We start from the raw sequence: 114,415 nt of genomic DNA, 5'->3' as shown, positions 1-114,415 counted from the left end.
GCATCACGGTCGAGGGCTGACCCCCAACCTTCCCAGCAGAAGTGAGTGGCAGGGCCTGCTCGGCCCGGACCACAACTCCTAAGAAACCCAGGAGCAGTAGTGAGCAAGCGCAGCAAGACTCTCCGCGCTGCGGACGCCAAGATCGACCGGGACAAGCTCTACGCCCCGCTCGAGGCCGTCCGTCTCGCCAAGGAGACGTCCGCGACCAAGTTCGACGGCACCGTCGAGGTCGCCTTCCGTCTGGGTGTCGACCCGCGCAAGGCCGACCAGATGGTCCGTGGCACCGTGAACCTTCCGCACGGCACCGGTAAGACCGCCCGGGTCCTGGTCTTCGCGACCGGTGACCGTGCCGAGGCCGCGCGTGCCGCGGGCGCCGACATCGTCGGCTCCGACGAGCTGATCGACGAGGTCTCGAAGGGCCGCCTGGACTTCGACGCCGTCGTCGCCACCCCGGACCTCATGGGCAAGGTCGGCCGCCTCGGTCGTGTCCTCGGCCCGCGTGGTCTGATGCCGAACCCGAAGACCGGCACCGTGACCCCGGACGTGGCCAAGGCCGTGACCGAGATCAAGGGCGGCAAGATCGAGTTCCGCGTCGACAAGCACTCGAACCTGCACTTCATCATCGGCAAGGCGTCGTTCGACGACACCAAGCTGGTGGAGAACTACGGCGCCGCGCTGGACGAGATCCTTCGTCTGAAGCCGTCCGCCGCCAAGGGTCGCTACATCAAGAAGGCCGCCATCACCACCACGATGGGCCCCGGCGTTCCGGTCGACCCGAACCGCACCCGCAACCTCCTCGTCGAGGAGGACCCGGCCGCGGTCTGAGCCAACGGCTCACCAGGCTCGAAACGGGCCCCGCACCCTTCCCGGGTGCGGGGCCCGTCCCTGTCTTCCCGTTTGTCTCCCCTGTTTGTCAGTGCCCTGGGTTAACGTGCATTCACGGGATTCGCACATGGGGGACGAATGACGAGCACGAGGGCGCGCCGGTCGGCGTTGTGGGTCGCGCTGCTGACCACGCTGACGGCCCTGGCCGCCTGTACGTCCTCCGACGACCGCGGCGAGGCGGATCCCACCGCGCCCGCCCGCGCCGTGACGGCAGCGCTGCGCACCGTCGAGCGGTCCACCGGCCAGGCCGAGTCCGCCCGCGTCAGGTCCGCGACCACCATGGGCTCGACGTTGTCGATGAAGGCCGACGGCACCCTCGCCTGGAGCGACGGCCTCACCGGCACCCTGACGATCACCTACACCGGCGGCACGACGGCCGAGACGATGCGCCGCCTCGGCACCACGTCGATGGAGGCCCGCTACCTCCCCGACGCCTACTACGCGCGCATGGGCGACACGTTCGCCGAGAAGACCGACGGCAAGCACTGGATCAAGTACCCCTACGACGACCTGGACGACCTCGCCGGCACCTCCGGAGCCGCTCTCGCGGACCAGATGCGGGGGACCGCGCCGCATACGTCGGTGAAGCTGCTGCTGTCCTCCACTGACGCACGCAAGGTCGGCGAGGAGACGGTGAGGGGCGAGCGCACCAGGCACTACTCCGGCACGGTGCAGGGGGAAGGTGCCGCCCAGCAGACCGTCGACATATGGGTCGACGACCGGGACCTGCTGGTCAAGAAGGTCGAGAAGGGCCGGACGGCCACGGGAGCGCTGACCCAGACCGCGTACTACAGCGACTACGGGGTGAAGACCAAGGTCGAGAGACCTGCGGCGGGGGACACAGCGGACCTCAAGGAGCTGCTCAAGGGCTCCGAGCGCCGCTGACTGCTGACTCGTGCGCCCTGACTCATGAGTTCTGAATTCTGAATGACCGTTCCTGGGGGGAACCAATGCGGGAATCAACGCGGCTTGGCGTGCGCGCCTTCGTGCCGCGACGGGTGGCGGGCATCGGCCTTGCCGCGCTGGTGCTTGCCGGCTGCGGCACAGGAGCCGGCGCGGAGTCGTCCGCGGACGCATCGGCCGGCGACGCCGTCGCGCGGGCCGTGGCGAAGACGGAGGACGTGACGTCCCTCAGCTATCGGGTCACCGGTCGGTTTCCCGAGCGAGGGCGAATAGCGGACGAGGCGACCGTCCGTACGTCGCAGCCGGTGGCGGCGCGGCTCCGGACGGCCAACCTGACGGGCGATCAGCAGGGGGAGTCCGAGCTGAGGTTGGTCGACGGGGTGTTGTACGGCAGCGCGACCGGCGACATGGTCGAGGAGATGGGCGGCCGGCACTGGATCAGCTACGGCCCGAATGCCAAGTTCACCACGCACGGTGGCCTGCGCATGGACGTCGGCGGTCTACGTGACCAGGTCAGCCGCAACCCGGCCCGGGAGGCCGCCTTCCTGGCAGCCGCCGAGGACGTGAAGCGGATCGGCTCCGAGAAGGTCGACGGCGCCGACACCACGCACTACGCGGGGACCGCCACCGTCGACGAACTTCGCGCCTCCCTGGACGAGGTGAAGGACAAGACGGCCCGGGAGGGGCGCCGGAACAGCCTCGACCAGTACGAGAAGTTGGGCGTGGACGAGCTTACCCTGGATGTGTGGGTCGACGGCGACGACCGCATCAAGCGGCTTCGCACACAGGGCTTCGGGCGTCACGGCACGCTCGACCTCACCTTCACCTTCACCTTCCTCGACCACGGCAAGGCGGTGACGGTTCGGGCGCCACGAGCCGACGACACCGCGGACCTGCGCAAGCCCCTGAAGAAGAAGGGGAGCTGAGCACCGTAGGGGCCGATTTGCCTGACGGCGATTCCGTCCCGTACTCTCCTACAGAAGCCAAAGACCGCTGGTCGTTGCCGTGCGCTCGCGAGAGGGTGCGGTGGCCGAAGGATCCGCTGAAAAGTGCGGACGACCCGCGCAGGTGACTGTGGAAGAACTCCCGGAGTGCGTACGTCCACCGTATGTGCCACCGGTCGAGTCCGCCCCGTGCGCCTGCGCCGGGGCGTTTCGTTTTCCCCAGTCCTCCTTCGGGTCCGCGCGGTCCGAATCACCCGGAAGGAGGCCGAGGCTCATGGCGAGGCCAGACAAGGTCGATGCCGTCGAGGAGATGCGGGACAAGTTCCGCAACTCCAACGGCGCCGTCGTTACCGCGTACACCGGTCTCACCGTGGCGCAGCTCCAGCAGCTGCGTCGTTCACTCGGTGAGAACGCTAACTACCGTGTGGCGAAGAACACGCTGACCAAGATTGCGGCCAATGAGGCCGGGATCAACACGATCGACGACCTCTTCACGGGTTCGTCGGCCGTCGCCTTCGTGACCGGTGACCCGGTCGAGGCGGCGAAGGGTCTCCGCGACTTCGCCAAGGACAACCCCAACCTCGTCATCAAGGGCGGTGTCCTTGACGGCAAGGCGCTGTCCGCCGACGACATCAAGAAGCTTGCGGACCTCGAGTCCCGCGAGGTTCTGCTCTCCAAGCTGGCCGGTGCCATGAAGGGCAAGCAGTCCCAGGCTGCCTCCGTCTTCCAGGCGCTGCCGTCGAAGCTCGTCCGCACCGTGGACGCGCTCCGTGCCAAGCAGGACGAGCAGGGCGGTGCCGAGTAACTCGGCTCGCACACTGGCCCCCGCAGCCTGAACGCGGAGGCCACAGCGGGCCGACGTACGCCCGCCACACCCAGTACATCCGGCACCTGCCGATTTAGTGGAAGGACCGCCATCATGGCGAAGCTCAGCCAGGAAGACCTGCTCGCGCAGTTCGAGGGGATGACCCTCATCGAGCTCTCCGAGTTCGTGAAGGCGTTCGAGGAGAAGTTCGACGTCACCGCCGCCGCTGCCGCGCCGGTCGTCGTCGCCGGTGGTGCCGCTGGTGGCGCCGCCGCCGAGGCCGTCGAGGAGAAGGACGAGTTCGACGTCATCCTCACCGGTGCCGGCGACAAGAAGATCCAGGTCATCAAGGTCGTGCGTGAGCTGACCTCCCTGGGCCTCAAGGAGGCCAAGGACCTCGTGGACGGCGCCCCGAAGCCCGTTCTCGAGAAGGTCGCCAAGGACGCCGCCGAGAAGGCCGCCGAGTCCCTCAAGGGCGCCGGCGCCTCCGTCGAGGTCAAGTAAGACCTTCCCGGTCTTGCTGGTCGACCACGACCTTCGCGCTTGCTGAAATACAGCCCTCCGGGGCTGTAACGCAGTCGCACCGAAGAGCGATCATCCATTCGGGTGGTCGCTCTTCGGCGTTCCTGGGGGCGCGGCCACGGTTACCTTGCGCCCGCTACGGCGAGGGGTATGGTGATCTTCGTCGTGTCCCTGGGCGCGCCCGCGTCGGGCATGGGGGCCTTGACGAACCGCACGCAGCGCGCAATTCTCAGGACGCGTCGTCACAAGGATCCGAATCCGAGGCATGGATCGGCGGCGAAGAGGGCAGTATCAACGTGCATTGAGGGCGAGCATGCCGAGGGCGTTGAGAACGAGGGCGTTGAGAACAACGAGGGTCGCGAAAAACCCGCACTGGACATCAGTGTGCCAAGTGGCTACACTGACCCTTTGCGCTGCCTGTTAGCTGTCCCCTGCCCGTCACCAGGGGCATGCCCTCGCTTGAGCACCGATGACCGGACCTCCCTGACCTGGCCATTCTTTGGTCGGAGAAGGAAACCCCTGTCTCTGTGTCCCTGTGAGGGGCCGGTACGCGCGTAGTGAGTCCGAGCCCTCGGAAGGACCCCCTCTTGGCCGCCTCGCGCACTGCCTCGACCGCGAATACGAACAACGCCGCCAGCACCGCCCCGCTGCGCATCTCCTTTGCAAAGATCAAGGAGCCCCTCGAGGTTCCCAACCTGCTCGCGCTGCAGACCGAGAGCTTCGACTGGCTGCTCGGCAACACCGCCTGGCAGAGTCGGGTCGAGGCGGCTCTGGAGTCCGGTCAGGACGTCCCCACCAAGTCCGGTCTGGAGGAGATCTTCGAGGAGATCTCCCCGATCGAGGACTTCTCCGGGTCGATGTCGCTGACGTTCCGCGACCACCGTTTCGAGCCGCCGAAGAACAGCATCGACGAGTGCAAGGAGCGCGACTTCACGTACGCCGCTCCGCTCTTCGTGACGGCTGAGTTCACCAACAACGAGACCGGCGAGATCAAGTCCCAGACGGTCTTCATGGGCGACTTCCCGCTCATGACCCACAAGGGCACCTTCGTCATCAACGGCACCGAGCGTGTCGTGGTGTCCCAGCTGGTCCGCTCGCCCGGCGTCTACTTCGACTCCTCCATCGACAAGACGTCCGACAAGGACATCTTCTCGGCCAAGATCATCCCGTCCCGGGGTGCCTGGCTGGAGATGGAGATCGACAAGCGCGACATGGTCGGTGTCCGCATCGACCGCAAGCGCAAGCAGTCCGTGACCGTTCTGCTCAAGGCTCTCGGTTGGACGACCGAGCAGATCCTCGAGGAGTTCGGCGAGTACGAGTCCATGCGCGCCACCCTGGAGAAGGACCACACCCAGGGCCAGGACGACGCGCTGCTCGACATCTACCGCAAGCTGCGTCCGGGCGAGCCCCCCACGCGTGAGGCCGCGCAGACGCTTCTGGAGAACCTGTACTTCAACCCGAAGCGCTACGACCTCGCCAAGGTCGGCCGCTACAAGGTCAACAAGAAGCTGGGTGCGGAGGCTCCGCTGGACGCGGGCATCCTGACCGTCGAGGACATCATCTCGACGATCAAGTACCTGGTGAAGCTGCACGCCGGCGAGACCGAGACGGCGGCGGACAACGGTCAGACGATCGTTGTCGAGACCGACGACATCGACCACTTCGGCAACCGTCGTCTGCGCAGCGTCGGCGAGCTCATCCAGAACCAGGTCCGCACCGGTCTGGCTCGTATGGAGCGCGTCGTCCGTGAGCGCATGACGACTCAGGACGTCGAGGCGATCACGCCGCAGACCCTGATCAACATCCGGCCGGTCGTCGCCTCCATCAAGGAGTTCTTCGGCACCAGCCAGCTGTCGCAGTTCATGGACCAGAACAACCCGCTGTCGGGTCTCACCCACAAGCGCCGTCTGTCGGCTCTTGGCCCGGGTGGTCTCTCCCGTGAGCGGGCCGGCTTCGAGGTCCGTGACGTGCACCCGTCTCACTACGGCCGTATGTGCCCGATCGAGACTCCCGAAGGCCCGAACATCGGTCTGATCGGTTCGCTCGCCTCGTACGGCCGCGTCAACGCGTTCGGCTTCGTGGAGACGCCCTACCGCCGGGTCACCGACGGTGTCGTCACCGACGAGGTCGACTACCTGACGGCCGACGAAGAGGACCGCTTCGTCATCGCGCAGGCCAACGCCACGCTCAACGACGACATGCGGTTCACCGAGAACCGCGTCCTGGTCCGCCGCCGTGGCGGCGAGGTCGACTACGTCGCCGGTGACGACGTGGACTACATGGACGTCTCGCCGCGCCAGATGGTGTCGGTCGCGACCGCCATGATCCCGTTCCTCGAGCACGACGACGCCAACCGTGCCCTCATGGGCGCGAACATGATGCGTCAGGCCGTCCCGCTCATCAAGAGCGAGTCGCCGCTCGTCGGCACCGGCATGGAGTACCGCTCCGCCGTCGACGCCGGCGACGTGGTCAAGGCAGAGAAGGCGGGTGTGGTCCAGGAGGTCTCCGCGGACTACATCACCACCGCCAACGACGACGGCACGTACATCACGTACCGCCTGGCCAAGTTCGCCCGCTCCAACCAGGGCACCTCGGTCAACCAGAAGGTCATCGTCAACGAGGGCGACCGGATCATCGAGGGCCAGGTCCTGGCCGACGGTCCGGCCACCGAGAACGGCGAGATGGCGCTGGGCAAGAACCTGCTCGTGGCGTTCATGCCGTGGGAGGGTCACAACTACGAGGACGCGATCATCCTGTCGCAGCGCCTCGTGCAGGACGACGTCCTCTCCTCGATCCACATCGAGGAGCACGAGGTCGACGCCCGTGACACCAAGCTCGGCCCCGAGGAGATCACCCGGGACATCCCGAACGTCTCCGAGGAGGTCCTCGCCGACCTCGACGAGCGCGGCATCATCCGTATCGGTGCCGAGGTCGTCGCCGGCGACATCCTCGTCGGCAAGGTCACGCCCAAGGGCGAGACCGAGCTGACCCCGGAGGAGCGCCTGCTGCGCGCGATCTTCGGTGAGAAGGCCCGTGAGGTCCGTGACACCTCGCTGAAGGTGCCGCACGGCGAGATCGGCAAGGTCATCGGCGTCCGCGTCTTCGACCGCGAGGAGGGCGACGAGCTTCCCCCCGGTGTGAACCAGCTTGTGCGCGTGTACGTGGCGCAGAAGCGCAAGATCACCGACGGTGACAAGCTCGCCGGCCGCCACGGCAACAAGGGTGTCATCTCCAAGATCCTGCCCATCGAGGACATGCCGTTCCTCGAGGACGGGACCCCGGTCGACATCATCCTCAACCCGCTCGGTGTGCCGTCCCGAATGAACCCGGGACAGGTCCTGGAGATCCACCTCGGCTGGCTCGCCAGCCGCGGCTGGGACGTCTCCGGCCTCGGCGAGGAGTGGGCGCAGCGCCTCCAGGCGATCGGCGCCGACGCGGTCCAGCCGGGCACGAACGTCGCGACCCCCGTCTTCGACGGTGCGCGCGAGGACGAGCTCGCCGGTCTGCTGGAGCACACGATCCCGAACCGCGACGGCGAGCGCATGGTGCTCCCGACCGGTAAGGCACCGCTGTTCGACGGCCGCTCGGGTGAGCCCTTCCCGGAGCCGATCTCGGTCGGCTACATGTACATCCTGAAGCTGCACCACCTGGTCGACGACAAGCTGCACGCGCGCTCGACCGGCCCGTACAGCATGATCACCCAGCAGCCGCTGGGTGGTAAGGCCCAGTTCGGTGGCCAGCGCTTCGGTGAGATGGAGGTGTGGGCGCTGGAGGCATACGGCGCCGCGTACGCCCTCCAGGAGCTGCTGACCATCAAGTCCGACGACGTCACCGGCCGCGTGAAGGTCTACGAGGCCATCGTCAAGGGCGAGAACATCCCCGAGCCCGGCATCCCCGAGTCCTTCAAGGTGCTCATCAAGGAGATGCAGTCGCTCTGCCTGAACGTGGAGGTGCTGTCCAGCGACGGTATGTCCATCGAGATGCGTGACACCGACGAGGACGTCTTCCGCGCTGCGGAGGAGCTCGGCATCGACCTGTCCCGGCGCGAGCCGAGCAGCGTCGAAGAGGTCTGACGGGAGTCCGGCGGGGCCCTTACCCACAGGGCCCCGCCGACCCCCAGGCCCCCGTTTCAGACCCCAAGACTTACAACCCTGAGAGGGATTGACGCATAGTGCTCGACGTCAACTTCTTCGATGAGCTCCGGATCGGTCTGGCCACCGCTGACGACATCCGTCAGTGGAGCCACGGCGAGGTCAAGAAGCCCGAGACCATCAACTACCGCACCCTCAAGCCCGAAAAGGACGGACTCTTCTGCGAGAAGATCTTCGGTCCGACCCGGGACTGGGAGTGCTACTGCGGCAAGTACAAGCGTGTCCGCTTCAAGGGCATCATCTGTGAGCGCTGCGGCGTCGAGGTCACTCGCGCCAAGGTGCGTCGTGAGCGGATGGGCCACATCGAGCTGGCCGCGCCCGTCACGCACATCTGGTACTTCAAGGGTGTCCCGAGCCGGCTGGGCTACCTGCTCGACCTGGCTCCCAAGGACCTCGAGAAGGTCATCTACTTCGCGGCGTACATGATCACGTACGTCGACGAGGAGCGCCGTACGCGTGACCTGCCCTCCCTGGAGGCGCACGTCTCCGTCGAGCGGCAGCAGGTCGAGAACCGGCGGGACGCCGACCTGGAGGCCCGCGCCAAGAAGCTCGAGACCGACCTGGCCGAGCTCGAGGCCGAGGGTGCCAAGGCCGACGTGCGCCGCAAGGTGCGCGAGGGCGCCGAGCGTGAGATGAAGCAGCTGCGCGACCGTGCGCAGCGCGAGATCGACCGTCTCGACGAGGTGTGGACCCGGTTCAAGAACCTCAAGGTCCAGGACCTCGAGGGCGACGAGCTGCTCTACCGCGAGCTGCGTGACCGCTTCGGCACGTACTTCGACGGCTCGATGGGTGCCGCGGCGCTGCAGAAGCGCCTGGAGTCCTTCGACCTCGACGAGGAAGCCGAGAAGCTCCGCGAGATCATCCGCACCGGCAAGGGCCAGAAGAAGACCCGTGCGCTCAAGCGCCTGAAGGTCGTCTCCGCGTTCCTGCAGACCAGCAACAGCCCCAAGGGCATGGTGCTCGACTGCGTGCCGGTCATCCCGCCGGACCTTCGCCCGATGGTGCAGCTGGACGGTGGCCGCTTCGCGACCTCCGACCTGAACGACCTGTACCGCCGTGTGATCAACCGGAACAACCGACTGAAGCGCCTTCTCGACCTCGGTGCGCCCGAGATCATCGTGAACAACGAGAAGCGCATGCTCCAGGAGGCCGTCGACGCGCTGTTCGACAACGGTCGTCGTGGTCGCCCGGTCACCGGTCCCGGTAACCGTCCGCTGAAGTCCCTCAGCGACATGCTGAAGGGTAAGCAGGGTCGATTCCGTCAGAACCTGCTCGGTAAGCGTGTGGACTACTCCGCGCGTTCCGTGATCGTCGTCGGTCCGCAGCTGAAGCTGCACCAGTGCGGTCTGCCCAAGGCGATGGCGCTGGAGCTCTTCAAGCCGTTCGTGATGAAGCGCCTGGTCGACCTGAACCACGCGCAGAACATCAAGAGCGCCAAGCGCATGGTGGAGCGCGGCCGCACGGTCGTGTACGACGTCCTCGAAGAGGTCATCGCCGAGCACCCGGTTCTGCTGAACCGTGCTCCCACCCTGCACCGCCTCGGCATCCAGGCCTTCGAACCGCAGCTGGTCGAGGGCAAGGCCATCCAGATCCACCCGCTCGTCTGCACCGCGTTCAACGCGGACTTCGACGGTGACCAGATGGCCGTGCACCTGCCGCTGTCCGCGGAGGCGCAGGCCGAGGCCCGCATCCTGATGCTGTCCTCGAACAACATCCTCAAGCCCGCCGACGGCCGTCCGGTGACGATGCCGACCCAGGACATGGTCCTCGGTCTGTTCTTCCTCACCACGGACAGCGAGATGCGGAACGTGAAGGGCGCGGACCGCGGCTTCTCGTCCGTGGCCGAGGCGATCATGGCCTTCGACGCCGGCGAGCTCTCGCTCCAGTCGAAGATCGACATCCGCTTCCCGGTGGGCACCATCCCGCCGCGTGGCTGGATGCCGCCCGCCCAGGAAGAGGGCGAGCCGGAGTGGCAGCAGGGTGACAGCTTCCGTCTGAAGACCACGCTCGGCCGTGCGCTCTTCAACGAACTGCTGCCCGAGGACTACCCGTTCGTCGACTACGAGGTCGGCAAGAAGCAGCTCTCCGAGATCGTCAACGACCTCGCCGAGCGCTACCCGAAGGTCATCGTGGCGGCGACGCTCGACAACCTGAAGGCGTCCGGCTTCTACTGGGCCACCCGTTCCGGCGTCACCGTCGCCATCTCCGACGTCGTCGTTCCCGAGGCGAAGAAGGAGATCGTCAAGGGCTACGAGGCGCAGGACGAGAAGGTCCAGAAGCAGTACGAGCGCGGTCTGATCACCAAGGACGAGCGCACGCAGGAGCTCATCGCGATCTGGACCAAGGCGACCAACGAGGTTGCCGAGGCGATGAACGAGAACTTCCCGAAGACCAACCCGATCTTCATGATGGTGAACTCGGGTGCACGAGGCAACATGATGCAGATGCGTCAGATTGCCGGTATGCGTGGTCTGGTGTCGAACGCGAAGAACGAGACCATCCCGCGTCCGATCAAGGCCTCGTTCCGTGAGGGTCTGTCCGTGCTGGAGTACTTCATCTCCACGCACGGTGCGCGTAAGGGTCTGGCGGACACCGCCCTTCGTACCGCCGACTCGGGTTACCTCACCCGTCGTCTGGTCGACGTCTCCCAGGACGTCATCATCCGCGAGGAGGACTGCGGCACCGAGCGTGGCCTCAAGCTCCACATCGCGGAGCGCGGCGCGGACGGTGTGCTGCGCAAGGCGGACAACGCCGAGACCAGCGTGTACGCGCGCTGCCTCGCCGAGGACATCGTCGTCGACGGCAAGGTGCTCGCCCCGGCGGGCGTCGACCTCGGTGACGTCCTCATCGACCAGCTGGTCAAGGCCGGCATCGAGGAGGTCAAGACCCGCTCGGTCCTGACCTGTGAGTCCGCCGTCGGCACCTGCGCCATGTGCTACGGCCGCTCGCTCGCCACCGGCAAGCTGGTCGACATCGGTGAGGCGGTCGGCATCATCGCCGCCCAGTCCATCGGTGAGCCCGGTACCCAGCTGACGATGCGTACCTTCCACACCGGTGGTGTGGCCGGTGACGACATCACCCAGGGTCTGCCGCGTGTCGTCGAGCTCTTCGAGGCCCGTACCCCGAAGGGTGTCGCCCCGATCTCCGAGGCCACCGGCCGCGTCCGGATCGAGGAGACCGAGAAGACCAAGAAGCTCGTCGTCACCCCGGACGACGGCAGCGACGAGACGGCGTTCCCGATCTCGAAGCGTGCCCGACTCCTGGTCAGCGAGGGCGAGCACGTCGAGGTGGGCCAGAAGCTCACCGTGGGTGCCACCAACCCGCACGACGTGCTGCGCATCCTGGGTCAGCGTGCCGTCCAGGTCCACCTGGTCGGCGAGGTCCAGAAGGTCTACAACTCGCAGGGTGTGTCGATCCACGACAAGCACATCGAGATCATCATCCGGCAGATGCTGCGCCGCGTGACGATCATCGAGTCCGGCGACGCCGAGCTGCTGCCCGGCGAGCTGGTCGAGCGCTCGAAGTTCGAGACCGAGAACCGTCGTGTGGTCCAGGAGGGCGGTCACCCGGCCTCCGGTCGTCCGCAGCTGATGGGTATCACCAAGGCCTCGCTGGCGACGGAATCCTGGCTGTCGGCCGCCTCCTTCCAGGAGACGACCCGAGTCCTGACGGATGCGGCGATCAACGCCAAGTCCGACAGCCTCATCGGCCTCAAGGAGAACGTCATCATCGGTAAGCTCATCCCGGCCGGTACGGGTCTGTCCCGCTACCGCAACATCCGGGTCGAGCCGACCGAGGAGGCCAAGGCCGCGATGTACTCGGCTGTCGGCTACGACGACATCGACTACTCGCCGTTCGGTACCGGCTCCGGCCAGGCCGTTCCGCTGGAGGACTACGACTACGGTCCGTACAACCAGTAAGCGAGCAGCCTGAGTCAGGCACAATCGAGGGCGGTCACCTTCCGGGGTGGCCGCCCTTCGGCGTGTGTGGCCTGTTTCCCGTGCCCCTTTCGGGCCGTCGCGGCCGTCTCCGGGTTTTCTCGGGGGCGACCCCGATGCCCTCGGTGCCGGTTCGGCGCATCATGGAGGGACTCCGACCAGTACGGGGGAGGTGCTCCATGACGCATCCGTCGTGGCAGCCGGGGCAGCCGTGGGAGCCATGGAAGGGCAGCAGCGCGCCGCAGCCGTGGTCCGGCGCCGGCGCGCCGCAGCCGTGGACGGGCCCGAGCGCGCCGTCGATGCTCGCCTCGCACGCCGATCGTGAGCGCGCCGTGGACGTGCTCAGAGCCGGCTACGCCGAGGGGCGGCTGGAGCAGCCCGAGTTCGAGCAGCGGGTCTCACGGGCCTACACGGCTCGTACGGTGGGGGAGCTGGCCCTGCTGGTCGCCGACCTGCCGCAGGGCCCCATGCCGCACCCGGCGCCCGTGACGCCCGTCCCACCGACGTTCCTGGCGACGCACCGGCCGCCGACGAACGGCAAGGCCGTAGGTTCCGCGGTCTGTGGGGTCCTGACCCTCGTGAGCTTCGGGCTGACCGGCATTCCGGCCGTCGTCCTGGGGCACGCGGCTCGCTCCGAGATTCGCCGAACCGGTGAGGGCGGGGACGGCCTCGCCCTCACCGGCCTCGTGCTGGGGTGGCTGTCGACCGCGGCCTGGGCGGCCATGCTGACGCTGATGATCGTCGCTGCCGCCCTGTCGGCATGAGGGCTGTGGGCGGTCGTTCCGTCGATCCTGCGATGTGGCGCTGACATGCCAGGATCGCCGATTCGAAGATCAAACACGGCGCACGGTCTTGACATCGGCCGTATGGCGATGCGGGCGAGGCCCATTTGTTTTGACCGCAGCGAATGAGGTAGGTACGCTCAGACCTTGTGCCTGGGGTGTGCCCTGGCTCTCGTGCGTGCCTTCACCCGCATCGCGAGCTGTGAGCGGCCACCGTAATCTGTGCTGTTTTTTCGCCTTGCGGCGGGAGTCCGCCGGATTCGACACACCCGACCGCGTGGGTCGGCGACGTTCCAGGTTAGCTTCACCATTCGGCACACAGAAACCGGAGAAGTAGTGCCTACGATCCAGCAGCTGGTCCGTAAGGGCCGGCAGGACAAGGTCGAGAAGAACAAGACGCCCGCACTCGAGGGTTCCCCTCAGCGTCGTGGCGTCTGCACGCGTGTGTTCACGACCACCCCGAAGAAGCCGAACTCGGCCCTGCGTAAGGTCGCGCGTGTGCGTCTGACCAGCGGGATCGAGGTCACCGCTTACATTCCGGGTGAGGGACACAACCTGCAGGAGCACTCCATCGTGCTCGTGCGCGGCGGCCGTGTGAAGGACCTGCCGGGTGTTCGCTACAAGATCATCCGTGGCTCCCTCGACACCCAGGGTGTCAAGAACCGCAAGCAGGCCCGTTCCCGCTACGGCGCCAAGAAGGAGAAGTAGAAATGCCTCGTAAGGGCCCCGCCCCGAAGCGCCCGGTCATCATCGACCCGGTCTACGGTTCTCCTCTGGTGACGTCGCTCATCAACAAGGTGCTGCTGAACGGCAAGCGCTCCACCGCCGAGCGCATCGTCTACGGCGCCATGGAAGGTCTGCGTGAGAAGACGGGCAACGACCCGATCATCACGCTGAAGCGCGCGCTGGAGAACATCAAGCCGACCCTCGAGGTCAAGTCCCGCCGTGTCGGTGGTGCGACGTACCAGGTTCCGATCGAGGTCAAGCCCGGTCGTGCCAACACGCTCGCGCTGCGCTGGCTCGTCGGCTACTCCCGCGCCCGTCGCGAGAAGACCATGACCGAGCGTCTGCTCAACGAGCTTCTCGACGCTTCGAACGGCCTCGGTGCGGCCGTCAAGAAGCGCGAGGACACGCACAAGATGGCCGAGTCCAACAAGGCCTTCGCGCACTACCGCTGGTAGTCGCTACCCACATCGAGACCGAGAGAAGACTGAAGCCTTATGGCTACCACTTCACTTGACCTGGCCAAGGTCCGCAACATTGGGATCATGGCCCACATCGACGCGGGCAAGACGACCACCACCGAGCGGATCCTGTTCTACACCGGCGTCAGCTACAAGATCGGTGAGGTCCACGACGGCGCTGCCACTATGGACTGGATGGAGCAGGAGCAGGAGCGTGGCATCACGATCACGTCTGCTGCGACCACCTGTCACTGGCCGCTCGAGGACAACGACTACACCATCAACATCATCGACACCCCGGGGCACGTCGACTTCACCGTTGAGGTGGAGCGCTCCCTGCGTGTGCTCGACGGTGCCGTGACGGTGTTCGACGGTGTCGCCGGTGTCGAGCCGCAGTCCGAGACGGTGTGGCGTCAGGCCGACCGTTACGGCGTGCCGCGTATTTGCTTCGTGAACAAGCTGGACCGTACCGGCGCCGAGTTCCACCGCTGCGTGGACATGATCTCGGACCGCCTGGGCGCCCAGCCGCTCGTCATGCAGCTTCCGATCGGCGCCGAGGCCGACTTCAAGGGCGTTGTGGACCTGGTCCGCATGAAGGCGCTCGTGTGGTCCGCCGAGGCCGCCAAGGGCGAGATGTACGACGTCGTCGACATCCCGGCCACGCACACCGAGGCTGCCGAGGAGTACCGCGGCAAGCTGATCGAGGGCGTCGCCGAGAACGACGAAGAGATCATGGAGCTGTACCTGGAGGGCCAGGAGCCCACCGAGGAGCAGCTGTACGCCGCGATCCGTCGCATCACCATCGCGTCCGGCAAGTCCAGCGACACCACGGTCACCCCGGTGTTCTGTGGCACCGCGTTCAAGAACAAGGGCGTCCAGCCCCTGCTCGACGCGGTCGTGCGCTACCTGCCGACCCCGCTCGACGTCGAGGCCATCGAGGGCCACGACGTGAAGGACCCCGAGCTGGTCGTCAAGCGCAAGCCGTCCGACGACGAGCCGCTGTCCGCGCTGGCGTTCAAGATCATGAGCGACCCGCACCTCGGCAAGCTCACCTTCGTCCGGGTTTACTCGGGCCGCCTGGAGTCCGGCACCGCCGTGCTGAACTCCGTCAAGGGCAAGAAGGAGCGCATCGGCAAGATCTACCGCATGCACGCGAACAAGCGTGAGGAGATCGACTCGGTGGGCGCCGGCGACATCATCGCCGTCATGGGCCTCAAGCAGACCACCACCGGTGAGACGCTGAGCGACGACAAGAACCCGGTCATCCTGGAGTCCATGGACTTCCCGGCGCCGGTCATCCAGGTCGCCATCGAGCCCAAGTCGAAGGGCGACCAGGAGAAGCTGGGCGTCGCGATCCAGCGCCTGGCCGAGGAGGACCCGTCCTTCCAGGTCCACTCGGACGAGGAGACCGGCCAGACCATCATCGGTGGTATGGGCGAGCTGCACCTCGAGGTGCTGGTCGACCGTATGCGCCGTGAGTTCAAGGTCGAGGCCAACGTCGGCAAGCCGCAGGTCGCCTACCGTGAGACGATCCGCAAGGCCGTCGAGCGCGTCGACTACACGCACAAGAAGCAGACTGGTGGTACCGGCCAGTTCGCCAAGGTGCAGATCGCGATCGAGCCGATCGAGGGCGGCGACGCCTCGTACGAGTTCGTGAACAAGGTGACCGGTGGTCGTATCCCGAAGGAGTACATCCCTTCGGTCGACGCCGGTGCGCAGGAGGCCATGCAGTTCGGCATCCTCGCCGGTTACGAGATGACCGGCGTGCGCGTCACCCTCATCGACGGTGGCTACCACGAGGTCGACTCCTCGGAGCTCGCCTTCAAGATCGCCGGTTCGCAGGCCTTCAAGGAGGCCGCGCGCAAGGCCAGCCCTGTGCTCCTTGAGCCGATGATGGCCGTCGAGGTCACCACGCCCGAGGACTACATGGGCGAGGTCATCGGCGACATCAACTCCCGCCGTGGCCAGATCCAGGCCATGGAGGAGCGGGCGGGTGCTCGCGTCGTGAAGGGCCTCGTGCCCCTCTCGGAGATGTTCGGCTACGTCGGCGACCTGCGCAGCAAGACGTCCGGCCGTGCCAGCTACTCCATGCAGTTCGACTCCTACGCCGAGGTTCCGCGGAACGTCGCCGAGGAGATCATCGCGAAGGCCAAGGGCGAGTAACGCACCGCGTTCACACGCTTTAGGCTTGACTCCGGAGCCTTGAGGGGCAAACACCCGCAAACACGGATGTTTGCCCCGAGGCCCGGGCATTCCAGCAAAGATCACCTGGCGCCGATGAAGCAAGGCGTTCAGAACCACTCCACAGGAGGACCCCGTGGCGAAGGCGAAGTTCGAGCGGACTAAGCCCCACGTCAACATCGGCACCATCGGTCACATCGACCACGGTAAGACGACCCTTACGGCCGCCATTACCAAGGTGCTGCACGACGCGTACCCGGACCTGAACGAGGCCTCGGCCTTCGACCAGATCGACAAGGCTCCCGAGGAGCGCCAGCGCGGTATCACCATCTCCATCGCGCACGTCGAGTACCAGACCGAGACGCGTCACTACGCCCACGTCGACTGCCCCGGTCACGCGGACTACATCAAGAACATGATCACCGGTGCTGCCCAGATGGACGGCGCCATCCTCGTGGTCGCCGCCACCGACGGCCCGATGCCGCAGACCAAGGAGCACGTGCTCCTGGCCCGCCAGGTCGGCGTTCCGTACATCGTCGTCGCCCTGAACAAGGCCGACATGGTGGACGACGAGGAGATCCTGGAGCTCGTCGAGCTCGAGGTTCGTGAGCTGCTCTCCGAGTACGAGTTCCCGGGCGACGACCTGCCGGTCGTCAAGGTCTCGGCGCTCAAGGCCCTTGAGGGCGACAAGGAGTGGGGCAACACCGTCCTCGAGCTCATGAAGGCCGTGGACGAGAACATCCCGCAGCCCGAGCGTGACGTCGACAAGCCGTTCCTGATGCCGATCGAGGACGTCTTCACGATCACCGGTCGCGGTACGGTCGTCACCGGCCGTATCGAGCGTGGTGTCCTGAAGGTCAACGAGACCGTTGACATCGTGGGCATCAAGCAGGAGAAGACCACCACCACGGTCACCGGCATCGAGATGTTCCGCAAGCTGCTCGACGAGGGCCAGGCCGGTGAGAACGTCGGTCTGCTGCTCCGCGGCATCAAGCGCGAGGACGTCGAGCGCGGCCAGGTCATCATCAAGCCCGGTTCGGTTACGCCGCACACCGAGTTCGAGGCCCAGGCCTACATCCTGTCCAAGGACGAGGGTGGCCGCCACACGCCGTTCTTCAACAACTACCGTCCGCAGTTCTACTTCCGTACGACGGACGTGACCGGCGTTGTGACCCTCCCCGAGGGCACCGAGATGGTCATGCCGGGTGACAACACCGAGATGAAGGTGGAGCTCATCCAGCCCGTCGCCATGGAAGAGGGCCTGAAGTTCGCCATCCGTGAGGGTGGCCGGACGGTCGGCGCCGGCCAGGTCACCAAGATCAACAAGTAAGCTTGTTGATTTGACCTGGTAGCTCCAGCGCGAGCTCCTGAAGGGGCCCGTACGACTTCTGTCGTACGGGCCCCTTTGCTGTGTGCCTCTAGGGCGTCAGGTGTTGTCGCCGTCCGGGACGATGCAGAAGGCGACGTGGCTCAGGTCCGCGAAGCCACCGCTGGGGTTGATCGGGGCATGGAGCGTCTCGTCGGCCTCGATCTGGCCGGCCATCGTCGGCCGGTAGTCGTAGATGTTCGCGTTGTTGCCGCCCTTGACGATGACCGCACCGGCGGCGAAGAGGCTGTCGACGCCGAAATCGAACGAGAGAAGCTGCCCTTGATCACCCTCCGTGACGCCGAGGGTGATCGTTCCGTCCTGGCCGCCAGAAGAGAAGTTGAGCACCTCCCCGTCTACGGGCGCGTCGTCCGTGTCGACCTCCAGGGTGAACCCGTTGATGTCCACGCAGTCCGGGTTCACCTCAGCCGTGTACTCGACGGGTGCCACCTCGGCCATCAGCTGCGGCCCCGGCTGTGCCGACGCGGGACCGGCTCCGAAGGTGACCGCCAGCGCCGTGGTCAGGCCGAGGCCGACGCAGCGCGCTCCCCATCTCGCTCGCGTCGGCCGTGTGGTCGCTCGACTGGTTACTCGCACGATGAGTGCTCCTTTTGCTCTTGATCTGCCTGATTGCGCCCTTTGTAGGCAGTCTGATTATTTGCACAATCGGACCGGCGGCAGTCCCCGGGGATTCCTTTCCCTGGGCCGTCCGGGTTGCAGGGCACTGGAAAGGGCGAACATCGCTACGGCGGCTGCGCCGGGCAGTCGAGGGCGTCGGCAACACGCCTGTATGTGCTGGTGCTTGCGATGCGGTCATAGTAAATACACGTAAATACAGTTTCGCCGCATTTCGGGAAGGGCGCCGCCATGTCAGAGACCGCTGCGCCGCCTGGTGGGGCCGCCCGCGCGGGCGAGGCCCATCACAGGGCCGTAGTCGAGCGTTCCCTGCGGGGTTTCACAGGGGCGGGCTACGACAAGGGGCGGCCCTGGCTGGTCCAGGCTGCGTGGTTCGCCGTCATGCATCTCGTGTTCCGCAAGTGGTGGTTCCCGGCCCGCTGGCGGCCCGCAGTGCTGCGGGCGTTCGGTGCGCGGGTCGGGCGGCGGGCGCTGATCCGGCACGGTGTCCGGGTGCACTGGCCCTGGCGGCTGTCCGTCGGCGACGACGTCTGGATCGGTGAGGGCGCCTGGTTGCTGAACCTGCAGCCGATCACCATCGGCAGCGACGTATGTGTCTCGCAGGACGCGTTCCTGTGCACCGGAAGTCACCAACACCGCAGTCCCACCATGGAGTTCGACAATGGGCCCATCCGTCTGGAGCCCGGATCGTGGGTCGCGGCCCGGGCCGTCGTACTGCGCGGTGTGACCGTCGGCCGCGGTGCGGTGGTCGGTGCCTCGGCGGTCGCCCACCGTGACGTCGCCCCCGGTGAGGTCATCACCTGTGGGGTCGCGGCATGAGAGTCGTCCACGTGGTGACGCTCGTCAGCGACGACGGAGCGTACGGCGGTCCGACGAGCGTGGCCGCCGGGCACCTGGAGGAGTGCGCCGCCCGCGGACACGAGGTCAAGCTGGTGTCGCTGTGGCGGGGCAGGTCCTCGGCACCGCAACGCCTCGGCTCGGTGCCGCTGCAGACGCGTCCGGCCCGCTCGCTGCTGCCGGGGCGCTTCACCGGGCTGATGCATCCGCTGCTGGTCAGGGACCTGTGGGTGTCGATGGGCAGGGCCGACGTGGTCCATGTGCACGCGGGGCGCGACCTCGTCTCGCTCGCGGCACTCGCCGTCGCCGCGCTGCGCCGCAAGAAGTTCTTCGCGCAGACGCACGGCATGGTCCAGCCCCGGCACGCGGCCGTCGCCAGGCTCTTCGACCGCGTGTACGTGCCGCTGCTGCGTCGGGCGCATGGCTGCCTGGTTCTCACCGAGCACGAGCGCCGGGCCGTGGCCGAGGTCATCGGCGCCGACGGTCCGCCGCTGATGACCCTGCCCAACGGGGTGCGACCCGAGCGCGGGGGAGGGGCGGAGCAGCCGCGGCGCGAGCGGGAGGTGCTCTTCCTCGCCAGACTGCATCCGCGCAAGCGTCCGGAGGCCTTCGTCGAGATGGCCGCTCTGGTGCACCGGCGGATGCCTGACGCCCGGTTCACGATCCACGGGGCGGACGAGGGGATGCTGCCGACGGTGCGCCGGCTGATCGCCGCCCATGGGCTGCAGGGGATCGTCTCCTACGGCGGGGCGCTGCGGCATCCGGAGGCGGTACGGGCGTATGCGAGGGCGGCGGTCTACGTGCTGCCCAGTGTGGACGAGCCGTTCCCGATGACCGTGATGGAGGCTCTCTCGGCCGGCACCCCCGTGGTGTGCACGGACAGCTGCGGCATCGCGGACGAGCTGGCCCACCGGGGGGCGGCGATGGTCACCGACGGCAGTCCCGAAGCGCTGGCCGACGCGGTGTGCGGTGTGCTGGCCGACGACGCCAAGAGGGACGCCCTCGTGGGGGCGGGGCATCGCGCCGTCCGGGAGGCGTTCTCGATCCATGCGGTGACGGATCGGCTGGAGGCGATCTATCGGGGTGCCTGTCACGCCCCCTCTCGGGATTAGCTCGCGCGCGGACGACTCCGGGAATTCGGTACGCGGTTGATCCTCCCGCCCGTTCACGCACGAGGTCGAGGTAATGGAATTCTCCAGCACGCTGCAGCAGCTCTCGAAGGTGCAGAAACCCGCCCAGGGGGTCTCCTTCTACTCCCGGTTCGTCAACCGGCCGGCCGGGAGACTGCTCGCGGCAGCGGCGTACCGCATCGGACTCTCGCCCAACCATGTGACGGCCGTCAGCGCGCTGATCACCTTCGCGGCCGTTTTCACGATTGCTCTCCGCCCACCTTCCTATGTGTTGGGGCAGTGGGTCTCACTCGCTCTGCTTCTCGGGTTCGCGCTCGATTCCGCGGACGGTCAGCTGGCCAGGCTGCACCGGTCGTCCAGCCTTTCCGGGGAGTGGCTGGACCATGTGGTGGACTGCGCGAAAATCCTGGGCATTCACGCGGCGGTGCTGATTTCCTTCTACCGCTTCTTCGATCTGACGCAGCCCGCGCTGCTGCTCCCGGTCATCTTCCAGTTCGCCGCTGTCCTGCTGTTCTTCGGAGGGATTCTCACGGAACAGCTCAGAAGGCGAAGCGTGAAACCGCCCACCGGACCGCCGGCCCCGGCTTCCAGCGTTCGTGGCATGGCCCTCTTGCCTGTGGATTACGGGCTGTTCTGCCTGATTTTCCTGTGCCTGGGGAGCCAGAAGCTGTTCCTCGCGCTGTACGTCGCCCTGCTCGTGGCCCACGTCGTGCTCCTTCCGGCGTTCTTTGCCAAGTGGCTGCGGGAGCTGTCCTGACGCGAACTCGGACGGAGGTATCGGGCACCTTGTGATGCGGAAACGCGCGGCATATCACATGAAAAGGTGTAAACAGTGATTAATCTGCCAGTCGGATTCCGGCTTTCCAGAAGGAGCTGCCATGAGCAAGCAGGTGGATGTCGTTGTCGCGGGTGGCGGGGGATTCATCGGTGGGCATCTCGCGGCCGACCTTTTGTCCCAGGGGCTGACCGTTCGGTGTGTCGACATCAAGCCGCAGCATGAGTGGCAGCAGGTGCACGCCGGCGCCGAGAACGTCGTCGCCGATCTGTCCCTCCTCGAAAGCGCCCGCACAGCCGTCCGGAACGCCCGTCAGGTGTACATGCTGGCCGCCGACATGGGCGGCATGGGATTCATCGAGAACCACAAGGCCGCCTGCATGATGTCGGTGCTGACCAGCACCCACATGCTCAAGGCCGCGCACGAGGCCGGTGTGGAGCGCTATTTCTACTCCTCGTCCGCCTGCGTGTACGCAGCCGGCAAGCAGAGCGACCCGAAAGTCACCGCCCTCAAGGAGGAGGACGCCTACCCGGCGCAGCCCGAGGACGGCTACGGCTGGGAGAAGCTCTTCTCGGAGCGCATGTGCCGCCACTTCGAGGAGGACTACGGGTTCACCTGCCGTGTCGCGCGCTACCACAATGTCTACGGCCCTGCGGGCACCTGGACCGGCGGCCGCGAGAAGGCCCCGGCGGCCGTGTGCCGCAAGATCGCCGAGGCGGTCACCTCCGGTGAGCACCGGATCGACATCTGGGGCGACGGCCGGCAGACCCGTTCCTTCATGTACATCGACGACTGCCTGCACGGCACGCGGATGCTCATGAACGGCGCCGGCAACGTCCCGGTCAACCTCGGCTCCTCCGAGCTGGTCACCATCAACCAACTGGTCGACATCGTCGAGGAGATCGCGGGCATCCGCTGCGAGCGCGCCTACCGGCTGGACGCGCCGCAGGGCGTACGCGGCCGTAACTCCGACAACGGCCTGATCCGCGAACTGTACGGCTGGGAGCCGTCGATCCCGCTGGCCGACGGGCTGGAGAAGACCTACGCCTGGGTCTACGACCAGGTCAAGCGCGCTCGTTCCTGATCCCTCGAACCGGCCGGGAGAGCAGTACATGAGGATCCTCGTCCACGACTACAGCGGGCACCCGTTCCAGGCCCAGCTCAGCCGTGAACTGGCGTACCGCGGTCATGACGTCGTCCACTCGACCTGCTCGGCCTACGTCTCGGGGAAGGGCAACCTCGCCGAGGACGCGGTCGTCGGCCTCCGCTTCGTCACCATCGGCGACCGCGTCGTACTGGACAAGGGTGCCTACGTCCGACGCCTCTTCAAGGAGACGCGGCTGGGGCTGGAGCTGGCACGGCAGGTACGGCGCGAGAAGCCGGACGTGGCGATGCTGGCGAACCTGCCGATCCCGACCCTCGTCGTGGCCGCGTCGGCGCTGAAGGCGCTGCGGATCCCGTGGGTGCTGTGGCACCAGGACATCACCGCGGTCGCCCTGAAGAGCTTCGCCGCCGCCGGGGTGTCGAAGCTGATGGGCGTGGCCGCCCGGGTCTTCGAGCAGGGCGAGAAGTGGTCGGCGCGACGAGCCTCGGCGATCGTCGTGATCGCCGACTCCTTCGTGCGGGTCCACCGGGAGTGGGGCACCGCCGCCAAGGCCACCGTCATTCCCAACTGGGCGCCGCTGGACGAGATCCTCCCCGTGCCCCGCGCCAACGCGTGGTCGCAGGAGCACGGCCTCACCGGCGTCAGGACCGTGCTGTACTCGGGCACGATCGGCCTCAAGCACAACCCCGTCCTGCTGGTGCGGCTGGCAGAGACACTGCGCGAACAGGGCGAACGGGTCCGCCTCGTCGTCGTCAACGACGGACCGGCCGTCCCGGTCATCAAGGAGGCCGCCGACGCCCGCGGTGTCGAGCTGACCCTGTTGCCCTTCCAGCCCTACGAGCGGCTGCCCGAGGTGCTGGGCGCGGGCGATGTGCTGGTCGTGCTGCTGACGGCGGACGCGGGGGAGTTCTCGGTCCCCTCCAAGACGCTGTCCTATCTGTGCGCCGGCCGCCCGGTGCTGGGCCTGATGCCCGCGGACAATCTCGCGGCCAAGCTGCTCCGCCGGGCCGGCTCGCCGGTGTTCGCCCCCGACGAGTCCTCGCTGTCCGACGCGGCCACATGGGTCCGCGAGGTACTGAACGACCCGGCCAGGGCGGAGTCGCTGGGCAAGGAGAGCCGGGCGCTGGCCGAGCGGGAGTTCGCCCTGGAGGGGTGTGCTTCGCGGTTCGAGGAAATTCTGCGGGCGGCAAGTCGCGCCACTCCGTGATTATTGTGGCTTCATAGTAATTCACGTCATGTGAAACGCCCTCTGAAATGCGGCGGATCGACCGGGCCTTTGGGCTATAAATCTACCGGTGTCGACCCATTTCGTTTGCTCGCTCAATCGGGGGTGCAGGTGCGAGGCGGTGAACAGCGTTCCGTGGCAGCAGTGTGCTGCTGGGCCTTCTTTTTCGTCGCCTTCCTGCCCGCGCTGATTCTCCAGGCCATCGACACGCGATTCGGGACGGCACTCGCCGTGCAGTGCGTCGTCGCGGTGCATACCGGAGTGGGGCTGGCCCGGGTGCTCACCGATACGTCGGTGCGCCTGGTCGCGTTCGGATTCTGGCTCTTCTCCTATGTGTGGCTCGGCCTGGCGCCGCTCGCCATGCTCGCCACCGACACCTATCCGCTCGGCTACCGCAGCGGTGAGACGACCGCTTTCGCGGCCGCCCTGCTGACGGAACTCGGACTCCTCGCCTACGGCGCGGGTGCGGCCCTGGCCGCCGGACGCAGGCGTGGCAGGTCGGCCGTACTGGAACCGCTGCTGTCCCGCACGCTCTCGCCGCTGCCCGTGCTCCTCCTGTGCGGCCTGTCGCTGCTGCTCGCGGCCCTGCTGATCCCCGGGCAGGAAGGCGGTCTGCGGGCCTACTTCACCAGCAGACAGGCGCTGTGGCAGTCGGACACCCAGTCGGACACCGCGCACGCGCTGCGCGTCTGGTGCCTCGCCGTCCCGGCCTTCTGGTCCCTGGTGGCCCTGGTCCACCTGCCCCGCCGGGCCGCCGGCGACCGGTTGCTGCGCGCGGTCCGTTGGATGCTGCTCCCGGCCCTGCTCGCGCTCAACGTGATCGTCAACAACCCCATCAGCAGGCCGCGTTTCTGGGCCGGCACCGTCCTTCTGGTGCTGCTTTTCTCATGGCCCCGGTTCAACACCCCGCGGGTCTTTCGCGGCATCGCCGTGGCCATCACGGCCGTGGTGCTGTTCGCTTTCCCGTACAGCGACTACTTCCGGTACGACGAGCGTGAAGCGCTCCAAGTCGTCGGACTCGCGGAGCAGTTCAGCACCACCATGGATTACGACGCATTTCAGCAAATGCAGACCGGCATCGACTATGTGCAGGAGAACGGCTTCTCGCCGTCGGCCCTGCTCGGTGTCGTCCTGGTCGTGATCCCCCGCACGATGTGGCCCGGAAAACCGCAGGCCACCGGTATCGAATTCGCCGAGTACGCGCGCTACGACTTCCACAACCTCTCTGCTCCGCTGTGGATCGAGAGCTACCTGTGGGGCGGTCCGCTGTGTGTCGTCGCGGTCTTCTGCCTGCTGGGCGCGGCCGGACGCCGGGTGGACGACATCCGGGCACGGCTGCAGGGCCGGCGGAGCTCCCTGGCGCTTCTGCTGGTGCCCGCCTTCGCCTTCTACCAGTTGATCTTCCTGCGCGGCAGCCTCATGGCCATCGTCGCGCCCCTCGCACTGCTCCTGATCGTTCCGCTCTTCCTCACCCGCGCCGCCGGGCCGCCCGGGCTCCCGGCCCCGGTGCGGCCACCCGCCACCGCGGGCCACGCACTCATCCCCGGCCACAGGAGGCACCCGTGACCAGCGCCGCCGGTTTCGACGATCGGTACGACGACCCCGACGAGCTGCGCGACCAGGTGCGCCTGCTGCTGAGGTACCGCGCGACCATCGTGCTGGGCGTGGTCCTGGGGCTGCTCGGCGGGCTGCTCCTGGCCCTGCTGAGCTCGGGCAGTTACACCTCCGCCGGCGAAGTGCTCGTGCGCGCCAGGTCCGACCCCTTCAGCACGATCGGGGTGGGCGCCGACAGCCAGGTGAGCATGGGCACGGAGCGGCAGATCGCGCTCAGCGCGAACGTCGCGGCCCGGGCGGCGACGGAACTGCGGTACGAGCCCGGCGCCGACGCGCTGCTGGCGGACCTGCGCGTGACGAACCTCCCGGACACCCAGGTCCTCCGGTTCGAGTACACGGCGGGCACCGCGCAGCGCGCGGCTCGGGTCACCAACGCGTTCGCCCGGGCCTACCTCGCCGATCGCCAGGACCGCTCCGAGGCCATGGCCGCCCGGATGGCCGCCGGACTGGAGCGGCAGATCGCCGAGCTGACCAAGCAGCTCGACACGAAGAAGGGCGCCCCGCCCGTCGCCGGCGCAGCGGGACTGCGGGAGCAGGTCGGCATCCTGCGCAAGAAGGTCTCGGACGTCAGGACCTACGACCCCTTCGCCGGCGACATCGTCCGCAGGGCCGAGCCGGCGGCGCGACCCGCGGGGCCCGCCCCCGGCTGGCTCGTCGGGGCCGGCCTGCTCGGCGGTCTCATCCTGGGTGTCGTGCTCGCCTGGCTGCGATCCGCCCTCGAACCACGGGCGCGCTCGGTCGGCGAGGTCCAGGAGGCACTGCACGCTCCCGTGCTGGGCATCCTCCCGGTCCCCGGCACCGAGGGCGAACTGCTGGAGGTCGGCCGGGCGGACGGCAGCCGCGCGGAGGCGTACCGCGCCCTCGCCCTGCGGCTGCGGGGCAGCGACGGCCGTATGTCCGCGGGCAGGCTCATGATCGTGGCGCCGCGGCAGCAGCGAGGTGCCGAAGCCGTCGCCGTGAATCTCGCCGCCGCCCTCGCCGAGTCCGGTGACGACGTACGACTGGTGGACGCCACCGCGCACACCCCCGCCCTGTGGGCACGACTGCCACTGTCGGCCGGCGCCCCCGAGCCGGACGACGTCCCCGAGGGTGCAGTGGTCGTCGACGCGGGCACCGCCGGGCGCTTCACGCTCTGCCCCCACAGCCGCGGCACCACCGGCGACGACGGGCCGGCGGTCCCGGCGGCACGTGCCGTGCCGGATGCCGACTCCGGCGGGTCGACGCTCTTCCTGAGCCCGCCCCTGCTGGAACACGGCGACGGTCTGGCGCTCGCCCCGTGCGTGGACGGCGTTCTCGTGGTGGGCGCGCTGGACGACATCAGGCGCGACGACCTCAGGCGGGTCCACGAGCTGGTCAGCTGCCTGGGCGGGCACCTCGTGGGCGCGGCCCTCCACGACGGCACCCGACCCGGCTTGCTCCGCCGTGTCAGGGCCAGCGAGCCGGTGCGCCGGCTGCGGGAGCGGAACGCGTCCACGACACCGTCCGCTCCGGCCGACGACGCCGCGGCGAAGCCGACCGCGCCGGTGCGGGACGACACGCTCACCACCTCCCGGTGAGCACCTCCGGTACGACCGTCCCGGCCACCGGCCGGTCGACCGTCCGGTCCGGGGTCGCCGCCACGGCACGCGGCGGTTGGTGGGGCTTCCTGGGCTCGACGGTCAACGCGGTCTTCGGCTACGTCCTGGTCACCCTGGTCACCCGAGGGCTCGGGGCGTACGGGGCCGGAGCTGTGTTCACCGGCGTCGCTGCCTTCACCATCCTGTGCAACACCTGCAAGCTGGGCGCCGACACCGGGCTGGTGCGCTTCCTCCCCGGCGACCTGGCCATCACCGGCGGCCGCAAGGTGGGCGCACTGCTGCGCAGCGCGGTCGTGCCAGGAGCCCTGGCGAGCACCACGGCCGCCGCACTGCTCTTCCTGTCGCCCGGCACGGCCACCGCGCTGCTGCCGAGTCTCGCGCCGGGGGACGCGGTGACCCTGGTCCGGCTGTTCGCCGTGTTCCTCCCCCTGGCCACGGTCACCCTGATCCTGCTGGGCGCCACCCAGGGCCACGGCACCGTGATCCCGTACGTCGGTGTCGAGCAGATCGGGAAGCCGGTACTGCGCGTGCTGATCGCCGTACCGGTCCTGCTGCTCGCCCCGGGTGTGCTGACTCTGGCCGCCGCCTGGCTCGTGCCCTCGCTGGCCGGTTTCCTCTTCGCCTGGCTCGCACTGCGCAGGTGCCGTCGCAGCAGTCCGGGACATGTCTGCGTACCGGAGACCGCCGTGCAGGAGACCGCCACCAGGCGTGGGTTCTGGGCGTTCGCCGCCCCCCGGGCGATCTCGTCCGTCTTCGACATCAGCGCGGTCTGGCTGGGCGTCGTCCTGCTGTCCTCCCTGGCGACGAGCGAAGAGGCCGGTATCTACACCGCGGTCGGACGCGTGGTCATCGCGGCGACACTCCTCCAACTCGCCATCCGGCTGGCCGTGGCTCCGGAGATCAGCCGTCTCCTCGCCCTCGGTGACCTCCCGCAGGCCTCCCATCTGCACCGTGTCTCGACGCGCTGGATCGTGCTGTTCTCCTGGCCGCTGCTCGCCCTGCTCACGAGTTTCCCGGGCACCGTCCTGTCGCTGTTCGGACCGGAGTTCGATCAGGGGGCCGGCGCGCTGGTGCTGCTCTGTATCGCCTCGGCGGTCAACGTCGGGGTGGGAAACGCCCAGACCGTGCTGCTCATGGCGGGCAAGAGCACCTGGCATCTGGCGGTCACCGGGGTCGCGTTCGCGGTGCAGCTGACGGTGGGGTTCCTCGCCATTCCCCGTCTCGGCGTCCTCGGCGCCGCCCTGTCCTGGGGGGCGGCGACCGTCGTGGAGAACGTCGTCGCGGCCGTGTTGGTACGGCGGCACCCCGGCTTCACCTTCATCGACGGCGGATACCTCCTGGCAACTGCCGTCGCCCTGTGCCTCACCGTGCCGCTGGTCGGCACCGTGAGGCTGTTGGCAGGTGACACGACCGTAGGACTTGCCGCCGCAATCACCATGGGATTGTGCGCATTCGGTATAGGTTTGTGGCGATTTCGTACAGCTTTGGGAGTGCACGAACTCGTCGGTGTGCTGCGCGAACGCACCCCATGAGGCCGTCTCGGAACCGGGACCGCCGCTCCATCTCCCCTTCCTCCACCCGTCCTTGCTGCAACCCGGGATGTTCCATGCGCCTGAGAAAAAGCACCAAGCGGGGGGCCACCGCGGCTTCGGTCGCGGCCCTCCTCGCGGCTGCCTCGCTCATCACCGCTTCGGCCTCGGTGGCCGACAGCGACGAAAAGACCCTGACCGCCGACCCCTTGGCGACCTGGCAGACCGACGGCATCGTCTGGTCGATCGAGTACGCACGCGGCGTCGTGTACGTCGGCGGGACCTTCAACAAGGTCCGTCCGCCGGGTGCCAAGCCCGGCCAGAGGGAGGTCGCGCGCAAGAACTTCGCGGCCTTCGACGCCGTCACCGGCAAACTGCTGTCGTGCGCCCACCGCTTCACCGGCGCCGGAAACACCGTACGGGCGCTCAAGGCGACCGCGGACGGCAAGATGCTCTACGTCGGCGGCTCGTTCGCCAACGCGGGCAAGGCCAGGGCGGCCAATGCGGTCGCGCTCAACACGGCAGGCTGCTCGCTGCGCAAGGACTTCCGCCCGAAGATCTCGTCGGCCGTACGGGCCATCGACGTCACGAAGAGCGCGGTCTACCTGGGAGGCGACTTCACGGCCGTCAACGGCCGGGAGAGGGAGCGCATCGCGGCGTTCACCCGCCGGGGTGCGCTGCTGCCGTTCAAGGCGGAGATCGAGGCTCCGGTACGCGCCATCAGCGCCGCGCCCGAGTACGGCAAGATCATCGTCGGCGGTGACTTCCAGCTGGTCAACGAAGACCTGGAGGCCTCGCTGGTCGCCCTGCACCCCCGCACGGGGAAGACGGTGGCCCAGTACACGGACTGGCTGCCGGCCCGGTCGGTCGTGAAGGCGCTGGTCCGCGACAAGACGAAGTTCTATGTGGCGGCCGAGGGCAATGGGACGGGCATCTTCGACGGCCGTATCGCCGCCAGCCTCCGCACCGGCAAGCTGGTGTGGCGTGACACCTGCCTGGGCGCCACCCAGGCGCTCGCCCTGCACAACGGCGTTCTCTACAGCGGATCCCACGCCCACAACTGCAGGGACACGCCGGGCGGTTTCCCCGAGCACCAGAACCGCCAGCACTTCCTGGCCCAGTCGACCCGCAACCGCCACATCCTGCACTGGTTCCCCGACACGAACGAGGGGATCGGCGAGCAGAACGGCCCCCGGGCCATGGCGATGGCCGGCGGCATCCTGTGGGCGGGCGGCGAGTTCACCACCGTCAACAACCGTCCGCAGCAGAGCCTGACGCGCTTCGGGGCCGGCCCCGACCGGGGGACTCCGGAGAACCCGCCCAAGCTCAAGGCCTCGGTCAAGAGCGCCGGTCGGGTGACGCTCACCTGGCGTGCCGCATGGGACCGGGACGACGCGGAGCTGAAGTACCTCGTCTACCGGGACGGCGTGCTCGTGACCACGCGGACGGGCCGGTCCCAGGAGTGGAACCGCCCCACGATGAAGTACACGGACACCGTCACCCCCGGCTCGCGCCATCGCTACACGATCGCCGTCTCCGACGGGCAGAACACCACGCTCAGGTCGCAGGCGCTCACGGTCACCGCGGTCGCCGACAAGGCTTCGAAGAATGCGAAGGCCTCGAAGGCCTCGACGGAAAGGCGTTGATGAGGGAGCGTCTCGGCTACGCGCCAGGGGTCTTCGACCTCTTCCACGTGGGCCATCTCAATGTCCTGCGCCGGGCCCGTGGGCACTGCGACCGGCTCGTCGCCGGCGTGTGCTCGGACGACCTCGTGGTGCGCCTGAAAGGCAGGCCGCCCGTGGTGCCGCTCGCCGAGCGGCTGCAGATCGTCCGCAGTGTCCGCTACGTGGACGAGACCTTCGTCGCGACCGTGGACGACAAGATGGAGATCTGGAAGGAAGTCGGCTTCGACGTCATCTTCAAGGGCGACGACTGGCTCGGCACGGACGTCTGGACGACGCTCGAAACCCAATTCGCGAGAGTGGGGGTGGAGGTCGTCTACTTCCCCTACACCGAGCACACCTCGAGCACGCTGCTCCGGGACGCGCTCCACCTTCTCGCCCCGCAGAAGCCTTCCGAGCCGCTCACGGGTCAGCTTGCGGGACCGCGTCCGGGAGGAGCGGAGAGCTGACGCGGACGCGGGTTGTCCGATGCTGGTGTGACTGACGGGTCCGCTGAGGTTGCGGGCCCGTCAGCTCGTCTGTCCGCCCCAGGAACCAGGGCGCCGTGCACCGAGCCCTTCCCAGGGGCAGGCGGCCCGGGTTTGACCTACGTCACCCTCGGGGTATTCTCTCCGGCTCGATTGGCCAGCCCCCTGCCCCATATGGCAGACTGTCCGAGTTGCTCGGTCGAGTGTTGATGCTGCGCGCCTCCCGCCGGGAGGACCGGAAGCGAGTCCCACAGTACTCGTCGCCCTAACTGCCGTAAGGCAGCGCTGGGGCGGACGTACGGGAATCTTTCGGGAAGTGACAGTGCAACGCCGACCAGGCACCCGGTGGGCCTCCTAGCTCCCGGCTTGCGGTTCCGGAAGGGCCGTGTTCCCACGCAGGGATGTTCGATCAAGGGGCATCTGTGTCAGCGGGAGCGCGACACGCCCGACCGCGTGGGTCGGAGGAGGTCAAGGGAACACCGGGTTCCAGAGCGTAAGAGAGACAGGACTACTGAGTAGCCATGGCGGGACAGAAGATCCGCATCCGGCTCAAGGCCTACGACCACGAGGTCATCGACTCCTCGGCGAAGAAGATCGTCGAGACGGTGACCCGCACTGGTGCGTCGGTCGCGGGCCCGGTGCCGCTGCCCACTGAGAAGAACGTGTACTGCGTCATCAAGTCGCCGCACAAGTACAAGGACTCGCGCGAGCACTTCGAGATGCGCACGCACAAGCGCCTGATCGACATCCTCGACCCGACTCCCAAGACCGTTGACTCTCTGATGCGACTCGACCTCCCGGCCGGTGTCGACATCGAGATCAAGCTCTGAGGGCCGGTGATCTGAGAATGGCTAAGCAGATCAAGGGCATCCTGGGCGAGAAGCTCGGCATGACGCAGGTGTGGGACGCGAACAACCGTGTTGTTCCGGTCACCGTCGTCAAGGCCGGCCCCAACGTCGTCACCCAGGTCCGTACGAACGACGCCGACGGCTACGAGTCGGTCCAGATCGCCTTCGGCGAGATCGACCCGCGCAAGGTGAACAAGCCCCTCAAGGGTCACTTCGCCAAGGCCGATGTCACTCCCCGCCGCCACCTCGTCGAGATCCGCACCGCGGACGCCTCCGAGTACACGCTGGGTCAGGAGATCTCCGCGGAGGTCTTCGAGGCCGGCGTCAAGGTGGACGTGACCGGCAAGAGCAAGGGCAAGGGCTTCGCCGGTGTCATGAAGCGTCACAACTTCAAGGGCCTCGGCGCCGGACACGGCACCCAGCGCAAGCACCGCTCTCCCGGTTCCATCGGTGGCTGCGCCACCCCGGGCCGTGTGTTCAAGGGCCTCCGCATGGCGGGTCGTATGGGCAACGAGCGGGTCACCACCCAGAACCTGACCGTCCACGCCGTTGACGCGGAGAAGGGTCTGCTGCTCATCAAGGGCGCGGTTCCCGGTCCGAACGGCGGCCTCGTCCTGGTCCGCACTGCGGCCAAGGGGGCCTGAGGTAACCGATGAGCACTGTTGACATCCTTTCGCCGGCGGGCGACAAGGCCGGTTCCGTCGAGCTCCCTGCGGAGATCTTCGACGTAGAGAAGATCAGCGTTCCGCTGCTCCACCAGGTCGTCGTCGCGCAGCTGGCCGCTGCCCGCCAGGGCACGCACAAGACCAAGACCCGCGGTGAAGTCCGTGGTGGTGGCAAGAAGCCTTACCGCCAGAAGGGCACCGGTCGCGCCCGTCAGGGTTCGACCCGCGCGCCGCAGTTCGCCGGTGGTGGCGTCGTGCACGGTCCCGTGCCGCGTGACTACTCGCAGCGGACCCCGAAGAAGATGAAGGCCGCGGCCCTGCGCCACGCCCTCACCGACCGGGCCCGCAACAACCGCATCCACGTCGTCTCCGGCGTCATCGAGGGCGAGAACCCGTCCACGAAGGCCGCCAAGTCGCTGTTCGGCAAGATCTCGGAGCGCAAGAACCTGCTCCTGGTCGTCGAGCGCGCCGACGAGGCCGCGTGGCTGTCCGCCCGCAACCTGCCCCAGGTCCACATCCTGGAGCCGGGCCAGCTGAACACGTACGACGTTCTCGTCTCGGACGACGTGGTCTTCACCCACGCCGCCTTCGAGTCCTTCGTGTCCGGCCCGAAGGCCAATGACACCGAAGGGAGCGAGGTCTGATGGCCATCCGTCACCCCGCTATTGCCTCGAAGGCCGCGAAGAAGGCCAAGGAGGCGCGCGTCAAGAAGGCGCGTCGCCACGCCGCCGAGGGCAAGAACACCGTCATCACGCCGGTGAGCAAGGCGTTCACGGACCTCCGTGACATCCTGATCAAGCCGGTCGTGTCCGAGAAGAGCTACGCGCTCCTCGACGAGAACAAGTACACGTTCGTCGTCGCCCCGGGCAGCAACAAGACCCAGATCAAGCAGGCCGTCGAGACGGTCTTCGAGGTCAAGGTCACCGGGGTCAACACGATCAACCGCCAGGGCAAGCGCAAGCGGACCCGCACGGGCTTCGGCCAGCGTGCCGGCACCAAGCGCGCGATCGTGACCCTCGCTGAGGGCGACCGTATCGACATCTTCGGCGGTCCGACCGCCTGAGGGCGGTCCGGATCGTCCGATATCGGACGAGGACTGAGAAATGGGAATCCGCAAGTACAAGCCGACTACGCCGGGCCGTCGTGGCTCCAGCGTCGCCGACTTCGTCGAGGTCACGCGGTCCACGCCGGAGAAGTCGTTGGTCCGCCCCCTGCACAGCAAGGGTGGCCGTAACAACTCCGGTCGTGTGACCGTCCGCCACCAGGGTGGTGGCCATAAGCGCGCCTACCGAGTGATCGACTTCCGTCGTCACGACAAGGACGGCGTGCCGGCGAAGGTCGCGCACATCGAGTACGACCCCAACCGCACCGCGCGCATCGCGCTGCTGCACTACGCCGACGGCGAGAAGCGCTACATCCTCGCCCCGCGCAACCTGCAGCAGGGTGACCGCGTGGAGAACGGTCCCGGGGCCGACATCAAGCCGGGCAACAACCTGGCGCTCCGCAACATCCCGGTCGGTACCACGATCCACGCGATCGAGCTCCGTCCCGGTGGCGGCGCCAAGTTCGCCCGCTCCGCCGGTGCCTCCGTGCAGCTGCTCGCGAAGGAGGGCTCGATGGCCCACCTCCGCATGCCTTCCGGTGAGATCCGCCTGGTCGACGTGCGCTGCCGCGCCACCGTCGGCGAGGTCGGCAACGCCGAGCAGAGCAACATCAACTGGGGTAAGGCCGGCCGTAAGCGCTGGCTGGGCGTTCGCCCGACCGTTCGCGGTGTGGCGATGAACCCGGTTGACCACCCCCACGGTGGTGGTGAGGGCAAGACCTCCGGTGGTCGCCACCCGGTCAGCCCCTGGGGTCAGAAGGAAGGTCGTACTCGTGCTCCCAAGAAGGCGAGCAACAAGTACATCGTCCGCCGCCGCAAGACGAACAAGAAGCGCTAGGAGCGGGTTTAGATGCCGCGCAGTCTCAAGAAGGGGCCCTTCGTCGACGACCACCTGATCAAGAAGGTGGAAACGCAGAACGAAGCAGGCACCAAGAACGTCATCAAGACCTGGTCCCGTCGCTCCATGATCGTGCCGGCCATGCTCGGCCACACGCTCGCGGTGCACAACGGCAAGACCCACATCCCGGTGTTCGTCACCGAGTCGATGGTCGGCCACAAGCTCGGCGAGTTCTCGCCGACGCGCACCTTCCGGGGTCACGTCAAGGACGACCGGAAGTCGAAGCGCCGCTAGTAGCGGATCGCATTCAGACACGTAAGTAACTGAGAGGGACAACCATGGAAGCCAGGGCCCAGGCGCGGTACATCCGCGTTACGCCCATGAAGGCCCGCCGCGTGGTGGACCTTATCCGTGGCATGGACGCCACGGAGGCTCAGGCTGTTCTGCGATTCGCTCCGCAGGCAGCCTCCGTGCCGGTCGGCAAGGTGCTCGACAGCGCCATTGCCAACGCCGCGCACAACTACGACCACCCGGACGCCTCCTCGCTGGTGATCAGCGAGGCGTACGTCGACGAGGGCCCGACCCTGAAGCGGTTCCGGCCGCGCGCCCAGGGCCGTGCCTACCGGATCCGCAAGCGGACCAGCCACATCACCGTGGTCGTCAGCAGCAAGGAAGGAACCCGGTAATGGGCCAGAAGGTTAACCCGCATGGGTTCCGGCTCGGTGTCACCACGGACTTCAAGTCCCGGTGGTACGCCGACAAGCTGTACAAGGACTACGTCAAGGAAGACGTCGCCATCCGTCGGATGATGACGTCCGGCATGGAGCGCGCCGGTATCTCGAAGGTTGAGATCGAGCGCACCCGTGACCGCGTGCGTGTGGACATCCACACCGCTCGTCCGGGCATCGTCATCGGCCGCCGTGGCGCCGAGGCCGACCGCATCCGCGGTGACCTCGAGAAGCTCACGGGCAAGCAGGTCCAGCTGAACATCCTCGAGGTCAAGAGCCCCGAGACCGACGCTCAGCTGGTTGCCCAGGCCGTTGCCGAGCAGCTCTCCTCCCGCGTCTCCTTCCGTCGCGCCATGCGTAAGAGCATGCAGGGCACGATGAAGGCCGGCGCCAAGGGCATCAAGATCCAGTGCGGTGGCCGTCTCGGCGGCGCCGAGATGTCCCGCTCGGAGTTCTACCGCGAGGGCCGTGTGCCCCTGCACACGCTCCGCGCGAACGTGGACTACGGCTTCTTCGAGGCCAAGACGACCTTCGGCCGCATCGGTGTGAAGGTCTGGATCTACAAGGGCGACGTCAAGAACATCGCCGAGGTCCGCGCCGAGAACGCTGCCGCCCGTGCGGGTAACCGCCCGGCCCGCGGTGGCGGCTCCGACCGCCCGGCCCGTGGTGGCCGCGGTGGCGAGCGGCGCGGTCGTAAGCCGCAGCAGGCTGCCGGCGCCGAGGCCCCCAAGGCCGAGGCCCCCGCCGCTCCGGCTGAGAGCACCGGAACGGAGGCCTGACCGACATGCTGATCCCCCGTAGGGTCAAGCACCGCAAGCAGCACCACCCGAAGCGCCGTGGTCAGGCCAAGGGCGGTACGACGGTCGCGTTCGGCGAGTACGGCATTCAGGCCCTCACGCCGGCGTACGTGACCAACCGCCAGATCGAGGCGGCCCGTATCGCCATGACCCGCCACATCAAGCGTGGCGGCAAGGTCTGGATCAACATCTACCCGGACCGCCCGCTCACGAAGAAGCCTGCCGAGACCCGCATGGGTTCCGGTAAGGGTTCGCCGGAGTGGTGGATCGCGAACGTGCACCCGGGTCGGGTCATGTTCGAGCTGTCCTACCCCAACGAGAAGATCGCCCGTGAGGCCCTGACTCGCGCAGCCCACAAGCTGCCGATGAAGTGCCGGATCGTCAAGCGCGAGGCAGGTGAAGCGTGATGTCGGCCGGTACCAAGGCGTCCGAGCTGCGCGAGCTGGGTGACGAGGAGCTTCTGGCGAAGCTTCGCGAAGCCAAGGAAGAGCTGTTCAACCTCCGCTTCCAGGCGGCGACCGGTCAGCTCGAGAACCACGGTCGGCTCAAGGCCGTCCGTAAGGACATCGCGCGGATCTACACCCTGATGCGTGAGCGCGAGCTGGGCATCGAGACGGTGGAGAGCGCCTGATGAGTGAGAGCAACGTGACTGAGCAGACTGCAGAGGCCCGCGGCTTCCGCAAGACCCGTGAGGGTCTCGTCGTCAGCGACAAGATGGACAAGACCGTCGTCGTCGCCGTCGAGGACCGCGTCAAGCACGCGCTGTACGGCAAGGTCATCCGCCGTACGAACAAGCTCAAGGCGCACGACGAGCAGAACGCTGCCGGCGTCGGCGACCGCGTCCTCCTGATGGAGACGCGTCCGCTGTCGGCGACCAAGCGCTGGCGCATCGTCGAGATCCTCGAGAAGGCCAAGTAATTTCCTGCGGGCAAACCCGCAGGTCAGTTCCGCCAGGCTCGGCAGGGGCTCGCCTCTTCTATGAAGCGGCCCCTGCCGGGAACCGGCAGACAAACAGGAGATAGACGTGATCCAGCAGGAGTCGCGACTGCGTGTCGCCGACAACACTGGTGCGAAGGAGATCCTTTGCATCCGTGTGCTCGGTGGCTCCGGTCGCCGCTACGCGGGCATCGGTGACGTCATCGTCGCCACCGTCAAGGACGCGATCCCCGGTGGCAACGTGAAGAAGGGTGACGTCGTCAAGGCGGTCATCGTTCGCACCGTCAAGGAGCGCCGCCGTCCGGACGGCTCGTACATCCGCTTCGACGAGAACGCCGCCGTCATTCTGAAGAACGACGGCGACCCTCGCGGCACCCGTATCTTCGGCCCCGTCGGCCGTGAGCTGCGCGAGAAGAAGTTCATGAAGATCATCTCGCTCGCGCCGGAGGTGCTGTAAGCATGAAGATCAAGAAGGGCGACCTGGTCCAGGTCATCACCGGTAAGGACAAGGGCAAGCAGGGCAAGGTCATTGCCGCTTACCCGCGCGACGAGCGTGTCCTGGTCGAGGGTGTCAACCGGGTCAAGAAGCACACCAAGGCCGGCCCGACCGCCAAGGGTTCGCAGGCCGGCGGCATCGTCACGACCGAGGCGCCGATCCACGTCTCCAACGTCCAGCTGGTCGTTGAGAAGGACGGCAACAAGGTTGTCACGCGTGTCGGTTACCGCTTCGACGACGAAGGCAACAAGATCCGCGTTGCCAAGCGGACGGGTGAGGACATCTGATGGCTACCACCACCACTCCGCGTCTGAAGACGAAGTACCGCGAGGAGATCGCGGGCAAGCTGCGTGACGAGTTCAAGTACGAGAACGTCATGCAGATCCCCGGCCTCGTCAAGATCGTGGTCAACATGGGTGTGGGCGACGCCGCCCGCGACTCCAAGCTGATCGAGGGCGCCATCCGCGACCTCACCACGATCACCGGTCAGAAGCCGGCCGTTACCAAGGCCCGCAAGTCCATCGCGCAGTTCAAGCTGCGTGAGGGCCAGCCGATCGGTGCCCACGTCACGCTCCGTGGCGACCGCATGTGGGAGTTCCTGGACCGCACCCTGTCGCTCGCGCTGCCGCGCATCCGCGACTTCCGTGGTCTGTCCCCCAAGCAGTTCGACGGCCGTGGCAACTACACCTTCGGTCTCACCGAGCAGGTCATGTTCCACGAGATCGACCAGGACAAGATCGACCGCACCCGGGGTATGGACATCACCGTGGTGACCACGGCGACCAACGACGCTGAGGGCCGCGCGCTCCTTCGTCACCTCGGCTTCCCCTTCAAGGAGGCGTGAGCGAGATGGCGAAGAAGGCTCTGATCGCGAAGGCTGCTCGCAAGCCCAAGTTCGGCGTGCGTGGCTACACGCGCTGCCAGCGTTGTGGCCGTCCCCACTCCGTGTACCGCAAGTTCGGCCTGTGCCGCGTGTGCCTTCGTGAGATGGCTCACCGTGGCGAGCTGCCGGGCGTGACCAAGAGCTCCTGGTAATCCCCCATTTAGGGATTCCAAGGGCTCTCGGTAAGCACTGGGCGTGTCAGGCGCCCTCCCTTCCATGGCTTAGGCTTGGAGGGTTGGGCGCCTGACGGTCGCCCGTACGACTTACTACGCCGTAGGTCCACCGCGCCGCACCCGTCCCGTCTCGGATCGGGGAGAGGGATGGCGCACCAGGAAACCCCGGCGAGAGAGGCCGAAGGCCAATTCATGACCATGACTGATCCGATCGCAGACATGCTTACGCGTCTGCGGAACGCGAACTCGGCATACCACGACTCCGTGACGATGCCGGCATCGAAGATCAAGTCGCACATCGCGGAGATCCTCCAGCAGGAGGGCTTCATCACGGGCTGGAAGGTCGAGGACGCCGAGGTCGGCAAGAACCTCGTTCTCGAGCTGAAGTTCGGCCCGAACCGTGAGCGCTCCATTGCGGGCATCAAGCGGATCTCCAAGCCCGGTCTCCGGGTGTACGCGAAGTCCACCAACCTGCCGAAGGTGCTCGGCGGCCTGGGCGTGGCGATCATCTCCACGTCCCACGGGCTCCTCACCGACAAGCAGGCCGGCAAGAAGGGCGTGGGTGGGGAAGTCCTCGCCTACGTCTGGTAGCGGAAGGGAACGGAGGAAACAGCTATGTCGCGTATTGGCAAGCTCCCCATCACGGTTCCCGCCGGCGTGGACGTCACCATCGACGGCCGTACGGTTTCGGTCAAGGGCCCCAAGGGCGAACTGACCCACACCGTTGCCGCGCCGATCGACATCGTCAGGGATGAGGACGGCGTTCTGAACGTCACCCGCCCGAACGACGAGCGTCAGAACAAGGCCCTGCACGGCCTGTCCCGCACGCTGGTGGCGAACATGATCACCGGCGTGACCCAGGGTTACGTGAAGAAGCTCGAGATCAGCGGTGTCGGTTACCGCGTTGCGGCCAAGGGATCGAACCTCGAGTTCGCGCTCGGCTACAGCCACTCGATCACCGTCGAGGCTCCCGAAGGCATCACCTTCAAGGTGGAGAACCCGACCCGGTTCTCGGTCGAGGGCATCGACAAGCAGAAGGTCGGCGAGGTTGCGGCCAACATCCGCAAGCTGCGCAAGCCCGACCCGTACAAGGCCAAGGGCGTCAAGTACGAGGGCGAAGTCATCCGCCGCAAGGTCGGAAAGGCGGGTAAGTAAGCCATGGCATACGGACAGAAGATCCTTAAGGGCGACGCCTACAAGCGCGCCGCGATCAAGCGCCGCCACATCCGGATCCGTAAGCACATCAACGGAACGGCGGAGCGTCCGCGTCTGGTCGTTACCCGCTCGAACCGCCACATCGTGGCCCAGGTGATCGACGACATCAAGGGTCACACCCTGGCGTCGGCGTCCACCCTGGACACCACGATCCGCGGTGCCGAGGGCGACAAGTCCGCGCAGGCCAAGCAGGTCGGCGCCCTGGTCGCCGAGCGCGCCAAGGCCGCCGGCGTCGAGGCTGTCGTATTCGACCGTGGTGGCAACCAGTACGCCGGGCGCATTGCTGCCCTGGCGGACGCCGCCCGCGAAGCCGGGCTCAAGTTCTGAGCCGCTTCCGTAGCTAGCGGAAACAGAGAGAGGTAATTCCAATGGCTGGACCCCAGCGCCGCGGTGGCGGTGCCGGTGGCGGCGAGCGGCGGGACCGGAAGGGCCGTGACGGCGGCGCAGCTGCCGCCGAGAAGACCGCTTACGTTGAGCGCGTAGTCGCGATCAACCGTGTCGCCAAGGTTGTGAAGGGTGGTCGTCGCTTCAGCTTCACCGCGCTGGTCGTGGTGGGCGATGGTGACGGCACCGTCGGTGTCGGTTACGGCAAGGCCAAGGAGGTGCCGGCCGCCATCGCCAAGGGTGTTGAGGAGGCCAAGAAGCACTTCTTCAAGGTCCCCCGTATCCAGGGCACCATCCCGCACCCGATCCAGGGTGAGAAGGCTGCCGGCGTCGTGCTGCTCAAGCCCGCGTCGCCCGGTACCGGTGTTATCGCCGGTGGTCCGGTGCGTGCCGTGCTCGAGTGCGCCGGTATCCACGACATCCTGTCGAAGTCGCTCGGCTCCGACAACGCGATCAACATCGTGCACGCGACCGTGGCGGCCCTGAAGGGCCTGCAGCGTCCCGAGGAGGTCGCGGCCCGCCGTGGTCTGCCGCTCGAGGACGTCGCCCCCGCGGCTCTTCTCCGTGCACGTGCCGGGGCGGGTGCGTAATCATGGCGCAGCTCAAGATTACGCAGGTCAAGTCCTACATCGGCAGCAAGCAGAACCACCGTGACACCCTGCGCTCCCTTGGTCTCAAGGGGATCAACACGCAGGTCGTCAAGGAGGACCGCCCCGAGTTCCGCGGAATGGTGCACACCGTCCGCCACCTCGTGACGGTTGAGGAGGTCTGATCATGGCGGAGAACAACCCGCTGAAGATCCACAACCTCCGTCCCGCCCCCGGCGCCAAGACCGCCAAGACCCGTGTGGGTCGTGGTGAGGCGTCGAAGGGTAAGACGGCCGGTCGTGGTACCAAGGGCACGAAGGCCCGCTACCAGGTTCCGGAGCGCTTCGAGGGTGGGCAGATGCCCCTCCACATGCGTCTTCCGAAGCTGAAGGGCTTCAAGAACCCGTTCAAGACCGAGTTCCAGGTCGTGAACCTCGACAAGCTGGCCGCGCTCTACCCCGAGGGTGGCGAGGTCACGGTCGAGGGCCTGGTGGAGAAGGGTGCTGTTCGCAAGAACAGCCTCGTCAAGGTCCTCGGCCAGGGTGAGATCTCCGTGGCGCTGCAGGTGACGGTTGACGCCGTCTCCGGCTCCGCCAAGGAGAAGATCACCGCCGCCGGCGGCAGCGTCACCGAGCTCGTCTGAATCCATCAGGCGTCTCGATGACTTGAGCGATCCCGACCGGGGATACCCCACAAATGGGGTATCCCCGGTTGGTCGTTCCAAGGGGGGCGGTCCCGCGGGTAAGGTGGCCTGCACTGCCCACTTTTACGGAGTGCTTCTTGTGGGGCACTCTGAGCGGCAGTTGACCGTTAGCTAAGTCGTTCCTATTAGTCGAACCTCAAGACCGTCACCCTTGACGCAGTAGCGCGGGGGTCGCAGGAGGCACCGTGCTCACCGCGTTCGCCCGGGCGTTCAAGACGCCCGACCTGCGCAAGAAGCTGCTCTTCACGCTCGGCATCATCGTGATCTTCCGGGTCGGTACCCATATTCCGATTCCCGGCGTCGATTACCGGGCCGTACAGGTCTGCATCGACCAGGCGGACGCCAACCAGGGCCTTTTCGGTCTGGTCAACATGTTCAGTGGCGGCGCGCTGCTTCAGATCACGATCTTCGCTCTCGGCATCATGCCGTACATCACGGCGAGCATCATCCTGCAGCTGCTGACCGTCGTGATCCCGCGCCTGGAAGCCTTGAAGAAGGAAGGCCAGGCCGGTACGGCGAAGATCACGCAGTACACCCGCTACCTGACGGTGGCGCTCGCCGTACTGCAGGGCACGGGTCTGGTGGCCACCGCGCGCAGCGGTGCGCTCTTCCAGAACTGCCAGGTCGCCAATCAGATCGTGCCGGACCGCTCGATCTTCACCACCGTCGTGATGGTCATCACCATGACCGCCGGTACGGCCATGGTCATGTGGCTCGGTGAGCTGATCACCGACCGCGGCATCGGCAACGGCATGTCGATCCTGATGTTCATCTCGATCGCCGCGACCTTCCCGTCCGCGCTGTGGGCCATCAAGAAGCAGGGCTCCCTGGCCGACGGCTGGATCGAGTTCGGCACCGTGGTCGCGGTCGGTCTCGTCATGATCGGCCTGGTGGTCTTCGTCGAGCAGGCTCAGCGCCGAATCCCCGTCCAGTACGCGAAGCGCATGATCGGCCGCCGTTCCTACGGCGGTACTTCGACGTACATTCCGCTGAAGGTCAACCAGGCGGGCATCATCCCTGTGATCTTTGCCTCGTCGCTGCTCTACATCCCGGCGCTGATCGCCCAGTTCGCCGGCGGAAACGCCGGCTGGAAGACCTGGATCGAGCAGAACCTGGCGCTGACGGACGCTCCGCTGCACATCACGCTGTACTTCTTCCTGATCATTTTCTTCGCGTTCTTCTACGTGGCCATCTCGTTCAACCCCGAGGAAGTCGCGGACAACATGAAGAAGTATGGTGGCTTCATCCCGGGCATCCGGGCTGGCCGACCGACCGCTGAGTACCTTTCGTACGTACTCAACCGGATCACTTGGCCGGGCTCGCTGTACTTGGGCCTGATCGCTCTCGTGCCGACGATGGCGTTGGCTGGTTTCGGGGCAAACCAGAACTTCCCGTTCGGCGGGACCAGCATCCTGATCATCGTGGGTGTCGGTCTCGAAACGGTGAAGCAGATCGAGAGCCAGCTCCAGCAGCGCAATTACGAAGGGTTCCTCCGCTGATGCGTATCGTCCTCGTCGGGCCGCCGGGCGCCGGTAAGGGAACGCAGGCTGCGTTCCTCGCCAAGAACCTGTCGATCCCGCACATCTCCACGGGCGACCTGTTCCGCGCCAACATCAGCCAGCAGACGGAGCTCGGGAAACTCGCGAAGTCCTACATGGACGCGGGCAACCTGGTGCCGGACGAGGTCACCATCGGGATGGCCAAGGACCGCATGGAGAAGCCGGACGCCGAGGGTGGCTTCCTGCTGGACGGCTTCCCGCGCAATGTGTCCCAGGCCGAGGCGCTCGACGAGATGCTCCAGTCCGAGAGCATGAAGCTGGACGCCGTCCTGGACCTCGAAGTCCCCGAGGAAGAGGTCGTCAAGCGGATCGCCGGGCGGCGGATCTGCCGCAAGGACTCCAGCCACGTCTTCCACGTGACGTACAGCCAGCCGAAGAAGGAAGGCGTCTGCGACGTCTGCGGCGGCGAGCTGTACCAGCGGGACGACGACTCGGAGGAGACGGTCCGCAAGCGCCTCGAGGTCTACCACACGCAGACCGAGCCGATCATCGACTACTACAAGACGCAGGGACTGGTGGTCACCATCTCCGCGCTCGGCAAGGTCGAAGAGGTCACGGCGCGCGCCATGGAGGCGCTTCAGCGTGACGGGGACGGCAAGTAGCGTTCTTGGCTCGTACGTAGCTCAGGCCGCGGCTCCCTGTGAGGGGGCCGCGGCTGCTGCGTGGGGTGGGGTGCGCCGCCTCCGCCCTTATGGTTGAAGCAGTCCCCTCTATTCAGTCCAGGAAGGCCCCCGTCCCCATGGTGCAGATCAAGAGCCCCGAGCAGATCGCCAAGATGCGTGAGGCGGGGCTGGTCGTTGCCGCCATTCACGCGGCCACGCGTGAGGCCGCGGTTCCGGGGGCCAGCACCAAGGATCTGGACGAGGTCGCCCGCAAGGTCCTCGCGGAGCACGGCGCCAAGTCGAACTTCCTCGGCTACGGCGGCTTCCCTGCGACCATCTGCACCTCCGTGAACGACGTCGTCGTCCACGGCATCCCGTCCGAGGACGTCGTCCTCAAGGACGGCGACATCATCTCCATCGACTGCGGCGCGATCATCGACGGCTGGCACGGCGACGCCGCATACACCGCTTTCGTGGGATCCGGTCACGCTCCGGAGCTGGTCGAGCTCTCCCGGGTGACCGAGGAGTCGATGTGGGCCGGCATCGCGGCCATGAAGCAGGGCAACCGTCTCGTCGACGTCTCCCGTGCCATCGAGACGTACATCCGCCGGCAGCCCAAGCCGGGCGGCGGGCGCTACGGGATCATCGAGGACTACGGCGGCCACGGCATCGGCACCGAGATGCACATGGACCCGCACCTGCTGAACTACGTCGAGCGGCGGCGGGGGAAGGGGCCGAAGCTGGTCCCGGGCTTCTGCCTCGCGATCGAGCCGATGGTCTCGCTGGGCACCCCGAAGACGGAGGTCCTGTCGGACGACTGGACCGTGATCACCACCGACGGCACCTGGTCGTCGCACTGGGAGCACTCGGTTGCGCTGACCGAGGCGGGGCCGCTGGTGCTCACCTCTCCCGACGGCGGCAAGGCGAAGCTGGCCGAGTACGGGATTGTCACCGCGCCGGATCCGTCGGCCTGAGTCTCGCCGTACCTCCCCGGCGCTTAATGATCTGCCGTCCGGGGCAGACTTCCCCGATTCGTCTTTCCGGGTGGGCTGACGTAGACTGACTCGTCGGCTCTTGTGCACCCGCATGTCTGCATGCGCCCGTAAGGGAAAAGTCCAAGGGTCGATCAAGGTAGTCGATTCCGAAGGGCGAAGCGTGGCCAAGAAGCAAGGTGCCATCGAGATCGAGGGCACTGTCGTCGAGTCTCTGCCGAACGCCATGTTCAAGGTCGAGCTCCAGAACGGCCACCAGGTCCTGGCACACATCAGCGGCAAGATGCGCATGCACTACATCCGCATCCTCCCTGACGACCGGGTCGTGGTGGAGTTGTCTCCGTACGACCTGACGCGTGGCCGGATCGTCTACCGCTACAAGTAGATCTTGCCCGCGCCCCGGGCTTCCCGAGGCGATGGCACTGACCCGGAGAACCTCACCAATGAAGGTCAAGCCGAGCGTCAAGAAGATCTGCGACAAGTGCAGGGTGATCCGCCGTCACGGTCGGGTCATGGTCATCTGCGAGAACCCGCGCCACAAGCAGCGCCAGGGCTGACGCACGATCGTCCACTCCCTCTGCAACGACATCGCAGAGATTCGCGCGACGCGAGCTGAATATGTTCATACGCAGAATCCAGGCGAGCTTTCGCCTGACACCCCCGGTTCGGAGGCCGGGGACCCAGTTCGTACCTGGTACGGCGGCTGGGATTCGGTTCTGCGGAAGACCTCCGAAGATCACCAGGAGCCATTGAATGGCACGCGTTTCCGGTGTTGACATCCCGCGCGAAAAGCGCGTGGAGGTCGCCCTCACCTACGTGTTCGGCATCGGCCGGACCCTTTCGCAGCTGACGCTGGCGGAGACGGGCATCGACCCGAACACCCGTGTTCGTGACCTGAGCGAAGAGCAGCTCGTCGCGATCCGCGAGTACGTCGACAACAACATCAAGACCGAGGGTGACCTCCGTCGCGAGATCCAGGCCGACATCCGCCGCAAGGTCGAGATCGGCTGCTACCAGGGTCTGCGTCACCGCCGTGGCCTGCCGGTCCGCGGTCAGCGCACCAGCACCAACGCCCGCACCCGCAAGGGCCCGCGTCGCGCCATCGCCGGCAAGAAGAAGCCGGGCAAGAAGTAGTCCTCAGCGGACAACGCTTCATCAGCGGTCTTCGCTGTAGGACCGACCACCTCCCCGTAGGAGTTAACAGATGCCCCCCAAGGGACGTCAGGGCGCCGTCAAGAAGGTGCGCCGCAAGGAAAAGAAGAACGTCGCTCACGGCCACGCGCACATCAAGAGCACGTTCAACAACACGATCGTCTCCATCACGGACCCGTCCGGCAACGTGATCTCCTGGGCCTCCGCCGGCCACGTCGGCTTCAAGGGCTCCCGGAAGTCCACGCCGTTCGCCGCGCAGATGGCTGCCGAGTCGGCTGCCCGCCGCGCCCAGGAGCACGGCATGCGCAAGGTCGACGTGTTCGTCAAGGGCCCGGGTTCCGGTCGTGAGACCGCGATCCGCTCCCTGCAGGCCACGGGTCTCGAGGTCGGCTCCATCCAGGACGTCACCCCGACCCCGCACAACGGCTGCCGCCCGCCGAAGCGCCGCCGCGTCTGAGGCACGGTTCGCTTGAGGTTTCGGGCGGTACGACTCCGTAAGGGGTTGTATCGCCCGTACCCTTGTCATACCCGCACTCTTCACGGGTGCGGTTTCCGTCGGACGTCAAATAGCGGTCGTCCACGAAAGAAGGATCTGATCCACACATGCTGATTGCTCAGCGTCCCTCGTTGACCGAAGAGGTCGTTGACGAGTTCCGCTCCCGGTTCGTGATCGAGCCGCTGGAGCCGGGCTTCGGTTACACCCTCGGCAACTCCCTGCGTCGTACGCTCCTGTCCTCGATCCCGGGTGCGGCGGTCACGTCGATCCGTGTCGACGGTGTCCTGCACGAGTTCACCACCGTGCCGGGCGTCAAGGAGGACGTCACCGACCTGATCCTCAACATCAAGCAGCTGGTCGTCTCCTCGGAGCACGACGAGCCTGTCGTGATGTACCTGCGCAAGCAGGGTCCGGGTCTGGTCACCGCCGCCGACATCGCGCCCCCGGCCGGTGTCGAGGTGCACAACCCCGACCTGGTCCTCGCCACGCTCAACGGCAAGGGCAAGCTGGAGATGGAGCTGACCGTCGAGCGCGGTCGCGGCTACGTCTCCGCGGTGCAGAACAAGCAGGTCGGCCAGGAGATCGGCCGTATCCCGGTCGACTCGATCTACTCGCCGGTCCTGAAGGTCACGTACAAGGTCGAGGCGACGCGTGTCGAGCAGCGGACCGACTTCGACAAGCTGATCGTCGATGTCGAGACCAAGCAGGCGATGCGTCCGCGTGACGCCATGGCGTCGGCCGGTAAGACCCTGGTCGAGCTGTTCGGTCTCGCCCGCGAGCTGAACATCGACGCCGAGGGCATCGACATGGGCCCGTCCCCGACGGACGCCGCCCTTGCCGCCGATCTGGCGCTGCCGATCGAGGAGCTCGAGCTCACCGTTCGGTCGTACAACTGCCTCAAGCGTGAGGGCATCCACTCGGTGGGTGAGCTCGTGGCGCGTTCCGAGGCCGACCTCCTGGACATCCGTAACTTCGGTGCGAAGTCCATCGACGAGGTCAAGGCGAAGCTTGCGGGTATGGGCCTTGCGCTCAAGGACTCGCCTCCCGGGTTCGACCCGACCGCCGCCGCGGACGCCTTCGGCGCGGACGACGATTCAGACGCCGGGTTCGTCGAGACCGAGCAGTACTAAGAGCTCGGGACCGACTGCCGGTTCTTGGCTGCGGGATCGTTGTGGCTGATCGCGCAGTTCCCCGCGCCCCTTAGGGGGCGCGGACCTTTCCGGAGTTGAAAAGCTCCGGATCTCCGACAGGCAACCGCCTGCTCGGATACTGACCTCGGTACCTGATACGGCCGGGGCAGAGACACAGGAGATGGAAAATGCCGAAGCCCACCAAGGGTGCCCGTCTGGGCGGCAGTGCCGCGCACGAGAAGCTGCTCCTCGCGAACCTCGCGAAGGCGCTCTTCGAGCACGGCCGTATCACCACCACCGAGGCGAAGGCCCGCCGTCTGCGGCCGTACGCCGAGCGTCTGGTCACCAAGGCGAAGAAGGGCGACCTTCACAACCGCCGTCAGGTGCTGCAGGTCATCACGGACAAGAGCATCGTGCACACGCTCTTCACCGAGATCGGCCCGCGCTACGAGAACCGTCCGGGTGGCTACACCCGTATCACCAAGATCGGTAACCGCCGTGGCGACAACGCGCCCATGGCTGTCATCGAGCTGGTCGAGTCCCTGACGGTTGCTCAGGAGGCCACTGGCGAGGCCGAGGCCGCGACGAAGCGCGCTGCCAAGGACGCCGAGGTCAAGGTCGACACGACCAAGGCCGACGAGGCTGCCGAGGCTCAGGCCGATGAGGCTGCCGAGGAGTCGAAGGACGCGTAAGCGTCTGCCGGGGGCTGTTCGGTTTGCGTCGGCGACGTCGTGGCCGGTCGCGCAGTTCCCCGCGCCCCTTTGGGCGATTGCGGGCCCGTTCCTTTCGAGGGGCGGGCCCGCTTTTGTGTTGCTGAGAGGATCTCCGTGTGAGTGACGAAGTAGAGCCCGGGTATGTGCGTGTGCGCCTCGACCTGTCCTATGACGGGACCGAGTTCTCCGGCTGGGCCAAGCAGGCCGGTGGGCGGCGGACCGTGCAGGGGGAGATCGAGGACGCGCTGCGGACCGTCACGCGGTCGGGCGGGACGACGTACGAGCTGACCGTCGCCGGGCGTACCGACGCCGGCGTGCACGCTCGCGGACAGGTGGCGCATGTCGATCTGCCGGAGGCGGTCTGGCGGGAGCATCACGAGAAGCTGCTCAAGCGGCTTGCCGGGCGGCTGGCCAAGGACGTGCGGGTGTGGGCGCTGCGGGAGGCGCCCAGTGGGTTCAATGCTCGGTTCTCGGCGGTCTGGCGGCGGTACGCCTATCGCGTCACCGACAATCCCGGGGGTGTCGACCCGCTGCTGCGCAGCCACGTCCTCTGGCACGACTGGCCCCTCGACGTCGACGCCATGAACGAGGCCGCCGGGCGGCTCCTCGGGGAGCACGACTTCGCCGCCTACTGCAAGAAGCGGGAGGGGGCGACCACCATTCGTACGCTGCAGGAGCTGAGCCTCGTGCGGGGGGACGACGGGATCGTCACCGCCACCGTTCGTGCCGACGCCTTCTGCCACAACATGGTGCGGTCGCTGATCGGGGCGCTGCTGTTCGTGGGGGACGGGCACCGGCCCGCCGACTGGCCCGGCAAGGTGCTCGCCGCCGGTGTCAGGGACTCCGCCGTGCATGTCGTACGGCCGCACGGGCTGACCCTCGAAGAGGTGGGGTATCCGGCGGACGAGTTGCTCGCGGCGCGGAGCAAGGAGGCGCGGAACAAGCGGTCGTTGCCCGGTCGGGCCGGCTGCTGCTGAGCCTCAGTCGGCCGACCAGGTGCCGAGGAGATCGCGCAGGGCGTCCTCGGTCTCGTCGGCGTCGCGGCCGTCGGAGCGGGCGGCGGGCGCCAGTTCCACGTGCAGGAAGGGGGCGTGGCGGCGTGCGGCCGACCTGCCCTGGACGTTCTCGGTGCCCTCCAGCGGGCAGCGTGCCGACCAGCCGCGGCAGACCCGCAGACCGTCCGACTCCAGACGGTCGGCCAGCGCCGAGGCCTCGCCGGACGCGCTCTGCGCCACGCCGCCGGAGACGATGGCCTCGTAGGGGCGCTCGGACGTCCGGGCGAAGCCGTGCAGTTGGAGGCCGGGCACCCCGCGCTTCTGGAGTTCCACGACGATGGCGTGGAACGCACTGTCCTCGCGGTGGGCCACATCCGCGGCGTCCGTGCGGCCGGCGCGGCGATGGGCGCCGGCCACGACCAGTGCGCCCGAGGGGGTGTTCTCCAGCAGCCGGACGCCGAGTGACTCGGTGTCACGGTCGGACACCGGGTGCGGTACCTGGACGTTCCAGCGCAGGTCGGAGTCGGCGGTCAGGTAGAGGCGGCCCCAGCGCGCGGCCTTGCCGCTCTGCCGGACGGCGGCGATCTCGTCGTAGCGCCGGCCGGAGTCGGTGTCGGTGAGGCGGGTCACGCCGAGGCCGAGGGGTGCGAGCGCACGCTCCGCCTGTGCCGCGTCGCCGTCCAGCAGGCGCCCGACACCGCGCGCCAGTTGGGCGCGTTCGTCGCCGGCGGGCGGGGTGTAGGTGTCGTCGGGTTCGAAGCCGGCCGTGTACGTGAGGATCCGGCTGCGGAGGTCCACGAGCTCCCGGGCCTGCGGAACGGACTGTTCCGTCGCATGGGGTGATGTCGCCTCACAACCGGCCAACGTCAGGATCAAAACCGTTTGGGCAAAAATGCGAGCGAAACGTGACTGTCTTGTGACGGTAGAGACAGGTTGAGTTGTGTGGCGCGTGTGAATATGTCGCGGTGACATTCCGTAAGTCTCTCCGTATAGGTCGCTCGCTGACGGTTCTGGTGGCTTTGGGCGGCCTGATCGCCGCCTGTACCTCAGGGTCCCCCGGGGCGCAGGTGAAGCCGGGCGGACGGTCGTTCACCGTCGCCGCCGCGGGGGATGTGCTCATCCACCCCGAGCTGGTCGAACAGGCTGCCAAGGACGCCGAGAAGACCGGTGAGGGGCAGGCCGGGCTGGACTTCGGACCGCTCATGGCCGGGGTGAAGCCGGTGATCAGCAAGGCCGATCTGGCCATCTGTCACATGGAGACACCGGTCGGGACACCCAAGGGCCCCTTCGAGGGGTACCCGGAGTTCCTGGTTCCACCGCAGATCCTCACAACCCTCAAGGGCGTGGGCTACGACACCTGCTCGACGGCCTCCAACCACACGTACGACCACGGCCTCAAGGCCGTCAAGCGCACCCTGGACGCGATGGACAAGGTGGGTCTCGGGCACACCGGGTCCGCGCGGACGCCGCAGGAAGCAGAGCAGATCAACATCCGGGACGTCAACGGCGTCAAGGTCGCCCATCTCTCCTTCTCCTGGGAGTCCTTTCTCAACCCCACGCCCGAGAAGGAGCGTTGGGCCTTCAACCGGATGAGCACCGAGGAGATCAAGAAGGCCGAGGCCCGGGCCCGCAAGAAGGGTGCCGAGGTGGTGATCCTCTCGGTCCACTGGGGCCTGGAGCACTACAACGAGCCGAGCCTCCCGCAGCTGGAGCTGGCGGAGCGGATCACCAAGGACACCGGGATCGACCTGGTGATCGGTCACCACTCGCACGTGGTGCAGCCCATCCAGAAGCTCAACGGCAAGTGGGTCGCCTACAGCCTCGGCAACCAGGTCGCCCGCCACTCCTCGCCGACCGGTCTCACCGAGGAGGGCGCGATCGGCTGGTTCGAGTTCAGGGAGACGGCCGACGGCTGGGACGTCGACGCCCGCTACCGGACCACGCTGGTCGACATCCCGCCGGAGGTGGAGGCCGGCGACAAGGCGCCCGAGGGCGCGGTCGAGCAACACCGGGTGGTGGACGTGCAGCAGGTGCTCGACAGCCCGGGCGACCTGTCGGACGACCGGCTGGCCCGCTACCGGCTGGCTGCCGACCGTACCCGCGGCTTCCTCCACAACCGTGGCGCCCCGCGCGGCGACGGTCTTGAGCAGCTCTCGCTGGGGACGTGACGAGCGACACGTCGACTGTTGCCTGCCGGAGCCCAACCCCGGCGCGTGTCGACTGTCTTTTAAAGTGACGGCGTCTCATGCCCGCGTCAGCGGTGGCTCCTGCGAGCGCCTGAGTAGTGAAGAGGCGAAGGAAACCACCGGTGACTTCAACCAAGGGTGCGCCCCGTCCCGCACGGGGCGGACGGCGACGCCTGCGCAGACGTGCGGACATGCCGCTCCTGGGCGGCATACGGCCGCCGATCGCGCTGCTGTGCCTGCTGATCCTCGCCCTGGCCGGGCTGACCGCCAAGGTGCTGGGCCCCGCAGGTGAGCCGGCCGTGCCGAAGGCGGTGCTGGGCTCCCAGGAGCACTTCGCGCAGGACGGCGCGATCGCCCTACGCGCGTCGATCGACGAGCGGGTCACCGACCTGAACCGCATGGCGGCCGCGCTGAACGCCGGCAAGCCCGCGGATCCGGAGCGGGTGCTGTCGGATCTGAGCAGGACGTACCAGAAGTGGACCGGCACCACGGTGCTGGATCTGGAGAGCGGGAAGGTGCTCGCGGCTCGGGGTGAAACGATTCCCCTCGCCTGGCTGGACAAGGACGTACTCACCGGCGAACACGCCCTGACGCCCCGCATGGTGCGGCTGAAGACCGGTGACGTACGGCTCATGACCATGGCCCTCCTCGACCGGAAGGACCGTCCGCAGCAGCTGTTGATCGCCTCCAACAGCCTCTCCGTGCCCGCCATCAACCTGGGCCCGTTCCGCTCCATGGCGGTCGTTGCCCGCGGCGGCGAGGTCCTCGCCACGGAGGGCTTCGAGCAGGCCGAGGCGCTCAACTCGGACGCGGAGCGCGACGAGCTGACCTTCCTCCGGAAGCAGATCACGCGGCTGTCGGAGCGGGCGGCGAAGGAGACCGAACAGGACCCAGTCAGCGCCCGGGAGCCCGGCTCCCGCGGCTACCCGGGCGTCAGCGGAACCCTGCTGGGCGACGCCTACAACGGCCGTATCGCCACCGCCGGCTACGCCTCCCTCGCCTCCGCCGACCCGGAGCAGCGCCAGAGCGTGGGCGCCGGTCTCGGGCTGACCGTCGTGGCCATGCTGCCCGTGGTGCAGGAGCAGGCCGTCGGGCAGGAGCGGGAGCTGTACGGGCTGGTGGCGGCCGGAGTCCTGGTGGTGTTCGGGCTGCTGGCGGCGACCGTGCTGTGGATGGCGGTGCAGCGGCCCCTGCTGGGGCTCTTCCTGGAGTCGCGCCGGCTGGCCCGCGGCGACCTGACCCGCCCCGTCGCCGTGCCCCGCTGGGGCGAGACCGCCCGTGTCGGCGCCGCACTGGAGCGGCTGCGCGGGCAGTTGTCGGACGGGGGCGGCGATGCCCCCCAGGGTTCCGGCGCGAGCAAGGGCCGTGGGGGACGGCTCGGTCTGCGGGTGCCGCTGGCGCTGACAGCCGTCCTGCTGTTGCTGTGGTGCGTGCCGGTCGGCCTGCTCCTCAACCGCACGGACGCCTCGGTGAGTGTGCCGAGCACCATGGTCAACGACCAGCGCGACCGCACCGACCTCGTCGCCGACCGGGTACGCCGGGCCCTCAACGAGGCGCAGGCCGACCTCGTCTCCATCTCCCGTCTGATCGACGCGGACGACCCCGACCGCAGCACGGGCGTGCTCGACGACGCCTTGCGCAAGCACACGCGGTACGGCTCCCTGTACGTCGTCGACGAGGGCGGCGAGGTCGTCGCCCGCGCCGGGGACGAGCCGAACGCGGACTGGGAGCTCGGAGAGGCCGACGACAAGACCGGCTCGTCCGACGACTCGTCCGACGACCAGGACCAGTCGCTGGTCCGCGTGTCGGGCGAGGGCGGCAAGAAGCCGGTGATCCAGGCCGGGGCCGCCCTGCCGGATGAGAAGGGCATGACCCTGGTCGGCGAAATCCGGGTGGAGTTCCTGAACTCACTGCTGAACCGGCCCGGCCTCGGTGAGGTCCGCGTGGTCGACGCCGAGGCGCGGACCATCGCCGCCAGTGACGGCTTCCTCGCCTTCGAGGGCCTGCCGCGCGAGTCGCTCACCGACCTCGTGCGAGCCGGCGGCGTCAAGGTCGGCGCGGGGCCCGTGGAGAACGGGCTGCTGATCCGCGAGGGCCGTTCGGTCACCGTCGCCGCCGCGGCGCCCTTCTCCGGCGGCGGTGTGGCGGCCGACGTCGGCTGGACCGTCGTCAGCTGGCAGAACGCCAAGCACTTCGAGATCGCCCCGTACGAGCGCGAGGACCGCAGTGTGCTCGCCGGGATGCTCGGGCTCGCGTTGATCGTGGTCTGCCTGGGCTGGATCCACCTGGTCGTGGTCCGGCCGCTGCGCGCCCTCGCGGGCAGCGCCGAGAAGCTGGCCGACGGCGACCTCAAGACCGTGCTGTACCCCCGCTATCACGACGAGGTGGGGGCCGTCGTCCGCAGCCTCGAACTGGTCCGCCAGCAGTTGCAGGCCCGCAGACAGAACCAGGCACGCCGGAGTGCCGAGCCCAGGCTCGGCGCCGGAGGAAGGTGACCGGCCCGTGCTCTACCTCTACTTCGTCCTGCTGATCGGCTCGGTGTTCCTGCTGATCGCGGGCATCATCGAGCAGCGCAGGCACTACGCCGCCCTGCACACCATGCCCTCCCGGGTGCTCGTCAACGGCATCCGCGGCAAGTCCTCCATCACCCGGCTGTGCGCGGGAGCCCTGCGCGGCGGTGGCCTGGTCACCGTGGCCAAGACGACGGGCACCGCCGCACGCTTCATCCACCCGGACGCCACCGAGGAGCCGGTCTACCGGAAGTTCGGCATCGCCAACGTGGTGGAACAGATCGGCATCGTCCGCCGGGCCGCCACCTACCGTCCCGACGCCCTCGTCATCGAGTGCATGGCGGTCATGCCGGCCCTGCAGGAGGTCAACCAGAGCAAGCTGATCCGCTCGACGATCGGCGTGCTGTGCAACGTCCGTGAGGACCACCTCGCCGAGATGGGGCCCACGCTCGACGACGTGGCCCGCTCGCTGTGCCGCTCGATGCCGGAGGACGGCATCTGCGTCACCGCCGAGAAGGAACGCTTCCACATCCTCCAGGAGGAGGCGGACGCCCGTAACTGCCGACTGGTCTACGCCGATCCGCAGACGGTCACCGACGAGGAGCTGCGCGGCTTCAGCTGGTTCACCTTCAAGGAGAACGTCGCGATCGCGCTGGTCGTGGCGGACCTGCTCGGCATCGAGCGCAAGGTCGCGTTGCAGGGCATGTACGACGCCCCGCCGGACCCGGGTGTGCTGTCGGTGGAGAAGTACGTCGCCCCCGACGGCAAGCGGCTCGCCTTCGCCAACGTGTTCGCGGCCAACGACCCCGAGTCGACGCTGATGAACATCAACCAGCTGCTCGACCTCGGCGCGATCCGCCGCCCCCTGAACGTCGTGATCAACTGCCGCCCGGACCGGGTGGAGCGCAACGGCCAGATGGGCGAGATCATCCCCGACCTCCAGCCGGACAACGTCTTCGTCATCGGGCACCCGTCCAAGAGCGCCATCGACGCCATCCCCGCCGACTGGCGCGACCGGGCCGTCGACCTGGGCGGAGAGCGCCGCGCGGCGGACGAGTTCATGCCGACCCTGCTCGGCCGGATGTCCGACGGCTCCTCCCTCGTCGCCATCGGCAACATCCACGGACAGGGCGAGGAACTGCTCGAATACCTCGCCGAACTCCCGGCGGACGAGAGCGGCACGGACGAGGCGGGGGACGCGGTGGTCGCCGCCGCGCCGCACCAGCAGCAGCGCCTGGACCCGTACGCCTCGTACCCCACGGCCTACGAGGAGCGCTACCAGGCCTCCCAGACCCAGGAGATCCCGGTGATCACCATCCCGGCCCCGCCGCGGGAGCGGTACGCCGAGGTCCCCCACGGATCGGGACAGGCCTACGGCCACGGTGAGCAGTACGGCCAGGGCCGGCCGCAGTACCCCGGGCACGGGCACGGGCACGTGCAGGAGCAGGTGCCGTACGCGGCCGGGCAGGCCGAGGTCTCGGCGTGGTTCCGGTCCGCGCGGCAGCCGTCGCACGGGGACGGCCAAGAGATGCCGTACGGCGACGACCCCTTCGGTCGGTCGGCCCGGCGGCCGGCGGACGACGACGGAGGTGCACCGCCATCGCGCGCCTGACAGCCGCTTCGCCCCCGAACCCGCATCCCTCTGCCCGGAGACCCCGTTGACCACCGCCGCCCTGACTCCCGAGATGGCTGCCCTGGGCATCGCCATTGGCCTGTTCTTCTCGCTGCTCTGCTATCTCACGACCAACCTGTCGCCCGGCGGCATGATCACACCCGGCTGGCTCGCGCTCACCCTCATCGAGGATCTCCAGCGCGCGGCCATGGTGGTGGGCGTGACCGCCCTGACCTACGGCGGCACCAAGATCATGCAACGGCTGGTGATCCTGTACGGCAAGCGGCTGTTCGCCGCGGTGGTGCTGCTGGGCGTGCTGTTGCAGGCCACGGTGATGATCGTGCTGTCGATCGAGTTCCCGCTGCTGTACGGCAACCAGACGCTCGGCTTCATCGTGCCGGGCCTGATCGCCTACCAGATGGTGCGCCAGCCCAAGGGGGCCACGCTGCTGGCCACGGGCACCGTCTCCCTCATGGCCTACATCGTGGTCGCCGCCGGCCTGCTGCTCGGCGTCATGCCGACCGTCTGAGAACCGAGGAGCACACAACGATGGCAGGGAAGAAGAAGTCGAGGCCCGTCGTCACGGGCCTGGTGCTGCTGGCGCTCGTCGGCACCTCCGGCTACCTCACGGTGGAGCTGCGCAAGCAGGAGGAGCCGGGCGTCACCGAGGTGCGCAACGTCGGGGTCCTGGAAGGCGGCCGCAGTACCGACGCCTCGACGGACACCGGCAAGGAGGCCTGGTCCCGGCTGGAGAACCCGGCGCGGTCCGTGCTGCGCGGGGCCGACGGCCAGATCAAGGCCGTGTTCACGGACGGCGCGCGCATCGCGACGCTGAGCGGGCCCGCCCGCACCTTCCAGGAGCCGACCTCGACCGCGTCGAAGGTCAGCACCACGGACTGGGTGCGGCTGATGCCGGAGAAGTGGTCCAAGGGGGCGGACAAGGAGAAGTGGTTCAAGGAGTGGTACGCCGAGTACCGGAACAGCAAGGAGGACGACATCTTCGCCTTCGCCTTCCAGTACGTGGCGGGCGCGCCGCAGAAGAAGGACGGGCAGGGCACCGTCATCGCCGGTGACGCCAACTTCGGTCCGCTGAACACGTCCGGGGCGGAGGGCGGCGACCTGCGCCTGGAGCAGTCCGACTTCTACGACTACCTCGGGGTGCCGTACCCGTTCCGGGACGGCGTCGTCGGGCAGCCGGAGAGCATGCGGGCCCGGTCGATCGACTGCTCGGGCTTCATCCGCATGGTGCTGGGCTACCGGGCCCGCCACCCCCTGATGTCCTCGGACACCTCGGGCGACGGCCTGCCCCGCACCGCCAACGGCATGGCTCGCTCCAAGCAGGGCGTCGACATCCTGCCGCTGGCCGGCATCACCGCCCAGGACCGCCCGTCCGCCATCGACCAGCTCCAGCCGGGCGATCTCGTCTTCTTCAAGCTCGACACCCGCACCGGCCAGCGGCTCGACCACGTCGGCCTGGTGCTCGGGCACGACACCGAGGGTCACCTGATCTTCGTGTCGAGCCGCGAGGAGGTCAACGGGCCCACCATCGGCGACGTCGGCGGTGTGTCCCGCCTCGACGGCAACGGCTACTACGCGAAGACGCTGCGCAGCGCCAAGCGCTTGTGAGCCCGGGGCCGGCCGCGGCGGCCGACAGTGCGTCGGCCGCCGCGCGCCGCTTCCCGATCGCCGCTACTCGCCCGCCGCCGCCGAAGCCTGGGCCTCACCGCGCCGGCGGATCTGGCGGAACGTGAACTCCTCCAGGTTGTCGCCGGTCTGGAAGCCCGCCGTGTCCTTGTCCGTCATGTCCTTGCCGTTGGTGAAGCCCGTGATGGTGAAGTAGGCGTAACGGCCGTAGGAGTTGGACTTGGAGTAGCAGACGGCGGAGGCGCAGAAGTCCTTGATGCCCTTGCCGGAGAGCGGCCGGACGATGTCCTTCTTCGTGTTCACCTGCCCCTTGACCTTGGCGGCCTTCGCCTCGGTGTCGAAGACCGCCACGCCCACCGTCACCGCGAGGCCGTCCTTGACGTAGGAGACGCGCATGAAGCGGGTGCAGCCGTTGGCGGAGAGGATCTTCGGGAGTCCGCCCTCGGTGACGGCGGAGCAGTTCTTCGTGTCGTCCGTCGCGCCCTTCTTGTAGACCGTCTCACCCATGGTCAGCTGTGTGCCGGGGAAGAGGATCTGCGCGCCGAGCGGAGCGGTGTCCTTGGCCTTGCTGGAGATGAAGTCCTTCGGATCCAGCGGCGGCGGGGCGCTCGTCGGCTCGAACGACGGGGCGGTGGACTGGTTCGGCAGGTCCGCGGTCGCCGGGAGCTCGGAAGCCGGCTTGCCGGAGGCCGAGTTGCCGTCGTTCGACGACACCACGGCCACGGCGACGGCGGCACCGATCGCGACGGTGGCCAGCGCGCCGCCGCCGATGAACAGCAGCCGGCGCCGTTTGTTACGGGTCTCGGATGCCTCGGCGAGCGCGGCCCAGTCCGGGGTCTGGTCGTCGGCGCCGCTGTTCCACGGCTGCTGGGATTGCGGTGTCCAGGGATCCCACTGGGACTGGGGTCCCCCCTGCTGCCCGTAGCTCATGGGGCGCATCTTAGACGGACCGAAGGTGTGCCGGTCCGCCCCAAGCGGCGCACAGGCACCTAGCGTTCAGCCGGTGAGCGAGCACAAAAGCGACATCTCCGGGTGGTTGGTACGACGGGCGACGTGGCATCTGTGGGCGGTGCTCGGGGTCTTGCTGGGGGCCCTCGTGATGCGTACGGCACGGGTGACCTCGGGCGGAGGGATGGACAACGCCATCGTCGTGCGGGCGGCGCGGGTCTGGCTGGGTGGGGGTTCGCCGTATGACGACCCCCACTTTCTCTATTTGCCGAGTGCGGTGCTGGCGGCGGCTCCTGGGGCCCTGATTCCGCGGGGTGTGCTGGGGGTGCTCGTGCCGGTGGTCGTGACCGGGTGTCTGGTGGGGGGCTGGGTCTGCGCGCTGCGGGTGCACGGGGTTCCGCTGCGCAGCCGGTTCGCCGCCCTCGGACTGATCGGGCTCGCGGTCGGGTTCGCGCCGTTCGCGCACCTTGTACTGCTGGGGAACTGGACCGCTACGGCGGCGCTCGCCCTGCCGCTGGGCCTGTTGCTGGCGGCGCGGGGGCGGTGGGTGGCGGCGGGGGCGGTGATCGGGGCGGCGATCGCCCTGAAGCCGCTGCTGGCGCCGGTGGGGCTGCTGTTCGTGTTCGCGGGGCGGTGGCGGGGGCTGGGGGTGATGGTCGGGGTGCCGGTGGTCGCGTCCGTGGGGGCGGCGTTGCTGCTGCCGGATCCTGCGGGGTTCTTCACCCGGACTCTGCCGTTCCTTCTGGGCGGGGACGACGGTTTTGTACGGCTGTATGAGGCGTCGCTGGTTGCCGTGCTGCCGAGGGTGGGGGTGCCGGGGGCGGTGGCCGGGGGGATCGGGTTGGCCGCGGCGGCGGTGGGGGTGGGGTGTGCGTATCGGCGCTGGCGTTGTGGGGACGAGGGGGCGCGGCGCCTTGTCGAAACTGCGGCGGGGCTGATGCTCTCGGCGTTCCTCGTCTCCCGGCCGTCGTACGACCACTATCTGCTGGTTGTCGTGCCGCTGCTGGTGGCCGGGGTGCTGGGGGAGGGGGCGGTTGCTCGGGGGGTGTGGTTCTGGGTTTCGCTGGTGCCGCAGCTTCCCGGGGTGACCTGGCCCTATCTGGAGGCGGTCCAGCGGCGGGCCTTTCGGGATGCGGTGACGTTGTGTGGTGTGGCGGTGACGGTGGCTGTCCGGGGCATTCGGTCCGGCGGGGATGTCTCGCCCCCGCCGCCCCTACCCGTCCCGTCCTCCAGGGGCTCCGCCCCTTCGACCCCACCGGGGGCTCCGCCCCTGGACCCCACGGAGGGCTCCGCCCCTGGGCCCCCCGCTTCGACCCGCTAGGAGTCGGCTCAAGGGGGGTGGGGTCACTGGGGCAGGGGTGCCTGAAGTGAGCGAGGGGCCCTTCGAGTGGGTCGCCGTCGGGCGGGGAGCGAGCCTCTTGCGTGCCCGGCCCGGGGGATGTGGGTGTCCGGCGCGGGCGTGGCGTGGGCCTTCGGGGGTGGCAGGGGATGAGGGAGACGGGCGCCCCGGCGGGAGCCGGCGTGGTGTGGGTCTTGGGATTGGGCGGCCGGGAGGGTGCTCGGGGATCGTCTCGGCGTGTTGATGGTCACGTCCCGGGCGGGGCGCCGGCGGGTGGGCCCGGTGTTTGGGGGGCGAGGGCGGTCAGGGGCGGGGTGGGTTCGGGGCGGTGGGGTCGGGCGGGGCGCTTACGCTGGTTACCGGACAGCAGGGCCCAGGCGTCGGCAACCCGTTTTGACCCGGCCATGGCGCCGCAGGTATCCTGCATGTTCGTTGTGTATTGGCTTGCTCATTCTCACGGGACGGGCCCTTACACCGGTCCACCGGGCCGATGACCAGCGACCCCACGTACGCGGTATGCGTCGCCGCAGTGCGGTCCAGGCTGTCGTGATCGTTTCGGTGACCTGTTCAGGACCATTCACTCGAAGCGAAGGCTACGAACCGTGCGTACGTACAGCCCCAAGCCCGGCGATGTGACGCGCCAGTGGCACGTCATCGACGCTCAGGACGTTGTCCTGGGTCGTCTCGCCACCACTGCGGCGTCCCTCCTGCGGGGCAAGCACAAGCCGATCTACGCCCCTCACGTCGACACCGGTGACTTCGTCATCATCATCAACGCCGACAAGGTGCACCTCTCCGGCAACAAGCGGACCCAGAAGATGGCGTACCGCCACTCCGGATACCCGGGTGGTCTGCGCTCCGTCCGTTACGACGAGCTCCTCGACAAGAACCCCGAGAAGGCCATCGAGAAGGCCGTCAAGGGCATGCTCCCCAAGAACACTCTGGGCCGTCAGATGCTCTCGAAGCTGAAGGTCTACAAGGGTGACCAGCACCCGCACGGCGCGCAGCAGCCGCAGCCGTACGAGATCACCCAGGTCGCGCAGTAAGTCCGGCCACCCCCTAAGACTGAAGAGAATCTGAGGAGAATCGTGGCCGAGACCACTGCCGAGCAGCCGCTCGACGAGAACGTCGAGAACATCGACATCGACAGCTACACCACCGAGTCCGAGGTTCCGGTGGAGGGTGAGTACACCTCCGAGTCCCTCGCCTCGCGCTTCGGTGAGCCCCAGCCGGCCGCCGGCCTGGGCCGTCGCAAGAACGCCATCGCCCGTGTCCGGATCGTTCCGGGCACCGGCAAGTGGAAGATCAACGGTCGCACCCTTGAGGACTACTTCCCCAACAAGGTGCACCAGCAGGAAGTCAACGAGCCCTTCAAGGTGCTCGAGCTCGAGGGTCGCTACGACGTCATCGCCCGCATCGCCGGTGGCGGTGTCTCCGGCCAGGCCGGCGCGCTGCGTCTCGGTGTCGCCCGCGCCCTGAACGAGGCCGACGTCGACAACAACCGCGGCCCGCTGAAGAAGGCCGGCTTCCTCAAGCGCGACGACCGTGCGGTCGAGCGCAAGAAGGCCGGTCTGAAGAAGGCTCGCAAGGCCCCGCAGTACAGCAAGCGCTAAGCGCAAGCTGCCTCTGCTCGTACTCCGGTACTCCGAACGCCCCGGCGGCACGCCACAGTGCCGCCGGGGCGTTCGTCTTATCACCGGGCGCGGGCGTATAACGGCACAAGACGTTCAAAGGCTTGTGTGATCCGATGCCCCAGGCATGGAATGCCTGGTAGCGGGAGCCCCCGGTGGCCCGGTGGCGTATCGAGCGCCGGCTCCGCTTTCGGAACTGATGTTTCCTCAGGAGGACAAGTGGGACGACTCTTCGGCACGGACGGCGTGCGTGGTGTCGCCAACGCGGATCTGACGGCCGAGATGGCGCTCGGTCTGTCCGTGGCGGCAGCGCACGTACTCGCCGAGGCGGGCACCTTCGAGGGCCACCGGCCGACAGCGGTGGTCGGGCGGGACCCGCGCGCGTCCGGGGAGTTCCTGGAGGCCGCCGTCGTCGCGGGCCTCGCGAGTGCGGGTGTCGACGTGATGCAGGTCGGCGTGCTGCCCACGCCCGCGGTCGCGCACCTCACCGGCTCGCTCGGCGCCGACCTCGGTGTCATGCTCTCCGCCAGCCACAACGCCATGCCGGACAACGGCATCAAGTTCTTCGCCCGCGGCGGCCACAAGCTCGCCGACGAGCTGGAGGACCGTATCGAGTCCGTCTACGACGAGCACCGGCACGGTGAGCCGTGGCAGCGGCCGACGGGTGCGTCGGTCGGGCGGGTGCGGTCGTACGACCAGGGGTTCGACGAGTACGTCGCCCACCTCCTCGGCGTGCTGCCGAACCGGCTGGACGGGCTGAAGATCGTCCTCGACGAGGCGCACGGGGCCGCGGCGGGCGTCTCACCGGAGGCGTTCCGGCAGGCCGGGGCCGACGTCGTCACCATCGGTGCCGAGCCGGACGGGCTCAACATCAACGAGGGCTGCGGGTCCACGCATCTGGACAAGCTGAAGGCCGCCGTCCTCGACCACGGGGCCGCGCTGGGGATCGCGCACGACGGGGACGCCGACCGGTGCCTCGCCGTGGACCACACCGGCGACGAGGTGGACGGCGACCAGATCCTCGCCGTGCTCGCGCTGGCGATGCGGGAACATTCCGCTCTGCGGGCCGACACCGTCGTGGCGACCGTGATGTCGAACCTCGGCTTCAAGCTGGCGCTGGAGCGCGAGGGTCTGAAGCTCGTGCAGACCGCCGTCGGTGACCGGTATGTGCTGGAGGAGATGAAGGAGCACGGCTACGCCCTCGGCGGCGAGCAGTCCGGGCATGTCATCATCCTCGACCACGCCACGACCGGTGACGGCACGCTGACCGGGCTCCTGCTGGCGGCTCGGGTCGCCGAGACCGGGCGTACGCTGCGGGATCTCGCTGCTGTGATGGAGCGGCTGCCGCAGGTGCTGATCAATGTCCCGGACGTGGACCGGACCCGGGTCGGGAGCTCGGCCGAGCTGGCTGCCGCGGTCACCGAGGCGGAGCGGGAACTCGGTTCCACGGGGCGGGTGTTGCTGCGGCCGTCCGGTACCGAGCCGTTGGTGCGGGTGATGGTCGAGGCCGCGGATATCGAGCAGGCTCGGTCCGTGGCGGGGCGGCTGGCCGATGTGGTGAAGTCCGCGCTGGGGTGATGGCAGTGCCGGGTAGAGGGCGGGGTTCTGCTCCGTCGCGGGCCGCGGGTGTGTCGTGGCTCGTCGCGCAGTTCCCCGCGTCCCTTACGGGGCGCTGCCCTCCAGGGCGCTCTTGCGTTGGCGTTGCTTGGTCCAGAACCACTTCTGGGCCAGCAATGTGAGTGTGCCGGCCAGGACGATGCCCAGCAGGTTCAGCAGGAGCTGGCCCGTCGAGAGCCAGGTCTGCTCGGCGTCGCCGTAGATCAGGGCCACGGCCGCGTTGGCGGCGGCGGGGACCGTCGTCACCGAGATGGCGACGCCGACCAGGGCGCCGGACTTGGCAGACGTCAGGGAAAGGGTGCCGGCGGCGCCGGCGAGGACTGCCACGACGAAGGAGAACCAGTCGGGGGCGTAGATGAAGCCCGTGTTGGGCCGGTCCGCCTCCAGTTTGGCCTCGGTGAACAGGCCGACGGCGTCCATGAAGTAGCTGAAGCCCACCGTCACGGCCATCGCGAAGGCGAAGCCCACCAGCAGGGCGATCAGCGAGCGCAGTGCGAGGCGAGGGGCCCGCTGCACCACGGCCGTGCAGATGCCGGCCAGCGGTCCGAACTCCGGGCCGACGGCCATCGCGCCCACGATCAGGATCGCGTTGTCGAGGACCACACCGCAGGCCGCGATCATCGTCGCGAGGGTGATGAAGGCGAGATAGGTGATCGAGAGGGTCGACTCCTCGTGCGTCGCCTCCGTCAGGTGCTCCCACAGCACCGCGTCCGCGCCCTCGCCCGGCGCCTCCTTCTCGGCCTCGTCGGCCCGCTTGGACAGCGACAGGTCGATGTTCTCGACGGCGATGGAGCCGGACTCCTCGATGCCCAACTGCTGGAGATCGGTGAGGAGTTCGTCGCCCGCCTCGCGCGCCACGTCACACATGACCAGGTCCCCGGAGGGGTTGCGGGCGGCGCCCGGCAGGACGACGAGGTGGGTCGTCCCCACCGTCCCCTCGATCAGGCGTACCACGTCGTCGGTCCGGTCGGCCGGCGTGATCAGGCGCAGATGCAGCATGACGCCTTTCTAACAGGCCGGTGTTACACCCTCACAGCCTGCGCAGCCTCACAGCTTGCGCAGGCTCAGCCGCTGCACCTTGTGGTCCGGGCCCTTCCGGACGACCAGGGTGGCCCGGCCGCGCGTGGGGGCGATGTTCTCCACCAGATTGGGCTTGTTGATGGTGCGCCACATCGTGCCGGCGTAGTCGAGGGCCTCCTCCTCGGACACCTGGGTGTACTTGCGGAAGTACGAGGAGGGGTTCTGGAAGGCGGTCTCGCGCAGCCGCTTGAAGCGGTTGAGGTACCAGCGCTCGATGTCCTCGGTGCGGGCGTCGACGTACACGCTGAAGTCGAAGTAGTCGGCGAGGCCGACGCGGGTGCGGCCGTCCTTGCCGGGGAGGGCGGGCTGGAGGACGTTCAGGCCCTCGACGATCAGGATGTCGGGGCGGCGGACCGTGAGCTTCTGGTCCGGGACGATGTCGTAGATCAGGTGGGAGTAGACGGGGGCCGTGACCTCGTCCTTGCCGGCCTTGATGTCGGCGACGAAGCGGGTGAGGGCGCGGCGGTCGAAGGACTCGGGGAATCCTTTCCGCGACATCAGGCCGCGGGCCTGGAGCTCCTTGGTGGGCAGCAGGAAGCCGTCCGTGGTGACCAGCTCCACGCGCGGGTGCTCGGGCCAGCGGGAGAGCAGGGCCTGCAGCAGGCGGGCGACCGTGGACTTGCCCACGGCGACCGAACCGGCGACTCCTATGACGAACGGGGTGCCGGACTGGGAGCCCTGTTCGCCGAGGAAGGTGTTCAGTGCCCCTCTGAGGCCGTCCGTGGCGCCGACGTAGAGGTTGAGGAGGCGGGAGAGCGGGAGGTAGATGTCGCGGACCTCGTCGAGGTCGATGACATCGCCCAGACCGCGCAGCTTCTCGACCTCCTCCGCCGTGAGCGGCAGCGGGGTCTTGTCGCGCAGCGCACTCCACTCCGAGCGGGTGAGGTCGACGTAGGGAGTCGCCTCCGGCTTGGGCCGGTGGGCGCTCCGGGGCATCGAGGAGACCGGAGAGATCACAGTCCATTGTTACGGGAGTACGAACGGACGGTGAGGTGGGATCCGTCACGCCGTCGCGTTTTCGGTAGGAAACGGCTGTCACCGGTCGGTACCCGGGCAAAGTGGGGAATGTCAGTGGCGTGCGTCACAGTTGTGGGAGAGGTGGGCCCAGCCCGGGGTCCACCGACCCCGAGGGGGTGACCCATGACGTATGCGATCGAGGCGGAAGGCCTGGTCAAGCGCTTCAAGGACACCGAGGCGCTGGCCGGGGTCGACCTGGGGGCCCGGCGAGGCACGGTGCTCGGACTGCTGGGCCCCAACGGCGCGGGGAAGACCACCGCGGTGCGGATCTTCGCGACGCTGCTCCGGCCCGACGGGGGCCGGGCGCAGGTGGCCGGGCACGACGTGGTCCGGGAGGCCGGGGTCGTACGCGCCATGGTCGGGCTGACCGGGCAGTACGCGGCCGTGGACGAGAACCTGACCGGTACGGAGAACCTGCTGATGATCGGCAGACTGCTCGGTCTGCCGCGCCGGGAGGCGAAGGCGCGCGCGGCCGAGCTGCTGGAACGCTTTCAGCTGACGGACGCGGCCGGGCGGGCCACGAAGACCTACTCCGGCGGTATGCGCAGGCGACTGGACCTCGCGGCCAGTCTCGTCGGCCGGCCCAGCATCCTCTTTCTCGACGAGCCGACGACCGGCCTGGACCCGCACAGCCGCGGTGAGCTGTGGGACCTGCTGCGGGGCCTGGTCGCGGACGGGGCGACGGCCCTGCTGACCACGCAGTATCTGAACGAGGCCGATGTGCTCGCCGACGACATCGTGGTGATCGACAAGGGCCGGGTGATCGCCGAGGGCACGCCCGACCAGCTGAAGTCGCAGGTCGGGGGCCAGGTGCTGCAGCTGCGGCCGGTGGCGGCGGAGGATCTTGTACGGGCGCACCTGCTGGTCACCCAGGCGGCCGGCCCGCAGACGCAGATCGAGGGCGAGACGATCACCGCCCCGGTGAAGGATCCCGAGCTGATGCCCGCGGTCGTGCGCACGCTGGACCGGGAGGGGATCGCGGTGGGCGAGCTGGCGCTGCGGCGCTCGTCGCTGGACGAGGTGTTCCTGGCCCTGACCGGACACCGTGCCGAGCCGGGTGAGCCGGAGAAGAACGGCGGGGCGGCCGTAGGGGACGACGACGACAGTGAGCTGGAGAAGGCGGTGAGCCGGTCATGACCGCCGCCACCACGACCATCACGGCCCCGATCACCAAGTCGGGCCGGGTGCGACCGCTCGACGGGATGCGGCAGACCTTCACGATGGCCTGGCGGAGCCTGGTGGCGGTGAAGCACAACCCCCTCGAACTGGTCGACTACAGCATCACGCCGATCATGTTCGTGTTCCTCTTCACGTACGTGCTGGGCGGGCAGATGGCCGGGTCGCCCGAGGCGTATCTGAAGTACGCACTGCCGGGGATCATCGTCCAGAACACCCTGTTCATGACCATGTACACGGCCATGGCGCTCAACACCGACCTCACCAAGGGCGTCTTCGACCGGCTGCGCAGCCTGCCGATCGCCCGCTCGGCGCCGCTCATCGGCCGCATCACCGCCGACCTCGCCAAGCATGTCTGGGCGCTGCTGCTGATGATCGGCCTCGGCCTGCTGCTCGGCTTCCGGATCACCGGGGGAGTGGACGGGTTCCTGCTCGGGACGCTGCTGGTGGTCGTGTTCGCGGCGGCGGTGTCGTGGGGCGCGGTGCTGATCGGGATGCTGGCGGGGGATGCGGAGAAGGTGCAGGCCTTCGCGTTCACGATCATTTTTCCGATCACGTTCACGAGCAGCGCGTTCGTCATGGTGGACACCATGCCGGGGTGGCTGCAGGCGTGGAGCGACGTGAATCCGGTGACGCATCTGTCGGACGCGTTCCGGGGGCTGCTGCTGGGTGGGCCGGTGGCGGAGCCGGTGCTGTGGTCGCTGGTGTGGGCGGCCGGGATCGCGTTGGTGTTCTATCCGTTGGCCATGCGGTCCTATCGGGCGAAGACCTGACGGAGATTGGTGATGGGTCGCGGAGACCGCCTGCGATTCTGGCTTCGTACCCCCGTGGGAATTTCCGAATTCGGGCAGGCGGCGCGGAGTTCGGGGGCGATTTTCGTGACGATCGGACCGTAGGCTGCCGCGCATGTGCGGAATCGTGGGATACGTGGGGTCGCAGTCGGCGCTCGAGATCGTGATGGCCGGACTGAAGCGGCTGGAGTACCGGGGGTACGACTCGGCCGGGGTCGCCGTGCTGGCGGACGGGGGGATGGCCGGGGCCAAGAAGGCCGGGAAGCTGGGGAATCTGGAGAAGGAGCTCGCCGAGCGGCCGTTGCCGACCGGGACCACGGGGCTCGGGCACACGCGGTGGGCCACGCATGGTGGGCCCACGGACGCGAATGCGCATCCGCATCTCGACAACGCGGGGCGCGTCGCGGTCGTGCACAACGGGATCATCGAGAACTTCGCCGCTCTGCGGGCCGAGTTGGAGGAGCGGGGGCACGAGCTGACCTCCGAGACCGACACCGAGGTGGTCGCGCATCTGCTCGCCGAGGAGTTCTCGGTCTGCGCCGACCTCGCCGAGGCCATGCGGCTGGTGTGCCGGCGGTTGGAGGGGGCGTTCACGCTGGTCGCCGTGCATGCCGATGAGCCCGATGTGGTGGTCGGGGCGCGGCGGAACTCGCCGCTGGTGGTGGGCGTTGGGGAGGGTGAGGCCTTTCTCGCCTCGGATGTCGCCGCGTTCATCGCCCACACGCGGTCGGCGATCGAGCTGGGTCAGGACCAGGTGGTGGAGCTGCGGCGGGACGGGGTGACCGTCACCGGGTTCGACGGGCGGTCGGCGGAGGTGCGGCCGTATCACGTCGACTGGGACGCCTCGGCCGCGGAGAAGGGGGGCTATGACTACTTCATGCTCAAGGAGATCGCCGAGCAGCCCAAGGCGGTCGCCGATACGTTGCTGGGGCGCATCGACGCGTCCGGTTCGCTGACGCTGGACGAGGTGCGGATCAGCGCCTCCGAGCTGCGGGAACTCGACAAGGTCGTCATCGTGGCCTGCGGCACGGCCTTCCACGCCGGAATGATCGCCAAGTACGCCATCGAGCACTGGACGCGGGTGCCGTGCGAGGTCGAACTGGCCAGTGAGTTCCGGTACCGGGATCCGATCCTCGATCAGCAGACCCTCGTCATCGCCATCTCGCAGTCCGGCGAGACCATGGACACCCTCATGGCGCTGCGGCATGCCCGTGAGCAGGGGGCCAGGGTGCTGGCGATCTGCAACACCAACGGGTCGACGATTCCGCGTGAGTCGGATGCGGTGCTGTACACGCATGCCGGGCCGGAGGTCGCGGTCGCCTCGACGAAGGCGTTCCTGACGCAGCTGGTGGCGTGTTACCTCGTCGCGCTGTATCTCGGGCAGGTGCGGGGCACCAAGTGGGGCGACGAGATCGGGGCCGTCATCCGGGACCTCTCTCAGATCTCCGGTGAGGTCGAGCGGGTGCTGGAGACCATGGAGCCGGTGCGGGAGCTGGCGCGGTCGCTGGCCGCGAAGAAGACGGTGCTGTTCCTGGGGCGGCATGTGGGATATCCGGTCGCCCTTGAGGGCGCGCTGAAGCTGAAGGAACTCGCCTATATGCACGCCGAAGGCTTTGCGGCGGGGGAGTTGAAGCATGGGCCGATCGCCCTGATCGAGGACGATCTGCCGGTGGTCGTGGTCGTGCCTTCGCCCCGGGGCCGGTCGATTCTGCACGACAAGATCGTGTCCAACATCCAGGAGATCCGGGCCCGGGGTGCGCGGACGATCGTCATCGCGGAGGAAGGGGACGAGGCGGTGGTGCCGTACGCGGACCACCTGATCCGGATCCCGGCCACGCCGACCCTGCTTCAGCCGCTGGTGGCGACGGTCCCCTTGCAGGTGTTCGCCTGCGAGCTGGCGACGGCCCGGGGCAACGAGGTGGACCAGCCTCGGAACCTGGCGAAGTCGGTGACGGTGGAGTGAGGGGGCCCACAGGGTAAGTGCGCGTCGCGCGAGCCGACTTCGGCGGCGGGAACGTTTTCCCGCCGCTCGAAAGGGTGAACGCCTGCTGATCGCCGGGCAACTCGATCTTCGGCCCAATTACGTTGCGCGCATGGTCACATCCACACACGAGGTCTCGCGCCGGATCTTTCAGGATCATCCGGAGGTCCTCGCCCCCGCTTCGAGGCGTTAGGGCTGCCGCCGCCCGTGAAGGCGGACATCGAAGTGCTCACTCCCGACGCCACGGAAATCAAGCCGCTGGAGCGGCGAGTGGACACGGTGCTGAAGGTCGAGTCCGCCGATGGGGAGAACTTTCTGCTCGCCATCGAGGCCCAGACCAAACCGGCCAGGGACAAGGGGACCACGTGGCCCTACTACGTCGCCTATCTGCGGGCGAAGTTCGACTTGCCGGTGCTGCTCGTCGCCGTCTGCCGGGACCGGTCGACCGCGAGTTGGGCGGCCGGACCCTTCGAGTGCCGTGTCGGGGCGTGGGATACGCAGGTCACGCGTCCCTTCGTGCTGGGACCGGAGAACGTTCCGGAGATCACGGATGAGTCGATGGTGGCCCGACATCCGGCGATGGCCACGTTTGCGGCCATCGTGCACAGTGAAAGCAGGAACAGCCCGGCCATACTGAACTTGATGGCCCAGGGGATGCGGTCGCTCGACAGGGCCACGGCCATGTACTGGTGCGAGTTGCTGGAAGTCGGTCTGGAGAACACTCCGGCCCGGGAGACATGGAGAGAGCTGGAGAAGATGGTCGCCACATACTTTCCGGGCCGGGGAACCCTCTTCGAGGAGACGTACCTGGAGGGCAAGGCCGAGGGCAAAGTCGAAGGACGGGCCGAGGGCAAGGTCGAAGGACGGGCCGAGGGCAAGGCGGAAGGTGTTCTGCGTGTCCTGGAGGGGCGTGGCATCGCCGTCTCCGATGAGGTGCGGGAGCGGATCGCCACCTGTACGGACCTTCCCCGTGTCGATGCCTGGCTCGACCGAGTCGGCACCGTCGAGCGGGTGGAGGACCTGTTCGTCGATGACCAGGACGACGACCAGGCCTGAGCTGTCGGCCGGGCCGTTCAGCTGTCCGGCTCGTCGGCCCACCCATCCGCCCGCCACGCCGCCGCCTGCGGCATGAACCTGTTCTCGGCTGCGTGTGCCGCCATGCGGGCGTTTCTCGACTTTGCCTCCGGGCCGTCCGGTAGGTGGAAGTCTCTGCCTGCCTGGGTCGAGGCGGACTGTGCGGCGGTGGCGGTCGGTAGGCGGCGGGCGGTGTAGCGGGCGAGTGCGGCGGGGACTTCGGTGGGCGTCGCGTCCGTGAGGGCGTCGGTCAGGGCGGACGCGTCCAGGATTGCCTGGGCCGCCCCTTGCGCCTGGAACGGGACCATCGCGTGGGCGCTGTCGCCGAGGAGGGCCACCCGGCCGACGTTCCAGCGGGTGAGCGGCGTGCGGGTGTAGATGCCGTAGCGGAGCACCTGGCCCGCGCGTTCGAGGATCGTCAGGACCCGGGCGTCCCAGCCCGCGAACTCGCGTAGTTGCTCGCCGGGTTCTGCCTGAGCGGTCCATGACTCCTGTGTCGGCTCCTTGGTGCTGAAGACGGCCACGACGTTGAGGAGTTCACCGCGGCGCACCCAGTAGTGGACGAAGTGGCGGTCCGGGCCGAGCCAGACGGCGAGTGGGGGGAGGCCCAGGTCGGCCACCTCGGCGGACGGGAGAAGGGCCCGGTAGGCGGCGGTTCCCGAGAACACCGCCTCGTCCTTGCCGAAGAGCCACTGGCGGGCGGCGGAGCGGATGCCGTCCGCGGCCACCACCAGGTCCGCGTGCAGGCGCTCGCCGGTCGCCGTCGTGATGCAGGCGGAATCGTCGTCCTGGGTGATGTCCACGACTGTCGTGTTCAGGCGCACCGACCCGGGTGGCACCGCGGCGACCAGGGCATCGTGCAGATCGGCGCGGTGCAGCAGCAAGTACGGTGCCCCGAACTCCTCCTCGGTCTCGCGGCCCGTCGCGTAACGGCAGATCTCCGACCCGTCGGACCAGCTGCGGAAGCTCAGGTGCGAGGGGCGGGAGGCCGACGCGGCGACCGTGTCGAGGCCGTCCAGCCGGCGCAGCACCCGCGTGGCGTTGGGCGCGAGCTGGATTCCGGCACCGACCTCGGTGAAGCGGGCTGCCTGCTCGACGAGCACGGCGTCCCAACCTGCCCGGCGCAGGCTCAGTGTCGCGGCCAGGCCTCCGATGCCCGCCCCGACGACGATCGCCCTTCGCTGCCGTCCTGACGCGGTCCCCTCAACTCCGTACGTCCCGCCAGGCATCCGGAATCCCCTCAGCCACGTCATGCGCCCCGACCGGTGCCCCGTCCGCCGCGAATCTCGCCGACAGGCCGTGGAGATACGCCGCCGCGCTCGCAGCATCCAACGCGGGGAGCCCCGTCGCCAGCAGTGATCCCGCCAAACCGGACAGCACATCCCCGCTGCCGGCCGTGGCCAGCCATGACGTTCCCGTCGGGTTCACCCGGACCGGGCCGGTGCCCCCGGCGTCCGCCACCAGCGTCGTCGACCCCTTCAACAGCACCGTCGCCGCATACCGCCCCGCCAACTCCCGTACCGAAGCCAGCCGAGCCCCCTCGACCTGCTCCCGGGAGACACCCAGCAGCGCCGCCGCCTCCCCGGCGTGCGGGGTCATCAGGGTCGGTGCCGTCCGGCCCCTTACCGCATCCGGGTCCGCCAGCCGCAGCCCGTCGGCGTCGAGGAGCACCGGCACGTCCGTCGCCAGGACCTCCGCCACCGTCGCCGCGTCGTCCCCGGCACCGGGGCCGACGACCCAGGACTGCACACGCCCGGCCTTCTTCGGGCCCCGGTCCGACACCAGCGTCTCGGGGAACCGGGCGATCACCGCGTCCCCGGCCGGACCGACGTACCGTACGGCCCCCGCCCCGCCCCGCAACGCACCCGCCACCGCCAGTACGGCCGCACCCGGATAGCGCGCCGAACCGGCCGCGATGCCCACCACTCCTCGCCGGTACTTGTCCGTCTCCGCCGCAGGCGACGGCAACAGCAGGTCCACGTCCGCGTGTTGCAGCGCCTCCAGCTCCACCGCGTCGTTCGGCAGCGCCAGGCCGATGTCGACAAGGCGCACCACACCGGCGTAGTCCCGCGCCGGATCGATCAGCAGGCCCGGCTTGTGCGTGCCGAAGGTGACGGTGAGGTCGGCCCGCAGTGCCGTGCCGCTCACCTCGCCCGTGTCCGCGTCCACGCCGCTCGGCAGGTCCACGGCGACGACAGCGGCCCGGGACCGCTGGGCGGCGGCGGCCAGCGGGGCCGCCTGAGGACGCAGCCCGCCCTTGCCGCCGATCCCGACGATTCCGTCCACGACCAGGTCCGCGCGTTCGATCAACTCCTCGGCGGCATCGACACCGGTCGCCCGGCCGCCGGCCCGCCGCAGCGCCGCGAGGCCCCCGGCGTGCGCCCGCTCGGGAGACAGCAGCACCGCCGTAACTCCCGCTCCGCGCCTGGCCAGTCGGGCCCCGGCATACAGGGCGTCGCCGCCGTTGTCGCCGCTGCCGACCAGCAGCACGACCCGGCTGCCGTACACCCGGCCCAGCAGATCCGCGCAGGCCACGGCCAGTCCGGCCGCCGCCCGCTGCATCAGCGCACCGTCCGGAAGCCGTGCCATCAGCTCCCGTTCGGCCGCCCTTACCGTCTCCACGCCGTACGCAGTCCGCATGCGACCGAGTCTTCCGTACGCGGCGCGGCTCGTCGCATCCATGGACGCATTGGCGTGCCTTCGGCCGGTCGGTCGGTCGGCCGATCGGTCGATCGGTCGGGGTGCGAGGCCCGGCGGGAGGCGGGCCGTGCTCAGCCCTCCGCCACCACCACCGCCGACGCCACCCCGGCGTCATGGCTCAGCGACACATGCCAGGACCGCACGCCCAGTTCGGCCGCCCGTGCCGCGACCGTCCCCGTCACCCGCAGCCGCGGCCGGCCGCTGTCTTCGACGTAGACCTCGGCGTCCGTCCAGAGCAGGCCCGCCGGTGCGCCCAGCGCCTTCGCGAGGGCCTCCTTCGCCGCGAAACGGGCCGCGAGCGAGGCGACGCCCCGGCGTTCACCGCTCGGCAGCAGCAACTCGCCGTCCACGAACAGCCGTTCGGCCAGCCCGGGTGTGCGTTCCAGTGCCGCGCCGAACCTGTCGATCTCGGCCACGTCGATGCCGACCCCGATGATGCTCATGCCGAGCACCCTACGGTCGGTCGCCCGTTCCCAAGCCCGGCCTCCCGCGCCTCGTTAGGGTGACCCAGCCGCGCGGCGCCTCCCGCCGGGCAGGCCCTCACGCTTCTCTGAGCGCATGATCAGCGGACGTATCGCAAGCCGGAGCATCGCTGTGTTGCTCGCCGGCGCCACCCTGCTGCCCGTCGGCAGCGCCTCGGCCGACCCCGAACCCCCGGCTTCCGGGCCGGAGGCCGAACTCGTGCCGGGCGTACCCCACCTGCTCCAGCTCTGGCCGACCGACACGCCCGACCAGGCACTGCCCCCGAAGGTGTACACGCCCACCCCCGAGGAGGACGCCGTCGAGCCGAAGGACGCGCCCGACGAGACGAACGACCTCGTGGAGTACATCCCTCCGATGGACGCCCTCGAGGGCGTGAAGTGCAGCCAGGAGACCGGACCGCATCAGCGGCAGGTCGAGCGGTGGCTGAAGCTGAAGGCGGACGGGGAGCAGTCGCCCGCCGACTGCCGGGCCATCCGCGCCTTCCAGATCAAGAACAAGATCAAGCCCGCCATCGGGTTCGCCGGACCCGTGACGTGGGCCACCATGCAGCTGGTCGCCGCCCGCAAGAACCCCAACGCCGCCAAGAAGTGCCCGGTACGGACGTACCGGATCGCCTGTGTCGACCTCGACCGGCAGCTGGCCTGGGTGCAGAAGGGCAAGAAGGTCGTGTTCGGGCCCGTGCCCGTCAGGAGCGGGCGCAAGGGGTACGAGACGCGGGTCGGGTCGCACCGCATCTTCTGGCGGCACAAGAACCACGTGTCGAGCCTCTACAACAGCCCCATGCCCTACTCCCAGTTCTTCAGCGGCGGCCAGGCCTTCCACGGCGTCTACGGCAACATCTTCACCGCCGTCGGCTCCATGGGCTGCGTCAATCTGCGCCTGGACGAGGCCAGGAAGCTGTGGGGCGTGCTGAAGAACAACGACCAGGTGTACGTGTGGGGGCACCGCCCGGAGGCGTAGCCCGCCGGCACGGGGCAAGTGGCCAGGGGCGCGGGTCCCGGCTCGGCGGTGTTGTCGTACCCCTCTGAGACACTGGGGGCGCCATGACAGAAACAGCAGCCCTGCCGACCGCCCCCCTGCGCGCCCGCGCCGAGATCGATCTGGCCGCCCTGCGGGCCAACGTGCAAGCCCTGCGCGCCCACGCGCCGGGCGCGGCCCTGATGGCCGTCGTGAAGTCTGACGCATACGGCCACGGGGCCGTACGGTGCGCCCGCGAGGCCGTGGCGGCGGGCGCCGGCTGGCTGGGCACGGCCACGCCCGAGGAGGCCCTCGTGCTGCGGGCCGCCGGGGTGGACGGCGTACGGATCATGTGCTGGCTGTGGACACCCGGCGGTCCCTGGCGCGAGGCCATCGAGGCCGACCTGGACGTCTCCGTCAGCGGGATGTGGGCCCTGCGCGAGGTCACCGCTGCCGCCCGGCAGGCCGGTGCACCCGCGCGCGTGCAGCTCAAGGCCGACACCGGGCTCGGACGGGGAGGCTGCCAGCCCGGTGACGACTGGACCGAGCTGGTGCGGGAGGCCCTGCGGGCCGAGGCCGAGGGGCTGATCCGGATCACCGGGCTCTGGTCGCACTTCGCCTGCGCCGACGAGCCCGGGCATCCGTCCATCGCCGCCCAGCTCTCCCTCTTCCGCGAGATGGTGGCGTACGCGGAAGCACAGGGCGCGCGGCCCGAGGTGCGGCACATCGCCAACTCGCCCGCCACGCTCACCCTCCCCGAGAGCCACTTCGACCTGGTGCGCACCGGGATCGCCACCTACGGCATCTCGCCCAGCCCCGAGCTGGGCAGCCCCGCCGACTTCGGACTGCGGCCCGTGATGACCCTCTCGGCGTCCCTCGCACTGGTGAAACACGTCCCGGGCGGTCACGGCGTCAGCTACGGCCATCACTACGTCACCCCGGGCGAGACCACCCTCGGCCTCGTCCCCCTCGGTTACGCCGACGGCATCCCGCGGCACGCCTCCGGCGCCGGGCCCGTCCTGGTCGGCGGCAAGTGGCGGACGGTGGCGGGGCGGATCGCGATGGACCAGTTCGTCGTCGACCTGGGCGGGGACGAGCCGGCGGCAGGTGCGGAAGCAGTGCTGTTCGGGCCCGGTGACCGCGGTGAACCCACCGCCGAGGACTGGGCGCAGGCCGCGGGGACCATCGCCTACGAAATCGTCACGCGGATCGGAACGCGCGTTCCACGCGTCTATAGGAATGCGTCCATGTGATGCGTCTTCGTGATGCGGCTATGTGACGCGGGCAATGTGATGCGTCCATCCGAATGCGGTTATGTGAATGAGGAACGAGGCGGGTAACCCGTAGCGGTACACCCGCACCATTCGGCACCCACGTCACAACGACACACCGGGCACGACCCAGCGAAGAGGAGCGGTACGTGAGCGAGAGCAGCGCGGAGGTCGTCGCGGCCGTCGCCTCCGCCACGGGGGCGGCCGCGAACTGGCGCAGGGCGACCGGGTTCGCCGGCGCCGCGATAGGCGTGATCGCGGCCGGCGCGGCCGCCGGCGTCGCCATAGAGCGGATGACCGTGGGCCGCGGCATGCGGCAGAAGGCCCGGCTCGCCCTCGACTCGGCGGGACCGTACGGCTCGCTGCGCGGCATGCCCGGCAAGGCGTACGCCGACGACGGCACCGAGCTGTACTACGAGGTCGACGACGTCGACCCCGAGGCCGCACCCGCCCTCAACCCGCGCCGGCGACGGCTCTTCGGGCGCAAGGCACCCGCCCCCGTCACCGTCGTCTTCAGCCATGGCTACTGCCTCAGCCAGGACTCCTGGCACTTCCAGCGCGCCGCGCTCAGGGGCGTCGTGCGCACCGTGCACTGGGACCAGCGCAGCCACGGCCGGTCCGGGCGCGGCGTCGCCCAGACGGAGGAGGGCAAGCACGTCGACATCGAGCAGTTGGGGCGCGACCTCAAGGCCGTCATCGACGCGGCCGCGCCCGAGGGGCCGCTCGTGCTGGTCGGACACTCCATGGGCGGGATGACGGTCATGGCGCTGGCCGACCAGTTCCCGGAGCTGATCCGGGACCGGGTCGTCGCCACCGCCTTCGTGGGCACGTCCTCCGGGCGGCTCGGCGAGGTCAACTTCGGGCTGCCTGTCGCCGGAGTGAATGCGGTCCGCCGGATCCTGCCGGGGGTGCTCAAGGCGCTGGGGCAGCGGGCCGAGCTGGTGGAGAAGGGGCGCCGGGCCACCGCCGACCTGTTCGCCGGGATCATCAAGCGGTACTCGTTCTCGTCCCGGGACGTCGACCCGGCCGTCGCCCGGTTCGCCGAGCGGATGATCGAGGGGACGCCGATCGACGTGGTCGCGGAGTTCTACCCGGCTTTCGCCGACCACGACAAGACCGAGGCGCTCGGGCTCTTCACGGAGATGCCGGTGCTCGTCCTGGCCGGCGTGGGCGACCTCGTCACGCCCAGCGAGCACAGCGAGGCGATCGCCGACCTGCTGCCGGACGCCGAACTGGTCCTCGTGCCGGACGCCGGGCACCTGGTGATGCTGGAGCACCCGGAAGTGGTCACCGACCGTATGGCCGACCTGCTCACCCGCGCGGGTGCCGTGCCCGCAGGGGCTACCGTAAGTGGCTATGGAAGCACCAGCAGCACCGCACAACGCGGGTGACCTCGACCTGACCGTCACTTCTCCCGAGCAGATGCGGGAGCTGGGACGGCGGCTCGCCAAACTGCTGCGCGCCGGTGATCTCGTGATGCTCAGCGGGGAGCTCGGCGCAGGCAAGACGACGCTGACCCGGGGGCTCGGCGAGGGGCTGGGGGTCAGGGGCGCGGTCACGTCGCCGACCTTCGTGATCGCCCGTGTGCATCCCTCCCTCGGCGAGGGCCCGCCGCTCGTCCACGTCGACGCCTACCGGCTGTCCGGCGGCCTGGACGACATGGAGGACCTCGACCTCGACGTCTCGCTGCCCGAGTCGGTGATCGTCGTGGAGTGGGGCGAGGGCAAGGTCGAGGAACTGACCGAGGAACGGCTGCAGCTCGTGATCCACCGGGCCGTCGGCGACACGACGGACGAGGTACGGCACGTCACGGTGACGGGGCTGGGCGAGCGCTGGGCTCAGGTGGATCTGAGCGTGCTGTCGGCCTGAGCGTGCCGTGGGCCTGAGCGTGCCGCGGGCCTCAGCGGGACCGGGGCCGGTCGGGCCTGATGAACATTCCGACAAGACGTCGGCAAGATATTGCGTTCGCGGTCTTGTGCGTGGTCACATGGTATCCAGTCCGTGGTTAGGTCTACCTAACCACGTCCGCCCCCGGCCCCCAGGAGGCGTCCATGTCGGCATCCGAGAACAAGGCGCAGAGCGAGACGCGGTCGTGGCCGTACGCGCCGGTCGCCGGGGTGTCCATGCGCGATCTGCTGGCGGCCGGCGCCGCTGCGAACGTGATCTCCACCCCGCCGCGTCTCCCCGACCCGGAGACGACCCGCGAGCCCGCCGACCAAGGGCACCGCAACGCCGCTTAGCGGATCACGACAACCGTTCGGCCGATCGTCGCGAAGTCCCACATCGCGTTGCCGTCGGCCCGGGACTCGCGGATGCCGCCCGTCTTCACCGTCGGGGCGGGCTGCGGTGTCGGGCTGTCGACGACGGTGCTGAAACCGATCGTGATGTTGTCCACGCTGGCGAAGCGGACGACGTGCGCCACGGGGAGGCCGTCGGTGCCGGTGACCGCGTTGGAGCGGGAGGTGACGGTGTAGACGCCCGGAGCGGGGTCGACCGATCCGGGGGTCACGCGGAACGTGCGCTTGACCTTCTCGGCAGCGTCGACCAGCCACACCCGGTCGTCGTCCACGGAGTACACGACCCGTTGCCCCGCACCGGACCCGGCGGGCAGCGCTCGGGGGTCCTTCCCGTCGCGCGGCACCTTGGAGGTACTCACCCTGGGCATGCTGTCGGCGACCGGCCTGCCCAGGTCGGCCGGGATGTTCGAGTAGGCCTGGAAGGCGAGGAAGCCGACGGTCGTGAGGGCAGCCGCGGTCAGCCCCGCCACGATTGAGGAGCTGCTGCCTGCCACTCGCCACCTCAGCGTTCGCGTCGTACCCGGTGATCGATCCCGACCGTAGCAGTCGTCAAGCGGCCGACCGGGACGGCGCTTCCCGGGGCGCGGGCGCCGTAGGCTGTTTGCGTGCTCTTGCTCGCTCTGGATACCGCCACCCCCGCCGTCACCGTCGCGCTGCACGACGGTACGGACGTCATCGCCTCGTCGAGCCAGGTGGACGCGCGCCGACACGGTGAGCTGCTGCTGCCGGCCGTCGACCGGGTCCTCGCCGAGGCCGGTGTGAAGCTCGACGCCGTCACCGGTGTCGTCGTAGGCATCGGACCCGGCCCGTACACCGGGCTGCGCGTCGGCCTGATGACCGCCGACACCTTCGGGCTCGTCCTCGGCGTCCCCGTGCACGGCGTGTGCACGCTGGACGGCCTCGCGTACGCCGCCGACATCGAGAAGGGCCCCTTCGTCGTCGCGACGGACGCCCGGCGCAAGGAGGTCTACTGGGCGCGGTACGCCGACTCCCGCACGCGGCTGACCGACCCGGCCGTGGACCGGCCCGCCGACATCGCCGACCAGGTCGCCGGGCTGCCCGCCGTCGGCGCGGGCGCGCTGCTGTACCCCGACACGTTCCCCAGCGCCCACGAGCCCGAGCATGTGTCGGCGGCGGCCCTCGCGGCGCTGGCCGCCGAGAGGCTGGCGGCGGGCGAGGAACTTCCCGCGCCCCGGCCGCTGTACCTGCGCCGGCCCGACGCCCAGGTCCCCAAGAACTACAAGGTGGTCACCCCCAAGTGACCGAACCCGTGACGCCAACTCCCGCCGCTGCCGCCGGCTCCGCGCTGCGTGAGATGCGCTGGTGGGACATCGACGCCGTACTGGGCCTGGAGAAGGAGCTGTTCCCCGAGGACGCCTGGTCCCGGGGCATGTTCTGGTCCGAGCTGGCCCACTCGCGCGGGCCCGGGGCGACACGGCGTTACCTCGTCGCCGAGAACGGCGAACGGCTCGTCGGATACGCCGGCCTCGCCTCCGCCGGAGAACTGGGCGACGTCCAGACCATCGCCGTCGCCCGCGACCAGTGGGGGACGGGGCTCGGCGGCCGTCTCCTCACGGAACTGCTGCGGGCCGCGACCGAATTCGAGTGCGCCGAAGTGATGCTGGAGTGCCGCGTGGACAACGTCCGCGCGCAGAAGCTCTACGAGCGCTACGGCTTCGAGGCCATCGGCTTCAGGCGCGGCTACTACCAGCCGGGGAACGTGGACGCCCTGGTGATGAAACTGACCGACCCTGCAAACTCCGTACAAGGAACCGAGATCAATGGCTGACTCGCGGGACGAACCCCTAGTCCTCGGCATCGAGACCTCCTGCGACGAGACCGGCGTCGGCATCGTCCGCGGCACCACCCTGCTCGCCGACGCCATCGCCTCCAGCGTCGACGAGCACGCCCGCTTCGGCGGCGTCGTGCCGGAGGTCGCCTCCCGGGCGCACCTGGAGGCGATGGTCCCGACCATCGACCGCGCGCTGAAGGAGGCGGGCGTGAGCGCCCGTGACCTGGACGGCATTGCGGTGACGGCCGGTCCGGGCCTGGCGGGCGCGCTGCTGGTCGGCGTATCGGCGGCGAAGGCGTACGCCTACGCGCTGGGCAAGCCGCTCTACGGCGTCAACCACCTCGCCTCCCACATCTGCGTGGACCAGCTGGAGCACGGGGCGCTGCCGGAGCCGACGATGGCGCTGCTGGTGAGCGGCGGCCATTCGTCGCTCCTGCTGTCGTCGGACATCACCTCCGACGTCCGCCCGATGGGCGCCACGATCGACGACGCGGCGGGCGAGGCCTTCGACAAGATCGCCCGTGTGCTGAACCTGGGCTTCCCGGGCGGCCCGGTCATCGACCGGTACGCGCGCGAGGGCGACCCGGAGGCGATCGCGTTCCCGCGCGGTCTGACCGGGCCGCGCGATCCGGCGTACGACTTCTCCTTCTCCGGCCTCAAGACGGCGGTGGCCCGCTGGATCGAGGCCAAGCGGGCGGCGGGCGAGGAGGTGCCGGTGCGCGATGTCGCGGCCTCCTTCCAGGAGGCGGTCGTCGACGTGCTGACCCGCAAGGCCGTCCGCGCCTGCAAGGACGAGGGCGTCGACCACCTGATGATCGGCGGCGGCGTGGCGGCCAACTCCCGCCTGCGGGTCCTTGCCCAGGAGCGCTGCGAGCGGGCCGGCCTCCGGCTGCGGGTGCCCCGGCCGAAGCTGTGCACGGACAACGGGGCGATGGTCGCGGCCCTGGGCGCGGAGATGGTGGCCCGCAATCGGCCGGCGTCCAGCTGGGACCTGTCGGCGGACTCCTCCCTGCCGGTGACGGACCCTCATGTGCCGGGCACCGGCCACTCTCACGACCATGTGCACGAGGTCAGCAAGGAGAACCTGTACTCGTGACGGTCGCCCTGATGTGGGAGGCGCGAGCGGTTCCGGGGCGGGGCGAGGAACTGCTCGCGTGGGCCCGTGCGCAGGAGTCGGCCGCACGGCCGCTGCGCCGGGAGGTCTTTCGGGCGCCGGAGGACCGGGTGCTCGTCGTCACCTGGTGGGATGCGGCCTACGACGCGGAGCTGCCTGAACTGCCTGAGCCGGATGGAGAGTTGGTGACTCGGGCCGTGCATCGGTGGCGGTTCGAGTCGGTGGATGCCTGGCCGGGCGCGGTGTGAGTCCGGCGGGGGTCCGGCGCGGCGCCTGCGTCACCCCGGTCCCGACACCTCCGCCTCGCACCGCAGCCGCCGCCCCGCCCCCACCTCCCGTACAGGCCCGGTCAGGTGCAGTCGCGCCGTATGCCGGACGTCCGCGCTCGACGCGGCCAACCGCAGTTCCAGAACCCCCGGTTCGACGATCCGGCGCCCCGAACGGTCCGTGAAGGACGACAGGTCCGCGTGGAAGCGGAAGGTCACCCGGCTCGCCTCACCCACCCCCAGTTCGACGCGCTGGTAGCCGATCAGCCGCACATCCGGCCGCGTCACCGACGCCACCGGATCGTGCAGGTACAGCTGGACCACCTCCGCGCCCGCCCGGTCGCCGGTGTTGTGGACCGTCACCGACACCTCGTGGGAACCGTCCGTGCCGATCTCCGCCGGGTCGTCCCCGCCCGTGAAGTCGCCCCATGCGAACGACGTGTACGACCCCCCGTGCCCGAACGCATACAGCGGCGTCGGATCCAGATTGCTCACCTCTCCCGCCAGCCCCAACGGCGGCTGGAGGTAGGTCCACGGCTGCCCGCCCGGCACCCGCGGCACGCTCACCGGCAGGCGTCCCGACGGGTTGACCCGGCCCGACAGGACTCCCGCCACCGCCGGCCCGCCCTCCTCCCCGGGGAAGAACGCCTGGACGACCGCCGCCAACCGCCCCTGCCAACGCCCCAGCGCATAAGGGCGGCCCGTCAGCAGGACCAGCACCACCGGAACGCCCGTCGCCACCAGCGCGTCCAGCAGCTCGCCCTGCGCCCCCGGCAGCCGCAGGTCCGTCGCATCGCAGCCCTCGCCGGACGTGCCCCGCCCGAACAGGCCGGCCCGGTCGCCCAGCACCGCCAGGCAGACGTCCGCCTCCGACGCCCGCGCCACCGCCTCCTCGAAGCCTGCCGTGTCCGGGTCGGAGACCCCGCACCCTTGCGCGAACGTCACTTTGGCGTCGGGGAGTTCGGCGCGCAGGGCCTCCAGGACGGTCGGGATCTCGATGCCCATCGGCACCTCGGGGTGGTGCGTGAGGACGTGGGACGGGAAGGAGTAGCAGCCCAGCATCGCCAGCGCGTCGGCCGCGCGAGGGCCCACGACCGCGATACGGGCGTCGGGGGAGAGGGGAAGGGTGCCATCCGGGTTGTCCAGGAGTACCACTGACTCCTCGGCCACGCGCCGAGCCAGGGCGCGGTTCCTCGGTGAGTCCAGGTCCAGGCGCGCCGACGTCGGCTCCGGCGTCCAGTCCTCGTCCAACAGGCCCAACTCGCACTTCTGGAGCAGGACTCGGCGGGCCGCCCGGTCCACCAGTTCCTCCGGGATCCCGCCCGACCGGACGGCCTCCAGCAGTGGTTTCCCGTAGCACTTCAGGGTGGGCAGTTCCACGTCGATGCCCGCCGCCAGCGCCGCGTACGCCGCCTCCGCCGCACTGCCCGCCACCCGGTGCAGCGTCTCCAGGAAACCGATGCCGAAGTAGTCGGCGACCACCGTGCCCGTGAAACCCCATTCCTCGCGGAGGAGTTCGGTCAGCAAGGCCGGGTCCGCCGACGCCGGCACCCCGTCCGTCTCGTTGTACGCCGCCATCACCGACCGCGCGCCGCCCTCGCGCAGCGCCATCTCGAAGGGCGGAAGCGTCACGTCCGCGAACTCGCGGATGCCCGCCCGCACGGGTGCGAGGTTGCGGGCGCCCGCCGAGGACGCGTACCCGGCGAAGTGCTTGAGCGTCGCGATCACCCCGGCCGACTCCAGGCCCCGGACGTAGGCCGTGCCGATCGTGCCGGTCAGGTACGGGTCCTCGCCGATGGTCTCCTCGACGCGGCCCCAGCGCGGATCGCGTACGACGTCCAGGACGGGTGCCAGCCCCTGGTGGACGCCGGCCGAGCGCAGGTCCTGGCCGATGCGGGCGGCCATCTCCTCGATGACCGGGGGGTCGAAGGTGGCTCCCCAGGCGAGCGGTACCGGGTAGGCCGTGGCCTGCCAGGCCGTGAAGCCCGCGAGGCACTCCTCGTGGGCCACCGCCGGGATGCCGAAGCGGCCCGCCCCGGCGATACGGCGCTGGGCGCGGGCCAGTGCCTGCGCGGCCGGCGCCGGGTCCACGGGGGCGGTGCCGAAGGAGCGGGTGAGCTGGCCGAGGCCGTGGCTGATCAGCTCGGCCCAGTCGTAGTCGCTGGTCATGTCGTGCTGGTGCGGGGCGACTCCCTCGGTCCGAGCCTCGCCGTCCGTGGCGGCGCCCACCCACACGCCGTACAGCTGGGCGGTCTTCTCCTCCAGGGTCATCCGGGAGAGGAGGTCGTCGACGCGGGCGGCGGCGGGCAGGGCGGGGTCGCGCCAGGGGGCGGTGGTCATGAAACTCCTGTCCGGGCGGTGGTCATGAAACTCCTGGCCGGGCGGCGGCTGGGAGGCCCTCTCATGAGCCTCGCGCGAATGTTTCGTTCTTCACCTCGAATGTTCCGGGAACCTAGGCGCGGTGAGAAGGGTTCGTCAAGAGGTCGCGCAGGGATACGATCGCCGCCATGACACCCTCGGAGCCCGCCGAATCCCGGACCACAACGCGTGAAACCCGGACGACATCACCGTCGACCGGCCGGTCCACGCAGACCGCGACGCTCGCCGAGATCGCCCGCGAGGCCGGCGTCTCCGCACCGACAGTTTCGAAGGTCCTCAACGGACGCGCCGACGTCGCCCCGGCCACCCGCACCCGCGTCGAGGAACTCCTGCGCGCCCACGGCTACCGCCGACGGCGGGCCGAGGCGAGCCGATCGCCCCTGATCGACCTGGTCTTCCACGAGTTGGAGAGCGCGTGGGCGATGGAGGTCATCCGGGGCGTGGAGAACGTCGCCCGCGATGCGGGACTGAGTGTCGTCCTGAGCGAGAGCGCCGGGCGGCTGACGCCGGGCAGGACGTGGGCCGACCAGGTCGCCGCCCGGCGCCCGCACGGCGTGATCCTCGTGCTGTCCGGGCTCGACGAGTCCCAGCGCGCCCTGCTGACCAGCCGTTCGATCCCGTTCGTGGTGATGGACCCGGCGGGCGACCCGGGCGCCGACGTGCCGTCCATCGGGGCGACCAACTGGCAGGGCGGGCTTGCCGCCACCCGGCATCTGGTCGAGCTCGGGCACCGCAGGATCGGCGCGATCACCGGGCCGTCCCGCATGATGTGCAGCCGTGCCCGCATCGACGGCTACCGCGCCGCCCTGGAGACGGCCGGGCTCCCGGTCGAGCCGGACCTGATCCGGCCGGGCGACTTCCACCACGAGACCGGCTACCGGCAGGGCCTGGAGCTGCTGCGCCGCCCGGACCGGCCGACCGCCGTCTTCGCCGGCAACGACCTCCAGGCGCTCGGGCTGTACGAGGCCGCGCGCGAGCTGGGGCTGCGGATTCCGGAGGACCTCAGCGTGGTCGGCTTCGACGATCTGCCGATCGCACGCTGGGTGGGGCCGCCGCTGACGACCGTACGGCAGCCGCTCACGGAGATGGCGGAGGCGGCGGCGAAGCTGGTCCTCGACCTCGCGCGGGGGGAGGGGGCGCCGGTGGCGACGCGGGTGGAACTGGCGACGAGCCTGGTGGTGCGGAGCAGCACGGGGGAGCCTCCGGCGGCTTAGCCCCACGCCGCGTCGAAGCCAGTCGGTTGGCAGACCGAAACTTTCGGAAGCGTCTCTTGGGGCTCCTGGAAGTCTGAGAATTTCCGAAGAAAAGGCGCTCTGCCGCTCCTGCCCGTAATAATTCGGACGTACGTTCCTGCCTGTGACGGGACTTGGGGCGAACGGGCGTGCAGCGGACGGGGACTTCGGCGGACGGGCGGGGCGGCGGTCGACGGCGCTGAAGGCGGCCGGACTCGTCTTCGCGGGCGCCCTGGCGCTGGGCGCGGCTGCCGTGGGCTGGGCCTACTGGCACCTGAACCACAACATCAAGAGCGTCGACATCGACAGCGCCCTCGGCGACGACCGTCCCGTGAGCGGCCGGACCACACCGGTCCCGTCGGCCTCCGCCTCCGCGCTGCCCACCGGCTCCCTGAACATCCTCGTCCTGGGCTCCGACTCGCGCACCGGCGAGGAGAACCAGAAGCTGGGCGGCGGCAGCAGCACCGGCGCCCGCTCGGACACGGCGATGGTGGTGCACATCGACGCCGGCCGCACCGGGGCGAGTGTCGTCAGCATCCCGCGCGACACCCTGGTCACCCGCCCGTCCTGCCCGCTGCCGTCGGGCGGTTCGACGGAGGTGGCGTACGGCACGATGTTCAACAGCGCGTACGCGCTCGGCGGCCCCGTCTGCGCGGTCAAGACGGTCGAGTCGCTCACGAGCGTCCGCATGGACCACTACGTCGAGATCGACTTCTCGGGCTTCGCGAAGCTGGTGGACGCGCTGGGCGGCGTCACCGTCACGACGGACGAGGACATCGACGACGAGGACAGCCACCTGACCCTCAAGGCGGGCACGCATCACCTGGACGGCACCCGGGCGTTGGCCCTCGCCCGCACCCGGCACGGCATAGGCGACGGCAGCGACCTCGGCCGGATAGGCCTGCAACAGAAGCTGGTGACGGCCCTGCTGGACCAGATCTCCGCCACCGACCTCCTCACCGACCCGGCCCGCCTCTACCGGGTCGCCGACGCGGTGACGGGCAGCCTGACGACCGACACGGGCCTGGACTCGCTGGGCGAGCTGACCGGCCTGGGGCAGAGCTTGCAGGGGCTGGCGTCGGACACCGTGCGGACCGTGACGATGCCGGTGGTGCCGGCGCCGTCGGACCGCAACCGGGTGGTGGCTCAGGAGCCGGAGGCGGGGGAGCTGTGGGAGTCGTTGCGGTGACGAGAAAAATCTTCGAAGAAATCCGGGGAGCGTGTCGATCCCGGGGTCTCCCGTTCGACGCAGGGGTGAGAGGCCGGGAAGAACCCGGTCGCCGAAGCACCGAACCCCGAGGAGTCACCATGCCGCGCTACCTGTCGCTCGTCCGGATCGACGAGTCCACCGCCCCCGCCGAGGGCCCGAGCCCCGAGATGATGCAGCGCATGGGGGAGCTGCTGGAGGAGATCACCAAGGCCGGCGTCATGCTCGACACCGCCGGTCTCACCCCGTCGGCGCAGGGCACCCGCGTGCACTGGGACGGCGCGAACGTCTCCGTCACCGACGGGCCCTTCACCGAGTCCAAGGAGGTCATCGGCGGCTATGCGATCACACAGTGCAAGGACAAGGCCGAGGCGCTGGAGTGGGCGTCGCGGTTCGTGAAGGTCCACGGCGAGGGCTGGCAGGTCACCTGCGAGGTGCGGGAGATCGCCGAGGGCTGATCAGCCTCCTTGGATACCCGGCCGTACGGGTGTTGCATGGTGGGCTGTGACCCCGCAGCCCACCGCAGACCCGCACGGCACCATCGAGACCGTCTTCCGCATCGAGTCTCCTCGCGTGATCGCCGCCGTCGCCCGGATGGTCCGCGACGTCGGGATCGCCGAGGAACTCGCGCAGGACGCGCTGGTCGCCGCGTTGGAGCAGTGGCCCCGCGACGGCGTGCCCGACAACCCGGGCGCCTGGCTCATGGCCGCCGCCAGGCACCGCGCCGTGGACCTGATCCGCCGCCGCGAGAACTACGCCCGCAAGCTGGCGGAGATCGGCCGCGACCTGGAGACGACGGCACCGCCCGAGGAGCCGTCCGCCCTCCATGACCCCGACGACATCGACGACGACCTGCTGCGGCTGGTCTTCACCACGTGCCACCCGGTGCTGTCGCCGGAGGCCCGCATCGCCCTCACCCTGCGTCTCCTCGGCGGCCTGACGACGCCGGAGATCGCCCGGGCGTTCCTGGTCCCGGAGGCCACGGTCGCCCAGCGCATCGTCCGCGCCAAGCGCACCCTGGCGACCCGGAACGTCGCCTTCGAGGTGCCGTACGGCCCCGACCGCGCGGCGCGCCTCGGCTCGGTCCTGGACGTCATCTACCTGATCTTCAACGAGGGTTACGCCGCCACGGCCGGCGACGACTGGCTGCGCCCGGCGCTGTGCGAGGACGCGCTGCGGCTGGCCCGCGTGCTGTCGGGGCTGATGCCGAAGGAGCCCGAGGTGCACGGCCTGACCTCGCTCCTGGAGTTCCAGGCGTCCCGCGCGACGGCCCGCACCGGCCCGTCCGGCGAGCCGATCCTCCTCAAGGAGCAGAACCGCAGCCGCTGGAACCGCATGCTCATCGCCCGCGGCATCGCCGCTCTGGACCGCGCGGGCGCCACCGCCACGGGAGCGCCGGGTCCTTACGCCCTCCAGGCCGCGATCGCCGCCTGCCACGCGCACGCGTACGCCTACGAGGAGACCGACTGGCAGACCATCGCCACCCTGTACGGCCTGCTGTCCGCCCGCGCCCCGTCGCCCGTGGTCGAGTTGAACCGCGCGGTCGCCGTGTCGATGGCGCAGGGGCCGGAGCCCGCACTGGCGATCGTCGACGCGATCGCCGCCGAACCGGCGCTGCGGGACTACCACTTGCTGCCGAGCGTGCGCGGCGATCTGCTGCAGAGACTCGGCCGTACGGACGAGGCGCGGACGGAGTTCGAGCGGGCGGCGCGGCAGACGCGCAACGAGCGGGAGCGGGAGATGCTGCTGAAGCGGGCGGCCGGCGACGGGGCCTGACTACGCGGGCCGCCCGACCAGCATCGTCGGCGCCCCCGCCACCCGGGTCAGGAACACGGTCGCCGCGTTCGGCCCCTGAAGCTTGACCTTCTTCCGCAGCTCCTCCGGCTCGACGGCCGACCCGCGCTTCTTCACGGTCAGGATCCCGACCTCGCGCTCCCGCAGCAGGACCTTCAACTTCTTCACGTTGAAGGGGAGTTGGTCGGTGATCTCGTACGCCGTGGCGTACGGCGTCGGCCGCAGCTCGTCCGCCGTGACGTACGCGATGGTCGCGTCGATCAGCCCGCCGTCCAGCTGCTGGGCGACCTCGGCGACCAGGTGGGCGCGGATGGCGGCGCCGTCCGGCTCGTACAAGTACCGCCCCACCGGCCGGACTCCGGGGTCGGGGAGGCGTCGGGAGAGCAGCGAGCGCGGCCCGGGCAGCAGGGTGGCCCGCACGGCCCCGGGCTCGGTCCCGAACCACAGCACGGCTTCCTTCACGTCGCCGCCGTCCGAGATCCACTCTGCCTCGGCCTCCGCCGGGATCGCCTCGTGCGGGATTCCGGGCGCGATCTTCAGTGCGGCTCGGGGCGCCTTGCGGGCCGTCTCGACGGCCCAGGACAGCGGTGGCGAGTACGCCTCCGGATCGAAGATCCTCCCGCGGCCGCCCCGTCGGGCGGGGTCGACGAACACGGCGTCGTAGCCGGCGACGTCCACCTCGGTGACATCCGCCTCCCGCACCTCGATCAGGCCGGTGAGGCCGAGGGCCTCCGCATTCTCGCGCGCCGCGGCCGCCGTCACCGGATCGCGGTCCACCGCGAGCACCCGTATCCCGGCCCGCGCCAAGGCGATCGCGTCGCCCCCGATCCCGCAGCACAGGTCGGCGACCGAGCCCACCCCCAGCTCCTTCATCCGGTCGGCCCGGTACGCCGCGACACTCGCCCGCGTCGATTGCTCGACGCCGTTCGGAGTGAAGAACATCCGCCCCGCGTCCGCCGCCCCGAACTTCGCCACCGCCCGCTGCCGCAGCCGGGCCTGTCCGAGCGCCGCCGACACCAGCTCGGCGGGGTGCTCGCGGCGCAGCCGGGTGGCGACGGCGAGTTCGTCGGCGGGGTCGGTGTCGCGTACGGCGTCGAGGAGGGCGCTGCCCTCGGGGGTGCGGAGGGAGAAGAAGGCGGCGAGGTCGTTCACCGGGTCATTGTCCGCCAGCCGGGGCACCGCACGCTCACTGTGGGCCAGTCGGTGGATGGTCCGTCTCCCGGCGGCGGTGTCGGCCCGGCTTCGGGCCGGGCGCCTGCGAAGATCCCGCACCATGCGACTAGTAGTACAAAATGACAAAAGTAGCCCCAATGGGGCAGCTGTGGGGTGGCGTGGCCGGGCAGCGGGAGGTTCACGGGTCCGCGGCGCAGTCGCCGTGCTCGCCGTCGCCGCCATCGCCGCGGGCTGTGCACCCGCGGGCACAGGCGCATCCGGGCCCGCACACCCCACCCCGAGCCGGCAGCCCCTCAAGGCGCCGCCCCCGGCCACCACCCCGGGCCCGCACGCCGGGAACACCCCCGGCACGCACGCCAAGAAGTTCAAGTCGGCGCAGTCCGCCCTCGCCGCCCGAGCCGCCGCCGCGAAACGCTGGGGCCTGCCGAGAATCCCGCTCACGCCCCCGCCCCCGCCCGCCACGAAGCCGAGGATCACCACCCGCGAGGGCTTCGAGGTCGACGGACACGAGAAGCTCGGCCTCCCGCCGGTCTTCACGACCGTCCCCACCAAGCAGCGGATCGTCTTCCTCACCATCGACGACGGCGCCGAGAAGGACCCCGTCTTCCTGCGGATGATGGACGACCTGCAGGTGCCGTACACCGCCTTCCTCAGCGACTACGTGATCAAGGACGACTACGGCTACTTCAAGCGGATGCAGCGCAGCGGCGTCACCCTGAACAACCACACCCTCCACCACCCCTACCTCCCCGCCCTCTCCTACCGCCGTCAGCAGTACGAGATCTGCGGCATGCAGGAGGTCATCGAGGAGCGCTTCGGCAAGCCCGCGCTGCTCTTCCGCCCGCCCTTCGGGAACTACGACAGGGACAGCCTGCGTGCCGCGAAGTCGTGCGGCATCAAGTACGTCCCGCTGTGGAACGAGGAGGTCTTCGTCGACCACTGGGAGTACCGCGAGTGGGACCAGAAGATCCGATCGGGTGACATCGTCCTCACTCACTTCCGGGGCCGCGAGGACTGGAAGGGCACAATGCCCGACATGATCCGCCGGTTCCTGAACAAGGTGACGGCCGAGGGCTACGCGGTGGCCAGGCTGGAGGACTACCTGTGAGGCGGACGCCCGGGCCGCGGGCCGTGGCGCTCGCGGTCCTGGCTTCCGTTCTGCTCGCCGGCTGTGCGCAATCGGCCGGCCCGGCCGGCCCAAGCGGAGGGAAGCCGGGCGACAGGGCGGCCCACAGCTCACAGTCGGCGGGCGGCCCGACGCACACGGCACAGCCGTACGGGCGCTGGGGCCTGACCGCCCCCCTCGCCGCGCCACCGCCCCCGCCCGGTCGGCGGCTGCGGCTCGGACCGCCCGGCGGCCGGCCGCTGCCCGTCGTGCACCGCGCGCCCACCCGCGACAAGGTCGTCTTCCTCACCTACGACGACGGCGCCGAGAAGGACCCGCGCTTCGTCGACATGGTCCGTGAACTACGGCTGCCCGTCAGCATGTTCCTCACGGACAGCGTGGTCGGCCCGGGCTACGGCCACTTCGCGCGCCTGCGCTCGGTGGGCGCGTCGATCCAGAACCACACCCTCGACCACGCCGCCCTGAGCGGCCTGCCGTACGCCGGCCAGCGTGCCGAGATCTGCGGCCAGCAGAACAAGCTCCGCGCCCGCTTCGGCATCCGCCCCCGCCTCTTCCGCCCGCCCTACGGCACGTACGACACCACCACACTCCGTGCCGCGGCCGACTGCGGGGTGACGGCGGTCGTGCTGTGGCGGGCGGCGATGGAGGGCGACGGCGAACTGACGTACGCGCACGGCCCCGGACGGCTGCGCGCCGGGGACATCGTGTCGGTCCCCTCGGGCGAGCCGGCCGGGCTGACGCTGAGAGAGCGGACGACGAGGCTGCTCCGGGAGATCCAGGGGCGGGGGCTGACGGTGGGCCGGCTGGAGGACTACATCTGACGGAACTTTCCGGCGCCGGTCCAGGCATGTCAGCCCGTCCGGCGTTTGAGGACGAGGCCGTTCATACCGATAGCGGGGGTCTGGGGGCGCCAGCCCCCAGGCGGCCACGGCAACGCCGGTCACCGGCAGCACCGGTCACCCGAACGCGGCTCAGCCAGCGCAGCGAATTAGCAGTCCGCTTGACCGAGTGCTAATCGCGGTCATAGTCTCGGGTCTGGCACTCCCCACTGGAGAGTGCCAACTACGCGACGGGCAGGTCCGGCACCCGCGACGACGGATCCACCTGGTCGCCACCTCAGACAGTTAACCCCGTGAGATCTCCGAAGGGGGAGGTCGGATCGTGACGACCACCAGCTCCAAGGTTGCCATCAAGCCGCTCGAGGACCGCATTGTGGTCCAGCCGCTCGACGCCGAGCAGACCACCGCCTCTGGCCTGGTCATCCCGGACACTGCCAAGGAGAAGCCCCAGGAGGGCGTCGTCCTGGCCGTGGGCCCGGGCCGCTTCGAGAACGGCGAGCGCCTGCCGCTCGACGTCAAGACCGGCGACATCGTGCTGTACAGCAAGTACGGCGGCACCGAGGTGAAGTACAACGGCGAGGAGTACCTCGTCCTCTCGGCTCGCGACGTGCTCGCGATCATCGAGAAGTAATTCACTTCAAGCACTTTTGCTTGTGAGCTGCGCCCCGGGCCCCCGCGACCTTATGAAGCCGGGCGTCCGGGGCGCAGTTCGTTTCACCCACGTTTTCCGAGAGGGCTGAACCGCTCCCATGGCGAAGATCCTGAAGTTCGACGAGGACGCCCGTCGCGCCCTCGAGCGCGGCGTCAACAAGCTGGCCGACACCGTCAAGGTGACCATCGGCCCCAAGGGCCGCAACGTCGTCATCGACAAGAAGTTCGGCGCGCCCACCATCACCAACGACGGCGTCACCATCGCCCGTGAGGTCGAGGTCGAGGACCCGTACGAGAACCTCGGCGCCCAGCTGGTGAAGGAGGTGGCGACCAAGACCAACGACATCGCGGGTGACGGCACGACCACCGCCACCGTGCTCGCCCAGGCGCTCGTGCGCGAGGGCCTGAAGAACGTCGCCGCGGGTGCTTCCCCGGCGCTGCTGAAGAAGGGCATCGACGCGGCCGTGGCCGCGGTCTCCGAGGAGCTCCTCGCGACCGCCCGCCCGATCGACGAGAAGTCCGACATCGCCGCCGTCGCCGGTCTGTCCGCCCAGGACACGCAGGTCGGCGAGCTCATCGCCGAGGCGATGGACAAGGTCGGCAAGGACGGTGTCATCACCGTCGAGGAGTCCAACACCTTCGGTCTGGAGCTGGACTTCACCGAGGGCATGGCCTTCGACAAGGGCTACCTGTCGCCGTACTTCGTGACGGACCAGGAGCGCATGGAGGCCGTCCTCGAGGACCCGTACATCCTCATCAACCAGGGCAAGATCTCCTCCATCGCGGACCTGCTGCCGCTGCTGGAGAAGGTCATCCAGGCCGGTGCCTCCAAGCCGCTGCTGATCATCGCCGAGGACGTCGACGGCGAGGCCCTGTCGACCCTGGTCGTGAACAAGATCCGCGGCACCTTCAACGCGGTCGCCGTCAAGGCCCCCGGCTTCGGTGACCGCCGCAAGGCGATGCTGCAGGACCTGGCGGTCCTCACCGGCGCCACGGTCATCTCCGAGGAGGTCGGCCTCAAGCTCGACCAGGTCGGCCTGGAGGTGCTCGGTTCCGCTCGCCGGATCACCGTCACCAAGGACGACACCACGGTCGTCGACGGCGCCGGCAAGTCCGAGGACGTCACGGGCCGCGTCGCCCAGATCAAGGCCGAGATCGAGAACACCGACTCCGACTGGGACCGCGAGAAGCTCCAGGAGCGCCTCGCGAAGCTGGCCGGCGGCGTGTGCGTGATCAAGGTCGGCGCCGCCACCGAGGTGGAGCTGAAGGAGAAGAAGCACCGTCTGGAGGACGCCATCTCCGCGACCCGCGCCGCGGTCGAGGAGGGCATCGTCTCCGGTGGTGGCTCCGCTCTGGTCCACGCCGTGAAGGTCCTCGAGGGCAACCTCGGCAAGACCGGCGACGAGGCCACCGGTGTCGCGGTCGTCCGCAAGGCCGCCGTCGAGCCGCTGCGCTGGATCGCCGAGAACGCCGGCCTGGAGGGCTACGTCATCACCTCCAAGGTCGCCGAGCTCGACAAGGGCCAGGGCTTCAACGCCGCGACCGGCGAGTACGGCGACCTGGTCAAGGCCGGCGTCATCGACCCGGTCAAGGTCACCCGCTCCGCCCTGGAGAACGCCGCCTCCATCGCCTCCCTGCTTCTCACGACCGAGACCCTGGTCGTCGAGAAGAAGGAAGAGGAGGAGCCGGCGGCCGGTGGCCACGGCCACGGGCACGCCCACTGAGCCCAGCAGCTCACGCGCGCTGAGCCCAGCGGCTCTTACGCACGCAAGAAGGCCCCGGTCCCGCGCTCTCGCGCGGGACCGGGGCCTTCCCCTTCGCGGGCTTCACTCGCCGAGTACCCCCAGTTGCTCCAGCAGACCCGCCCGGTCGTAGAGCCAGCGGCTCTCGCAGATCCTGCCGTCCCGGAACCGCTGCCAGGTCATGCCCTGCATGGACACGTCCTGCCCGGTCGGCGGAATCCCCAGGAAGTCGCCCTTGTGCTTCGCGACCAACGTCCACCGGGTGCACACCTGGTCGCCCTGGGCCATCTGATCGTCGATCCGGAAGGTGAAGTCGAAGGCGCCCCGCCACCCCGCATACACCTCGCGCATGCCGTCGACGCCCTGCACCGGCCGCGGATACGACGGATCGTGATCCACATAGTCGTCCGTGAGGTGCTCGCCGATCCGCTCCGGCGCCATCCTGCCCATGGCCTCGAAGAAGGTCCGCGCGGCCAGGACGTTCAGCTGCTCGTCGCGCACCACGTCCAGATCGGTGAACGTGGGCGGCTCGTCACAGAGCGCCACCATCTCCTGGAAGATCCGGCCGGTCTCGGGCAGATCGGAGTTCCGCATGGCCTCGTCGTACGACGGAAACTCCACGATCTCGATGAAGTGCGACGCGTCGGTCCGGTCCTTCCCGATGACGTCGTGCGTCGCCGTCCGCTTCCCCTTGGTCTGCTCGACCCACCTGTCCATCAGCCGGTTCATGTCGTCGAAACGGCTGGTCCTGCAGTCGATGAGCTGTACGAAGGTCATGGCGTCGTGGCCTCCCGGGCGTGCTGGGTACGGCTGGACACCACCATTTTCCCACCGCGACGGCCCGGGCGCCCGGCCCTGCCCAAGGCGCCTACTGCGGCCCGTACTTCCGCCCCGTCCGGGAGCTGATCCCCCCGAGCACCCCCCGCGGCACCAGCTTCGCCGCGCCCAGCAGGACCTTGTAGCGAGGGTCCGGAATCGACACCGTCTTGCCCTTCGCCAGATCGTGGAGCGCCGCCGCCACCAGCTTGTCCGCGTCCAGCCACATCCACCCCGGGATGTTGTCCGTGCCCATCCCGGCCCGCTCATGGAACTCGGTCCGCACGAACCCCGGGCACAGCGCCATCAGCCGCACGCCGCTCCCGGCCAGATCCCGCGCCGCTCCCTGCGTGAACTGCACGACCCACGCCTTGGACGCGCCGTAGGTGCCGCGCGGTACGAAGGCCGCCACGGAGGCGACGTTCACGACACCGCCCCGCCCCCGCTCCCGCATCGCCTCCGACGCCGCCGACGTCAGGCGCAGTACGGCCTCGCAGTGCACCTTGAGCATCTTCAGCTCGTCGGCCATGGAGACGTCGAGATAGCGGCCCTTGTTGCCGAAGCCGGCGTTGTTGATCAGCAGGTCGACCGGGTTCCTGCGGTCGCCGAGGCGGGCGGCGACCGTCTCGATGCCGGTGTCCTCGGCGAGGTCGGCCGTCAGGACCTCCGCCTCGATGCCGTGCCGGTCGTGCAGTTCGGTCGCCTGCTCCCGCAGCCGCTTGGTGTCCCGGGCCACGAGCACCAGGTTGTGTCCGTCGGCGGCCAGCCGCCGTGCGAAGGCCGCGCCGATGCCCGCGGTCGATCCCGTGATGAGAGCCGTTGTCATGGCGCAAGGTTAGTGACCCGGAGTCTGCGCGTCCGCTCTCTGCACAGGGCCTCCCGGTCGGTGAAGCCCTGGCGAACACCCGGCAGGTGAGCCGCGGTCAGACCCCGTGCTGGGACACATACTTCCGGGCCGCCGCCAACGACTCCGGATGCAGCGCCGCACCGGCCGTCAGCAGCCGTGGCAGCAGCTTCCGCTCCGTCGTGACCGCCCGGAACTGCAGTGCCACCGTCACGTCGTGATCCGGGCGGTGGATGATCTCCATCGCGTCGCCCGCCCGTATCTCACCCGGCTCGATCACCCGCAGATACGCGCCCGGCGCGGCCTTCGCCGTGAACCGCTTCACCCACTGCGTCTCACCCAGATGGCCCTGAAAGGTACGACAGGGAATCCGGCCGCACGTCACCTCCAGCACCACCTCGGGCCCGATCCGCCAGCGCTCGCCGATCAGCGCACCGGACACGTCCAGGCCGGACGTCGTGAGGTTCTCCCCGAACACGCCGTTCGCCAGCGACCGCCCCAGCTCGCGCTCCCAGTCGTCGAGGTCCTCGCGCGCGACCGCGTACACGGCCTGGTCGTCGCCACCGTGGTGCCGCTTCTCGCACACGGTGTCCCCGGCCAGCCCGCTCCCCCCGACGCCCTTCGGCCCGGGCGCCGCCACCCGGACCGGCCCCGCCGCCGGCTGTTTGTCGATGCCGGTCACACCGTCGGCGTGATCCGTGTACGGCACCGCCTTCGCGCGGCCCAGATTCACAGACAGAAGCTTCATGACGGCACGGTAGGCGACGTAGGTCCAAAGTGTCGACGCATTATTCGGCACGTACTCCAAGGTTCGCTTATGCTCGGTTCCGTGCTCGAAGCCCGTCACCTCCGCGTCCTGCGCGCCGTCGCCGCCACCGGTTCCTTCTCCGCGGCCGGGCGTGAACTGGGCTGCACCCAGCCCGCCGTCAGCCAGCAGATGAAGGCCCTGGAAGCCTCCGTCGGCACGCCCCTGCTGATCCGCACCGGACGCGAGATGCGGCTGACCCAGGCCGGCGAGGCACTGGTGCGGCACGCCGCCGGGATCCTGGCGGGACTCACCGCCGCGGAGGAGGAGGTCGCCGCCATCGCCGGGCTGCGGGCCGGCCGGGTGCGGCTCGTCTCCTTCCCCAGCGGCAGCTCCACCCTCGTCCCGACCGCCCTCGCCGCCCTGCGCGCCGCGCACCCCGGCACCCGCGTCTCCCTGGAGGAGGCCGAGCCGCCGAAGTCCGTCGAGCTGTTGCGCGAGGGCGACTGCGACGTGGCCCTCGCCTTCCGCTACGAGGGCGCGGCCCAGGAAGGGGAATGGGACGACCTCGTCGTACGCCCGCTGCTGACGGACCGTCTCGTGGGCCTTGTACCCGAACGGCACCGGCTCGCGCGCACCGCGTCCGACGGACCGGTCGCCATCGGGGAGCTCGCGGCAGAGCCCTGGATCGCCGGATGCCCGCGCTGCCGGGGGCAGTTGATCGAGGTGTGCGAGAGCGCCGGCTTCACGCCCCGCATCGACTTCGCCACCGACGACTATCCCGCGGTCGTGGGCCTGGTCGGCGCCGGCCTGGGCGTGGCCGTCCTGCCCCAGCTCGCCGTGGAGTCCGTACGGCCGCGGGGGGCGCGCATGGTGACGCTGGAACCGGCGGTCCGGCGGGAGATCGTCGCGCTCACCCTGCCCGACCTGGCGCAGGTGCCGGCCGTCGCGGCGACGCTGGAACAGCTGGCGCGGGCCGCCGCCCGCTAGCGACGAGAAGAAGGGCACGCAGGTGCGTGCCCTTAGGTGGAGAAACGTTCCTTCAGTGATGCGAGCCGGCCTCCCCGCCGGTCGTCGAGGCCGTAACCAGCCGGTTGCGCGCCCGCCCCATGAGCTCCTCGCGCTCGTCCTCGGTCAAGCCGCCCCAGACGCCATACGGTTCGCGCACCGCCAGCGCGTGCGCCGCGCACTGCGCGCGCACCGGGCACCTCATGCAGACCTCCTTGGCCGAGTTCTCTCGAGCGCTCCGAGCCGCACCGCGCTCGCCCTCCGGGTGAAAGAAGAGCGAACTGTCCACCCCGCGACATGCAGCCAGCAGCTGCCAGTCCCACAGGTCCGCGTTCGGTCCGGGAAGGCGGGAGAAATCTGCCATTGCGTGACCCCTTGTAGCCGTTCTGGGCGGATACGGTGTCTACGACCGTACATCTACGATCTAAGAAGATGAAAATATGACTCATTGCGAATCTAGCCCCAAACGCCGTGAAACGGGAAGAAAAAGGGCTGAATGGGGCATGGGTTGTGATGAAACATTGAGGGTCCGTCGTGCATGTCTGCCCCGTGTCCGCCCCCTCACGTAGAGTGCCGAAGACGGCACATGCCCCCGTAACTCTTTCGAGTGACCGTCGTTGAGAGGGCGGAGGCGGTTGAAGGAACAAGCGCTCGGGCACGCGTCCGAGGCGGTCGACCGCACAGGTGACGATTTCGTACCAGCCTGGAGGCTCAAGGTGACGTGCATCAGCTGCGGAGGGCGGCCATGACATCCGTCCTCGTCTGCGACGACTCCCCGCTTGCCCGAGAGGCGCTTCGCCGCGCGGTCGCGACCGTGCCCGGCGTCGAGCGCGTGACGACGGCGGCCAACGGCGAGGAAGTCCTCCGCCGCTGGGGCGCCGACCGCTCAGACCTGATCCTGATGGACGTACGCATGCCCGGTCTGGGCGGCGTCGAGACCGTGCGGCGGCTGCTGTCCGCCGACCCCGGTGCGCGCATCATCATGCTCACGGTCGCCGAGGACCTGGACGGCGTGGCGCTCGCGGTCGCCGCCGGTGCCCGTGGCTATCTGCACAAGGACGCCTCGCGCGCGGAGTTGCGCGCCACGGTGACCCAGGCGCTGGCCGACCCCACGTGGCGGCTCGCCCCGCGGCGGCTGCGGTCCGCCGAGATGGGTGCGGCGCCGACGCTCACGGCGCGTGAGATCCAGGTGCTCGAGGGTATGAGCCATGGTCGTTCCAACGCGGAGATCGGTCGGGAGCTTTTCCTGTCCGAGGACACCGTGAAGACGCACGCCCGGCGGCTGTTCAAGAAGCTCGGAGCGTCGGACCGGGCGCACGCGGTGGCGCTCGGATTCCGGTGGGGTCTGGTTCGCTGAGAGCTCGGCCCTGCGGGCCGTTGCTGTGTGCGGGTCGTTTGTGGCTGGCCACACCCACGCGGCGGAGCCGCATGATGTCGCGGCCCGCGCCCCTCCGGGGGCGCGGTTGCGAGGCCGGTCAAGGGGTCCTGTCGGCGCCCGGTGCTCGTTTCGCCGCGGATGCCGCATCCTTGAGAATGTGGAGTCTCTCGGGGACGAGTCGGTCGAGCGGAAGGGGAGGGCGCAGGGGATGAGTTCTGCCGCACCTGCTCATAACGCTTCGGTGCACAACGTCGGACACGATGCCACGGACCAAACGGCCACAAGGCACCATGGACCGATGCGCGAGGACGAGGCGGCTTATGCCCACGGGGCGATCGGAGCACTCGTCCATCGCGCCGTGGACGGGGACGAGCAGGCCACGCACGATCTGCTCGCGCACGTCCACCCCCTGGCCCTGCGCTACTGCCGCACCAGGCTGTCCCGTCTGCCTGGGGACGCCCGTCACTTCGTCGAGGACCTCGCCCAGGAGGTCTGCGTCGCCGTTCTCCTGGCGTTGCCGCGCTACAAGGACACCGGCCGCCCCTTCGAGGCGTTCGTCTTCGCCATCGCCGCGCACAAGGTCGCGGACCTGCAACGGGCGGCGATGCGGCACCCGGGTTCCACGGCGGTCCCGTCCGACGAGATGCCGGAACGCCCGGACGACTCCCTCGGCCCGGAGGAGCGGGCGCTGCTCAGCAGCGACGCCGAGTGGGCCAAGAAACTGCTGGCCAACCTGCCCGAGAACCAGCGGGAGCTGTTGCTGCTGAGGATCGCGGTGGGGTTGACCGCGGAAGAGACGGGTCAGATGTTGGGAATGTCACCCGGCGCCGTCCGGGTGGCCCAGCACAGGGCGCTGAGCAGGTTGCGCGCGCTGGCCGAGCAGTAGGGCTCCGTCAGTGCTCCCTTGAGTGCGCCCCCAAATGAACAGGCCTCACTCCGGTTCCGTACGAACATACGAAGCCCGGAGTCGGCGGCAACCGTGGAATTTGCGCCCCATGCTTCCCGTTAGCATGGACATCCGCACCGATCAAGGCCATTTGGGGAAGGTGTCATGACTGCCAACGTCGACGGAGTGCCCGGTAAATTCGCAACCCTCGGGCTGACCTACGACGACGTGCTGCTGCTGCCGGGTGCATCCGAGGTGCTCCCCAACGCGGTCGACACCTCGTCCCATATCTCCCGCAATGTCCGTGTGAACATCCCGCTGCTCTCGGCGGCCATGGACAAGGTGACCGAGTCCCGCATGGCGATCGCCATGGCCCGCCTGGGCGGCGTCGGCGTGCTGCACCGCAACCTGTCCGTCGAGGACCAGGTCAACCAGGTCGACCTGGTGAAGCGGTCCGAGTCCGGCATGGTCACCGACCCCATCACGGTGCACCCCGAGGCGACCCTCGCCGAGGCCGACGCCCTGTGCGCCAAGTTCCGCATCAGCGGTGTCCCGGTCACCGACCCGGCCGGCAAGCTGCTCGGCATCGTCACCAACCGCGACATGGCCTTCGAGACGGAGCGCGGCCGTCAGGTGCGCGAGGTCATGACGCCGATGCCGCTGGTCACGGGCCATGTCGGCATCTCCGGCAGCGACGCGATGGAGCTGCTGCGCCGCCACAAGATCGAGAAGCTTCCCCTGATCGACGAGGCGGGTGTCCTCAAGGGCCTCATCACGGTCAAGGACTTCGTCAAGGCCGAGAAGTACCCCAACGCCGCCAAGGACGCCGAGGGCCGACTCCTTGTCGGTGCCGCCGTCGGCGCCAGCCCCGAGGCTCTGGAGCGCGCCCAGGCACTCGCCGGGGCCGGTGTGGACTTCCTGGTCGTCGACACCTCGCACGGCCACAGCAGCAACGCCCTCAGCTGGATGTCGAAGATCAAGTCGAGCGTGAACATCGACGTGATCGGCGGCAACGTCGCCACCCGCGACGGCGCGCAGGCGCTGATCGACGCCGGGGTCGACGGCATCAAGGTCGGTGTCGGACCGGGCTCCATCTGCACCACCCGCGTGGTCGCCGGCATCGGCGTCCCGCAGGTCACCGCCATCTACGAGGCCTCCCTGGCCGCGCGCCCCGCGGGTATCCCGCTGATCGGCGACGGCGGCCTGCAGTACTCCGGTGACATCGGCAAGGCGCTCGCCGCCGGCGCCGACACCGTGATGCTGGGCTCGCTGCTGGCGGGCTGCGAGGAGTCCCCGGGCGAGCTGCTGTTCATCAACGGCAAGCAGTTCAAGTCGTACCGCGGCATGGGCTCCCTGGGTGCCATGCAGTCCCGTGGCCAGGGCAGGTCGTACTCCAAGGACCGCTACTTCCAGGCCGAGGTGTCCTCCGACGACAAGCTCGTGCCCGAGGGCATCGAGGGCCAGGTGCCCTACCGCGGTCCGCTGGCCAACGTGCTGCACCAGCTCGTCGGCGGTCTGCGCCAGACCATGGGTTATGTGGGCGCCGCCACCATCGAGGAGATGGAGTCCAAGGGCCGGTTCGTGCGGATCACCTCCGCCGGCCTCAAGGAGAGCCACCCGCACGACATCCAGATGACGGTCGAGGCGCCGAACTACAGCCGCAGCAAGTAGTCGGCAGACTCCTTCGAGGGCGGCCCCGGGTGCACCGGGGCCGCCCTTGTCGTACCCGTCGGCGATACTGGAAGACGCTGAACGCAACAGGGAAAGGCCACAGACGTGACTGAGATCGAGATCGGGCGCGGCAAGCGCGGGCGCAGGGCGTACGCCTTCGACGACATCGCCGTCGTCCCCAGCCGCCGTACGCGGGACCCGAAGGAGGTCTCGATCGCCTGGCAGATCGACGCCTACCGCTTCGAGCTGCCCTTCCTGGCCGCCCCCATGGACTCGGTCGTCTCCCCGGCCACCGCGATCCGCATCGGAGAGCTCGGCGGCCTCGGCGTGCTGAACCTCGAGGGCCTGTGGACGCGGTACGAGGACCCGCAGCCGCTGCTCGACGAGATCGCCGGGCTGCCCACCGAGGCCGCCACGCGCCGCCTCCAGGAGATCTACGCCGCTCCCATCAAGGAGGAGCTGATCGGGCAGCGCATCAAGGAGGTGCGTGACGCGGGCGTGGTCACGGCCGCCGCGCTCTCTCCGCAGCGCACGGCCCAGTTCTCCAAGGCGGTCGTCGACGCGGGCGTGGACATCTTCGTCATCCGCGGCACGACGGTCTCGGCGGAGCATGTCTCCGGTTCGCACGAGCCGCTGAACCTGAAGCAGTTCATCTACGAGCTCGACGTCCCGGTGATCGTCGGCGGCTGTGCCACGTACACCGCGGCCCTGCACCTGATGCGCACAGGCGCGGCGGGTGTCCTGGTCGGCTTCGGCGGTGGCGCCGCGCACACCACGCGCAATGTGCTGGGCATCCGGGTGCCGATGGCGACGGCGGTCGCGGACGTGGCGGCGGCCCGCCGTGACTACATGGACGAGTCCGGCGGCCGGTATGTGCACGTGATCGCGGACGGCGGCGTCGGCTGGTCCGGTGACCTGCCCAAGGCGGTCGCCTGCGGCGCGGACGCCGTGATGATGGGCTCCCCGCTCGCCCGCGCGACCGACGCGCCGGGCAGGGGCCACCACTGGGGCATGGAGGCGGTGAACGAGGAGCTGCCGCGCGGCAAGAAGGTGGACCTCGGCACGGTCGGCACGATCGAGGAGGTCCTGACGGGGCCGTCCCACACTCCGGACGGTTCGATGAACTTCTTCGGTGCGCTGCGGCGGGCGATGGCCACGACCGGCTACAGCGAGCTGAAGGAGTTCCAGCGGGTCGAGGTCACGGTCGCGGACTCGCAGCACCAGCGCTAGCCGCCACGCGGTTACGCCCAGGTCAGGGAAGGGCCGGTCACTCCGAGGGGGGTGACCGGCCCTTTCTACAGCCGGTGCGCCGCCCCCGTGGGCGCCGCGCCCCGCGTGTCCAGCAGCAGCTGTGCCTTCACCGACAGGCCCTGCAAGTCGTACGTCCGATGCTGCTGGAGCAAGATCGTCAGGTCGGCGTCCGCGACCGCCTCGTACAGGGCGTCCGCGCGCGGGACCGGGCGGTCCAGGACGTTCCAGGACGGGATGTGCGGGTCGTGGTAGCTGACGCAGGCGCCCAGCTCCATCAGGCGGATCGCGACCTCCTGGGCGGGCGTGGACTGCTGGTCGGCCAGGTCGGGCTTGTAGGTGACGCCGAGCAGGAGGACGCGGGCGCCGCGCGCGGACTTGCCGTGCTCGTTGAGGAGGGTGGCGGCGCGCTGGACGACGTAGCGGGGCATCTGGCTGTTGACCTGCTGGGCCAGTTCGACCATGCGCAGGGGGCGGCCGGCGGGGCCGGTGAGGTCCTGGGGCACGGCGTGGCCGCCGACGCCGGGGCCGGGGCGGAAGGCGTGGAAGCCGAACGGCTTGGTCTCCGCGCAGCGGATGACGTCCCACAGGTCGACGCCCAAGTCGTGGCAGAGGACGGCCATTTCGTTGACCAGGGCGATGTTGACATGCCGGAAGTTGGTCTCCAGCACCTGCACCGTCTCGGCCTCGCGCAGTCCACGCGCGCGTACCACCTTGTCGGTGAGACGGCCGTAGAACGCCGCGGCCGACTCGGTGCACGCGGGCGTGAGGCCGCCGATCACCTTGGGGGTGTTGGCGGGCGTGAAGTCACGGTTGCCGGGATCGACGCGGCTGGGTGAGTAGGCCAGGTGGAAGTCACGGCCGGCGCGCAGTCCGGATACCTCTTCCAGGAGTGGGCGCAGGACGCTCTCGGTGGTGCCCGGGGGGACGGGCGACTCCAGGATGACGGTGGTGTGCGGGCGCAGCTGCGCGGCCAGGGTGCGGGCGGCCCCCTCCACCTGGCTCAGGTCCAGCCCGCCGTCCGCGCCGCGCGGAGTCGACGCGCAGATGACGGCGGTGCGCACGCGGCCGAGCTCGGCGGGGCTGGTGGCGTGCCGGAAGCCCCCCGAGAGCATCCGGCGCAGTTCGGCGGGGCTGAGGGAGCCGGCCTCGGGCCCGGTCCGGTAACCGAGCGTGGGGATGCCGGCCGCGACGGCGGCCTTCGCCAGGGGCAGGCCGTGCAGGCCGAGTCCGATGACGGCGAGATCTGAGGGCATGGCGTGGGCCGTCCTTCCCAGTAACCGAAGCGGGGCAGGTGCGCAAGCCCTGTGGACAGATCGAGGGAGCGCAATGTCAGACTAGGAGTAAATATGACCGATTTGCGGCATTGAGTGATCGCGTTTCCGTGAGTGTTGTCCACAGGCTGGGGGTGAGTGGTGGCTGAAGCCGGGCAACCCGGTCAGAATTTGGGCATGGGGGGTACGAAGCGGGCTTCGCCCGACGGGTGCGGCCTACGCGACCGATGAGCGGGAGGCAGCGGTGAGGACAGCGACACTGGGGCCGGCGGAGCGCGCCGAGTCACTCGCATCAATGGCCGAGCACGAGCTGGACCTACTGGTCGTGGGCGCCGGCGTCGTGGGTGCCGGCACTGCCCTCGACGCGGCGACCCGCGGACTGTCCACCGGTCTGGTCGAGGCACGTGACTGGGCGTCGGGCACCTCCAGCAGGTCCAGCAAGCTGATCCACGGCGGCCTGCGCTATCTGGAGATGCTCGACTTCGCGCTCGTGCGCGAGGCACTGAAGGAGCGCGGCCTGCTGCTGGAGCGGTTGGCGCCGCACCTGGTCAAGCCGGTGCCGTTCCTGTACCCGCTGCAGTACAAGGGCTGGGAGCGCCTGTACGCGGGCTGTGGCGTCCTGCTCTACGACGTCATGTCGATGGCCCGCACCCATGGCCGGGGCCTGCCCATGCACCGCCATCTCAGCCGCGGCAACGCCCTGCGCATCGCCCCCGCCCTGAAGAAGGACGCGCTGGTCGGCGCGCTGCAGTACTACGACGCGCAGATGGACGACGCCCGCTATGTCGCCACCCTGGTGCGCACGGCGGCGGCCTACGGCGCGAAGGTCGCCAACCGCGCGCGCGTGGCCGGGTTTCTGCGCGAGGGGGAACGCGTCGTCGGGGCCCGGGTGCAGGACGTCGAGGGGGGCGGCGAGTACGAGATCCGCGCCAAGCAGATCGTCAACGCGACCGGTGTGTGGACCGACGACACCCAGTCGATGGTGGGTGAGCGGGGGCAGTTCCACGTACGCGCCTCCAAGGGCATCCACCTGGTCGTGCCCAAGGACCGCATCCACTCCTCGACGGGCCTGATCCTGCGCACCGAGAAGTCGGTGCTGTTCGTCATCCCCTGGGGCCGGCACTGGATCGTCGGTACCACCGACACCGACTGGGACCTCGACAAGGCCCACCCGGCCGCGTCCAGCGCGGACATCGACTACCTGCTGGAACACGTGAACTCGGTGCTGGCGGTGCCGCTGACACGGGACGACGTGGAAGGCGTGTACGCGGGACTGCGGCCCCTGCTCGCCGGAGAGTCGGACGCCACCAGCAAGCTCTCGCGCGAGCACACCGTGGCCCACCCCGTGCCCGGACTCGTCGTCGTGGCCGGCGGCAAGTACACGACGTACCGGGTGATGGCCAAGGACGCGGTGGACGCGGCGGTGCACGGGCTCGACATGCGGGTCGCCGAATGCGTCACCGAGGACACTCCGCTGCTGGGCGCGGAGGGATACCGGGCGATGTGGAACGCGCGTGCGCGGATCGCGGCACGCACGGGGATCCATGTGGTGCGGGTGGAGCACCTGTTGAACCGGTACGGGTCGCTGGCCGAGGAGGTACTCGAACTCATCGCCGCCGATCCCGCACTGGGGGAGCCCCTGCAGTCCGCGGACGACTATCTGCGCGCCGAGATCATGTACGCCGCCTCGCACGAGGGGGCACGGCATCTGGACGACGTGCTGACACGGCGGACGCGCATCTCGATCGAGACGTTCGACCGGGGGACCCGGTGCGCGCGCGAGGCGGCCGAGCTGATGGCGCCGGTGCTGGGCTGGGACAAGGACCACATCGAGCGCGAGGTCCAGCACTACGAGAAGCGGGTGGAGGCCGAGCGCGAATCGCAGCGGCAGCCGGACGACCTGACGGCGGACGCGGCGCGGTTGGGGGCGCCGGACATCGTGCCGCCGCTGTAGCACTGCGGGGTAGGGCAGGACGTCACCCGAACGGGCTACGGAAGTCGGGATCTCTGCTCGAACCTCGGCCGTTTTATCAGGTGCGAGGGCAGAACTCGGCGGCGAGCAGCCGGGGTTCGAGACCGGGATCTGCGATCGCCGTCGTGTTCACCCGGAATGTCAGGACGCGACGACCGCCGACGGTGGCCGCGGAGCGCACGTAGCTGCCGGAGATGCGCCCGTTGTGCCCCCATACGACGGTGCCGCACGGCAGCTTCACAGGGAAGAGTCCCATGCCGTACGAGCCATGTGCGGCACGGGTGTCGAGCATCTCGCGCAGCTGGCGCGGGGGCAGCAGGCGGCCGTCCAGCAGCGCGGCGTAGAAGCGGTCGAGGTCGGCGAGCGTGGTCACCAGCTCGCCGGCCGCGCCGGCCACCCGCGGGTCGAGAGCGGTGACATCGGTCCCGTCGGCGGCATAGGCACGGCCGTGCGGGGAGGGGAGCGAGGTGCGGGAGCCAGGGAAGGAGGTGCCGGTCAGACCCAGCGGAGCGATGATGCGGCGTTCGGCCTCGGCGGCGTAGGAGCGGCCGGTGACCTGTTTGATCACCAGGCCGAGCAGGACGTAGTTGGTGTTCGAGTAGGCGTAACCGCCGGGGTGGGCAGGGGGGTGGGTGAGTGCGATGCGGACGGACTGAAGCGGGGTGAGGGGGACAGTGCCCCCGGAGGCGGCGGTGAAGTCGTACAGGCCGCTGGTGTGGGTCAGCAGGGAACGAAGGGTCAGCGCGCGCCCGTCGTTGCCCGCCCCGCGCACCAGGCCCGGCAGGTGCTGCTCGACCGTGTCGGAGAGGGACAGGCGTCGCTCGGCGGCCAGTTGGAGGACGAGCGTCGCGATGAAGGTCTTCGTGATGCTGCCGGCGCGGAAGTGGTCGGTGCGGGCGATGCCCTGGCCGGCCCGGGCGAAGCGGGTGCCGCCGTCCTCGCGGGCCAGCAGGGCCGCGGCCGGTGCCTTGCCCCGGGTGACCAGCAGGGACAGCAGGGCGTTCGTCGCCGGTGCAGCGGAGGTCGGCGAGGCGGTGCGTGCCGACGAGGAGGTCGGGGAGGTCGCGGACGGACCGAGAAGGGCCGGGGACACGAGGCAGAGGAGGGTCAGGCACACAGGTATGGCCAGTAGTGTCCGAAGCAGTGGCATCGCCGCTCGCGCCATGCGGGGTCCTTCCCTTGTCGCGGGCCATCATGCCGGGCAAGCGGAACCTGTGATTCACCGGGTTTCGGGTCTGCGGCGCGACGGGCGGTTCGGGCCGTGAGGTCGGGTGGCGACGCGTGAGGCACCCTGGGCGTCGGGCACTTGTCGGGTGAGAGACAATGGAGGCTCTGTCAGGGCGGGTTGTATGAGGGGACGCATGTCGGAGGCGGAGCGGGCGGGGACATCTCGTCAGGACACTCGTCAGGACGACCGTGAGCGTCTCCTCGCGGGGCGGTACCGGCTGGGAGGAGTGCTCGGCCGGGGCGGCATGGGCACGGTGTGGCGTGCCGTGGACGAGACTCTGGGGCGGACCGTCGCCGTCAAGGAGTTGCGGTTCCCGTCGAACATCGACGAGGAGGAGAAGCGGCGGCTGATCACGCGCACCCTGCGTGAGGCCAAGGCGATCGCCCGGATCCGCAACAACAGCGCGGTCACGGTGTTCGACGTGGTCGAAGAGGACGACCGGCCCTGGATCGTGATGGAACTCGTCGAGGGCAAGTCGCTCGCCGAGGTCATCCGCGAGGACGGCCTCCTGGAGCCCAAGCGGGCGGCCGAGGTCGGCCTGGCCGTCCTCGACGTGCTGCGCTCCGCGCACCGCGAGGGCATCCTGCACCGCGACGTGAAGCCGTCGAACGTCCTGCTGGAGAGCGACACCGAGCGGGTCGTGCTCACCGACTTCGGCATCGCCCAGGTCGAGGGCGACCCCTCCATCACCTCGACCGGCATGCTCGTCGGCGCGCCGTCCTACATCTCCCCGGAGCGGGCCCGCGGCCACAAGCCCGGTCCCGCGGCCGACCTGTGGTCGCTGGGCGGGCTGCTGTACGCGTCGGTCGAGGGTGCGCCGCCCTACGACAAGGGTTCCGCGATCGCGACGCTCACGGCGGTGATGACGGAGCCGCTGGAGGAACCGAAGAACGCGGGACCGCTGAAGGACGTCATCTACGGCCTGCTCACCAAGGACCCCGCCAAGCGGCTCGACGACGCCGGCGCGCGGGCCATGCTCAACGCCGTCATCCATGCGCCGGCGGCCAAGCCCGAGCCGGAGCCGGCGGACGCGACGAAGGTCGTGCCGCTGCCGCCGCAGCCCGACGCGCCGGAGGGCAAGGGCCGTTCGGGTGCCGGTAAGCGGGGCGAGGAGGCCGGGGAGCGGTTGCGCGGGGCGCTGCGTTCCGTGCGCAAGGCCGCGGTGAGTGCGGGAGCGGCCGGGGCGGCTGCCGCTCGTACCAAGTCCGGGAGCGAGACGGCGGGGGCCGACGGGGCAGCGGCCGGTGGGTCGTCCACGGGAGTGGGCGGGGCCGGGGCGTCGTCGAAGGCGGGGAGTTCCGGCCGGGCTTCCGGTGCCGGGGCTTCCGCTGCCGGGGCCGCCGGCGTGGGTGCCGGTTCGGCTGCCGGTGACCGTGCCGGTGCTGATGCCGGTGACCCGTCCGGTGCTGGTGACCGTGCCGGTGACCGGGACGGGCAGGCGGCGAACGGGCAGGGTGCGGGGAGCAGTTCGGGGTGGCCCAAGATGGCGCCGCCGGATCTGCCGTCGCGTCCCGTGCCGAGGGCGTCGCTCACCGATGTGGTGCCGAAGCGGACGTTGGCGATCATCGCGGTGGCCGTGGTGGTTGCCGTGATCGGCGTGGTGCTCGCCCTCACGCTCGGCGACGACGACTCGACCGGGGCGGCGAGTGGCGGCGGTGCGAAGGCCTCCGCCAAGGCGAGCACGAGCGGCGACGACACCAAGAAGGACGACAACGACAAGCCCCGTACGGACGGGGAGAAGTCCGCGTCGGCCGGGTCGGGGTCGGGTTCCGGGTCGGAGAGCGGGACTACGCCGAGTGCCGGGACGGGTGCGACCGGCGGGAGCGGTACCGAGGCGGGGTCCGGGAGCCAGACCGAGGCCGCGTCGACGCACAAGGGGAGCCAGGGGTACTCGCTCGGGCTGCCCGACGGATGGAAGTTCCAGTCCACGGGGTCGGCCGGCGACCGGTTCACCGGGCCCGACGGGCAGAAGCTGCTGGTCGCCTGGACGTCCACGCCGAAGGGCGACCCGGTGGCGGACTGGAAGGACCAGGAGCAGTACATGCAGCGCTCCGAGTACAAGAAGATCCGGATAGAGGAGGTGGACTACCGCGGTTGGAACACGGCCGACTGGGAGTTCACCTACTCCGAGGGCGGGACGGAGTACCGGACGATCGACCGAGGGTTCGTGGTGAACGAGCAACTCGGATATGCGCTGATGTACACCGCGAAAGCCGCCAACTGGGACAGCGAGCTGCGTAAGGACACGTGGCAAACGCTGACGGACTCGTTCAAGCCGAAGTCGTGAAGTGAGCGAATTTCGGTTTGGGCTCGCCAAGGGCGCGATTGGGCCGTGAGATCCGGCAACCGCTCTTTGCGAGTTGCCTCCGGCACGTATCGTGAGTGCTTGCGGACCGTACGCATCCAGTCGTGCGTCCGGAACGGGACGCAAGTCGAGCGGAATTGACCAACCGGGCGGCCGGGGGAGGCAACGTGGACGACTATGCGGGTCGGGTACTGGCCGACCGCTACCGCCTGCCGCTGCCACCGTCCGACGAGTACGAACTCACCGAGTCGCGCGCCTTCGACACCTACAGCGGGCAGGAGGTCCTGGTCCGGCAGGTGCCGTTGCCGGAGGTCGTCGAGGCGGAGGTGCTCGACGCCGAGGGATTGCCCGACGGTTTCACCGCGCGTGATACGCGCGAGCGCGGGACGGGGCGACGGCCCTCGGCGCGTTCGAGCACGCGGCGGCCCAGCGATCCCGCCGTGCGGCGGGCGGTCGAGGCGGCGCAGGCCGCGGCCCGGATCCCCGACCATCCGCGGCTGGACCAGGTCTTCGACGTGTTCGCCGAGGGCGGCTCGCTGTGGATAGTGAGTGAGTTGGTGGGCGCGCGCCCGCTGGCCGCGCTGCTCGCCGAGAAGCCGCTGACGCCGTATCGGGCGGCCGAGGTCGCCTCCGACGTGCTCATGGCGCTGCGGGTCCTGCACGCGCACGGCTGGGTCCACCGGAACATCACCGCCCGCACGGTGCTCGTCTGCGACGACGGCCGGGTGATGCTGACCGGGCTCGCGGTCGGGGCCGCGGAGGAGGCGCTGTGCGGGTATGACCCGGTGCCGGGCGAGGACGGTGCCGGGGACGGCGGGGTCGGGACATTCGGCGGCGGGGCGGCTTCGGGCGGAGAGTTCGGCGGCCCGGGTGATCTCGGGGCACCCGGCCGACACGCCGGCGGGACCGGGGCCGGCGCTGTCGGCGTGGACCCCGAGGCGGCCCGGCGTGCCGCCATAGAGGCGCGTGCCACCGAAGGGCTGCCGCTGCCGGCGGCCGAGCCGGGCCCCGGGACGGGAGCCTCGGGCGCGGCACCGGGTGGCGCTCTCGAAACCGGTGGGGACATCAGGGCCGCGCGGGCCGGAGCCATTGCCGCGTATCGGGCGGGCGCCCGTGCGGCGGCCCGGGTGCAGGAGGCGCAGAACGGACGGGCGGCGTTGCCCGCGGGGCGCCCGGCCTCCGAAGACGACCGCGCCGCCCAGGCCAACGGCTCGGCGCAGCAGCCGTACCACTCCGGCAACGGCATCACCACGCCTCCGGGCCAGATCGCCGACCCGTACGGCACGCAGGCCACGCCCTGGCACGGCGCCGCACCGCGGACCGGGGCCGGTGCAGCCGCGCCGGACGAGGGCCGGGGCCGTACGGTACTTCCGCCGGCGGGGCCGGGCGCGCAGCCCGGGGCCCCTGACGCCCCGTACGGCACAGGTGGGCCCGCGCCGGGCGTCGGTGGGTATGCCACGGGTGGCACGCCGGCTCCGGGGCGTGAGGCGTCCCCTGCCGTGGGTGCCACCGCTCCGGCTCTCGGCGGCAACGGCCATCCCGCGCGGGGCGTGCCCACGCCCGGCGTCGGCGGATTTCCCGCACAGGGCGCTCCTGCTCCCGGCACCCCGGGCTCGGCCGCGCGCGGCGTGCCCGTCACCCCCGGCGCGTCCACCACACCCGCCGGCGGCGACTCCGCCCACCCCGCGACCCGCTGGGGCGACCTCGTGGCCGGTACTCCCGCCCACCGAGGACCCACCACTGCGCTCGCCGCAGAGCGGGCACGGCAGGCGCGGATGGCTGTGGTCGGTCCCGTGACCGAGCGCTGGGCGCCGGAGCAGGCCGGGCCCGTGCACGAGAACTGGCAGCTGGCGGCGCCGATCGGGCCCGCGACCGACCTGTGGGCGCTGGGGGCGCTGCTCTTCCGGGCCGTACAGGGGCATGCGCCGTATCCGGAGGAGTCGACGGCCGAGTTGGTGCAGATGGTGTGCGCGGAGCCGCCCGCCTTCGCCGAGGAGTGCGGGCCGCTCAGGCCGGTCGTGGAGTCGTTACTGCGTCAGGACCCCACCGAGCGCCTCGACTTCGAGGAAGTGCGCGGCTGGCTGCGCTCGCTCGTGCGGTCCGCGCCCGAGCCGGAGGCCGGCGCGCATGTCGTCGCCGCCCCGCCGGCCGACCCGAACCGGCTGCCGATCGTGCGGCGCCGGGGCGAGCTCGTGCGCAGGCGGCGGGCCGGGCTGCCCGCGCATCACGGGCGGCACAAGCGGGCCAAGCAGGAGCCGGCGTCCTCGCCGCGCAGGCTCGGACGTACGTTGCTGGTGCTCGTCCTGCTCGGCATGGCCGCGGCGATCGCGTACGCCATGCTGTTCATGCCGAAGGCCGACCAGGGCGACGGCGCCACGGCGGACGCCGATCGCACCGGCGCGGCGGGGCAGGCGAGCGAGGCACCCGACCAGTCCGCCGACGCGAGCAGCGAGCCGCGGCCCGACCAGACCTCCCCGGCGACCGACAACAGCCCTTCGGAGTCGGCCGGTTCGACCGAGACGCAGACCAACGGGCCCGAGGTCCCCGACGGCTTCACCCTGCGCAAGGACACGGCCGGGTTCCAGGTCGCCGTGGCCAACGGCTGGGACCGCACGCCGGAGAACGGGCGTGGGCAGGTGGTGTACGCGCACGGTGACTTCGACCTCATCGTCGTACCGGGGCGGGACACCACGGCGCAGTACGGCAGCGACCCCATGGTCTACCAGCGGGAGCACGAGCGGGAGTTGCAGCCCTACCGCGACTCCAGCTGGGCTTCCTCCAGTGGTCTGAAGACCATTCAGGTCGGGGAGCGGGCCATGGCCGAGGGGCAGTTCACGTGGACCGACGACCAGGGGCGCGAGATTTTCGTGCGTAATGTCGCGATCCTGATCGACGGGAAGTACCACGTCGTGCAGGTGCGCGGGCCGGAGGCCGAGCGGGACGAGGTGACGCGGCTGTTCGAGCACGCGTCGGCGACGTATCAGGTCACCGGCTGATTTCTCGTACAAACCCTGTGTGACAAAGGCTCGATGGTTGCTTCGCCGCGGCGAAAGCGACAACCATCACAGTGGGGTCTCCTTGGCACCCCCGTGGTTCCGGTCCAGTCGACCTGTCCTTAACCTGACCCTGTCAAGAGCATTGCGGGGCAACGTGAATCAGATGCAGGGCCAGCTCATTTCGGGCCGCTACCGGCTCGCCGACGCGATCGGCAGCGGCGGTATGGGCCGGGTGTGGCGTGCGCATGACGAGGTGCTGCATCGGGCTGTCGCGATCAAGGAGCTGACCGCCGCGCTCTACGTCTCCGAGAGCGACCAGGAGCGGCTGCTCGCCCGCACGCGCGCCGAGGCGCGCGCCGCCGCGCGCATCAACCACTCCGCCGTCGTCACCGTGCACGACGTGCTGGAGCACGACGGCCGGCCGTGGATCGTGATGGAATTGGTCGAGGGGCACTCCCTGGCCGACGCGGTCAAGGAGAACGGACGCGTCGAGCCGACCGAGGCGGCCCGTATCGGCCTGTGGGTGCTGCGGGCGCTGCGCGCCGCGCACTCCGCCGGTGTCCTGCACCGCGACGTCAAGCCCGGCAATGTCCTGCTCTCCGAGGACGGCCGTGTCCTGCTGACCGACTTCGGCATCGCCCAGATCGAGGGCGACTCCACCATCACGCGCACCGGAGAGGTCGTCGGCTCCGTCGACTACCTCGCCCCCGAGCGGGTCCGCGGCCACGACCCGGGCCCCTCCTCCGACCTGTGGGCGCTCGCCGCGACGCTGTACACGGCCGTGGAGGGCCGCTCGCCCTTCCGCCGTACCTCGCCGCTGGGCACCATGCAGGCGGTGGTCGAGGAGGAAGCCGCCGATCCGCAGCACGCAGGCGCGCTCGCACCCGTGATCAGCGCCCTGCTGCGCAAGGATCCGGCCACCCGGCCCGGCGCCGCCGAGGCGGAGCAGATGCTGGCCGAGGCGGCGGAGGGCCGACGGCCGAGCGCGGCGCAGGTGTACGTCCCCACGCAGCACGCGCGGTACGAGCCGGATGCGCGCACGGGGGCCGGGCACGCCGGGGCGGCCGTGCCCACCGGGGCGCAGACTCCGGTGACCGGTACGCCGTACCGGCCGATGACCGGGCCCACGACGAGCGGCCCGCTGTACGACATCTCAGGCCCCGGTACGGGTGCCGGCCCCGCACGGCCGCCGCGCAGACGCCGTCGGCTGCGCACGCTCGCCCTCGTCATCGCGATCGCCGCGATCATCGGCGGGGGCACCGCTGTGGTGCTGCACAAGTGGGGCCCGGGGAACGGTGGCACGCCCGCTGCTACCTCGCCCGGCTCCACGCCGAGCGAGTCGCAGCGCCCGGAGGCCGGCGTTCCGTCGTCCTGGAAGCGCTACGAGGATCCCCTCGGCTTCAGCCTCTATCTGCCCGCGGGTTGGGAGCGGGAGGTGGTCGGCAAGGAGGTCGACGGCCTCCAGCAGGTCGACTACACGCCCGACGGCGGCGAGCACTTCGTCCGCATCGCCGTCGACACCTCGCCCGACTTCGCGAACGCCTACGACCACATGGTCGACCTGGATCAGCAGGTGGCGGAGCGGTTGGTGGCGTACGAGAAGGTGTTCCTGAAGAGGAACCTCTACCGCGACCGCGACGGCTCCCTTTGGGAGTACACGTGGGACGCGCAGGCCAAGGACACGCCCTTCCCCGGCCCGCGCCGCGCCATCGACCAGGCGTACATCGACCGGGACGGCACGGAGTACGCGATCTACATGTCCTCACCCGAGCCGGACTGGGCAACCGCACGCAAGCAGTTCACGGCGGTGCTGCAGGGCTGGCAGGCGAGCGGTTCCGGAGGCTCCTGAGCTGCGGAGGGCCTTGCGGCGGGCTTCAGGGGGCTTGCGGGGCTGTTCGTTGCGGGTGGCCCGGTGGTCTGCTGGGGGCGTGGGTGGCGAGGTTTCGCGGTGACTCACGGGGGTCTCTGGCGCGGGTGGCCCGGTGATTGCTGACGGGGGTTGCTGCCGAGGCCATGATGGCGGGCGGCTGCCGAGGCCGTAAGCGGGCATAGGGCTCCCTGCGGTGTGCGGGTCTCCGAGGGCTGGCCAAGCCGGCCACCGAGGCCGTGATGGCCCGGTGCGCCACAGCGTTTACGGGGCTGGGGGGCTTGGCGGCACCGGGTCCCGAGGTCTTCGGGGCGCCCTGCTCGCGAGGTTCCTCGCGGTGCGTGGGTCCCGATGCTCTGTGGTCGTGGGGCTCTGGTGGCTCGACGGGGCGTCAGTCCTGGGGGCTTGGCGGCACCGGGTCCCGAGGTCTTCGGGGCGCCCTGCTCGCGAGGTTCCTCGCGGTGTGTGGCTCCCGATGCTCTGTGGTCGTGGGGCTCTGGTGGCTCGACGGGGCGTCAGTCCTGGGGGCTTGGCGGCACCGGGTTCCGAGGTCTTCGGGTGCCCCGTTCGCGAGGTTCCTTGCGGTGCGTGGCTCCCGATGCCCTGTGGCCACGGGGCTCCGGTGGCCCGACTCGGCAACCGGCCCTGAGGGCTTGGCGGCACCGGGTCCCGCCGCCTGCCGGCACATGCTCCCGAAGCCTCCCGGCACCCGTCCCCGAAGCCCTCCCGGCACATGCTCCCGAAGCCCTCCCCGGCCCCGGCTCCCGAAGCCCCCCCGGCACACCCCGCACTGAACTCACCCCACGGCCGGGCAGCCAAGCCTCCCGGCACCCCGCACTGAGCTCACCCCACGGCCGGGCAGCCAAGCCTCCTGGCACCCCGCACTGAACTCACCCCACGGCCCGGCAGCCAAGCCTGTTGGGACCCCGCACTGAACCCCCACGGCCCGGCAGCCAAGCCTCCCGGCGCCCCCCGGCGAGCGCCCCGCCGTGAGCGTCCCGCGGCTTTTGAAACCCTTTGCTGCTTTGCATAGTTGGCCGATCACCGCCCCGGAGTCGATCCGTCCGGTGCTGCATGATGGGGCGCATGGGGACCGAGGGAGCCAACTTCCGTGTGATCGCGGGGCGTTACCGTCTCGAGGACAGGCTCGGTCGCGGCGGCATGGGTGTCGTATGGCAGGCGACCGATCAGTTGCTCGGACGAAGGGTGGCCGTGAAAGAGCTCCCCCTCGACGAGACGCTCTCCGCGGCCGAGGCCCGGCGAGCGCGTGAGCGCACATTGCGCGAGGCCCAGGCGGTGGCGCAGCTGAGCCACCCGCACGTCATCGTCGTCCACGACATCCTGGAGGACGACGAACGCCCGTACATCGTGATGGAGTTGGTGGACGGCGACTCCCTCGCCGACCGAATGGCGGCGCACGGCCCCGTGGACGCGCCGGAGGCCGCCCGGATCGGCGCCGACCTGCTGAGCGCCTTGCAGACGGCCCACGCGGCAGGCGTCCTGCATCGCGACATCACCCCGGCCAACGTGCTCATCGAGAACGGCACCGACCGCGTCGTTCTCACCGACTTCGGCATCGCCCAGGTGGCCGGCGCGACCACGCTCACCGAGTCCGGGTCCTTCGTCGGCTCGCCGGAGTACACCGCACCGGAGCGGATGTCCGACTCCAGGACCGGGCCCGCATCCGACCTGTGGTCGGTGGGCGCGCTGCTGTGCGCGGCCCTGAGCGGTGAATCGCCCTTCCGGCGCGACTCGTTGAGCGGCATCGTGCTCGCCGTCGTGTCCGACGAGATCTGCCCGCCCGCGCAGGCGGCACCGATTCTGCCGGTGGTTCAGGGGCTGCTGGAGCGGGACCCGGCCCTGCGGCTGGACGCGGAGGCTGCCGAGCGGATGCTGAGGGAGTTCCTGGATACGGGGCGCGTGCCTGCGGAGAAACGGTTCGGCAGGTCCGCCGTGCGCGCGGTCGGCGGTGCGGAAGGCCCGTACTCGACGCGCAGCAAACTGGCCACCGTCGTGCTGGTCGCCGCGATGGCGGTCGCAGGGGTGTCGGCGGCGGCCCTGCTGGTGAGTCGGGGCGGGGACGGGGGTGTGGTGCCGCCCAGCTCGACGCCGGGGACGTCGGCCGGGCCGACCGGGACCCCGAGCGCCTCCAGCCGCCCCGGTAGCCCGAGTGCATCCGGCGGACCCGGCACGGCGAGCCCGTCCGGCAGACCCGGTACGGCGAGCCCCGCCACCAAGCCCGGCACGGTCACCCCCTCCAGCACCCCCACCGCCCCCCTCTCGCCCAGCGCCACCTCCACCTCCACGCCGTGACCC

Annotated in this window: 111 protein-coding genes (1 of these 111 running past the window's edge); 94 read left to right on the top strand and 17 right to left on the bottom strand. The window is 69.4% G+C overall.

The window, feature by feature from the left end:
- From rplK to tuf, 13 genes are all read left to right on the top strand, one after another.
- On the top strand, positions 1-20 hold the 3' end of the coding sequence (gene rplK / locus OG331_RS21285) for a 50S ribosomal protein L11 (protein WP_028805116.1). 415 nt of this gene lie to the left of the window's left edge; only the last 20 of its 435 coding nucleotides appear in the window; the start codon falls outside the window, past its left edge; the stop codon is at positions 18-20.
- Positions 21-99: 79 nt separating this feature from the next.
- On the top strand, positions 100-825 hold the full coding sequence (gene rplA / locus OG331_RS21280; RefSeq protein ID WP_328879925.1) for a 50S ribosomal protein L1: 726 nt from the start codon (positions 100-102) through the stop codon (positions 823-825).
- A gap of 138 nt (positions 826-963) precedes the next feature.
- A complete protein-coding gene (locus tag OG331_RS21275; protein WP_406198538.1) occupies positions 964-1,770 on the top strand; it encodes a hypothetical protein in 807 nt (268 codons plus the stop codon).
- A 65-nt stretch (positions 1,771-1,835) separates the two neighbouring features.
- On the top strand, positions 1,836-2,714 hold the full coding sequence (locus tag OG331_RS21270) for a hypothetical protein (protein ID WP_406198535.1): 879 nt from the start codon (positions 1,836-1,838) through the stop codon (positions 2,712-2,714).
- Between the two features lie 292 nt (positions 2,715-3,006).
- The gene (gene rplJ / locus OG331_RS21265) at positions 3,007-3,537 is read left to right on the top strand and encodes a 50S ribosomal protein L10 (RefSeq protein WP_215119470.1); all 531 of its coding nucleotides are present in this window, start codon (positions 3,007-3,009) and stop codon (positions 3,535-3,537) included.
- Positions 3,538-3,651: 114 nt separating this feature from the next.
- Positions 3,652-4,041: a 50S ribosomal protein L7/L12 gene (gene rplL / locus OG331_RS21260; RefSeq protein ID WP_406198533.1), complete on the top strand. Its 390-nt coding sequence runs from the start codon at positions 3,652-3,654 to the stop codon at positions 4,039-4,041.
- 605 nt (positions 4,042-4,646) lie between these two features.
- Positions 4,647-8,132, top strand: a complete 3,486-nt coding sequence (gene rpoB / locus OG331_RS21255) for a DNA-directed RNA polymerase subunit beta (protein ID WP_406198530.1) — start codon at positions 4,647-4,649, stop codon at positions 8,130-8,132.
- Positions 8,133-8,230: 98 nt separating this feature from the next.
- Positions 8,231-12,130: a DNA-directed RNA polymerase subunit beta' gene (locus OG331_RS21250; RefSeq protein WP_406198528.1), complete on the top strand. Its 3,900-nt coding sequence runs from the start codon at positions 8,231-8,233 to the stop codon at positions 12,128-12,130.
- Between the two features lie 197 nt (positions 12,131-12,327).
- The gene (locus OG331_RS21245) at positions 12,328-12,912 is read left to right on the top strand and encodes a DUF1707 and DUF4190 domain-containing protein (protein ID WP_406198526.1); all 585 of its coding nucleotides are present in this window, start codon (positions 12,328-12,330) and stop codon (positions 12,910-12,912) included.
- A 354-nt stretch (positions 12,913-13,266) separates the two neighbouring features.
- Positions 13,267-13,638, top strand: a complete 372-nt coding sequence (gene rpsL, locus OG331_RS21240; protein ID WP_003948652.1) for a 30S ribosomal protein S12 — start codon at positions 13,267-13,269, stop codon at positions 13,636-13,638.
- A gap of 2 nt (positions 13,639-13,640) precedes the next feature.
- Complete coding sequence (gene rpsG, locus OG331_RS21235; protein WP_003992340.1) at positions 13,641-14,111, top strand: 30S ribosomal protein S7; 471 nt, start codon at positions 13,641-13,643, stop codon at positions 14,109-14,111.
- 39 nt (positions 14,112-14,150) lie between these two features.
- A complete protein-coding gene (gene fusA, locus OG331_RS21230; RefSeq protein ID WP_190073629.1) occupies positions 14,151-16,277 on the top strand; it encodes an elongation factor G in 2,127 nt (708 codons plus the stop codon).
- A 154-nt stretch (positions 16,278-16,431) separates the two neighbouring features.
- The gene (tuf, locus tag OG331_RS21225; RefSeq protein ID WP_030046358.1) at positions 16,432-17,625 is read left to right on the top strand and encodes an elongation factor Tu; all 1,194 of its coding nucleotides are present in this window, start codon (positions 16,432-16,434) and stop codon (positions 17,623-17,625) included.
- A gap of 96 nt (positions 17,626-17,721) precedes the next feature.
- Here the strand turns inward: tuf and OG331_RS21220 are convergent, their stop codons facing one another.
- Complete coding sequence (locus OG331_RS21220) at positions 17,722-18,258, bottom strand: hypothetical protein (protein WP_406198523.1); 537 nt, start codon at positions 18,256-18,258, stop codon at positions 17,722-17,724.
- Positions 18,259-18,528: 270 nt separating this feature from the next.
- Between OG331_RS21220 and OG331_RS21215 the strand changes: the two genes are divergently transcribed.
- From OG331_RS21215 to truA, 41 genes are all read left to right on the top strand, one after another.
- Positions 18,529-19,116 carry a putative colanic acid biosynthesis acetyltransferase gene (locus OG331_RS21215; protein WP_406198521.1) on the top strand — a complete coding sequence of 196 codons (588 nt, stop codon included), beginning with the start codon at positions 18,529-18,531 and terminating at the stop codon, positions 19,114-19,116.
- The gene (locus OG331_RS21210; RefSeq protein WP_406198520.1) at positions 19,113-20,246 is read left to right on the top strand and encodes a glycosyltransferase; all 1,134 of its coding nucleotides are present in this window, start codon (positions 19,113-19,115) and stop codon (positions 20,244-20,246) included. Before OG331_RS21215 ends, OG331_RS21210 begins: the two co-directional genes overlap by 4 nt.
- Before the next feature lie 73 nt (positions 20,247-20,319).
- Positions 20,320-21,021: a CDP-alcohol phosphatidyltransferase family protein gene (locus OG331_RS21205; RefSeq protein WP_406198518.1), complete on the top strand. Its 702-nt coding sequence runs from the start codon at positions 20,320-20,322 to the stop codon at positions 21,019-21,021.
- A 121-nt stretch (positions 21,022-21,142) separates the two neighbouring features.
- The gene (locus OG331_RS21200; protein WP_406198516.1) at positions 21,143-22,123 is read left to right on the top strand and encodes an NAD-dependent epimerase/dehydratase family protein; all 981 of its coding nucleotides are present in this window, start codon (positions 21,143-21,145) and stop codon (positions 22,121-22,123) included.
- A 28-nt stretch (positions 22,124-22,151) separates the two neighbouring features.
- Positions 22,152-23,351, top strand: a complete 1,200-nt coding sequence (locus OG331_RS21195; protein WP_406198513.1) for a glycosyltransferase family 4 protein — start codon at positions 22,152-22,154, stop codon at positions 23,349-23,351.
- A gap of 153 nt (positions 23,352-23,504) precedes the next feature.
- Positions 23,505-24,935, top strand: coding sequence for a hypothetical protein (locus OG331_RS21190; RefSeq protein WP_406198511.1), 1,431 nt, complete (start codon positions 23,505-23,507; stop codon positions 24,933-24,935).
- Positions 24,932-26,539, top strand: coding sequence for a hypothetical protein (locus OG331_RS21185; protein WP_406198509.1), 1,608 nt, complete (start codon positions 24,932-24,934; stop codon positions 26,537-26,539). The genes OG331_RS21190 and OG331_RS21185 overlap by 4 nt, the downstream gene beginning before the upstream one ends.
- Positions 26,536-28,092 carry an oligosaccharide flippase family protein gene (locus tag OG331_RS21180; RefSeq protein ID WP_406198506.1) on the top strand — a complete coding sequence of 519 codons (1,557 nt, stop codon included), beginning with the start codon at positions 26,536-26,538 and terminating at the stop codon, positions 28,090-28,092. Before OG331_RS21185 ends, OG331_RS21180 begins: the two co-directional genes overlap by 4 nt.
- 74 nt (positions 28,093-28,166) lie before the next feature.
- Positions 28,167-29,735, top strand: coding sequence for a fibronectin type III domain-containing protein (locus OG331_RS21175; RefSeq protein WP_406198503.1), 1,569 nt, complete (start codon positions 28,167-28,169; stop codon positions 29,733-29,735).
- Entirely contained in the window at positions 29,735-30,220 is a 486-nt protein-coding gene (locus OG331_RS21170; protein ID WP_406198500.1) for an adenylyltransferase/cytidyltransferase family protein, read from the top strand. Before OG331_RS21175 ends, OG331_RS21170 begins: the two co-directional genes overlap by 1 nt.
- A 539-nt stretch (positions 30,221-30,759) precedes the next feature.
- Positions 30,760-31,068, top strand: coding sequence for a 30S ribosomal protein S10 (rpsJ, locus tag OG331_RS21165; RefSeq protein WP_003948644.1), 309 nt, complete (start codon positions 30,760-30,762; stop codon positions 31,066-31,068).
- Between the two features lie 17 nt (positions 31,069-31,085).
- Positions 31,086-31,730 (top strand): 50S ribosomal protein L3, encoded by a 645-nt coding sequence (gene rplC / locus OG331_RS21160; RefSeq protein ID WP_328424620.1) that lies wholly within the window; start codon positions 31,086-31,088, stop codon positions 31,728-31,730.
- An 8-nt stretch (positions 31,731-31,738) separates the two neighbouring features.
- A complete protein-coding gene (gene rplD, locus OG331_RS21155) occupies positions 31,739-32,395 on the top strand; it encodes a 50S ribosomal protein L4 (RefSeq protein ID WP_406198498.1) in 657 nt (218 codons plus the stop codon).
- A complete protein-coding gene (gene rplW, locus OG331_RS21150; protein WP_406198495.1) occupies positions 32,395-32,814 on the top strand; it encodes a 50S ribosomal protein L23 in 420 nt (139 codons plus the stop codon). The genes rplD and rplW overlap by 1 nt, the downstream gene beginning before the upstream one ends.
- A 40-nt stretch (positions 32,815-32,854) precedes the next feature.
- Positions 32,855-33,691 (top strand): 50S ribosomal protein L2, encoded by an 837-nt coding sequence (rplB, locus tag OG331_RS21145; protein ID WP_062706768.1) that lies wholly within the window; start codon positions 32,855-32,857, stop codon positions 33,689-33,691.
- A gap of 12 nt (positions 33,692-33,703) precedes the next feature.
- A complete protein-coding gene (gene rpsS / locus OG331_RS21140) occupies positions 33,704-33,985 on the top strand; it encodes a 30S ribosomal protein S19 (protein ID WP_147995160.1) in 282 nt (93 codons plus the stop codon).
- A gap of 44 nt (positions 33,986-34,029) precedes the next feature.
- Positions 34,030-34,377, top strand: a complete 348-nt coding sequence (gene rplV / locus OG331_RS21135) for a 50S ribosomal protein L22 (RefSeq protein WP_026290933.1) — start codon at positions 34,030-34,032, stop codon at positions 34,375-34,377.
- The gene (gene rpsC / locus OG331_RS21130; RefSeq protein WP_037680401.1) at positions 34,377-35,198 is read left to right on the top strand and encodes a 30S ribosomal protein S3; all 822 of its coding nucleotides are present in this window, start codon (positions 34,377-34,379) and stop codon (positions 35,196-35,198) included. Before rplV ends, rpsC begins: the two co-directional genes overlap by 1 nt.
- A 5-nt stretch (positions 35,199-35,203) precedes the next feature.
- A complete protein-coding gene (gene rplP, locus OG331_RS21125) occupies positions 35,204-35,623 on the top strand; it encodes a 50S ribosomal protein L16 (RefSeq protein WP_004927269.1) in 420 nt (139 codons plus the stop codon).
- Positions 35,623-35,847 (top strand): 50S ribosomal protein L29, encoded by a 225-nt coding sequence (gene rpmC, locus OG331_RS21120; protein ID WP_003998824.1) that lies wholly within the window; start codon positions 35,623-35,625, stop codon positions 35,845-35,847. The genes rplP and rpmC overlap by 1 nt, the downstream gene beginning before the upstream one ends.
- Entirely contained in the window at positions 35,847-36,134 is a 288-nt protein-coding gene (gene rpsQ, locus OG331_RS21115; protein WP_053753927.1) for a 30S ribosomal protein S17, read from the top strand. The genes rpmC and rpsQ overlap by 1 nt, the downstream gene beginning before the upstream one ends.
- 106 nt (positions 36,135-36,240) lie before the next feature.
- On the top strand, positions 36,241-36,609 hold the full coding sequence (gene rplN, locus OG331_RS21110) for a 50S ribosomal protein L14 (RefSeq protein ID WP_003998823.1): 369 nt from the start codon (positions 36,241-36,243) through the stop codon (positions 36,607-36,609).
- A gap of 2 nt (positions 36,610-36,611) precedes the next feature.
- Positions 36,612-36,935: a 50S ribosomal protein L24 gene (gene rplX, locus OG331_RS21105; protein ID WP_030046380.1), complete on the top strand. Its 324-nt coding sequence runs from the start codon at positions 36,612-36,614 to the stop codon at positions 36,933-36,935.
- Entirely contained in the window at positions 36,935-37,492 is a 558-nt protein-coding gene (gene rplE, locus OG331_RS21100) for a 50S ribosomal protein L5 (RefSeq protein ID WP_020135807.1), read from the top strand. Before rplX ends, rplE begins: the two co-directional genes overlap by 1 nt.
- 5 nt (positions 37,493-37,497) lie before the next feature.
- Positions 37,498-37,683 carry a type Z 30S ribosomal protein S14 gene (locus OG331_RS21095; RefSeq protein ID WP_003948630.1) on the top strand — a complete coding sequence of 62 codons (186 nt, stop codon included), beginning with the start codon at positions 37,498-37,500 and terminating at the stop codon, positions 37,681-37,683.
- 213 nt (positions 37,684-37,896) lie between these two features.
- Positions 37,897-38,295: a 30S ribosomal protein S8 gene (gene rpsH / locus OG331_RS21090; RefSeq protein WP_007384075.1), complete on the top strand. Its 399-nt coding sequence runs from the start codon at positions 37,897-37,899 to the stop codon at positions 38,293-38,295.
- Positions 38,296-38,319: 24 nt separating this feature from the next.
- Entirely contained in the window at positions 38,320-38,859 is a 540-nt protein-coding gene (gene rplF, locus OG331_RS21085) for a 50S ribosomal protein L6 (RefSeq protein WP_328424606.1), read from the top strand.
- Positions 38,860-38,862: 3 nt separating this feature from the next.
- A complete protein-coding gene (gene rplR, locus OG331_RS21080; protein ID WP_274242334.1) occupies positions 38,863-39,246 on the top strand; it encodes a 50S ribosomal protein L18 in 384 nt (127 codons plus the stop codon).
- A gap of 41 nt (positions 39,247-39,287) precedes the next feature.
- A complete protein-coding gene (gene rpsE, locus OG331_RS21075; RefSeq protein WP_007494753.1) occupies positions 39,288-39,893 on the top strand; it encodes a 30S ribosomal protein S5 in 606 nt (201 codons plus the stop codon).
- A 2-nt stretch (positions 39,894-39,895) separates the two neighbouring features.
- Complete coding sequence (gene rpmD / locus OG331_RS21070; RefSeq protein ID WP_052580766.1) at positions 39,896-40,075, top strand: 50S ribosomal protein L30; 180 nt, start codon at positions 39,896-39,898, stop codon at positions 40,073-40,075.
- A 2-nt stretch (positions 40,076-40,077) separates the two neighbouring features.
- Positions 40,078-40,533, top strand: coding sequence for a 50S ribosomal protein L15 (gene rplO, locus OG331_RS21065; RefSeq protein WP_328879903.1), 456 nt, complete (start codon positions 40,078-40,080; stop codon positions 40,531-40,533).
- 245 nt (positions 40,534-40,778) lie between these two features.
- On the top strand, positions 40,779-42,092 hold the full coding sequence (gene secY, locus OG331_RS21060) for a preprotein translocase subunit SecY (protein WP_328879902.1): 1,314 nt from the start codon (positions 40,779-40,781) through the stop codon (positions 42,090-42,092).
- Positions 42,092-42,754 carry an adenylate kinase gene (locus OG331_RS21055; protein WP_389449221.1) on the top strand — a complete coding sequence of 221 codons (663 nt, stop codon included), beginning with the start codon at positions 42,092-42,094 and terminating at the stop codon, positions 42,752-42,754. The genes secY and OG331_RS21055 overlap by 1 nt, the downstream gene beginning before the upstream one ends.
- Positions 42,755-42,891: 137 nt before the next feature.
- Positions 42,892-43,728, top strand: a complete 837-nt coding sequence (map, locus tag OG331_RS21050) for a type I methionyl aminopeptidase (RefSeq protein ID WP_406198486.1) — start codon at positions 42,892-42,894, stop codon at positions 43,726-43,728.
- A 181-nt stretch (positions 43,729-43,909) separates the two neighbouring features.
- Positions 43,910-44,131, top strand: a complete 222-nt coding sequence (infA, locus tag OG331_RS21045; RefSeq protein WP_003948620.1) for a translation initiation factor IF-1 — start codon at positions 43,910-43,912, stop codon at positions 44,129-44,131.
- 58 nt (positions 44,132-44,189) lie between these two features.
- A complete protein-coding gene (gene rpmJ, locus OG331_RS21040; RefSeq protein WP_003998809.1) occupies positions 44,190-44,303 on the top strand; it encodes a 50S ribosomal protein L36 in 114 nt (37 codons plus the stop codon).
- A 196-nt stretch (positions 44,304-44,499) separates the two neighbouring features.
- Entirely contained in the window at positions 44,500-44,880 is a 381-nt protein-coding gene (gene rpsM / locus OG331_RS21035; protein WP_037680379.1) for a 30S ribosomal protein S13, read from the top strand.
- A 70-nt stretch (positions 44,881-44,950) separates the two neighbouring features.
- The gene (rpsK, locus tag OG331_RS21030) at positions 44,951-45,355 is read left to right on the top strand and encodes a 30S ribosomal protein S11 (RefSeq protein ID WP_017949643.1); all 405 of its coding nucleotides are present in this window, start codon (positions 44,951-44,953) and stop codon (positions 45,353-45,355) included.
- A 146-nt stretch (positions 45,356-45,501) separates the two neighbouring features.
- Positions 45,502-46,524, top strand: a complete 1,023-nt coding sequence (locus tag OG331_RS21025; protein WP_391394166.1) for a DNA-directed RNA polymerase subunit alpha — start codon at positions 45,502-45,504, stop codon at positions 46,522-46,524.
- Positions 46,525-46,712: 188 nt separating this feature from the next.
- On the top strand, positions 46,713-47,216 hold the full coding sequence (rplQ, locus tag OG331_RS21020) for a 50S ribosomal protein L17 (RefSeq protein WP_406198483.1): 504 nt from the start codon (positions 46,713-46,715) through the stop codon (positions 47,214-47,216).
- A 137-nt stretch (positions 47,217-47,353) separates the two neighbouring features.
- Positions 47,354-48,214 (top strand): tRNA pseudouridine(38-40) synthase TruA, encoded by an 861-nt coding sequence (truA, locus tag OG331_RS21015; protein ID WP_406198481.1) that lies wholly within the window; start codon positions 47,354-47,356, stop codon positions 48,212-48,214.
- Positions 48,215-48,217: 3 nt separating this feature from the next.
- Here truA and OG331_RS21010 read toward each other — a convergent pair whose 3' ends face one another.
- Positions 48,218-49,030, bottom strand: coding sequence for a hypothetical protein (locus OG331_RS21010; protein ID WP_406198479.1), 813 nt, complete (start codon positions 49,028-49,030; stop codon positions 48,218-48,220).
- A gap of 167 nt (positions 49,031-49,197) precedes the next feature.
- Here OG331_RS21010 and OG331_RS21005 point away from each other — a divergent pair, with 167 nt between their 5' ends.
- From OG331_RS21005 to OG331_RS20985, 5 genes are all read left to right on the top strand, one after another.
- Positions 49,198-50,400: a CapA family protein gene (locus tag OG331_RS21005; RefSeq protein WP_406198477.1), complete on the top strand. Its 1,203-nt coding sequence runs from the start codon at positions 49,198-49,200 to the stop codon at positions 50,398-50,400.
- A 209-nt stretch (positions 50,401-50,609) separates the two neighbouring features.
- Entirely contained in the window at positions 50,610-52,913 is a 2,304-nt protein-coding gene (locus tag OG331_RS21000; RefSeq protein ID WP_406210177.1) for a HAMP domain-containing protein, read from the top strand.
- Between the two features lie 7 nt (positions 52,914-52,920).
- Entirely contained in the window at positions 52,921-54,540 is a 1,620-nt protein-coding gene (pgsB, locus tag OG331_RS20995; RefSeq protein WP_406198474.1) for a poly-gamma-glutamate synthase PgsB, read from the top strand.
- A 46-nt stretch (positions 54,541-54,586) separates the two neighbouring features.
- Positions 54,587-55,069, top strand: a complete 483-nt coding sequence (locus OG331_RS20990) for a poly-gamma-glutamate biosynthesis protein PgsC/CapC (protein ID WP_019753111.1) — start codon at positions 54,587-54,589, stop codon at positions 55,067-55,069.
- A gap of 20 nt (positions 55,070-55,089) precedes the next feature.
- Positions 55,090-56,166 (top strand): C40 family peptidase, encoded by a 1,077-nt coding sequence (locus tag OG331_RS20985; RefSeq protein ID WP_406198471.1) that lies wholly within the window; start codon positions 55,090-55,092, stop codon positions 56,164-56,166.
- A 63-nt stretch (positions 56,167-56,229) separates the two neighbouring features.
- Here the strand turns inward: OG331_RS20985 and OG331_RS20980 are convergent, their stop codons facing one another.
- On the bottom strand, positions 56,230-57,114 hold the full coding sequence (locus OG331_RS20980) for a hypothetical protein (RefSeq protein WP_406198470.1): 885 nt from the start codon (positions 57,112-57,114) through the stop codon (positions 56,230-56,232).
- A 73-nt stretch (positions 57,115-57,187) separates the two neighbouring features.
- On the opposite strand from OG331_RS20980, the gene OG331_RS20975 reads away from it, so the two are divergent.
- The 4 genes from OG331_RS20975 (at position 57,188) to glmM (ending at position 61,680) form a co-directional block, all read left to right on the top strand.
- Complete coding sequence (locus OG331_RS20975) at positions 57,188-58,453, top strand: glycosyltransferase 87 family protein (RefSeq protein ID WP_406198468.1); 1,266 nt, start codon at positions 57,188-57,190, stop codon at positions 58,451-58,453.
- Between the two features lie 620 nt (positions 58,454-59,073).
- Positions 59,074-59,517 carry a 50S ribosomal protein L13 gene (gene rplM, locus OG331_RS20970; protein ID WP_030950652.1) on the top strand — a complete coding sequence of 148 codons (444 nt, stop codon included), beginning with the start codon at positions 59,074-59,076 and terminating at the stop codon, positions 59,515-59,517.
- Positions 59,518-59,559: 42 nt separating this feature from the next.
- Positions 59,560-60,084, top strand: coding sequence for a 30S ribosomal protein S9 (gene rpsI, locus OG331_RS20965; RefSeq protein ID WP_190072580.1), 525 nt, complete (start codon positions 59,560-59,562; stop codon positions 60,082-60,084).
- 237 nt (positions 60,085-60,321) lie between these two features.
- Positions 60,322-61,680, top strand: a complete 1,359-nt coding sequence (glmM, locus tag OG331_RS20960) for a phosphoglucosamine mutase (RefSeq protein ID WP_406198465.1) — start codon at positions 60,322-60,324, stop codon at positions 61,678-61,680.
- A gap of 84 nt (positions 61,681-61,764) precedes the next feature.
- Here the strand turns inward: glmM and OG331_RS20955 are convergent, their stop codons facing one another.
- Both OG331_RS20955 and coaA read right to left on the bottom strand, forming a co-directional pair.
- Complete coding sequence (locus tag OG331_RS20955; protein ID WP_406198463.1) at positions 61,765-62,718, bottom strand: DUF389 domain-containing protein; 954 nt, start codon at positions 62,716-62,718, stop codon at positions 61,765-61,767.
- A 48-nt stretch (positions 62,719-62,766) separates the two neighbouring features.
- Positions 62,767-63,735, bottom strand: a complete 969-nt coding sequence (gene coaA / locus OG331_RS20950) for a type I pantothenate kinase (protein WP_363035649.1) — start codon at positions 63,733-63,735, stop codon at positions 62,767-62,769.
- 204 nt (positions 63,736-63,939) lie between these two features.
- On the opposite strand from coaA, the gene OG331_RS20945 reads away from it, so the two are divergent.
- The 4 genes from OG331_RS20945 to OG331_RS20930 all read left to right on the top strand — a co-directional run bounded on the left by OG331_RS20945 (position 63,940) and on the right by OG331_RS20930 (position 68,820).
- A complete protein-coding gene (locus OG331_RS20945) occupies positions 63,940-64,953 on the top strand; it encodes an ATP-binding cassette domain-containing protein (RefSeq protein WP_406198460.1) in 1,014 nt (337 codons plus the stop codon).
- Positions 64,950-65,765 (top strand): ABC transporter permease, encoded by an 816-nt coding sequence (locus OG331_RS20940; RefSeq protein ID WP_328879885.1) that lies wholly within the window; start codon positions 64,950-64,952, stop codon positions 65,763-65,765. Before OG331_RS20945 ends, OG331_RS20940 begins: the two co-directional genes overlap by 4 nt.
- Before the next feature lie 133 nt (positions 65,766-65,898).
- Positions 65,899-67,746, top strand: a complete 1,848-nt coding sequence (gene glmS, locus OG331_RS20935; protein ID WP_406198457.1) for a glutamine--fructose-6-phosphate transaminase (isomerizing) — start codon at positions 65,899-65,901, stop codon at positions 67,744-67,746.
- A gap of 225 nt (positions 67,747-67,971) precedes the next feature.
- Positions 67,972-68,820 (top strand): hypothetical protein, encoded by an 849-nt coding sequence (locus OG331_RS20930; protein WP_406198454.1) that lies wholly within the window; start codon positions 67,972-67,974, stop codon positions 68,818-68,820.
- A 17-nt stretch (positions 68,821-68,837) separates the two neighbouring features.
- On the opposite strand, the gene OG331_RS20925 is transcribed toward OG331_RS20930, so the two are convergent.
- From OG331_RS20925 to OG331_RS20915, 3 genes are all read right to left on the bottom strand, one after another.
- Positions 68,838-70,067 (bottom strand): FAD-dependent monooxygenase, encoded by a 1,230-nt coding sequence (locus OG331_RS20925; protein WP_406198452.1) that lies wholly within the window; start codon positions 70,065-70,067, stop codon positions 68,838-68,840.
- Complete coding sequence (locus OG331_RS20920) at positions 70,042-71,478, bottom strand: NAD(P)H-hydrate dehydratase (RefSeq protein ID WP_406198449.1); 1,437 nt, start codon at positions 71,476-71,478, stop codon at positions 70,042-70,044. Before OG331_RS20920 ends, OG331_RS20925 begins: the two co-directional genes overlap by 26 nt.
- A gap of 131 nt (positions 71,479-71,609) precedes the next feature.
- Positions 71,610-71,981: a holo-ACP synthase gene (locus OG331_RS20915; RefSeq protein ID WP_406198446.1), complete on the bottom strand. Its 372-nt coding sequence runs from the start codon at positions 71,979-71,981 to the stop codon at positions 71,610-71,612.
- 115 nt (positions 71,982-72,096) lie between these two features.
- Between OG331_RS20915 and OG331_RS20910 the strand changes: the two genes are divergently transcribed.
- From OG331_RS20910 to OG331_RS20890, 5 genes are all read left to right on the top strand, one after another.
- Positions 72,097-72,981: a L,D-transpeptidase family protein gene (locus OG331_RS20910; protein WP_406198443.1), complete on the top strand. Its 885-nt coding sequence runs from the start codon at positions 72,097-72,099 to the stop codon at positions 72,979-72,981.
- 83 nt (positions 72,982-73,064) lie between these two features.
- A complete protein-coding gene (alr, locus tag OG331_RS20905) occupies positions 73,065-74,231 on the top strand; it encodes an alanine racemase (protein WP_406198441.1) in 1,167 nt (388 codons plus the stop codon).
- A gap of 167 nt (positions 74,232-74,398) precedes the next feature.
- Positions 74,399-75,640, top strand: a complete 1,242-nt coding sequence (locus OG331_RS20900; protein WP_406198439.1) for an alpha/beta fold hydrolase — start codon at positions 74,399-74,401, stop codon at positions 75,638-75,640.
- The gene (tsaE, locus tag OG331_RS20895; RefSeq protein ID WP_362384883.1) at positions 75,606-76,118 is read left to right on the top strand and encodes a tRNA (adenosine(37)-N6)-threonylcarbamoyltransferase complex ATPase subunit type 1 TsaE; all 513 of its coding nucleotides are present in this window, start codon (positions 75,606-75,608) and stop codon (positions 76,116-76,118) included. The genes OG331_RS20900 and tsaE overlap by 35 nt, the downstream gene beginning before the upstream one ends.
- Positions 76,119-76,300: 182 nt before the next feature.
- Positions 76,301-76,489 carry a hypothetical protein gene (locus OG331_RS20890; RefSeq protein ID WP_406198436.1) on the top strand — a complete coding sequence of 63 codons (189 nt, stop codon included), beginning with the start codon at positions 76,301-76,303 and terminating at the stop codon, positions 76,487-76,489.
- Here the strand turns inward: OG331_RS20890 and OG331_RS20885 are convergent.
- Positions 76,486-77,040: a hypothetical protein gene (locus tag OG331_RS20885; protein WP_406198434.1), complete on the bottom strand. Its 555-nt coding sequence runs from the start codon at positions 77,038-77,040 to the stop codon at positions 76,486-76,488. The genes OG331_RS20890 and OG331_RS20885 overlap by 4 nt on opposite strands.
- A gap of 111 nt (positions 77,041-77,151) precedes the next feature.
- On the opposite strand from OG331_RS20885, the gene tsaB reads away from it, so the two are divergent.
- The 4 genes from tsaB to OG331_RS20865 are packed head-to-tail and all read left to right on the top strand — an operon-like array spanning position 77,152 to position 79,700.
- The gene (tsaB, locus tag OG331_RS20880; protein WP_328424541.1) at positions 77,152-77,808 is read left to right on the top strand and encodes a tRNA (adenosine(37)-N6)-threonylcarbamoyltransferase complex dimerization subunit type 1 TsaB; all 657 of its coding nucleotides are present in this window, start codon (positions 77,152-77,154) and stop codon (positions 77,806-77,808) included.
- Positions 77,805-78,335: a ribosomal protein S18-alanine N-acetyltransferase gene (gene rimI / locus OG331_RS20875; protein ID WP_406198432.1), complete on the top strand. Its 531-nt coding sequence runs from the start codon at positions 77,805-77,807 to the stop codon at positions 78,333-78,335. The genes tsaB and rimI overlap by 4 nt, the downstream gene beginning before the upstream one ends.
- The gene (gene tsaD / locus OG331_RS20870) at positions 78,328-79,434 is read left to right on the top strand and encodes a tRNA (adenosine(37)-N6)-threonylcarbamoyltransferase complex transferase subunit TsaD (RefSeq protein ID WP_406198430.1); all 1,107 of its coding nucleotides are present in this window, start codon (positions 78,328-78,330) and stop codon (positions 79,432-79,434) included. The genes rimI and tsaD overlap by 8 nt, the downstream gene beginning before the upstream one ends.
- A complete protein-coding gene (locus OG331_RS20865) occupies positions 79,431-79,700 on the top strand; it encodes a hypothetical protein (RefSeq protein ID WP_406198428.1) in 270 nt (89 codons plus the stop codon). The genes tsaD and OG331_RS20865 overlap by 4 nt, the downstream gene beginning before the upstream one ends.
- Positions 79,701-79,730: 30 nt before the next feature.
- Here the strand turns inward: OG331_RS20865 and OG331_RS20860 are convergent, their stop codons facing one another.
- Complete coding sequence (locus tag OG331_RS20860) at positions 79,731-82,058, bottom strand: glycoside hydrolase family 3 N-terminal domain-containing protein (RefSeq protein WP_406198426.1); 2,328 nt, start codon at positions 82,056-82,058, stop codon at positions 79,731-79,733.
- A 167-nt stretch (positions 82,059-82,225) separates the two neighbouring features.
- On the opposite strand from OG331_RS20860, the gene OG331_RS20855 reads away from it, so the two are divergent.
- The 4 genes from OG331_RS20855 to OG331_RS20840 all read left to right on the top strand — a co-directional run bounded on the left by OG331_RS20855 (position 82,226) and on the right by OG331_RS20840 (position 86,312).
- The gene (locus OG331_RS20855; RefSeq protein ID WP_406198423.1) at positions 82,226-83,311 is read left to right on the top strand and encodes a LacI family DNA-binding transcriptional regulator; all 1,086 of its coding nucleotides are present in this window, start codon (positions 82,226-82,228) and stop codon (positions 83,309-83,311) included.
- A gap of 142 nt (positions 83,312-83,453) precedes the next feature.
- Positions 83,454-84,518 (top strand): LCP family protein, encoded by a 1,065-nt coding sequence (locus tag OG331_RS20850; RefSeq protein ID WP_406198421.1) that lies wholly within the window; start codon positions 83,454-83,456, stop codon positions 84,516-84,518.
- Between the two features lie 119 nt (positions 84,519-84,637).
- Entirely contained in the window at positions 84,638-84,994 is a 357-nt protein-coding gene (locus tag OG331_RS20845) for a YciI family protein (protein WP_362384894.1), read from the top strand.
- A 46-nt stretch (positions 84,995-85,040) separates the two neighbouring features.
- Positions 85,041-86,312: an RNA polymerase sigma factor gene (locus OG331_RS20840; RefSeq protein WP_406198419.1), complete on the top strand. Its 1,272-nt coding sequence runs from the start codon at positions 85,041-85,043 to the stop codon at positions 86,310-86,312.
- Here OG331_RS20840 and OG331_RS20835 read toward each other — a convergent pair whose 3' ends face one another.
- Entirely contained in the window at positions 86,313-87,482 is a 1,170-nt protein-coding gene (locus OG331_RS20835) for a THUMP-like domain-containing protein (RefSeq protein ID WP_406198417.1), read from the bottom strand.
- A gap of 121 nt (positions 87,483-87,603) precedes the next feature.
- On the opposite strand from OG331_RS20835, the gene OG331_RS20830 reads away from it, so the two are divergent.
- The 4 genes from OG331_RS20830 (at position 87,604) to groL (ending at position 91,843) form a co-directional block, all read left to right on the top strand.
- On the top strand, positions 87,604-88,611 hold the full coding sequence (locus OG331_RS20830; protein ID WP_406198415.1) for a polysaccharide deacetylase family protein: 1,008 nt from the start codon (positions 87,604-87,606) through the stop codon (positions 88,609-88,611).
- On the top strand, positions 88,608-89,450 hold the full coding sequence (locus OG331_RS20825; protein ID WP_406198413.1) for a polysaccharide deacetylase family protein: 843 nt from the start codon (positions 88,608-88,610) through the stop codon (positions 89,448-89,450). Before OG331_RS20830 ends, OG331_RS20825 begins: the two co-directional genes overlap by 4 nt.
- Positions 89,451-89,790: 340 nt before the next feature.
- On the top strand, positions 89,791-90,099 hold the full coding sequence (groES, locus tag OG331_RS20820; RefSeq protein WP_003998759.1) for a co-chaperone GroES: 309 nt from the start codon (positions 89,791-89,793) through the stop codon (positions 90,097-90,099).
- Positions 90,100-90,217: 118 nt separating this feature from the next.
- Positions 90,218-91,843, top strand: coding sequence for a chaperonin GroEL (gene groL, locus OG331_RS20815; protein WP_362384904.1), 1,626 nt, complete (start codon positions 90,218-90,220; stop codon positions 91,841-91,843).
- A 102-nt stretch (positions 91,844-91,945) separates the two neighbouring features.
- Here the strand turns inward: groL and OG331_RS20810 are convergent, their stop codons facing one another.
- The 3 genes from OG331_RS20810 to OG331_RS20800 form a co-directional block, all read right to left on the bottom strand.
- The gene (locus OG331_RS20810; RefSeq protein WP_406198410.1) at positions 91,946-92,638 is read right to left on the bottom strand and encodes an ester cyclase; all 693 of its coding nucleotides are present in this window, start codon (positions 92,636-92,638) and stop codon (positions 91,946-91,948) included.
- 91 nt (positions 92,639-92,729) lie between these two features.
- Positions 92,730-93,503: an SDR family NAD(P)-dependent oxidoreductase gene (locus OG331_RS20805; protein ID WP_369272896.1), complete on the bottom strand. Its 774-nt coding sequence runs from the start codon at positions 93,501-93,503 to the stop codon at positions 92,730-92,732.
- A 97-nt stretch (positions 93,504-93,600) separates the two neighbouring features.
- On the bottom strand, positions 93,601-94,269 hold the full coding sequence (locus tag OG331_RS20800; RefSeq protein WP_406198408.1) for an MOSC domain-containing protein: 669 nt from the start codon (positions 94,267-94,269) through the stop codon (positions 93,601-93,603).
- Between the two features lie 81 nt (positions 94,270-94,350).
- On the opposite strand from OG331_RS20800, the gene OG331_RS20795 reads away from it, so the two are divergent.
- A complete protein-coding gene (locus tag OG331_RS20795; RefSeq protein ID WP_406198405.1) occupies positions 94,351-95,256 on the top strand; it encodes a LysR family transcriptional regulator in 906 nt (301 codons plus the stop codon).
- Positions 95,257-95,308: 52 nt separating this feature from the next.
- On the opposite strand, the gene OG331_RS20790 is transcribed toward OG331_RS20795, so the two are convergent.
- The gene (locus OG331_RS20790) at positions 95,309-95,638 is read right to left on the bottom strand and encodes a WhiB family transcriptional regulator (RefSeq protein WP_406198403.1); all 330 of its coding nucleotides are present in this window, start codon (positions 95,636-95,638) and stop codon (positions 95,309-95,311) included.
- A 381-nt stretch (positions 95,639-96,019) separates the two neighbouring features.
- Here OG331_RS20790 and OG331_RS20785 point away from each other — a divergent pair, with 381 nt between their 5' ends.
- The 4 genes from OG331_RS20785 (at position 96,020) to OG331_RS20770 (ending at position 100,439) form a co-directional block, all read left to right on the top strand.
- A complete protein-coding gene (locus tag OG331_RS20785; RefSeq protein ID WP_003948568.1) occupies positions 96,020-96,631 on the top strand; it encodes a response regulator transcription factor in 612 nt (203 codons plus the stop codon).
- Between the two features lie 319 nt (positions 96,632-96,950).
- Positions 96,951-97,538, top strand: a complete 588-nt coding sequence (locus tag OG331_RS20780; protein ID WP_328879860.1) for a sigma-70 family RNA polymerase sigma factor — start codon at positions 96,951-96,953, stop codon at positions 97,536-97,538.
- Between the two features lie 165 nt (positions 97,539-97,703).
- The gene (gene guaB, locus OG331_RS20775; RefSeq protein ID WP_406198400.1) at positions 97,704-99,209 is read left to right on the top strand and encodes an IMP dehydrogenase; all 1,506 of its coding nucleotides are present in this window, start codon (positions 97,704-97,706) and stop codon (positions 99,207-99,209) included.
- Between the two features lie 105 nt (positions 99,210-99,314).
- On the top strand, positions 99,315-100,439 hold the full coding sequence (locus tag OG331_RS20770; protein WP_328879858.1) for a GuaB3 family IMP dehydrogenase-related protein: 1,125 nt from the start codon (positions 99,315-99,317) through the stop codon (positions 100,437-100,439).
- 65 nt (positions 100,440-100,504) lie between these two features.
- On the opposite strand, the gene OG331_RS20765 is transcribed toward OG331_RS20770, so the two are convergent.
- Entirely contained in the window at positions 100,505-101,713 is a 1,209-nt protein-coding gene (locus OG331_RS20765; protein WP_406198397.1) for a nucleotide sugar dehydrogenase, read from the bottom strand.
- A 262-nt stretch (positions 101,714-101,975) separates the two neighbouring features.
- On the opposite strand from OG331_RS20765, the gene OG331_RS20760 reads away from it, so the two are divergent.
- Complete coding sequence (locus OG331_RS20760) at positions 101,976-103,685, top strand: glycerol-3-phosphate dehydrogenase/oxidase (RefSeq protein WP_406198395.1); 1,710 nt, start codon at positions 101,976-101,978, stop codon at positions 103,683-103,685.
- 76 nt (positions 103,686-103,761) lie between these two features.
- Here OG331_RS20760 and OG331_RS20755 read toward each other — a convergent pair whose 3' ends face one another.
- A complete protein-coding gene (locus OG331_RS20755) occupies positions 103,762-104,853 on the bottom strand; it encodes a serine hydrolase domain-containing protein (protein WP_406210174.1) in 1,092 nt (363 codons plus the stop codon).
- Between the two features lie 211 nt (positions 104,854-105,064).
- Here OG331_RS20755 and OG331_RS20750 point away from each other — a divergent pair, with 211 nt between their 5' ends.
- The 4 genes from OG331_RS20750 (at position 105,065) to OG331_RS20735 (ending at position 114,412) form a co-directional block, all read left to right on the top strand.
- A complete protein-coding gene (locus OG331_RS20750; protein ID WP_406198392.1) occupies positions 105,065-107,218 on the top strand; it encodes a serine/threonine-protein kinase in 2,154 nt (717 codons plus the stop codon).
- 185 nt (positions 107,219-107,403) lie between these two features.
- On the top strand, positions 107,404-110,232 hold the full coding sequence (locus tag OG331_RS20745) for a protein kinase (protein WP_406198389.1): 2,829 nt from the start codon (positions 107,404-107,406) through the stop codon (positions 110,230-110,232).
- A gap of 163 nt (positions 110,233-110,395) precedes the next feature.
- The gene (locus OG331_RS20740) at positions 110,396-112,081 is read left to right on the top strand and encodes a serine/threonine-protein kinase (RefSeq protein WP_406198387.1); all 1,686 of its coding nucleotides are present in this window, start codon (positions 110,396-110,398) and stop codon (positions 112,079-112,081) included.
- Positions 112,082-113,185: 1,104 nt separating this feature from the next.
- Complete coding sequence (locus OG331_RS20735; RefSeq protein WP_406198385.1) at positions 113,186-114,412, top strand: protein kinase domain-containing protein; 1,227 nt, start codon at positions 113,186-113,188, stop codon at positions 114,410-114,412.
- The last annotated feature ends 3 nt before the right edge of the window (positions 114,413-114,415 follow it).

It is taken from the genome of Streptomyces sp. NBC_01017 (genome assembly GCF_045162795.1).
Classification (GTDB): domain Bacteria; phylum Actinomycetota; class Actinomycetes; order Streptomycetales; family Streptomycetaceae; genus Streptomyces; species Streptomyces machairae.
This window is presented reverse-complemented; position numbering and strand designations above follow the sequence as displayed.

Excerpts from the sequence above, each read along its gene's own strand:
- OG331_RS21275 (WP_406198538.1), top strand. The coding sequence starts at position 964 with ATGACGAGCACGAGGGCGCGCCGGTCGGCGTTGTGGGTCGCGCTGCTG.
- OG331_RS21270 (WP_406198535.1), top strand. The coding sequence starts at position 1,836 with ATGCGGGAATCAACGCGGCTTGGCGTGCGCGCCTTCGTGCCGCGACGG.
- rplJ (WP_215119470.1), top strand. The coding sequence starts at position 3,007 with ATGGCGAGGCCAGACAAGGTCGATGCCGTCGAGGAGATGCGGGACAAG.
- rplL (WP_406198533.1), top strand. The coding sequence starts at position 3,652 with ATGGCGAAGCTCAGCCAGGAAGACCTGCTCGCGCAGTTCGAGGGGATG.
- OG331_RS21245 (WP_406198526.1), top strand. The coding sequence starts at position 12,328 with ATGACGCATCCGTCGTGGCAGCCGGGGCAGCCGTGGGAGCCATGGAAG.
- rpsG (WP_003992340.1), top strand. The coding sequence starts at position 13,641 with ATGCCTCGTAAGGGCCCCGCCCCGAAGCGCCCGGTCATCATCGACCCG.
- fusA (WP_190073629.1), top strand. The coding sequence starts at position 14,151 with ATGGCTACCACTTCACTTGACCTGGCCAAGGTCCGCAACATTGGGATC.
- OG331_RS21215 (WP_406198521.1), top strand. The coding sequence starts at position 18,529 with ATGTCAGAGACCGCTGCGCCGCCTGGTGGGGCCGCCCGCGCGGGCGAG.
- OG331_RS21210 (WP_406198520.1), top strand. The coding sequence starts at position 19,113 with ATGAGAGTCGTCCACGTGGTGACGCTCGTCAGCGACGACGGAGCGTAC.
- OG331_RS21205 (WP_406198518.1), top strand. The coding sequence starts at position 20,320 with ATGGAATTCTCCAGCACGCTGCAGCAGCTCTCGAAGGTGCAGAAACCC.
- OG331_RS21200 (WP_406198516.1), top strand. The coding sequence starts at position 21,143 with ATGAGCAAGCAGGTGGATGTCGTTGTCGCGGGTGGCGGGGGATTCATC.
- OG331_RS21195 (WP_406198513.1), top strand. The coding sequence starts at position 22,152 with ATGAGGATCCTCGTCCACGACTACAGCGGGCACCCGTTCCAGGCCCAG.
- OG331_RS21175 (WP_406198503.1), top strand. The coding sequence starts at position 28,167 with ATGCGCCTGAGAAAAAGCACCAAGCGGGGGGCCACCGCGGCTTCGGTC.
- OG331_RS21170 (WP_406198500.1), top strand. The coding sequence starts at position 29,735 with ATGAGGGAGCGTCTCGGCTACGCGCCAGGGGTCTTCGACCTCTTCCAC.
- rpsJ (WP_003948644.1), top strand. The coding sequence starts at position 30,760 with ATGGCGGGACAGAAGATCCGCATCCGGCTCAAGGCCTACGACCACGAG.
- rplC (WP_328424620.1), top strand. The coding sequence starts at position 31,086 with ATGGCTAAGCAGATCAAGGGCATCCTGGGCGAGAAGCTCGGCATGACG.
- rplD (WP_406198498.1), top strand. The coding sequence starts at position 31,739 with ATGAGCACTGTTGACATCCTTTCGCCGGCGGGCGACAAGGCCGGTTCC.
- rplW (WP_406198495.1), top strand. The coding sequence starts at position 32,395 with ATGGCCATCCGTCACCCCGCTATTGCCTCGAAGGCCGCGAAGAAGGCC.
- rplB (WP_062706768.1), top strand. The coding sequence starts at position 32,855 with ATGGGAATCCGCAAGTACAAGCCGACTACGCCGGGCCGTCGTGGCTCC.
- rpsS (WP_147995160.1), top strand. The coding sequence starts at position 33,704 with ATGCCGCGCAGTCTCAAGAAGGGGCCCTTCGTCGACGACCACCTGATC.
- rplV (WP_026290933.1), top strand. The coding sequence starts at position 34,030 with ATGGAAGCCAGGGCCCAGGCGCGGTACATCCGCGTTACGCCCATGAAG.
- rpsC (WP_037680401.1), top strand. The coding sequence starts at position 34,377 with ATGGGCCAGAAGGTTAACCCGCATGGGTTCCGGCTCGGTGTCACCACG.
- rplP (WP_004927269.1), top strand. The coding sequence starts at position 35,204 with ATGCTGATCCCCCGTAGGGTCAAGCACCGCAAGCAGCACCACCCGAAG.
- rpmC (WP_003998824.1), top strand. The coding sequence starts at position 35,623 with ATGTCGGCCGGTACCAAGGCGTCCGAGCTGCGCGAGCTGGGTGACGAG.
- rpsQ (WP_053753927.1), top strand. The coding sequence starts at position 35,847 with ATGAGTGAGAGCAACGTGACTGAGCAGACTGCAGAGGCCCGCGGCTTC.
- rplX (WP_030046380.1), top strand. The coding sequence starts at position 36,612 with ATGAAGATCAAGAAGGGCGACCTGGTCCAGGTCATCACCGGTAAGGAC.
- rplE (WP_020135807.1), top strand. The coding sequence starts at position 36,935 with ATGGCTACCACCACCACTCCGCGTCTGAAGACGAAGTACCGCGAGGAG.
- OG331_RS21095 (WP_003948630.1), top strand. The coding sequence starts at position 37,498 with ATGGCGAAGAAGGCTCTGATCGCGAAGGCTGCTCGCAAGCCCAAGTTC.
- rpsH (WP_007384075.1), top strand. The coding sequence starts at position 37,897 with ATGACCATGACTGATCCGATCGCAGACATGCTTACGCGTCTGCGGAAC.
- rplF (WP_328424606.1), top strand. The coding sequence starts at position 38,320 with ATGTCGCGTATTGGCAAGCTCCCCATCACGGTTCCCGCCGGCGTGGAC.
- rplR (WP_274242334.1), top strand. The coding sequence starts at position 38,863 with ATGGCATACGGACAGAAGATCCTTAAGGGCGACGCCTACAAGCGCGCC.
- rpsE (WP_007494753.1), top strand. The coding sequence starts at position 39,288 with ATGGCTGGACCCCAGCGCCGCGGTGGCGGTGCCGGTGGCGGCGAGCGG.
- rpmD (WP_052580766.1), top strand. The coding sequence starts at position 39,896 with ATGGCGCAGCTCAAGATTACGCAGGTCAAGTCCTACATCGGCAGCAAG.
- rplO (WP_328879903.1), top strand. The coding sequence starts at position 40,078 with ATGGCGGAGAACAACCCGCTGAAGATCCACAACCTCCGTCCCGCCCCC.
- OG331_RS21055 (WP_389449221.1), top strand. The coding sequence starts at position 42,092 with ATGCGTATCGTCCTCGTCGGGCCGCCGGGCGCCGGTAAGGGAACGCAG.
- map (WP_406198486.1), top strand. The coding sequence starts at position 42,892 with ATGGTGCAGATCAAGAGCCCCGAGCAGATCGCCAAGATGCGTGAGGCG.
- rpmJ (WP_003998809.1), top strand. The coding sequence starts at position 44,190 with ATGAAGGTCAAGCCGAGCGTCAAGAAGATCTGCGACAAGTGCAGGGTG.
- rpsM (WP_037680379.1), top strand. The coding sequence starts at position 44,500 with ATGGCACGCGTTTCCGGTGTTGACATCCCGCGCGAAAAGCGCGTGGAG.
- rpsK (WP_017949643.1), top strand. The coding sequence starts at position 44,951 with ATGCCCCCCAAGGGACGTCAGGGCGCCGTCAAGAAGGTGCGCCGCAAG.
- OG331_RS21025 (WP_391394166.1), top strand. The coding sequence starts at position 45,502 with ATGCTGATTGCTCAGCGTCCCTCGTTGACCGAAGAGGTCGTTGACGAG.
- rplQ (WP_406198483.1), top strand. The coding sequence starts at position 46,713 with ATGCCGAAGCCCACCAAGGGTGCCCGTCTGGGCGGCAGTGCCGCGCAC.
- OG331_RS21000 (WP_406210177.1), top strand. The coding sequence starts at position 50,610 with ATGCCGCTCCTGGGCGGCATACGGCCGCCGATCGCGCTGCTGTGCCTG.
- OG331_RS20985 (WP_406198471.1), top strand. The coding sequence starts at position 55,090 with ATGGCAGGGAAGAAGAAGTCGAGGCCCGTCGTCACGGGCCTGGTGCTG.
- OG331_RS20980 (WP_406198470.1), bottom strand. The coding sequence starts at position 57,114 with ATGAGCTACGGGCAGCAGGGGGGACCCCAGTCCCAGTGGGATCCCTGG.
- OG331_RS20955 (WP_406198463.1), bottom strand. The coding sequence starts at position 62,718 with ATGCTGCATCTGCGCCTGATCACGCCGGCCGACCGGACCGACGACGTG.
- coaA (WP_363035649.1), bottom strand. The coding sequence starts at position 63,735 with ATGCCCCGGAGCGCCCACCGGCCCAAGCCGGAGGCGACTCCCTACGTC.
- OG331_RS20945 (WP_406198460.1), top strand. The coding sequence starts at position 63,940 with ATGACGTATGCGATCGAGGCGGAAGGCCTGGTCAAGCGCTTCAAGGAC.
- OG331_RS20940 (WP_328879885.1), top strand. The coding sequence starts at position 64,950 with ATGACCGCCGCCACCACGACCATCACGGCCCCGATCACCAAGTCGGGC.
- glmS (WP_406198457.1), top strand. The coding sequence starts at position 65,899 with ATGTGCGGAATCGTGGGATACGTGGGGTCGCAGTCGGCGCTCGAGATC.
- OG331_RS20925 (WP_406198452.1), bottom strand. The coding sequence starts at position 70,067 with ATGCCTGGCGGGACGTACGGAGTTGAGGGGACCGCGTCAGGACGGCAG.
- OG331_RS20920 (WP_406198449.1), bottom strand. The coding sequence starts at position 71,478 with ATGCGGACTGCGTACGGCGTGGAGACGGTAAGGGCGGCCGAACGGGAG.
- OG331_RS20915 (WP_406198446.1), bottom strand. The coding sequence starts at position 71,981 with ATGAGCATCATCGGGGTCGGCATCGACGTGGCCGAGATCGACAGGTTC.
- OG331_RS20910 (WP_406198443.1), top strand. The coding sequence starts at position 72,097 with ATGATCAGCGGACGTATCGCAAGCCGGAGCATCGCTGTGTTGCTCGCC.
- alr (WP_406198441.1), top strand. The coding sequence starts at position 73,065 with ATGACAGAAACAGCAGCCCTGCCGACCGCCCCCCTGCGCGCCCGCGCC.
- tsaE (WP_362384883.1), top strand. The coding sequence starts at position 75,606 with ATGGAAGCACCAGCAGCACCGCACAACGCGGGTGACCTCGACCTGACC.
- OG331_RS20890 (WP_406198436.1), top strand. The coding sequence starts at position 76,301 with ATGTCGGCATCCGAGAACAAGGCGCAGAGCGAGACGCGGTCGTGGCCG.
- tsaD (WP_406198430.1), top strand. The coding sequence starts at position 78,328 with ATGGCTGACTCGCGGGACGAACCCCTAGTCCTCGGCATCGAGACCTCC.
- OG331_RS20860 (WP_406198426.1), bottom strand. The coding sequence starts at position 82,058 with ATGACCACCGCCCCCTGGCGCGACCCCGCCCTGCCCGCCGCCGCCCGC.
- OG331_RS20855 (WP_406198423.1), top strand. The coding sequence starts at position 82,226 with ATGACACCCTCGGAGCCCGCCGAATCCCGGACCACAACGCGTGAAACC.
- OG331_RS20845 (WP_362384894.1), top strand. The coding sequence starts at position 84,638 with ATGCCGCGCTACCTGTCGCTCGTCCGGATCGACGAGTCCACCGCCCCC.
- OG331_RS20830 (WP_406198415.1), top strand. The coding sequence starts at position 87,604 with ATGCGACTAGTAGTACAAAATGACAAAAGTAGCCCCAATGGGGCAGCT.
- groL (WP_362384904.1), top strand. The coding sequence starts at position 90,218 with ATGGCGAAGATCCTGAAGTTCGACGAGGACGCCCGTCGCGCCCTCGAG.
- OG331_RS20810 (WP_406198410.1), bottom strand. The coding sequence starts at position 92,638 with ATGACCTTCGTACAGCTCATCGACTGCAGGACCAGCCGTTTCGACGAC.
- OG331_RS20805 (WP_369272896.1), bottom strand. The coding sequence starts at position 93,503 with ATGACAACGGCTCTCATCACGGGATCGACCGCGGGCATCGGCGCGGCC.
- OG331_RS20800 (WP_406198408.1), bottom strand. The coding sequence starts at position 94,269 with ATGAAGCTTCTGTCTGTGAATCTGGGCCGCGCGAAGGCGGTGCCGTAC.
- OG331_RS20790 (WP_406198403.1), bottom strand. The coding sequence starts at position 95,638 with ATGGCAGATTTCTCCCGCCTTCCCGGACCGAACGCGGACCTGTGGGAC.
- OG331_RS20785 (WP_003948568.1), top strand. The coding sequence starts at position 96,020 with ATGACATCCGTCCTCGTCTGCGACGACTCCCCGCTTGCCCGAGAGGCG.
- OG331_RS20780 (WP_328879860.1), top strand. The coding sequence starts at position 96,951 with ATGCGCGAGGACGAGGCGGCTTATGCCCACGGGGCGATCGGAGCACTC.
- guaB (WP_406198400.1), top strand. The coding sequence starts at position 97,704 with ATGACTGCCAACGTCGACGGAGTGCCCGGTAAATTCGCAACCCTCGGG.
- OG331_RS20765 (WP_406198397.1), bottom strand. The coding sequence starts at position 101,713 with ATGCCCTCAGATCTCGCCGTCATCGGACTCGGCCTGCACGGCCTGCCC.
- OG331_RS20755 (WP_406210174.1), bottom strand. The coding sequence starts at position 104,853 with ATGCCACTGCTTCGGACACTACTGGCCATACCTGTGTGCCTGACCCTC.
- OG331_RS20750 (WP_406198392.1), top strand. The coding sequence starts at position 105,065 with ATGTCGGAGGCGGAGCGGGCGGGGACATCTCGTCAGGACACTCGTCAG.
- OG331_RS20740 (WP_406198387.1), top strand. The coding sequence starts at position 110,396 with ATGCAGGGCCAGCTCATTTCGGGCCGCTACCGGCTCGCCGACGCGATC.
- OG331_RS20735 (WP_406198385.1), top strand. The coding sequence starts at position 113,186 with ATGGGGACCGAGGGAGCCAACTTCCGTGTGATCGCGGGGCGTTACCGT.